This window comes from Viridibacillus sp. d25.2 (assembly GCF_055456015.2).
Genome location: NZ_CM196652.1, coordinates 3,402,202 through 3,517,544, shown reverse-complemented (window position 1 = coordinate 3,517,544; position 115,343 = coordinate 3,402,202). Strand labels below are relative to the sequence as shown.

Here is a 115,343-nt window from a genome sequence, read left to right as displayed (position 1 = left end):
AACGTTAAAAACAAGATTTAATGGACTGATGCAAGACGGTAAAGTACAAGAAGTTTATATTACTTCCTACATCATTCAGTAAAGTCAATTATTTTGAAAAGGAGGTGGGAAAATGGCAGGAGATGTGTTATCCCAGTCCGAGATTGATGCGCTTTTATCAGCGTTATCAACAGGTGAGATGACGGCTGATGATATTATGAAAGATGAAGAAACTAGAAAAGTTAAAGTTTATGACTTTAAACGCGCTCTTCGTTTTTCAAAAGATCAAATCCGAAGTTTGACCCGAATACATGAAAACTTTGCACGTCTTTTAACAACATTTTTCTCAGCTCAGCTTAGAACATATGTGCAAATAACTGTAGCATCTGTGGATCAGATTCCATTTGAAGAGTTCATTCGTTCAATTCCGAATATGACACTCATAAATGTATTTGAAGTACCACCTTTAGACGGTAATATCCTGATGGAGATTAACCCTAATATTGCGTATTCTATGTTAGATCGTTTAATGGGAGGTTCAGGTGCGAGTCATAGTAACGTCGATAATTTAACTGAAATCGAAACGAAAATTATGACAAATTTATTTGAACGCTCATTCGATAACTTACGTGAAGCATGGGCAAATATTGCTGATATTGATCCAGCGTTATCGGAGCTTGAAGTAAATCCGCAGTTCTTACAAATGATTTCACCAAATGAAACGGTTGTTGTTATTTCATTCAATTCAATCATTGGTGAAACAAGTGGCATGATTAATATTTGTATCCCTCATGTTGTATTAGAGCCAATCGTACCGAATCTATCTGTTCGTTACTGGATGCAATCTAATAAAAAAGAAGTTTCGCCAGAACAAACTGCGATTCTTGAAAATAGTGTAAAACAATCTAATTTACCAGTAATAACAGAGCTTGGTAATGCGGAAATAACAATTGAAGACTTCCTTCTATTGTTACAAGGTGATGTTATTCAACTTGATCAAAAAATTAGCCAACCACTTACACTAAAAGTTGGCGATGTACCTAAATTTACTGTCCAACCAGGGAAACTGAAGAAACGAATGGCTGTTCAAGTTATTGAGTCTTTGAAAGGAGGAGACGAAGTTGATGAGTGATGAAATGTTATCACAAGAAGAAATTGAAGCCCTATTAAGAGGCGAATCTCCCGAACTAGAAAACAAAAAGTCTTCTCAAATTGAATATAAAGTAGAAGATTATTTAGATGCATTATCTCAAGATGCTCTAGGAGAAATCGGTAATATTTCTTTTGGTAGTTCTGCAACGGCGTTATCATCGTTGCTAGGCCAAAAAGTTGATATTACAACACCGACAATCAGCATGATTAATCGTGATAATTTGGAGGAAGAGTTTCCTCACCCATATGTAGCGGTTCAAGTAGAATATACTACAGGCCTTGTGGGTATGAACTTATTAGTCATTAAACAATCTGATGCAGCAATTATTGCTGATTTAATGTTAGGTGGAGATGGTGTTAGCCCTGCAGATGAACTTGGTGAGATTCATTTAAGTGCTGTACAGGAAGCAATGAACCAAATGATGGGTTCTGCTGCAACGTCTATGTCTACGATCTTTAATAAAAAAGTTGACATTTCGCCGCCATCAATTGATTTGATGAATATTTCCAAAGATGAAGGTAGAGATAATATTCCTGAAGAAGATTTACTTGTTAAAGTTTCATTCCGTTTGAAAATTGGTACTTTAATAGATTCAGATATTATGCAATTACTACCACTAGGATTTAGTAAGAAATTAGTCAATCAATTAATGAATCAAGATACTGATGAAGTTGCTTCAACTATGGTAGCACCAGCACCTGTACAACAAGCAGCACCAGTTCAAGCACCACCAGTTCAAGCACAACCGATACAACAAGAACCAGTAGCGCAACCTGCTCAGGTTCAAGAACAAATGTATCAACAATCTTATGCAATGCCTGAAAGACCAATGTATACACAACAGCCAGCAAATGTACAACAAGCTCAATTTGCTAGCTTTGAAAATGCATCATTGAAACAAGCGGAAGCTAGAAATTTAAATATGCTACTTGACATACCACTGCAAGTTACTGTTGAATTAGGACGTACGAAGCGTTCCGTAAAAGAGATATTAGAACTAGCAAGTGGCTCTATTATTGAACTTGATAAACTTGCTGGTGAACCGGTTGATATACTAGTAAACAGCCGTCTCATTGCTAAAGGAGAAGTAGTTGTAATAGACGAAAACTTCGGTGTTCGTATTACAGATATTTTGAGTAAAGCGGATCGCTTAAACAATCTAAGATAGATAGTTATTGGAGGAGTTAAACATGTCTAAAAGGATTTTAATTGTGGATGACGCAGCTTTCATGCGCATGATGATCAAGGATATTTTGACAAAAAATGGTTTTGAAGTAGTGGGGGAAGCTGGAGATGGCGCTCAAGCTATTGAAAAGTTCAACGAATTAAAACCAGATTTAGTAACAATGGATATTACTATGCCTGAGATGGATGGAATTGCCGCATTAAAATCTATTAAAGAAAAAGATCCAAGTGCGATTGTTATTATGTGCTCAGCGATGGGACAACAAGCAATGGTAATCGATGCAATTCAAGCGGGTGCAAAAGACTTTATTGTTAAACCTTTCCAAGCTGATCGCGTTATCGAAGCAATCCAAAAAGCGTTAGGTTGATCAGAATGTTTTATAAAGCCTTATTGAAACTGATGTTGTGTGCATCACTAATTACCATTACATTTATCACCCCTATGCTAAACCCGACATCAGCTTTTGCTGATTCGGATGACAAGGTTGCTAAATGTTTAAAAGACCCAGATGCATGTAAAGAGGATTCAACTACAGCTGTCGATGAAAACACACAATCGACAGCTGTCGGCTTGTCTCCATGGGATTATATTAAAATGATCTTAGCTCTTATTTTTGTTGTTGTGCTGTTATACGGAATGTTAAAATTCGTCAATAGTCGCAATCAAAAATATCAACATAATCAATTGATGCAAAATTTAGGAGGACTATCTTTAGGCCAACAGAAATCGGTGCAGCTCTTAAAAGTAGGAGATTCGCTCTATTTGGTTGGTGTTGGTGAAGATGTACATATTCTTAAGGAAATCTCAAGTGATGACGAAAAAGAGCGTCTAATGGCCTTATACAACGATAAACAGGATCTAGCTAATCAAGTTCCATTTATCGCAGATCTTATTACTAGTTTAAAAGAAAAAGTACGACCTTCATCGAATGTTAATGCTAAGCCAAACGATGAATTCAAAGATATATTTCAACAAAAAATCTCAAAAATAAAATCTGAACGTAGTAAAGATTTGAATGAGTGGAAGCAAAAGGAGAGCGATAAAGAATGAGTGATTTAGTTAATTATTTCTCAGACAGTAATCCATCCAATGTTTCTACCTCTGTAAAACTGATGTTAATGCTAACAGTCCTATCATTAGCGCCAAGTATTCTAATACTAATGACATCTTTTACAAGAATTGTTATAGTCCTATCGTTCGTACGTACAGCTCTAGCTACACAACAAATGCCTCCAAACCAAGTAATCGTTGGATTGGCACTTTTTTTAACATTCTTTATTATGGCACCAACATTCCAAGAGGTGAATAAAGAAGCATTACAGCCTCTTTTTGATGAAAAAATCACTTTGGATGAAGCTTACGACAAAGCTAGTGGACCATTTAAAGATTTTATGAGTCAGCATACAAGACAGAAGGATTTAGATTTGTTTTTAAAATATTCTGGTGCAGAACGTCCTGAAACGATTCAGGATATTTCATTAACTACTTTAGTACCTGCCTTTGCGTTAAGTGAGATTAAAACTGCTTTTCAGATAGGTTTCATGATTTTCATACCATTCCTCGTAATAGATATGATTGTCGCAAGTGTATTAATGTCTATGGGAATGATGATGTTACCACCAGTAATGATTTCTCTTCCTTTTAAAATCCTATTATTTGTTCTTGTAGATGGCTGGTATCTTGTAATGAAATCATTGCTGCAAAGCTTTTAGGGGATGAATCAATATGACAGGTGAAATGGTCATTTCAGTTGCAGAACGTGCCATAAAAGTTGTCCTACTAACTTCAGGGCCTTTATTACTAATTGCTTTGATTACTGGTTTAGCAGTCAGTATTTTCCAAGCAACAACACAAATTCAAGAGCAAACGCTTGCTTTTGTGCCGAAAATCATCGCTGTCTTAGTCGGTATTGTGTTTTTTGGACCTTGGATGCTTACGCAAGTGACTTCGTATGCAACAGATATATTTGAAAATTTACTGCGATATGTAGGGTGAGCAAATGGAAGAACTAGTTCCTAAAGTAACGGTGTTCCTTCTCATTCTTGTGCGAATCTCAGCATTTTTTATAACGGTACCTTTGTTTTCTTATAAAACAATTCCTTCGAAAATGCGACTTACATTAGCGGCAGTACTAGCATGGATGATGTACTACACAATTGACGTTACTCCCTTGGAAGTTAACGGGGAATACATATTATTAGTTATGAAAGAAGCAATGGTTGGTTTAATAATCGGGTTAATCGCTTATATGATTATGTCAGCTATCCAAATAGCTGGAAGTTTTATAGACTTCCAGATGGGTTTTGCTATTGCGAATATAATAGATCCACAGACGGGGGCACAAAGTCCACTTTTAGGTCAATTCTTCAATACGCTAGCATTGCTTGTGTTACTTGGTATAAATGGGCATCATTTACTGTTGGATGGTATTTATTACAGCTATGAATATTTGCCGATTGGAGAAATGTGGCCATCCTTTGGCTCAGAAAACTCCACTGAATTCATCATTAAAATGTTTGCTACAGTATTTGGTATCGCTTTTCAAATGGCTATTCCAATTGTTGCAACTCTATTTTTAGTCGATATTGCGTTAGGGATAACAGCTAGAACAGTTCCTCAACTGAACATTTTTGTGGTTGGTTTCCCAATTAAAATCGGCGTTAGTTTTCTTGTACTTATAACAATGATGGGTGTAATGGTCTCAGTTATTCAAAAATTATTTAATATTATGATTGTTAGTATGCGTGACTTTATGGTTCTAATAGGTGGTGGATAAGATGCAATATATTCGTCTTGACTTACAATTTTTTGCGGGAGAAAAAACAGAAAAAGCAACACCGAAGAAAAGATTAGATGCCCGTAAAAAAGGTCAAGTTTTAAAAAGTCAGGATGTCACTAGTGCAATTGTCCTCCTATCGGTTTTTTTATTTTTATTATTCGGTGCCGGATCTATGCGAGATAGCGTTATGGCATTTTTTAAACAAACATTTAGTCGATACTTGTTAGTTGAATCCATTTCGATTAGCTCAGTAATGGAAGTTTATAAAGAAGTTATGATTGAGATGGCAATTGTTTTATTACCGATTATGGTAATTGCGGTAATCGCTAGTCTCGCAGGAAACTTCTTTCAATTTGGATTACTTTTTACAACGGAGTCATTAAAATTTGATTTAAAGAAACTTGATCCTATTAAAGGGTTAAAGCGGATGTTTTCATTAAAAGCTATTATTGAACTACTAAAATCGGTTTTAAAAATAACCTTTATCGGATCGGTTACAACAGTTATTCTTCTCATGAACATAGATGATGTACTAAGTTTGTCTTTTAAATCACCGTGGGTAACATTAATAACTGTTGGAAAATTAACAGTGATAATGGGGATTGCAGCTTCATTAACATTATTTTTTGTTGCAATCTTAGATTATTTCTATCAAAAGTTTGATTATGAAAAAAACTTAAAAATGTCCAAACAGGATATTAAAGATGAGTATAAAAATACAGAGGGTGACCCCCTTATAAAATCAAAAATTAAACAACGTCAACGTGAAATGGCAATGCGCCGTATGATGTCAGAAGTGCCGAAAGCGGACGTTGTGATTACAAATCCAACTCACTATGCAATCGCACTACAGTATGATGAGGATAGTATGGATGCACCAAAAGTTGTTGCTAAAGGTACCGATTTTATCGCACAAAAGATTAAATTAATTGCTAAAGAAAATGATGTTGTGATGGTAGAAAATCGGCCATTGGCTAGAGCAATGTATGATCAAGTGGAAGTTGGGGGTCGCATCCCAGATGAGTTTTTCAAAGCGGTTGCAGAAGTTTTAGCTTATGTATACCGTATAAAACGTAAAATTTAAAGTTTTAAGCAGGAGGGACAAACATGAAAATTCGCGACATAGGGGTATTATCGGCAGTTATTTTAATTGTAGCGATGCTCATTATCCCTCTACCTCCGTGGATGTTAAGCTTTCTCATTATTGTTAATATATCGCTAGCATTATTGGTTTTATTAACAGCTATGAACATGCAAGAGGCACTTCAATTTTCAATTTTCCCATCATTACTTTTATTACTTACACTGTTTCGCTTAGGATTAAACGTTTCGACTACGCGAGCAATTTTAAGTGGTGGTGAAGCTGGGAATGTAGTTGAAACATTTGGTACCTTCGTTGTAGGTGGCAATATTCTTGTCGGTTTAGTCGTATTCGTAATTTTGATTATTATTCAGTTTATTGTTATTACGAAAGGTTCTGAGCGTGTTTCTGAAGTTGCAGCTCGTTTTACATTAGATGCGATGCCTGGTAAGCAAATGGCGATTGATGCCGATTTAAATGCAGGTTTAATTTCTGAAACAGACGCTCGTCAAAGACGTGAAAAAGTAGGGAATGAAGCAGACTTCTACGGAGCTATGGACGGTGCCACAAAATTTGTGAAAGGGGACGCCATTGCAGGTATTATTATCGTCATCATTAACCTATTAGTAGGTATGATTATCGGTGTTGTGCAAATGGATTTAGAGTTCTCTGAAGCAATACATTTGTTCTCTACTTTAACAGTAGGTGACGGTTTAGTATCACAAATTCCAGCTCTATTAATTTCTACTGCAACAGGTATTGTAGTAACGCGTGCAGCTTCTGATGGTAATTTAAGTACAGATATTACTGGTCAATTGCTTGCTAATCCAAAGTTGCTGTATATAGCTTCAACTACAATTTTTCTGTTAGGAATTGTAACGCCGATTGAGTTAATCTTTACAGTTCCAGTGGCAGGGGTACTGGCATTCATTGCCTACCGTATTAGTCATCAAAAACAAGAAGAAATTGAAGAGTTACAAGAAATTGAAGAAGAAGTGGCTACTGATAATCTGAAAAGTCCAGAAAATGTCATTAATTTATTAAATGTTGATCCAATTGAATTTGAATTTGGATATGGCCTAATACCATTAGTCGATGCAGCACAAGGTGGGGACTTATTGGATCGGGTTGTAATGATTCGACGACAACTTGCTCTTGAGTTAGGGATTGTCATACCAGTTGTTCGTATTCGCGACAATATTCAATTACAACCGAATGAATATCGTATCAAAATAAAGGGAAATGAACTTGCAAATGGTGAACTGCTATTGGATCACTACTTGGCTATGAGTCCTGGAGATGATGATTCGATTGAAGGAATCGATACAGTAGAGCCATCATTTGGTTTACCTGCAAAATGGATTACGGAGCAAGTAAAAGAGGAAGCTGAAATGCTTGGTTATACAGTAGTGGATCCTCCGAGTGTCGTATCCACACATTTAACTGAAATTATTCGTGCAAATGCTTCTGACTTACTTGGTCGTCAAGAAACAAAACAATTAATTGATCATTTAAGAGAATCAGCACCAATTTTAGTAGAAGAGTTAACACCAACACCATTATCAATTGGTGAGATTCAGAAAGTATTGGCGAAATTATTGGAAGAAAATGTTTCGGTTCGTAATTTACCAATCATTTTCGAGACATTAGCAGATTATGCGAAGTTAACATCTGATGTGGATGTGCTGACTGAGTACGTTCGCCAAGCTCTTGCTCGTCAAATAACTACTCAGCATGCAGGCAATCAGCCGGAGTTAAAAGTATTAACTGTTGCTGCTAAAGTGGAAAAAATGATAGCAGACAGTATCCAACAAACGGATCACGGAAACTATTTAGCAATGGATCCACAAGATTCTCAAGCGATACTAGAATCAATTGCGAGAGAAATAGAACGTATTGCATTCTTTGAACAATCACCTGTGATCTTATGCTCACCTGCTGTTCGAATGTATCTACGACAATTGACAGAGAGATATTTCCCTCAAATTCCAATTCTTTCGTATAATGAACTGGAAGCATCAATTGAGATTCAAAGTGTTGGGGTGGTGAATGTTGAATGAAAATGAAAAAATATGTAGCACCGTCAATGCCAGCTGCAATGAAAAAAGTTCGTGCTGATTTTGGTGATGATGCAGTCATTGTCAATTCAAAAGTAGTGTATTCAAAAGGGTTTTTAGGGTTATTTAAAAAGAAAAGTATTGAAGTGGTAGCAGGGCTAGATCGCGCAGAAGTAAGAGAATCTGCGCCTTTTCTAGCTCCAGTTCAGCCTGTGATTGAAAATAGTATTCATTCAGAACAAAATTCTGAAGAAATCAAAAAAGAAATAGCTGATTTGAAATTACTTATGCAATCAATGCAAAGACACTCTGTAGGGGCCAAGTATCCAGATGAACTCTTACCTCTGATTGAACAACTAGAGAAACAGGAGCTAAATCAAGAGCTTGTCACATGTATTGGTGATGAGCTTTTTGCAATTATAAAAAACAGTAAAGGAGATTTATCGCAAGAGGAGCTTCTAAACCTTGCGAAAGAATCTTTAAAAGCTAGTATCGAGCAGCTTTCTTTCGGTGGTATTTCTTATGAAAAAAAATATATAAACGTTTTAGGTCCAACTGGAGTTGGTAAAACCACGACAATTGCCAAAATGGCAGCTAGAGCGGTGCTTGAAAAGAAACAAAAAATAGGTTTTATTACTACTGATACGTATAGAATTGCTGCGATTGAACAATTGAAAACGTATGCGAATTTACTACAAGCACCTGTAGAGATTGTGTACAACAAACAAGACTATGAGCATGCACTGGAAAAATTCGATCATCTAGATTTAATCTTTATCGATACAGCTGGGCGAAACTATAAAGAAGTGAAGTACGTTGAAGATTTACAGGAATTAATAGACTTTGAAAAGAGTATGGAAAGCTATTTAGTCCTATCAATGACATCAAAAGAACGTGATATGGAAACAATTATTCAACAATTTTTGGCATTTCCTATTACTAAATTAATATTTACAAAGCTTGATGAAACAAATTCTATTGGCTCAATGATTAATTTAATGGTTAAATATAATAAAGGACTTGCTTACTATACTACTGGTCAAGAAGTACCAGAAGATATCGAGGAGGCCTCTTTTGAAAGTGTAGTTGAATTGTTCTTTCAAGGGGATAGAAAATGAGAGATCAAGCAGAATCTTTAAGGATGTATATGTTGCGTAGTCAAGGATTAATAGGGAAATCTATTGCAGTTGTAAGTGGTAAAGGTGGCGTTGGGAAAAGTAATTTTACAACGAACTTTTCTAATACTTTAGCCTCCCATGGAAAAAAAGTTGTTATTGTTGATATGGATATCGGGATGGGGAATATTCATATTCTTTTAGGTGAAAGCGCTCGAAAAAGTTTAAAGGACTATCTACACGGAGATTGTTTATTACAAGAGGTCATTTTTGAGGGACCAAATGGTTTGCAGTATATTTCCGGTGGCACGGGGATGATTGGACTTATGGAATGGTCTGAAAAAATGTTTAATCGGTTGATTGAAGCATTTGAAATGTTGCAAAAGTCATTTGATTATATAGTATTCGATATGGGAGCAGGAGCAACTAATTGGTCTTTAGATTTGTTAGTGTCAGTTGAAGATATTATCGTTATTTCCACAACTGAGCCGACATCCATAACAGATGCATATTCCATGATGAAGTATATTCATTTTAAAGACCCGGAAAAAAAGTTCTACCTTCTTTGTAATCGTACTATGGATCAAGAAGAAGGTCCTGATGCCCTTAGACGTTTAAGCCATGCTATGTCAAGGTTTTTGTCAAAGGAAGTCACTATATTAGGGTCTTTACCTGAAGACCCACTTGTAAGGCAAGCTGTGCGCAAACAAGTTCCCTTTTCAATTTTATTTCCAAATGCTCCAATTACAAAAATGTTACGAGATATAACTTATCGTTATATGGAAGATTGCATTGAAGAAGTACATGTACCGCCTAGGACGAATAACTTTTTGTCTAAATTGAAAAGTATTTTTTCGAAAGGTCGTGATGATTAGTTGAACATTTCTCAAACAAAAAAGTTACTCATCGTTGATGACTCTGCTTTTATGAGGAAGCTTATTTCAGATTTTTTTACGGATAGTACTAAAGTACAAGTTATAGGCACTGCTCGTAACGGTAATGATGCATTACGCAAGATTAAAAACCTTAAGCCTGATGTTGTGACTTTGGATGTTGAAATGCCAGAAATGAATGGTTTAGAAGCTCTAAAAAAGATCATGGCAGAATCACCGGTACCAGTAGTTATGCTATCAAGTACGACAGAACGGGGTGCTGAATCGACGTTAGAAGCAATGGCGAACGGGGCGGTTGATTTTATTGCTAAACCAAGTGGTACAATTTCGCTAGATTTACATAAAATCAAGAAAGACCTTGTACATAAAGTTGAACATGCTGCTAATGTACAAGTTTCAAAACTTCGTCAAACAGTTGCCAAACCCAAAACTAAAGTAACTGGAGAAATGAGTAATTCTGGTCTTTTATCACGAAGGTCGCCGAGAGTGCAGCAACAGGAAAGAATTGCTGAAACAGCTGTAACTCAAGTCAAAAAAGAATGGTTATCTCATTCTAAGAAAATGGTACTTATCGGTACTTCAACTGGAGGACCAAGAGCTTTACAAGAAGTCATAACTAAAATACCAGTAACCATCAAAGCACCAATCCTAATTGTACAACATATGCCTGCAGGTTTTACAAAGTCACTATCAAATCGTTTAGATCAACTGTCTAGTATTTCTGTGAAAGAAGCTGAAAATGGTGATATTTTGCAAAATGGAGTTGCTTACATAGCTCCAGGTGGCTACCATATGAAACTTCGTAAAATAGGTATGTCTTATGGCATTGTATTAGATGATCAAGAGCCACCTCGTGGGGGGCATAGACCATCTGTCGACGTACTATTTGAAGATATATGCCAATTCAGTGAAGTGGATAAAGTGGCTGTTATTATGACGGGAATGGGTGCCGATGGAACAAAAGGTTTAATTCAATTAAAGAATACTGGAAAAGTAATTGCTATAACTGAATCTGCTAATACATGCATTGTTTATGGCATGCCTAAAGCAGCTTTTGAAACAGGCTTAGTTGATGAAGTAGCGGATGTAGATGATATTGCAGAAACAGTAATGAAATATTTGCCTTAAAGGGGGCCATTCTATGGATACAAATCAATATTTAGAAGTGTTTATTGACGAAAGTAAAGAGCATCTTCAGTCTTGTAGTGAAAGCCTACTAGAATTAGAGAAAAACCCAGAAGATTTAGCAATTGTGAATGATATTTTCCGTAATGCGCATACATTAAAAGGTATGTCAGCGACAATGGGCTTCGAAGATTTAGCTGATTTAACTCATAAAATGGAAAATGTTTTAGATGCAATTCGTAATGACAAGATTAAAGTAACTCCTGAAATTTTGGATGTTGTCTTTGAATCAGTAGACCATCTTGAAGAAATGGTCAACGATATTGCTAGCGGCGGAGATGGAAAAAAGGATGTAAGTGCAACTGTTGAATCTCTTAAGAAAATAGAATTGGGTGAATCACTTACTAGTGCTACGTCGAATAACGGAGTGGCAGCAACGACAATTGTTGAGTCCGCAGTATTACTTGAATACGATGATTTTGAATTAACAGTCATTCAACAATCGCAAGAACAAGGCTTTATCACATATGAAATTTCAGTTCATCTACGTGAAGATTGTTTATTAAAAGCAGCACGCGTATATATGGTGTTTGAATTACTTGAAAAAATGGGTGATGTTATCAAGTCTTCCCCTTCTGTTGAAAAGCTTGAAGAAGAGCAATTTGATAATGACTTCTATATAGCCATTATTTCAAAAGAGCCAGCTGAAGATATAGAGAAGAAGTTGTTGAAAGTATCTGAAGTCGATCGGGTTATTGTACACCCATTCGATTTCCAAGCCTTAAATCAAGCAATGCTTGGCGCAGTAGAAACCCCACAAGTTGAACAAGTCATTGTCGAACAACCACAGCAACAGGTAGTGAAGAAAGAGTCAGATAATGCTCCTGCTGCCAAGAAGACTCCAGCCAAAAATAGCGGTGGTCACGCAACTAGTAAAACAATTCGTGTAAATATTGAACGACTTGATATTTTAATGAATCTGTTTGAGGAGTTAGTCATTGATCGTGGGCGTTTACAATCAATCGCGTCAGAGTTAAATCATAGCGAATTAAACGAAACTGTTGAAAGAATGTCCCGTATTTCTGGAGATTTGCAAAATATTATTTTAACAATGCGTATGGTACCAGTGGAAACTGTATTTAATCGTTTCCCTAAAATGGTGCGCCAGTTAACGCGTGAATTAAACAAAAAAGTAAATCTAGAAATTGTCGGAGCTGAAACAGAATTAGATCGTACAGTTATTGATGAAATCGGTGATCCTCTTGTTCACTTAATTAGAAATGGTTTAGATCATGGTGTTGAAAGTCCTGAAGTACGTCGTGCAAAAGGTAAACCCGAAGAAGGTACAATAGTCCTTCGTGCGTATCATAGCGGCAATCATGTATTCATCGAATTAGAGGATGACGGTGCGGGTATTAATCGTGAAAAAGTATTGTCTAAAGCAATTTCTAAAGGTGTCGTAACGCCTGAAGTTGCAGCAGCAATGACAGACAATCAAGTTAATGAATTAATCTTATCATCTGGGTTCTCAACAGCAGACGTTATTTCAGACGTATCAGGTCGTGGTGTAGGTCTAGATGTTGTTAAATCAACAATTGAGTCTTTAGGTGGGAATATTACAATCGAATCGACTGAGGGTAAAGGTTCATTATTCTCGATTCAATTACCTTTAACGTTATCTATTATTTCTGTAATGCTTGTGGAAATTGAAAAAGAAATCTATGCAATTCCTTTATCATCAATTATCGAAACATCAATTATTCGCTCTTCGGATATTATGAATGCGCATAATCAAAAAGTAATTGATTTCCGCGGTAAAGTTGTACCTTTAGTATTTTTAGAGGAAATCTTTGAAGTACCACGTAATGAAGCAATGGATGAAGAATTCCATTCGGTGGTTATCGTCCGTAAAGGTGAGAAAATGGCTGGGTTAGTTGTTGATTCATTTATTGGTCAACAAGAAATTGTACTGAAAGCTCTAGGGAATTATTTAACAAATGTTTTTGCTATTTCTGGTGCAACAATTCTCGGTAACGGAAAAGTGGCTTTGATTGTAGATTGTAACGCGCTTATTAAATAATGAAATGATCGAAAGAGGTGTAAATGATGGTAAATACGCTCGATGTAGAAAGTTTGAAAGTAATTGTTTTTCAATTGGCAGATAAAGAGTACGCAATTCCTGTTAGTCAAGTTCAAGGAATTGAAAAAACAATGCATATTACACGTGTTCCAAAGACACCGAGATACGTGAAAGGTGTTATCAACTTACGAGGTGTTGTAACACCAATCATTGATTTACGCGAACGCTTTGACTTGAATACTTCTTTGGATAATGAAACTACTAGAATAATTATTATTTCACTAGATGAAATGGAAGTAGGATTTATCGTTGATGCAGCAAATGATGTAATGGATATTCCGAAAGAATCCATTGAGCCACAACCTGAAGTGGTAGGTTCTTTAGAGGAAGAATTCATTTCAGGTGTTGCGAAAGTCGATAAGCGCCTTCTTATTTTGCTTCATTTAGATAAAGTACTAAATACGTTAAAGTAAAGAAAGGTATGGACCTATGACATTTCATAATAAAATCACGTCATTACATTTAGATGTTTTGAAAGAGATTGGTAACATTGGAGCAGCGCATGCTGCTACCGCTCTTTCATCTTTATTAAATACAAAAATAGATATGCGTGTACCGAAAGTTGAAATGGTGTCATTTAATGAAATGATGGAAAGAGGTGGCGGTGCGGAACAAGTCGTCGCTGGTATCTATTTGAGAATTGAAGGAGATGCAAAAGGTGGGATGTTCTTTATTTTACCGATTGAACAAGCTAATCACTTCATTCAAAAATTAATTCGAGATGAAGGCTTTGATTTCCGCCAATCACCTATTCCAGAATTAGGTTTTTCCGCAATGCAAGAGCTTGGTAATATTTTATCAGGCTCGTATTTATCAGCACTCTCGGATTTCACTAGTTTAAAAATCTATCCAACCCCACCTGCGTTAAGTATAGATATGTTTGGTGCTATTATCAGTTTTGGATTAATCGAAGTATCTCAAGTGAGCGATCATGTTATCGTGATTGATACAACGATTTATGAAGAAAGTATGGGAGATACAGAGACGGTTAGAGGACATTTCTTCTTGTTACCTGATCCCGACTCCTTTGAATCTATTTTTAGAGCATTAGGAGTTTCGTAATATGATAGATAGCCCTAGTGTAGTCAAAGTAGGAATAGCTCAGATGGATGTGGCAACAGCACCTAATACCATCCGGACATCTGGATTAGGTTCGTGTGTAGGGGTAGTATTATATGATGAATCAAAAGGGGTAGCGGGGTTAATTCACGTGATGCTTCCAGATTCCCAACTTGGTAGAACCGACTCGATTAATGTAGCGAAATTTGCTGATACAGGTATTCCTGCCATGGTAAATCAACTGAAACAAGAAGGAATCCAACCTTTTAAGCTAAAAGCAAAAATAGCTGGAGGAGCGCAGATGTTCCAATTTACATCGAGTAGAGATTCTATGAGGATAGGACCTCGTAATGTAGAGGCAGTGAAGCAACAACTAAAAAAACTCTCGATACCTCTTATTGCGGAAGATACTGGTGGTAGTAGTGGTCGAACGATTGAGTTTGATTTACAAACGGCCAAATTAAATATTCGAACAGTAAATCAAGGAGTGAAAGATATATGATGGTTGGCTCAATTTTATGGAATTGTTGGGCTGCTCTGATTGGATTTTCAATTTATTTTTTCACGACATTCCAATCATTTAAGACGCCAACGACGATATTATTTAACTCATTTATTATTGCTTTTGTCGTATTTTTAATAGCGTTTTTAGTACGTTTTATCATTGGATTTGTCTTTTTTTTACCACAATCAGAAGAATCGAGCCTTTCTGAAGGTGAAATTATAGTGAACAATGAACAAACAAAAGAGCAGCAGGCAAGTCAAATGAATAATATTACTGAGGAAAATGCTGAAGAAGTAGCAAAAGTAGTTCAATCCATGATGTTAGAAGACATCAAATGATCATGAATTGCTTGGAAAAGCGGATTTTATACAGTAATGAATTTATATAATAGAGTTACAAATTGTACTTTACTAAATGGGAGGATTCGGCGATGCAACCAACTGTAAATGAAGAGCAGAAGCTTTGGAGTAGCTGGACTGCTGAACGAGATCCTCGTGCAGGAGACTTGCTAATACGAAAGTATATCCCATTAGTATCCTATCACGTACAGCGTATTAGTACCGGCTTACCTAAAAATGTTTCAAGGGATGAATTGACAAGCCTTGGAATGATGGGACTCTTCGATGCATTAAATAAATTTGATCCAACTCGAGATTTGAAATTTGATACATATGCATCATTCCGTGTTCGTGGTGCCATTATTGATGGTCTTAGAAAAGAAGATTGGCTTCCGCGTTCTGCCCGTGAAAAGGCGAAAAAATTAGATGCACAAATTGAATCGTTAGAGCAACGTTTAATGCGTCATGTAACACCAGAGGAACTTGCTGTTACTTTAGACGTAACTGTCGATGATATTTATCAAACAATGCAGGAACACTTTGTTTCAAATGTATTGTCAATGGACGAGCAATCTCAAGAACAGGATGAACATGAAGGGAAATCATTTGTTATTCGTGATGATTCTGTTAAAACACCTGAACAAGAAGTTGTGAAAATGGAATTGTTAGGGGATCTTGCGGACAATATATTAAAGTTAAATGAGAAAGAGCAACTTGTATTAAGTCTGTTTTATACAGAAGAAATGACACTCACAGAAATTGGAGAAATGCTAGAGCTTTCAACCTCGCGTATTTCACAAATCCATTCAAAAGCATTATTTAAACTGCGGAATCTATTATCATCTGAAATGCAAAATGCATAAATGGAGGCATGTTGTATGAGCTTAAAAGGTGTCGAGCTTCAAATAGCAATTCCAAAAACATTTGAAGCTGGTAAAATGGCTGACCAAGCACAACAACAAGTAAACACAAACCAAGACTTAGCTAATGCTGCATTGCAACGCCAAATTGAACGCAATCGTACTTCTGTATTGGAATCCGAGAGTACAGATGAGATTAAAGATGAAGATCCATCTACGAATAGTCAAAGTGGTAATGGCAAGAATGGTAAGAAGCATGAGTCAGAAGAAGAGAACGAAAAAGCTAAACATCCTTATAAAGGCCAATTTGTGGATTTTAGCGGTTAGGAGCAACAATGGTAGCTGCAATACTTGTCTTTTTATTTATTGCGCAAATCATCAGCTTCTTTTTAATTATCATGCTATATACTAAGCTTTCTCGTTTTAAAGATATCGAAATAAAACAAGAGCGCTTAAAAGATGATATGGATAACGCTGTTGGTGCCTATTTGGCTGAAATGCGTGATGAAAACAATCGATTAATCGAAGAACTTTCCAACATTAATATAATGGAAAAAGCAATCAATAGTGAACCAGTAGTACAGCTAATGGAAGTAAAAAAAGATTCAGCTGTACCTGAAAGTGGACAAGAGCAAAAAAGCGAAGAAGCTTTTTTGCTACCAACATTTAGTGCATCAAAAAACGTTGCAGCAAAAGCATACATGCAGAACCAAGCACAACCAACAAAAAAACAGCAACCTTTTGAAGAAGTTCATCGATCAGTAGAAGAGACTGCATCAAATACAGAAATCTCGGTAGAAGAACAAGTCCGAGAACTATATTCTCAAGGTCGATCGATTGAAGAAATTGCAAAATACTTGCAAAAAGGTAAAACAGAAATTGAACTGTTACTTAAGTTTAAACGCTAAATTTGTTGCAGTTAAAAATAATGTGTGATATAGTAGCAAGTGGTGTTACAATACACACGTATTCTGATGTATGGAGCAGGTGCTCTTTTAATAGAGTTACTCTTACAAATGACGAATACGGAGGACAAAAAAACCATTTTCAGGAGGAAACACACATGTCAGTAATTTCTATGAAACAATTACTTGAGGCTGGTGTACATTTCGGTCACCAAACTCGCCGTTGGAACCCAAAAATGAAAAAATTCATTTTTGTTGAACGTAACGGTATCTACATTATCGATTTACAAAAAACTGTTAAAAAATTAGAGGAAGCTTATGACTTCATGCGCCAAGTTGGTGCTGATGGCGGTAAAGTGCTTTTCGTTGGTACGAAAAAACAAGCACAAGAAGCTATCAAAGAAGAAGCAGAGCGTTCTGGTAACTACTATATTAACCAACGTTGGTTAGGTGGTACTTTAACTAACTTCGGTACAATTCAAAAACGTGTTGCGCGTATGAAACAAATCGAAAAAATGGAAGAAGACGGTACTTTCGAAGTTCTTCCTAAAAAAGAAGTTGTTCAACTTAAAAAACAACACGAACGTTTAGTTAAATTCTTAGGTGGTATCCGCGACATGCAAGGTATCCCTGATGTTATGTTCGTAGTAGATCCACGTAAAGAACGTATTGCTGTTGCTGAAGCACGCAAACTAAACATCCCTCTTGTAGGTATTGTTGATACTAACTGTGATCCAGATGAAATCGACTACGTTATTCCTGCAAATGACGATGCAATTCGCGCTGTTAAATTATTAACTGCAAAAATGGCAGACGCTTTGATTGAGTCTAAACAAGGTGAAGAGGAAGCTCCAGCTACTGAAGCTGCAGCAGAGTAATTCACGAGTAAGAAACAGGTGATAAGCGGCTAAACCCTCTTATCGCCTTTTTTTGAGAAAATAAAATTCATAACATGATTACACAAGGAGGAACTAACAATGGCAGTAACTGCACAAATGGTAAAAGAATTACGCGAAAAAACTGGTGCTGGTATGATGGATTGTAAAAAAGCATTAGTACAAGTAGACGGAGATATGGACGCAGCAATCGACTTCTTACGCGAAAAAGGTCTTTCTGCTGCAGCTAAAAAAACAGATCGTATTGCAGCTGAAGGTACAACTTTCATTTTAGAAGAAGGAAACGAAGCTGTACTAGTTGAAGTAAATGCTGAAACTGACTTCGTAGCTAAAAACGAAGGCTTCCAAGTTCTTGTAAAAGAATTAGCGGCGCATCTTCTTGCTACTAAACCTGCTTCAGTTGAAGTGGCTGTAGAATCTACTATGGAAAACGGTTTAAAAGTAGCTGATCACATTTCAAATGCGATTGCTAAAATTGGTGAAAAAATCACTCTTCGTCGTTTTGAAATTGCTACAAAAACTGACGCTGACTCATTCGGACCATACCTACACATGGGCGGTCGTATCGGCGTATTAACTGTAGTTGAAGGTACAACTGATTCTTCAATTGCTAAAGACGTAGCTATGCACGTTGCAGCTTTAAACCCTAAATACATTACTCATGACCAAATTTCTCAAGAAGAAATCGATCATGAGCGTAAAGTATTAACTGAACAAGCTCTTAACGAAGGTAAACCAGAAAACATCGTAGCTAAAATGGTTGAAGGTCGTATTCGTAAATACTTCGAAGAAATTTGTGTTCTTGACCAATCATTCGTTAAAAACCCAGACCAAAAAGTTGGCGATTTCGTTAAAGCTGCTGGCGGTACTTTAAAATCATTCGTACGCTATGAAGTGGGCGAAGGTATTGAAAAACGCGAAGACAACTTTGCTGAAGAAGTAATGAACCAAGTTAAAGGTAACTAATTAATATACATTTAATATATCAAACTAGGGAGCACAGCTTTTCGTGTTCCCTATTTTTCAAGAAAAAAAGTATGACGGAGGTTTCCAATGAGTGTGCCACAATACAAAAGAGTCGTCATCAAATTAAGCGGTGAGGCTTTAGCAGGGGATCAAGGCTTCGGACTTGTACCTAATATCGTAAAATCAGTAGCAGAACAAATTAAAGAAGTTGTGGACCTAGGTGTAGAAGTTGCCCTTGTTGTTGGCGGCGGTAATATTTGGAGAGGTAAAATCGGTAGCGAAATGGGTATGGAACGAGCAAATGCGGACTATATGGGTATGCTAGCTACAGTGATGAACGCTTTAGCATTACAAGATTCATTAGAAAATCTTGGTGTTGAAACACGTGTACAATCTTCAATAGTTATGACACAAGTAGCGGAACCTTATATTCGTCGTAAAGCAGTACGCCATTTAGAGAAAAAACGCGTAGTTATTTTTGCGGCGGGTACAGGTAACCCATACTTCTCGACAGATACAACAGCTGCATTACGTGCTGCTGAAATTAATGCAGATGTAATATTAATGGCGAAAAACAATGTAGATGGTGTATATTCAGCTGATCCAAAAACAAATGCAGATGCAGTAAAATATGATAATCTGACATACTTAGAAGTTATTCAACAAGGATTGCAGGTAATGGATTCTACTGCTTCAACACTTTGTATGGACAATGATATCCCACTCATAGTATTCTCTATAATGGAGAATGGAAATATTAAACGTGCCGTTCAAGGTGAAACTATTGGCACAGTTGTTAGGAGGAATTCGTAATGCCTAAAGAAGTGATGACTCAAGCTAATGAGAAAATGACAAAAACTATTAACGCGTATTCTCGCGAACTAGCTTCAATTCGTGCTGGACGTGCAAACGCTTCACTATTAGACCGAATTTCAGTTGAATATTATGGTGCACCAACACCAATTAATCAATTAGCAGGTGTATCTGTTCCTGAAGCTCGTCTTTTAGTCATTCAACCATATGACAAAACAGTTCTAGGTGACATCGAAAAAGCACTACTGAAATCAGATATTGGTATTACACCAACTAATGATGGGAATATTATTCGTTTAGCAATTCCGGCTTTAACAGAAGAGCGCCGAAAAGAGCTTGTAAAAGTCGTTAAAAAGGCTGCTGAAGATGCTAAAGTTGCAATCCGTAACGTGCGTCGTGATGCAAATGAGGATTTCAAAAAACTCGAAAAAAATGGCGATATTACAGAAGACGATTTACGAGGCTATGCTGATGATGTCCAAAAGGCAACAGACGAAAGCATTGTAAAAGTTGATGAACTTGCTAAAGAAAAAGAGAAAGAAATCATGGCAGTTTAATTTCAAGAACCTTGTTTTCTAAAAGACGTCCTAACTAAGGGGACGTCTTTTTTTTAAACAAGATTAAGGAAAAGAATTCTTATTTTTGATATGATAGATGAAGTATACGTTCCGATTTGTAAGCTAGTGGAGGATTCTAAATGTTGAATAAACTCGTATGGAGAAAATCAGATAAACAAAATCGAAATTTACAGGAACGAATTTCGGATATGGCAGGGGAAATTGTGCCCAAGCACATTGCTATTATTATGGATGGTAATGGTCGTTGGGCAAAAAAACGTGCAATGCCACGTGTAGCTGGTCACCATGAAGGTATGAAAAATGTTCGTAAAATTACAAGGGCTGCAAATACGATTGGCGTGAAGGCTCTTACTTTGTATGCATTCTCAACTGAAAATTGGAAGCGACCGAGATTGGAAGTGGAGTTTTTAATGCGCTTACCTGAGGAATTTTTAACTTCATTTTTACCCGAACTCATGGAACTGAATATTCGAATCGCGATGATTGGAGAAATGAACTCTCTTCCTGAACATACACAAAATGCTGTAAAAAAAGCGATGAAAGACACGGAAAAAAATACAGGTATGGTTTTAAATTTTGCACTTAATTATGGTAGTCGATCTGAGATTGTATCAGCGGTACAACAATTAGTTCAGAAAGCTCAAAATGGTGAAATTGCTGTGGAAGATATTACAGAAGAGAGTATTTCAACGCATTTAATGACTAGTGAGTTACCAGAACCTGATTTATTAATTCGTACAAGCGGAGAGATTCGTTTGAGTAATTTTATGCTTTGGCAGCTAGCATATACTGAATTTTGGTTTACTGACACGCTCTGGCCGGATTTTGACGAACATTCACTTATAGATGCGGTGAACGATTATCAAAAACGTAATCGTCGATACGGAGGACTGAAAGGGGAATAAAACGTGAAACAGCGTATTATCACAGGCGTTATTGCTGCTGCGCTATTTATACCATTTGTTGTTTTGGGAGGACTCCCATTTTCGTTATTAGTATATGTGATGGCAGCAGTTGGTCTGTATGAAATTTTACGAATGAAAGGCATTTCGCTGTTTTCAGTGCAAGGCATTTTATCATTATTAACAATGTTTATTTTGCTAATGCCAAATGATTGGGAAGCAAAAGTTCTAGAAGTAACATCTTATTCGAAAATGGAATTTCTATTTCTAGGTGCTATTCTATTGCTAATTTATACAGTGCTAATTAAAAACAAGTTCACTTTTGATGATGTAGGATTTGTTATTATAAGCGTGCTTTATGTAGGTTTGGGATTCCACTATTTGATTGAAACACGAATAGAAGGGTTAGAATATGTTATCTATGCCTTAGTTATCGTGTGGACAACTGACTCAGGAGCTTATTTTGTAGGGCGCAAGCTTGGAAAAAACAAATTATGGCCAGAAATTTCGCCGAATAAAACAATTGAAGGGTTTGTAGGTGGGATTGTTACAGCAATTGTCATTGCAATACTATTCCAGCTGATTGTTGGTATTGAAACAACGTATGTCACATTAATTATTGTAACGATTATTGCTTCTATTTTTGGTCAAATGGGTGACTTAGTAGAATCAGCTATTAAACGTCATTATGATGTAAAAGACTCAGGTAAAATATTACCTGGACATGGCGGTATTTTAGACCGTTTTGATAGCTTATTATTTGTATTACCATTGTTGCATTTCTTGCACTTTGTTGGATGAAGAAGGAGATTATTTTGATGAAATCAATTAGTTTACTAGGCGCAACAGGATCTATTGGTATTCAAACTTTGGATATTGTGAAGGACCATAAAGATTCGTTTCAACTTGTAGCCTTCTCAGCAGGAAAAAATATTGAAAAAACACGTGAAATTGTAAGGGAATTTAAACCCCTAATCGTTTCAGTACAGCTTGAGGAAGATGCAACAGCTTTGCAAAAAGAGTTTCCTAAAACTGATTTTGTATTTGGGACACAGGGCTTAATAGACGTAGCTACTTGCCCAGAAGCTGATGTGTTAGTCAATGCCGTATTAGGAAGCGTTGGCCTAGAGCCAACACTAGCAGCAATTAGAGCTAGAAAGAATATTGCTATTGCTAATAAGGAAACATTAGTAACTGCGGGTCATATAGTAATGTCGGAAGCCAAAAAATATGGCGTGGCAATTCTCCCAGTAGATAGTGAACATTCGGCTTTATGGCAATCGATGCACGGTGAAAATCGCAAAGATATTTCTCGTTTAATATTAACTGCTTCAGGTGGTAGTTTCCGGGATCAAACGCGTGAAGATTTGAAAAATGTTTCTTTAAAAGAAGCTTTAAATCATCCAAACTGGTCAATGGGAGCTAAAATTACAATTGATTCAGCAACATTGATGAATAAAGGGCTTGAAGTCATTGAAGCGGCAGTGTTATATGATGTGGATTATGATAATATTGACGTGTTAATACATAGAGAAAGTATTATTCACTCAATGGTTGAATATCATGATACTAGTATTATGGCTCAACTAGGGACACCTGATATGCGAACACCAATTCAATATGCACTTAGTTTTCCAGAGCGATTACCACGTTCAACCGCAGAACGTCTTGATTTGGCGAAGATATCTCAATTACATTTTGAAAATGTAGATTTAAAACGTTTCCGCTGCCTTGATTTCGCATATCAAGCAGGTCGAATGGGAGGGACAATTCTTACAGCCATGAATGCGGCAAACGAAGCAGCTGTTGGAGCATTTTTGCAAGAGAAGATTAGATTCTTGGAAATTGAAGATCTTATTGAACGAATTATGGACAAACACGTGAACATTTTACAACCTGATTTAGAAACTATTTTACACGTAGACAAAGAAACGAGAAAATCAGTTCAAAGCATGATAAAATAACTACAGAATTGAATGATATTTTTTCAAGCTGAAGAAGGTGGGATTCCATGCAATCAATTATTGCATTCATAGTAGTGTTCGGCTCAATTGTATTCTTTCATGAGTTAGGTCACTTTATTTTTGCCAAACGTACAGGGATTTTAGTTAGAGAATTTGCAATAGGCTTTGGTCCTAAAATTTTATTTATTACAAAAGGTGAAACACTGTATACAATTCGATTACTTCCACTTGGAGGTTATGTCCGCATGGCTGGCGACGATATGGATAATATCGAGCTACAACCTGGGTACAGAATCGGTATGCAATTGAATGACAAAGATGAAATTGAGAAAATCGTTTTAAATCAAAATAAGCAACTACCAGATATGCTGTTCTTGGAAGTTGAAAAAGCAGATTTACAAAAGGAATTGTGGATTGAAGGCTATGACGAAGACGAAAATCTTGTGCGTTATGAAGTAGCACGCGATGCAGTTATTAATGAAAACGGCACTGAAACAATTATTGCCCCTTATGATCGCCAGTTCAATTCGAAATCATTAGGTAAACGTGCAATCACGATTTTTGCAGGTCCATTATTTAACTTTATTCTTTCGTGTATAATCTTCATTGTTATTGGATTAGTTCAGGGTATTCCAACTAATGAGCCAATTATTGCTGATGTAGTAAAAGGTAGTCCAGCTCAAACCGCTGGTATAGCAAAAGGGGACGTCGTTACAGCTATAAATGGTAAAGCGATTGACACTTGGCAAGAACTATCTGAAGCTATTCAAAATAGCCCGAAAAAAGAAATGACTTTGGATGTACAACGCGGGGGAGAAAAAGCTCAAATTACATTAACTCCAAAAGAAGTTGTAGTAAATGAACAAAAAATGGGACAAATAGGTGTACAATATTCAAGTCCAATGGAAAAAAATCCACTTAAAGCATTCTCATACGGTGTGGAACAAACTTATACATGGACAATGAAAATCTTTGAATTATTAGGTATGCTCGTAACAGGTAAATTTACACTGGATGCATTATCTGGTCCTGTAGGTATATACAAAGCAACTGAAGAAGTAGCTAAATATGGTTGGACAAATGTCATGAACTGGGCAGCTATTTTAAGTATCAATCTAGGAATCATGAATTTACTACCATTACCAGCTTTAGATGGTGGACGACTATTATTCTTCGGTTTTGAAGCTATACGTGGTAAACCGGTTGATCGTCAAAAAGAAGGCATGGTTCACTTCGTTGGTATTATGTTGCTAATGATTTTAATGATTGTCGTTACTTGGAACGATATTCAAAGGTTCTTCTTTTAATAAGTAATTATAAATAACGCAAAAAGGTGTGGTTTTTATGAAACAAAGCAAAACATTTATCCCAACCTTACGTGAAATACCAGCTGATGCTGACGTTAAGTCTCACCAGCTATTATTACGTGCAGGTTTTATTCGTCAAAATACAAGTGGTGTCTATTCATATTTACCACTAGGTACAAAAGTACTTAAAAAAATAGAACAAATTGTTCGCGAAGAAATGGAAGCAATCGATGCTGTCGAACTGTTAATGCCTGCTTTGCAACAAGCTGAGCTATGGCAAGAAACTGGACGTTGGGAAGCATACGGCCCAGAGTTAATGCGTTTGAAAGACCGTCATAACCGTGATTTTGCATTGGGAGCTACACATGAAGAAGTTATTACTTCTTTAGTTCGTGATGAAGTAAAATCTTATAAAAAACTACCATTAACACTTTATCAAATTCAAAATAAATTCCGTGATGAAAAGCGCCCTCGTTTTGGATTATTACGTGGTCGTGAATTCGTTATGAAAGATGCATATTCATTCCATGCTACACGTGAAAGTTTAGATGAAACATATAATGATATGGTAAAAGCTTATACGAATATTTTCACTCGCCTTGGTTTGAACTTCCGCTCAGTTATCGCAGATTCTGGTTCAATAGGTGGTAAAGATACACATGAATTCATGGTGTTATCTGAAATTGGAGAAGATACAATTGCTTTCTCAGATGAATCAGGTTTTGCTGCGAATATTGAAATGGCTGAAGTAAACGTAGAGTATAGTCATTCAAATGAAGATATGAAGGAACTTGAAAAAGTTTCTACCCCTGACCAAAAATCAATCGACGAGATTGTTGAATTCTTAAAAGTATCACCTGAATCTTGTATTAAATCATTAGTGTTTAATGTAGATGACGAACTAGTTGTTGTATTAGCTCGTGGAGATCATGAAATTAACGATATTAAATTAAAAAACGCACTTGATGCACAATCTGTTGAATTGGCAGATGACAAAGTTATTTTCGATTTATTAGGTAGTCATGTTGGTTCTCTAGGACCTGTAAAACTACCGATTAATGTGAAAGTTATTGCGGATAATGCCATTAAATCTATTCGTAACGGGGTATGTGGTGCAAATGAAGATGGCTTCCACTATATCAATGTAAATCCAGGTCGTGACTTTGCAATTGATCGTTATGAAGATTTACGCTTTATCCAAGTTGGCGACCCATCTCCAGACGGTAAGGGGACAATTAAATTTGCTGAAGGTATTGAAGTTGGACATGTATTCAAACTAGGTACAACATATAGTGACTCAATGAAAGCAACTTTCTTGGATGAGAATGGACGAGCTCAATCATTTATCATGGGTTGTTATGGTATCGGTGTATCTCGTGCTCTAGCTGCAGTTGCAGAACAATTCCAGGATAGCTATGGTTTTGTTTGGCCAAAACAAATTGCGCCGTATGATATTCACTTAATTTCAGTGAATGAAAAAGATGAAGCACAAAAGAACTTAACTGAGGAAACGTACAAATTGCTACAATCATATCGTTATGATGTGCTATATGATGATCGTAAAGAGCGTGCGGGCGTTAAATTCGCAGACGCAGATTTAATTGGTTTACCAGTACGTGTTACAATTGGTAAAAAAGCTTCAGAAGGTATTTTAGAAGTGAAATTTAGACAATCGGGTGAAACATTCGAATGGGCTAAAGAAGAGTTAGTCGATCGCTTGAATAACTTTTTTCACGCTGAGTAATGTCGAATGAGTCAAGAGGGGAAGTACTTTAATGTACTTCTTTTCTTTTTTTACAGAAGGTAGGTGGGAATATGACGAATGAGCAAGACGCAAAGTTGAAATTTCAACTACTGCTCCAACAAATTGATTTAACTGAAGACGTGTATATGCCTTATTTTGAAGCTGCAGAATTAGCTAGAATGACCGTACACAAAAAAGAACGCGTTTGGCGATTTTCGCTCAAACTGGCTGCAATCTTACCATTTCGTGTATATCGCGAATTTGAAACACGCTTAACAAAAGCATTTTCGCAAATTGCACAAATTGAATTAGATTTTGAAGCTCCTCAACAAACAATTACAAAAGAATTAGTGACAGATTATTGGTTAAAAGTAATCGAAGACATTGATGAACTATCACCTCCATTAAGGGAAGGTTTAGTGAAACAGCTGCCGGAGTGGAATGGTCAGAAAATGATGATTACATGTCAGCAAGAACTAGAAATGATGACACTCAAGAAGAAGTATACAGATATTATTGCAAATGCTTATGAAATATACGGATTCCCGCATATGGCAATTGATTTTCAACTAAATGAATCAACTGAAGCTTTAGCGGAAGCCCAAATTGCCTTTTTAGAACAGCGCCGTCTAGAAGAAGAAGCTTTTGCCAAAAAAGCAGTTGAGGATATGCAAAAGCGTGAAAAAGAACGCAAGGATAATCCGAGTGGTGTAGACGTTTCAGACCGTCCATTCCAACTAGGAATTCCAATAAAGCCGGATGAAGCAATGATGGAGATTCAACAAATTCAAGATGAAGAACGTCGCATCACTATTGAGGGATTTGTTTTCGATGCAGAAGTGAAAGAGTTACGTAGTGGGCGATCTCTTTTGACATTGAAAATTACTGACTATACGGATTCTATTTTAGTGAAAATGTTCTCTAGAGATAAAGAGGACGCTGCACTTATGCAGCAGGCTAAAAAGGGAATGTGGGTAAAGGCACGTGGATCTGTTCAAAATGATACATTTGTTCGTGATTTAATAGTTATGGCACAAGATATTATGGAGATAAAACCTATCTTACGTAAAGATACTTCCCCAGAAGGTGAAAAGCGTGTCGAGCTACATCTTCATACGCCGATGAGTCAAATGGATGCTGTTACATCTGTTGAAGCGCTAGTCGCGCAAGCTGCAAAATGGGGACACCCTGCAATTGCAATCACAGATCATGCCGTTGCTCAATCTTTTCCAGATGCTTATAATGCGGGTAAGAAGCATGGAATTAAGATTCTATATGGTTTAGAAGCCAATTTAGTAGATGATGGTGTACCTATTGCATATGATGAACAGCACCGCTTACTTGAAACAGATACATTTGTTGTTTTTGACGTAGAAACAACTGGGTTATCTGCTGCATACGATACAATTATTGAACTTGCCGCTGTTAGAATCGTGAATGGTGAAGTTGTCGATACCTTTGAGAGTTTTGCTAACCCTCATCATCCCCTTTCTGCAACAACCATCGAACTAACAGGTATTACTGATGATATGGTCAGAAATGCACCAGAAGTTGTGGATATGATAAAGAAATTCCATGAATTTATTGGTGATGGAATTGTTGTTGCTCACAATGCATCATTCGATATAGGTTTCTTATATGAGGCCTATAGAAAAGCGGGTATTGATGAGATGCATCATCCTGTTATTGACACGCTGGAGTTAGCGCGTTTTTTACATCCTGAAATGAAGAACCACAGATTAAATTCTCTATGTAAAAAGTTCAATATAGAACTAACGCAACATCACCGTGCCATTTATGATACAGAAGCTACTGGATTCTTACTTTTACATCTCTTAAAAGAAGCAGATGAGAAAGGGATTAAGTATCACGATGATTTTAACAAAAACATCGGTGGAGGCGATTCATATAAACGAGCTCGTCCTACACACTGTACAATTTTAGCTACTGATAATATCGGTCTGAAGAATCTCTTTAAACTGATTAGCTTTTCACATACGCAAACTTTTTACCGTGTCCCTCGTCTTACACGATCAATGTTAACGAAGTACCGAGAAGGTTTAATTATTGGTTCTGCTTGCGATAAAGGGGAAGTTTTCACAACAGTTATGCAAAAATCAATGGAAGAAGCAGAACAAGTTGCAAAATTCTATGATTATTTAGAAGTGCATCCAAAAGCTGTGTATTCACATTTGATTGATAGTGAGCTTGTACGTGATGAATGGAACTTAGAAGATATCATCCGCAAAGTAGTCAAGTTAGGGAAAAAATTAGACAAGCCTGTTGTAGCAACAGGAAATGTACACTATTTAAATGAGAATGATGCTATATTCCGTCAAATATTAATACGTTCACAAGGTGGGGCAAACCCATTGAATCGTCATACGTTACCAAAAGTACATTTCCGTACGACTAACGAAATGCTAGATGCATTTGCTTTTTTAGGTGACGACATTGCAAAAGAGATTGTAGTAACAAACCCTCAGAAAATCGCAAACATGATTGGTGATGTGAAACCGGTAAAAGACGATCTTTATACACCTAAAATTGAAGGTGCTGATGAGGAAGTACGTAATATGAGTTATGATATGGCACATTCAATTTACGGACCTAACTTACCAGAGGTTGTTGAAGCTCGTCTTGAGAAAGAATTAAAATCGATTATTGGTCACGGATTCGCTGTTATTTATTTAATCTCACATAAGCTTGTAAAGAAATCATTAAATGATGGTTACCTGGTAGGTTCAAGGGGGTCGGTCGGTTCATCACTTGTTGCAACAATGATGGAAATTACTGAAGTAAACCCTTTACCACCACACTATGTATGTCCTAATTGTCAGCATGCAGAATTTTTTGATGACGGTTCGGTTGGTTCAGGTTTTGACTTACCAAATAAGGATTGTTCTGAATGTGGTAAACCTTATCAAAAAGACGGCCACGATATTCCTTTCGAAACCTTCCTTGGATTTAAAGGAGATAAAGTTCCCGATATCGACCTTAACTTTAGCGGTGAATATCAACCACAAGCCCACAACTATACGAAAGTATTATTTGGTGAAGAGTATGTGTATCGTGCAGGAACAATTGGTACTGTCGCAGAGAAAACTGCTTATGGCTATGTAAAAGGATATGCAAGTGACAATAACTTAAATTATCGTGGTGCAGAAGTTGATCGACTTGTACAAGGTTGTACGGGAGTTAAACGAACAACAGGGCAACACCCTGGAGGTATTATCGTAGTACCTGATTATATGGATATTTACGATTTCTCGCCTATTCAGTTCCCGGCAGATGCACAAGATTCTGAATGGAAAACAACTCATTTCGACTTCCACTCAATCCATGATAACGTCCTAAAACTAGATATACTTGGGCATGATGACCCGACAGTTATTCGTATGTTACAAGATTTATCAGGGATTGATCCTAAAACAATCCCCACTGATGATACAGAGGTTATGCAAATTTTTAATGGTCCAGAGTCACTAGGGGTAACAGCAGAGCAAATTAATTGTAAAACAGGTACTTTAGGTATTCCTGAGTTTGGTACACGATTTGTTCGTCAAATGTTAGAAGAAACGAAACCGTCTACATTCTCAGAACTTGTCCAAATTTCTGGATTGTCTCATGGTACTGATGTTTGGTTAGGGAATGCTAGTGAGTTAATCCAAAATGGTACTTGTGTGTTATCAGAAGTAATCGGTTGTCGTGATGATATTATGGTGTATTTAATCTATCAAGGATTAGAGCCGTCATTAGCCTTTAAAATTATGGAGTCAGTACGTAAAGGGAAAGGCTTATCAGAAGAATTTGAAGCAGAAATGAAAGCAAATAAAGTACCTGGGTGGTACATTGACTCATGTAAGAAAATCAAATACATGTTCCCAAAAGCTCATGCTGCTGCGTATGTATTAATGGCAGTGCGTATTGCATACTTTAAAGTACATTTACCAATTCTATATTATTGTGCATACTTTAGTGTTCGTGCTTCAGATTTCGATCTTATCGCTATGGTAAATGGTTCGCAGATGATTAAGTCAAAAATTGATGAAATCGATGCAAAAGGGTTAGAAGCTTCTACGAAAGAAAAGAGCTTGCTAACTGTCCTTGAACTTTCTTTAGAAATGTGCGAACGCGGTTATCATTTCCAAAAGGTTGATTTGTATCGTTCAAATGCGACGGAATTTGTTATCGATGGTGATAGTTTAATTCCTCCTTTTAATGCAATTCCAGGTCTTGGTAACAACGTTGCATTTGCCATTGTAAAAGCTCGGGAAGATGGCGAGTTCTTATCAAAAGAAGATTTACAATTACGAGGACGAGTATCGAAAACATTAATTGAATATATGGATAAACTAGGTTGTTTAGAAGGTATGCCAGATGCTAACCAACTCTCTCTGTTCTAGGGTTTATTTGCATTTCGGGCTATAATGTGCTATCATTTATTTAATTAATTTGTTGATAGAACGCTAGCAAAAGAGTGGGATTTCCCGCTCTTTTCTGTTGTTATGACAACATGAAGTGAGTCAGGAGGATTGTATGAGCAAAGTTATCTCAGCAGTGGAACAACTTGCAACGCCTATAGTAGAAGGGTTAAACCTTGAATTAGTCGAAGTTGAATTCGTTAAAGAGGGTCGCGATTGGTTTTTGCGCGTTTACATTGATACTCCTGAAGGAAGCATTGACATTGAACAATGTGCTCAAGTAAGTGAATTATTAAGTTTAAAGTTGGATGAATCTGATCCAATTGAACAAAATTATTTCCTTGAAGTGTCATCTCCAGGAGCAGAAAGACCGTTAAAAAAAGAAGCTGATTTTGAAAAAGCTATCGGTCAATTCGTGCATATTAGATCATATGAAGCCATTAACGGTATGAAAGTATTTGAAGGTTATTTAAGATCTTATACAGACGCAGGTGTAGAACTTGACGTTAAGATTAAAACAAGAAAAATTAAGGTCGTTATCGATAAAGATAAAATAGCATTAGCTCGTTTAGCAATCGATTTTTCCGCAGAAAGTTAATAGTAGGAGTGAAATAGACAATGAGTAAAGAATTGGTTGGTGCGTTAAATGCACTTGAAGCAAAAGGTATCTCTCGTGATATCATTATTGAAGCAATCGAGGCGGCACTTATTAATGCATATAAAAAGAATTACAACCAAGCGCAAAACGTGCGTGTTGATTTAAACCTTGACCGCGGTACAATGCACTTGTATTCAAGAAAAGATGTAGTAGAGATAGTAGAAGACGATCGCTTACAAATCTCTGTAGAAGATGCGCAAGTTATCAACCCTGCATATGAAATCGGTGATATCGTGGAACAGGAAGAAACACCACGTAATTTCGGACGTATCGCTGCAACTACAGCGAAGCAAATCGTTACTCAACGATTCCGTGAAGCAGAACGTGGCATTGTCTATGAAGAATATGTAGATCGTGAAGATGATATCGTAAATGGCATTGTAGAGCGTTTAGACCCTCGTAATATTTATGTAGGTTTAGGTAAAGTCGAAGCGGTATTACCTCAGAATGAACAGATTCAAGGTGAATCTTATGCACCGCATGATCGTATCAAAGTGTATATCACGAAAGTAGAACGTACTTCTCGTGGACCACAAGTATACGTATCACGTACTCACCCTGGTTTACTTCGTCGATTATTTGAATTAGAAGTTCCTGAAATTTTCCAAGGTACAGTAGAAATTAAATCAATAGCTCGTGAAGCTGGCGATCGCTCTAAAATCTCTGTCTTTGCACATAATGAAGAAGTGGATCCAGTAGGTTCATGTGTAGGTACAAAAGGTGCACGTGTACAAACAATTGTTAACGAATTAAACGGTGAGAAAATCGACATAGTTGAATGGTCAGAAGATCCTGTCGTATTCGTTGCAAATGCACTAAGTCCTTCAAAAGTTCTTGATGTGCAAGTTGACGAAGAAGAAAAGTCAACTACAGTAGTAGTTCCTGATTATCAATTATCTTTAGCTATTGGTAAACGTGGTCAAAATGCTCGACTTGCTGCGAAATTGACTGGCTGGAAGATTGATATTAAGAGTGAAACAGATGCTAGAGAGTTAGGGATCTACCCAAGTCAAACTTCGACTGTTGTCTATGAAGAAGCTCAAGACGATGAAGATGTAGATTTTGACGTTAAGGTTGATTTATATAAAGACGACGAAGAATAAGTAAAAGCAATTGGTCGTATGTAAAATTTTCTATTTAACAAATATGGCCAAAAGTTCTTACGCTATAGGGAAGGTGTGTTCTTATGTCGATAAACAGAAAAATTCCTTTAAGAAAATGTGTAGCAACGGGTGAAATGTTTCCTAAAAAAGAAATGATTCGGGTTGTTCGTTCTAAAGAAGGCGAAGTTTCCGTTGATGTTACTGGCAAGAAATCGGGTCGCGGTGCATATGTTTCAAAATCTGAAGCAGCCGTTGCGGAAGCGAAAAAGAAAAATGTCCTGAAACATCAGCTAGAAGTGGAAATTCCAGAACAAGTATATGAAGACCTTTTAAAAGTCATACGCAAGGAGACGTTAACATGACGCCTGAGCAATCTATTTTAAATTTACTTGGATTGGCTGCAAGAGCTCGTAAAATCGTTTCTGGCGAAGAACAAGTTATTAAGGAAGTGCGCAATAATGGTGCGAAGCTTGTTGTTTTAGCAACGGATGCTTCTGCCAATACGCGCAAAAAAATGCAAGATAAATGTCATTCTTTCAACGTTGAGTTGCAGGAGTTCGGGACTAGATATGATCTCGGACATGCCACGGGGAAAGACGCAAGGGTCTCATTAGCCATCGTGGATGACGGTTTTGCAAAAAAACTGTCCGAGCTTCTCAACGAAATCTAACCGGGGGTGAATACATGACAAAATTACGCGTCCATGAATATGCGAAACAAGTAAATAAGTCAAGTAAAGAAGTTATTGATCAGCTTTCAAAGCTACAAATAAACGTCACAAACCATATGTCTACGTTAGAAAAAGATGCAGTTAGCAAACTAGATGGTGTATTTAAAATGAAAATTAACGCACAATCATCACAAGGACCAAAAAAACCTGAGCACCAAAACAGAGGACAACAAGGGAATCGTCCGAACGCTAGAAAAGACGAAAAAGCACAACAAACTAGCGCTGCTCAACCAAAACAAAATACTAATCAAGGAAGTACTATGAATAATAATTCAACTTCAAAAAACAACTCAAACTCAAATTCAAACAATCGTTCTAACTCAAATGCAAGACCGAACACAAACACAAATTCAAGACCGAACACAAACACAAATTCAAGACCGAATTCAAATACGAACACAAACTCAAGACCAAATACAAGTTCAAACAATAAACCAAATACGAATTCGAACACTAGAACAGGCTCTAATGCAAATTCAAGCCAAAATCGTGGTGCAAACCGCGGCCCTGGTGGTCAATCCAACCAACAAGGTGGAAACCGTAACTTTAACCAAAGAAAAAAACCAGGTATTAACGGTGGTCAACGTCGTAAACACAGACCACAACCAGTTGTACCTGCAGTGAAAAAAGAATTACCAGAAAAAATCACTTTCTTTGAATCATTATCTGTAGGTGAATTAGCGAAAAAATTAGGTCGTGAACCATCTGAAATCATCAAAAAATTATTCATGCTTGGCGTTATGGCAACAATTAACCAAGAGCTTGAACAAGATGCTATCGAACTAATCTGTGCTGATTATGGTGTGGAAGTTGAAGAAGAAATTCGTATCGACGTAACAGACCTAGAAACTTATTTCGAGGGTGACCAAGAAGAAGTAAATACAGCTAATATTAAAGAACGTCCACCAGTTGTAACGATTATGGGTCACGTTGACCATGGTAAAACAACTTTACTAGATTCAATCCGTAATACAAAAGTAACTGCTGGAGAAGCTGGCGGTATTACACAACATATTGGTGCTTACCAAGTAGTCGTAAACGACAAAAAAATTACATTCCTTGATACACCTGGACACGCAGCGTTCACAACAATGCGTGCGCGTGGTGCTAGAATTACTGACTTAACAATTTTAGTAGTTGCTGCTGATGATGGTGTAATGCCTCAAACAGTTGAAGCAATCAACCATGCAAAAGCTGCAGAAGTTCCAATTATTGTTGCTGTAAACAAAATGGATAAACCAACTGCTAACCCTGATCGTGTAATGCAAGAGTTAACTGAGCATGGTCTAGTGCCAGAAGCTTGGGGCGGCGAAACAATTTTCGTACCAATTTCAGCATTAAAAGGTGATGGTATTGATTCATTACTTGAAATGGTATTGTTAGTTTCAGAAGTAGGCGAATTAACAGCGGATCCAAAACGTAAAGCAATCGGTACAGTAATCGAAGCTCAACTTGATAAAGGTCGCGGTTCTGTCGCTACCCTATTAGTACAAAATGGTACACTTAACATAGGTGATCCAATCGTAGTTGGTCACGCTTACGGTCGTGTCCGTGCAATGGTTAATGATATTGGCCGTCGCGTAAAAACTGCAGGCCCTTCTACACCAGTTGAAATTACTGGATTAAGTGAAGTTCCTCAAGCTGGAGATCGTTTTGTAGTATTCGAAGATGAAAAAACAGCTCGTCAAGTAGGGGAAGCGCGTGCAATGACTGCTATTCAAGCACAACGCTCTGAAAAACAACGAGTAACTCTTGATAATTTATTTGAACAAATGAGCCAAGGCGATATGAAAGAATTAAACTTAATCGTTAAAGCTGATGTTCAAGGTACAGTAGAAGCAATGGCAGCTTCGTTAATGAAAATCGATGTAGAAGGTGTAAACGTACGTATCATCCATACGGGTGCGGGTGCAATTACAGAATCTGATATTTCATTAGCAGCCGCATCAAATGCGATTGTCATCGGTTTCAACGTACGTCCAGATACTAATGCAAAACGTGCAGCAGAAGCTGAAGGCGTAGATATTCGTCTACACCGTGTTATTTATAAAGTAATTGAAGAAATCGAAGCTGCAATGAAAGGTTTACTAGATCCTGAATTCCGTGAAAAAGTAATCGGTTCAGCAGAAGTTCGTGAAACATTCAAAGTATCTAAAGTCGGCACAATTGCTGGTGGATATGTACTTGAAGGTAAAATTACTCGTGATAGTGGCGTACGTGTTATACGTGAAGGTATCGTTATTTTCGAAGGCGAATTAGATTCTTTAAAACGTTTCAAAGACGATGCAAAAGAAGTAGCTAAAGGTTATGAATGTGGCTTTACAGTGAAAAACTTCAATGACATTAAAACAGAAGATGTAATTGAAGCATTCATTATGGAAGAAATCATCCGTAAATGATTGTCTACGCAGAGTGTGAATTCTTCATCCCTGCGGCCCATTCATTAAAAGAAAAACGTGCTGTCTTGCAAAGTATGATTACGCGTACAAAACAACGCTACAATGTTTCCATTGCAGAAATCGACCATCAAGATGTTTGGCAAAGAGCATTGCTCGCGATTGTTACTGTAGCCTCTTCCAAGGATGCAGCAGATCGTGAGCTCACTCGTGCTCTTCAACTTCTGGAATCAAATCCTGAATGGGAACGTCTAAACATACAAAGAGAGTACTTATAAAAATTGAGGTGAAACGATTATGAGTATGCGCGCGAACCGTGTTGCAGAACAAATGAAAAAGGAACTCGGCGATATTATCGTTCGTAAACTAAAAGACCCTCGTGTTGGATTTGTTACTGTAACAGATGTGGAAGTAACAGGCGACTTACAGCAAGCAACAATTTATATTACTTGCTTAGGTACTGAGAGAGAGCGTCAAGCCACATTAAAAGGACTTGAAAAAGCAAAAGGCTTTATTCGTTCTGAAATTGGTCAACGTATTCGTTTAAGAATTACACCAGAATTATCCTTTGAGTTTGACTCATCGGCTGAATATGGTAATAAAATTGACACGCTTTTACGTCAACTACATGAATCAAAAGATCAATAATTGAAACAAGCCTGCAAACCTAATTATTTGCAGGCTTTTTCTGTCCTTAAAATAAAATAATTTATATTAAAAAGGAGTTGGCATGAATGCAACATGGCATTCTTCCTCTATGGAAAGAACGGGGAATGACTTCTCACGATTGCGTATTTAAATTACGTAAAATACTACAAACAAAAAAAGTAGGGCATACAGGAACACTAGACCCGGGTGTAGAAGGTGTTTTGCCTATTTGTATTGGTAATGCAACACGTCTAGCAGAATATTTGACTGACGCAGGTAAAACATATGAAGCTATTATTTCAATTGGTGCTTCTACAGCAACTGAAGATGCTGAAGGGGAAATAGTAGCAGAAGATAATAGTATCAAAACGATAACTCGCGAACAGTTGTTGCAGGTACTAGCTAACCTTACTGGGGAAATTTCTCAAACACCTCCAATGTATTCTGCTGTGAAAGTAAATGGTCGGAAATTATATGAGTATGCGCGTCAGGGACAGATTATAGAACGTCCATCTCGTAATGTAACAATCTATGCATTAGAGTTACTTGACGAGGAATTGGTTTACGAAGGTACTACAATCACTTTCCCAGTTCGCATCGCATGTAGTAAGGGGACATATATTCGTACTCTAGCTGTACAAATAGGTGAGGAGTTAGGATATCCTGCGCATATGGCTTCGCTAGTCCGCACATCTTCAGGCAATTTCAAGAAGGAAGATTGTGTTACAATTTCTCAATTACGTGAAATTGCTGAGGCAGGAGAATTAGATAAAGTAATAATGCCAATTGAGCAAGCATTAACAGAATATCCAACTTTTCAAATTACTGAAGATAACCATAAGCAAATTGCAAATGGACAAGTACTTCCTATGCACCCTTCACTTGAAGAACATGATAAAATAGTATTTGTAGAAAGTGGAAAAGCGGTTGCTATTTATATTAAGCATCCAACAAAAGATGGGCTTATGAAGCCAGAAAAAATGTTCCCAGCTGTGGATTAGGAGGCAGTCTTTATGATGAAAGTGATTCAATTAAAGTATCCCCACCAAATTAGTCATCCAGATATTGAAGGACCCTATTCTCTTGCAATTGGCTTTTTTGATGGAGTTCATCGAGGGCATCAAGCGGTGATTGAGCTTGCGAAAAAGCAAGCGCAGCAGAAAAATTTAAAAACAGCTGTGATGACGTTTGATCCACATCCTTCGATTGTATTAGGTCAAAGAAAAGAACAAGTATTTTATATTACACCTATAAAGCAAAAGTTAGATATCCTTGAAAGTATGGGGATTGATACGGTATTCGTTGTACGATTCACCTCGGATTTTGCTCAACTTAGCCCTAGTGAATTTGTAGATGTATTTATTCGTAATTTAAATGTAAAACATGTGACAGCCGGCTTTGACTTTACATTTGGTGCATTTGGTAAAGGTACGATGGAAGATATGAAGTTACTTAGCAACGGAGACTTCGATGTTACTGTAACTGACAAGCAAGTTCAAAAAAACGAAAAAATCAGCTCTACTCGAATTCGTAAGTTGTTACAAGCGGGTGACATGGAAGAGGTTCATAGTCTTCTAGGAAGACCATTCCAAATTCCAGGAATTGTAGTGCATGGGGATAAACGCGGACGTCAGATTGGTTTTCCAACTGCGAATATTCAAGCTCATGAAGGAACATTCATTCCGGCGAATGGTGTTTATGCTGTAAGAATGCAAGTTCAAAATGAATGGTTTGATGGTGTTTGTAATATCGGCTATAAACCAACATTCAAAAACCCGGAAGAAAAAAGCTTATCAATAGAAGTACATATTATGGACTTCAACAAAAATATTTATGCTGAAGAAGTGCAAATAGATTGGTATAAGCATTTAAGATCAGAACAAAAATTTGATGGTATCGATGCGTTGAAAGTACAAATCGAAATAGATAAGGCAAATGCAATGAAATATTTGCGTGAACGTTAGATAATAGTTGATTCTGTTAGGCGCTTATGTTACTATTTCATAAGTGAGTTGCTCTTTATGAATTACTTCATTTGCAACCACGGAACCATTGCTTGGCTTTCGAATCACCAACGTTTGCTCAGCATTTGGGGATATTTCAATTTAGGAGGTGAATAGGATGGCACTAACACAAGAACGCAAAAACGAAATCATTTCTGAATTCCGTGTACACGAAAGTGATACTGGTTCACCAGAAGTTCAAATCGCTATCCTTACGGAAGAGATTAACAACTTAAATGAGCACTTACGTACTCATAAAAAAGACCACCATTCTCGTCGCGGTTTATTCAAAATGGTTGGACGTCGTCGTAACTTATTAAAATATTTACGTGAAAATGACGTACCACGCTACCGTGAAATCATTACTAAACTCGGCTTACGTCGATAACATGCAATTTTGTGAAAGCGGGCTTGTCCCGCTTTTTCTTTATGCTTCAATAAACTAACCTCCTACAACAATTTGAATATAAAGAATTGAAATGTTTCGCATAAGCCTCCCTTTTTTGATAAACTAATAGTACTACATAAATACATGAATAGATGTTTTCTTTGAGAGAGGAGTTCAAATAAATGAACGAAAAAAAGGTTTATACCTATGAATGGGCCGGACGACCTTTACAAATCGAAGTAGGTCAGCTCGCAAAGCAAGCTAATGGATCGGTATTAGTACGTTATGGAGAAACAGTTGTACTATCAAATGCAACTGCTTCAAAACACCCAAAACCATTAGACTTCTTCCCATTAACAGTTAACTATGAAGAAAAATTATATGCAGTTGGTAAGATCCCTGGTGGGTTTATCAAACGTGAAGGACGTCCTTCAGAAAAAGCGGTATTAACATCTCGCTTAATCGACCGTCCAATCCGTCCATTATTCCCAGATGGCTTCCGTAATGAAGTACAAGTAATCTCTATGGTTATGTCTGCAGACCAAGATTGCCCTTCAGAAATGGCAGCTATGCTCGGATCATCACTTGCACTAATGGTTTCTGATATTCCATTTGACGGACCAATCGCAGGTGTCCAAGTTGGGCTTGTTGACGGCAAATTTATCGTAAATCCAACAGTAGCACAATGGGAAAAATCAACAATTGACTTAACAGTCGCTGGGACAAAAGATGCAATTAACATGGTTGAAGCAGGTGCTCTAGAAGTTCCTGAAGAAAAAATGTTAGAAGCTATTATGTTCGGTCACGAAGAAATCAAAAAAATAATTGCATTCCAAGAAACAATTGCTGCTGAAGTCGGCAAAGAAAAAATGGAAGTAATATTACACGGAATAAATGAAGAATTATACGCTGAAATCAATGCTGAATTCGGAACTAAGATGGTTGCTGCTATCCAGACTTATGAAAAGCATGCTCGTGAAGAAGCAATTAATGCTGTAAAAGCTGAAGTTGTTGCTAAATACGAAGAAGCTGAAGCAGAAGATACAACTCTAAAACAAGTTAGCGAAATTCTAGATAAAATGGTGAAAGAAGAAGTTCGCCGTTTAATCACAGAAGATAAAATTCGTCCTGATGGTCGTAAATTAGATGAAATACGTCCATTGTCTTCGGAAGTAAGTTTACTTCCAAGAGCACATGGATCTGGTTTGTTTACACGTGGACAAACTCAAGCACTTTCAGTTTGTACTCTAGGTGCACTAGGCGATGTTCAAATTATTGATGGATTAGGTGTTGAAGAGTCTAAGCGCTTCATGCATCATTATAACTTCCCACAATTCTCAGTTGGGGAAACTGGACCTATTCGTGGACCAGGTCGTCGTGAAATCGGGCATGGTGCATTAGGAGAACGTGCTTTAGAAGCAGTTATTCCAAATGAAAAAGACTTCCCATACACAATCCGTTGCGTATCAGAAGTATTAGAATCTAACGGTTCTACATCACAAGCAAGTATTTGTGCTTCAACTCTTGCAATGATGGATGCCGGTGTTCCTCTAAAAGCACCAGTTGCAGGTATTGCGATGGGTCTTATTAAAAAAGATGAGCATTATTCAATTCTAACTGATATCCAAGGAATGGAAGATCACCTTGGTGATATGGACTTCAAAGTAGCAGGTACTGCAAAAGGTGTTACTGCACTTCAAATGGATATTAAAATTGATGGTTTATCAAACCAGATTTTAGAAGAAGCATTAACTCAAGCTAAAATTGGTCGTATGCATATACTAGAGTCTATGCTTGCAACTATGCCAGAAAGACGTGGACACCTGTCTAAATATGCTCCGAAAATTATCATGGTTAAAATTAACCCAGATAAAATTCGTGACGTTATCGGACCTGGTGGTAAACAAATTAATAAAATCATCGAAGAAACTGGCGTGAAAATTGATACTGAGCAAGACGGTACAATTTACATCTCTTCAGTAGATGAAGCAATGAACGCACGTGCAAAAGAAATCATTGAAAATATTGTACGTGAAGCAGTTGTAGGTGAATATTACATGGGTAAAGTAAAACGTATCGAAAAATTCGGTGCATTTGTTCAAATTTTCCCAGGTAAAGACGGTTTACTACACATTTCTGAAATTCAAGAAGAGCGCACTAAAGCGGTAGAAGATGTTCTAAAATTAGAAGATGAGCTGCTTGTTAAAGTTATTGAAATCGACAATCAAGGTCGCGTAAACCTTTCTCGTAAAGTAGTATTAAAAGAGGAAAAAGAACGCGCTGAGCAAAAGTAATCTGAGAACGCCCGAAGCTGGGTATTCCAATTCAATACTCCACGCTCACAACCTGAGTGTCTAAACATCTTAAATGTTAAAGTTATTGAGGTCGTCCGTTTCCAACAAAACGGCGACCTCTTTTGTATGTATTTAAAGGAGGAAACTATTTGGTTACAAAACATATATGTGCTAATGGAGTACGTATCGTTGCAGAAGATATTCCGCATGTACGTTCAGTAGCAATGGGTATTTGGGTAAATGTCGGTTCTCGATACGAACAACCACATGAAAATGGAATGACACATTTCATAGAACATATGCTTTTTAAAGGGACTAATACACGATCTGCTAAGGATATAGCTGAGGCATTCGATCGTATAGGCGGGCAGCTTAATGCCTTCACATCAAAGGAAAATACATGCTATTATGCAGTAGTTCTTGATCATCATGCTGAAAAGGCAATTGAGATACTAGCAGATATGTTCTTTCATTCTAAATTCGCTCCTGAAGATATTGATAAGGAAAGACAAGTGATTTTAGAAGAAATTGCAATGACCGAAGATGCACCAGATGATGATGTAGATGAAAGACTATGGCAAGCAATGTTCCCTAATAATCCACTAGGTTCACCGATACTAGGGACGGCAGAAACACTTCAAACATTTAATCGTGAAAATATTCTATCATATATGCACAAGCACTATCGTCCTGAGCAAATAGTCGTTTCAATTGCAGGGCATTTATCACCAACGCTTATTCAAACGATTGAAAGATTATTTAATCAATTCCCAACAACGTTAACTCAAGAACCTACAATTTTCACTTTACCAACTTTTGTTCCAGCAAAAATAGAAAAACAGACTCATGTAGAACAGTCTCATCTCGCATTAGGTTTTCCAGGGTTAAGTATGCGATCTCCTAATCTATTAAGCTTAGTTGTATTGAATAGTATACTGGGAGATTCTATGTCTTCACGTTTATTCCAGGAAGTAAGAGAGGAAAAGGCGCTTGCTTATTCTGTATACTCCTATTATTCTGCTTATCAAGATGCCGGTGCATTTGTGATTTATGCAGGTACTTCGCCACATCAGCTACCTTTATTACAGCAAACAATTAATCATTCTGTCGATACGATTTGTAGAGAAGGTATAACTGAAAAAGAATTGCTATTTGCAAAAGAACAGCTTGAAAGTAATTTGCTTCTTGGGCTTGAAACAGCTTATGATTTTATGAGTAGAAATGCTAAAAACGAACTTGTTTTTGGTTATGATCGTACTATTAAAAAAGCGCTAGCAGAATTACAAGAGGTAACTGTGCAATCAGTAAATCAAATTATCAAAGACCATTTAAAACAACCATTTGCAAGATCCATCATTACACCAGCTAAGGGAAGCAACTAATGCCCTTAGCTTTTTCTTTTCTGTATAATTCTCTTGAAGCAAAAAAATCACTAAAAACAGGGCAAAAGCATATACATAATATACATGCGAAAAGGAGGGGAAGCATGCTCTTATCAGAGTTAGCTGAAAAAGAATTAATTCAAATGAATGATGGAATACGTTTCGGTATTTTAGCTGAGACCGAATGTTTACTTGACCCGAAAACAGGTCAAATTTATGGTTTTGAAATGATTCATAAAGGGCATCGAATTCCATTTAAAGCAAAATCGCCAAAAATGCAAGAATATATCCCGTGGGATGAAATTGTTCTCATTGGAGAAGATCGAATTCTTTTTAATAATGTAAAACCGATGAATTCGGGGTTAACAGAATGACAGAGGAAAGATGGTTACTCATAGGAACGGACGCACGTTTTAAAAAACTAGCGGTGCAGCTTTCAAAACCTCATCGAACTGTTTTATACAAATATACAGATGAATGGAATGAAGAGCTCTTAACATTGAGCAAAAAGTTTCAACCAAATCGCATTGTTTTACCTATTCATCCGCCAAAATGGACTGCGGATATGAATAGTTTTTTAAATACAGCAGAAAATGCAATGTTGTTTGTCGGAAGAACAACTCCAGACTTTAAACAACAGTTGTCTACTGAACAAACGGTTTACTACCTAGAGGATGAACAATTTATTTGGCAAAATGCAAAACTCACTGCTGAAGGGATGCTTAGATCATTTTACGATCATGAACAACGATCGATGTATGGGCGACATCTTGTCATTACAGGATTTGGAAGAGTTGCGAAGATGACGGCTGCATTATGTAGAGATCTAGGTGCTACAATCCATGTTATGGCACGTTCAGCAACTCAAATATATGAGGCAGAAGCTTTCGGCTATAAAGCTTCTGTTTTAGAGCCGGTCGCTTTTGAAGGTAAACTAGACTACATCATTAACACAATCCCTGTAAAATGGCTAACATCGGCCTTTAGTGAAATGTTACAATCGTCTACTACATTGTTTGACTTAGCATCTGCTCCAGGATGTCTTGCATTTGATGAACAACCTGATTTTGATTATATACAATTACCAGCATTACCCGGGAAATATTTCCCCCACGATGCAGCTGATTTATTAATTCAAACGATTGAACTGCATAATGAAAAATATAAGGAGGGACATCATGCTTGATGGCAAGCGCATTGGTTTTGGCATAACTGCATCTCATTGTACGTATGAAGAAGTTGTACCGAAAATTAAACTTCTTAGAGAAGAAGGCGCTATTGTAGTGCCAATTATTACGAATTCAGTATTACATGCGGCAACTAGATTCGGTACAGGGGAAGAATGGATTGCAAAAATCGAGGAAGAAGCAGGGCATGAAGTTATTAAGACAATCGCGGAGGCGGAGCCACTAGGTCCGAGAAATCCGGTAGATTGTATGGTGATTGCTCCAATGACGGGGAACTCACTCAGTAAATTTGCTAATGCCACTACAGAATCACCAGTTCTAATGGCAGCAAAGGCAACACTTCGTAACGGTAGCCCAGTAGTCATAGGTGTTTCTACGAATGATGCATTAGGGTTAAATGGTATAAATCTCATGAAACTTCTAAATACAAAGAACATCTTCTTTATCCCATTTGGTCAAGATGATCCGTATAAAAAGCCAAATTCACTAATTTCAGATTTCACTCAAATAAATCAAACAATTATAAGCGCATTAGAAAAGAAACAATTCCAACCATTATTAATTCAATATACTAAATAATTTAATTTTTATACACAATTATGAAAAATTATGATACAATAGCGCCAATATCAATGTTGAGTTGAGGAGAGATGTATGGTGACTAAGCAATATACAGTAGCTGTCGTAGGAGCTACAGGAGCAGTAGGAACGAAAATGATGGAGCAGCTTGCTAAGCGTAAGTTTCCCATTGGTAAGATTAAATTACTAGCTTCCAAAAAATCAGCTGGAAAAGATATTACATTTAACGGTCAGACATACACGATTGAGGAAGCAACGCCAGAAGCATTTGAAGGTGTCGATATTGCCCTATTCAGTGCTGGTGGTGCTGTATCAAAAGTGTTAGCACCAGAAGCTGCAAAACGTGGTGCTGTGGCAATTGATAACACAAGTGCTTTTCGAATGGATCCAGAAGTACCGCTTGTTGTACCTGAAGTAAATCCAGGCGATCTTGCAAAACACAAAGGAATCATTGCTAACCCTAACTGTTCAACAATTCAAATGGTCGCAGCATTAGAACCAATTAAAAAAGCATTTGGTTTATCCAATGTAATCGTATCTACATATCAAGCAGTGTCTGGTTCAGGTATAAATGCCATCGAGGAACTTAAAACACAAAGTGGTGAGTGGGAAAAAGGTAAGGAAGTAGAAGCGAATGTATTACCAGTAAAAGGTGATAAAAAGCATTACCCAATCGCTAGAAACGTTATTCCTCAAATCGACATCTTTACTGAAAATGGCTTCACATACGAAGAGATGAAAATGATTAATGAAACGAAGAAAATTATGCATATGCCAGAGCTTCCAGTGGCAGCAACTTGTGTACGTGTTCCAGTTGTATCTGGACACTCTGAATCTGTTTATATTGAAATAGAAAAAGAAAATGTATCAGTAGAAGATGTAAAAAAAGTGCTTGGAAATGCTTCTGGTATCGTGCTAATTGACGATATTACAACGCAAGGTTATCCAATGCCAATCTATGCAGAAGGTGAAGATGAAGTATTTGTAGGCCGTATTCGCAAAGATTTAGCGAAGGATAATGGCTTCCATTTATGGATTGTTGCTGACAACCTATTAAAAGGAGCAGCACTTAATTCTATCCAAATCGCAGAAGCTTTGATTGACGAAGGTATAATCTAAGGGGGCTTCACAGATGAATATAGGGAATGTAGCAACAGCGTTGATTACTCCATTTCACGAAGATGGCTCTATCCATTATGAAATGGTGGCTAAAGTAGTAGAACATTTAATTGCAACAGGGACTGATTCAATTGTTGTTTGTGGTACAACGGGGGAATCACCAACATTAACACATGAAGAGAAAATGCATCTTATCCAATTCGTTGTTGAAACTGTACGTAAACGTGTGCCAGTAATTGCTGGTACAGGAAGTAATAATACGGCAGAGTCGATTCAAGTCACGAAGGAAGCAGAGGCGGCAGGTGTTGATGGTATTATGCTTGTAACTCCATATTATAATAAGCCTAGTCAACGTGGAATGTATGCTCACTTTGCTGCGATTGCAAAGGAAACATCATTACCTGTTATGCTTTACAATATTCCAGGACGTTCAGTAGTAAATTTATTGCCTGAAACAATTCTAGAATTAAGTAAAATACCAAACATCCAAATTGTGAAAGAAGCAAGTGGTAGTCTTGATCAAATGGCTGATATTCTAGTGAGTGCACCTGAAGGGTTCAAAGTATACTCGGGTGACGATGGTTTAACATTACCTCTTTTAGCAGTTGGTGGATCAGGTATTATTTCTGTAGCAGCGCATGTTGTAGGTGAAGATATGCAAAAAATGATTCAAGCATTTAAAGAGGGGCGTCATGAGGATGCAGCGTTCATACACCAAGCATTACTACCTTTAATTCGTGCCTTGTTCGCAACTCCCAACCCTACGGCAGTTAAATATGCTCTAAGCAAATTAAATATTTCATCTGAAACAGTTAGACTGCCATTAGTGGAGATGACTGAACAAGAAAAAGCACATTTTGATATAGTTTGGGAACATTATCTAGCAAAACAAAAACAGTTCCAATAAAAAAATGGAATGGGTGATAAAACCCATTCTTTTTTTGTTTGTGAAAACGGTCTACTACCGATATAATAAAAACAAGTGGATGCTGTTCGGGATTATTTTTAGGAGGAAAACAAGTGGTTAAAACAAAAAATGAAGTAATACGAGTAATACCTCTAGGTGGGGTTAGTGAAATCGGCAAAGCAATGTATGTCGTTGAAATTGATGACGAGCTTTTTGTAGTCGATAGTGGACTAATGTTCCCAGAGGATGAAATGCTAGGAATCGATTTTGTTATTCCAGACATTTCATATTTAGAAGAAAACAAAACAAGAGTAAAAGGAATTTTCTTAACACATGGTCATGAAGATGCAATTGGTTCAATTGCATACTTATTACAAAAAGTTAGTGCACCAGTTTACGGTTCAAAACTAACAATTGCTTTAGCAAAAGAACATTTAAAAGAATTACCCGCTCCACAACAAGTGAAATTCTTTGAAGTAACAAGCAAAAGTCGTATGAATTTCCAAACGACGTATGTAACATTTTTCCACACAACACATAGCATTCCTGATTCACTTGGTGTTGCGTTCCATACATCTGAAGGTGCAATCGTACACACCGGCGAATTTAAATTTGACCAATCAGCACAAGGTAAATACAAGCCTGATATCGCTAAAATGGCTGGACTTGGTGAAGAGGGCGTCTTCATCTTAATGTCTGATTCAACTGAAGCAGAGCGCCCAGGATATACAATCTCAGAATCGATTATTCGCGAAAGATTATCAAAAACATTCCACCGTGCAGAAGGAAGAATCCTTGTAGCACTTTATGCATCAAACTTTATCCGTATTCAACAAGTATTTGACGAAGCGGCAGCATCAAATCGTAAAATAGCTGTTGTAGGACGCAGCCTAGAAAATGTGTTTGAAGTAGGTATGCGTTTAGGCTATCTTTCTGTTGATCCAGAAAGAATTATTCCAGTAAGTAAAATCAATGATTACCCTGAAAATGAAATTGTTGCAATTGTAACGGGTAATCAAGGTGAGCCTTTAGAAGGTCTTGAGAAAATCATCCGTAAGCACCATCGTGATATTCGCATTAAACCTAGTGATACTGTATTAATTACGTTTACACCTTCTCCAAGTATGGAAGTACAAATTGCTGAAACAATGAATAGCCTTGCCAAAGCAGGTGCAAAAGTAATGTCAGCAGATAAAAAGGTACATGTATCTGGTCATGGTTCGCAAGAAGATCTTAAATTAATGCTTAACCTTATGAAACCAAAGTACTTTATTCCTATACAAGGGGAATATCGTATGTTAATAGCCCACTCTAAACTTGCACAAGAAACAGGTTTATCGAAAGCGCAAATTTTCATCGCAGATAAAGGCGATATCGTAGAATACAAAAACGGTAAGATGCGTATGAGCGGTCGTGTGACAGCTGGTAATGTTTTAATAGATGGTATCGGTGTTGGTGATGTAGGTAACATCGTTTTACGCGATCGTAAATTATTAAGTCAAGATGGTATCTTTATCGTTGTTGTTACTATTGACCGTCAACACAAAAAAATTGCTTCAGGTCCGGAAATTTTATCAAGAGGATTCGTTTATGTTCGTGAATCAGAAGAACTAATGGAAGAGTCTGCAGCACTAGTGAAGAATGTTGTCGAAAAATATGTGAATAAAGGTACGTATGAATGGACAAACATTAAACAAGAAATCCGTGACACGCTCAATTCCTATTTATTCCAAAAAACGAAGCGCCGCCCAATGATCATCCCGATTATTATGGAATATTAATGCGTAGCGGATACAAAGGATTTCCTAGCCAGTTTGTGGTGGGAAATCCTTTTTTCCTTTAAAAGAGAAAGGAGGGTCAGGAAATTGGCTACAAAAAAGAAAAAAGAAACAAAACCTAAAAAACCAGAACAAAAGCTATCAATGCATCCCTTGATGTATGAAATTATTGGTCTCCTTTTAATCGGCATTGCCATCATGACATTTTTTGAATATGGATTAGTTGGACGATTCCTACAAACAGCTGCTTTGTTTTTATTTGGCAATTGGTCAATTGCTGTATCATTTATGCTTATTCTTAGTGCCCTTATTTTAATGGTTCGTAGAACAATTCCAAATATGAAGAATCGAACAATTCTTGGTTGTGCTTTTATACTAGGGAGTCTGACTTTGTTTAGTCATATTGCACTGTTCGAGCAATTACTGAATGGGAATGGAATTGGAAGTAATTCTGTTTTAAGAGAGACATGGCGTGTACTCATAACGAGCGGTGGTATTCAAGAACGTAGTCAGTCTCTTGGTGGTGGCATGATGGGCGCTATATTATTTGCATGCTTCTATATTTTATTTGACTCTGCAGGCGCATCTATTGCTAGCTGGTTACTGTTATTTATAGGGTTGATTTTATTGACTGGTAAGGCATTAGTTCCTTACTTACTGCAAAAGACGCCTGAATGGCAAACAAAATGGAAAGAACGTCGCTCACAAGCGAAAAGAGCTAAGCAAGCAAGTAAAGCTCCTCAAAGACAAGAAGAACCTAAAGCTTCATCACGTCGAGCTCGTAAATCTGCAAAAGCTGAGGCAACGCAACAAATTGAAGAAAATCTTGAAGCAGCCACAGATGTAGAGTTACCTGTCCATACGGAACCTATTATTTCAGCCTTTACACAACGGGTAGTAGAAAATGAAGAAACACCACAAGAACTAGAGCAAGAAGTAGAAATAGAGATGCAGCCAATGGCGGGGGATGAGGTTGTTGAGAATGTTAATTATCAATTACCAACAATGTCTCTATTGAAAGCACCACCACATGTTGATCAAAGTGGCGAAGTTACATTGATACAAGCGAATGCTCGAAAACTTGAACAAACTTTCCAATCGTTTGGTGTAAAAGCAACAGTTACACAAGTTCACTTAGGTCCTGCTGTTACTGAGTATGAAGTTCTACCAGATAAAGGGGTTAAAGTAAGTAAAATTGTTGGATTGCAAGATGATTTAGCATTAGCATTAGCAGCTGAAGATATTCGTATTGAAGCACCTATTCCAGGTAAATCTGCTGTCGGTATCGAAGTGCCAAACAAAGAGGTAGCGATTGTAAGCTTGCGTGAAGTGTTAGAAGCAAAAGAAAATAATCAACCAAATGCCAAGCTACTAATTGGTCTAGGTAGAGATGTTACGGGTGAAGCGAAGTTAGCCCAGTTAAATAAGATGCCACATTTATTGGTAGCTGGTTCAACAGGTAGCGGAAAAAGTGTATGTATTAATGGTATCATTGTAAGTATTTTAATGCGTGCAAAACCACATGAAGTGAAACTTATGATGATTGACCCAAAAATGGTGGAGCTAAATGTTTACAACGGTATTCCTCATCTTTTAGCACCAGTTGTTACAGATGCACGTAAAGCTTCGCAGGCTTTGAAAAAAGTTGTATCTGAGATGGAGCGTCGTTATGATCTGTTTTCGCATACAGGAACGCGTAATATTGAAGGCTACAATGGACATGTTGAAGCATTTAATGCTGAAAATGATGAAAAGCATCCAAAGTTACCATTTATCGTGGTTATTGTAGATGAGTTAGCTGACTTGATGATGGTCGCCTCGAGTGATGTTGAAGATTCTATTACAAGACTTGCACAAATGGCACGAGCAGCGGGTATTCACTTAATTATCGCCACACAAAGACCGAGTGTCGATGTCATTACGGGAGTTATTAAAGCGAATATTCCATCGCGGATTGCTTTTGCTGTATCCTCTTCAATCGATTCTCGTACCATTTTAGACATGGGAGGAGCAGAACGTCTTCTTGGAAGAGGAGATATGCTGTTTTTACCAGCTGGACAATCGAAACCTGTTCGAGTTCAAGGGGCATTTTTGTCAGATAATGAGGTACAGGATGTTGTTGATTTTGTTATTAGTCAACAAAAAGCACAGTATCAAGAAGAGATGATACCCACAGAAGAGGATGATTCAAGGAACTTAGATGATACAGATGACTTGTATGAAGAGGCAGTACAATTAGTAATTGATCAAGAAACAGCATCAGTATCATTTTTACAAAGAAAGTTAAAAGTGGGATATGCTAGAGCTGCTCGGATAATGGATCAGATGGAAGAAAGAGGGGTTGTCGGTCCTGCTGAAAAAAGCAAACCACGTCAAGTTCTTATCGGAAAATAATAATGGTAAAATTTCACTTATCAAAAAAATAACAAAACAACTACAGATATAAAAAAAAAAAACTGTTTTAGCACAGTTTTTAAAGAAACCTATTTATTTACCCAAATAATAATGGTATAGTAACGAATTAGTAGGAATGTTTTACGTCAGATGTCTGATCTCTCTAGGCGGTGGTATGTATGACGATTAAAACAGATAGTCGGCATTTGTATCTCCAAGTAATCGATCGTTTGAAAGAAGATATTGAAAAAGGTGTTTTTAAAGAAAAAGAAAAACTCCCATCTGAATTCGAATTATCAAAAAAACTTGGAGTCAGTCGTGCCACACTACGTGAGGCACTTAGACTGTTGGAAGAAGAAAACATCATTGTCCGTCGACATGGAGTGGGTACATTTGTGAATGCAAGACCTGTATTTACATCAGGAATTGAACATTTATCAAGTATTTCCTCTATGATCCAAAATGCTGGAATGGAACCCGGAACAAACTATATAAGTTCATTCGGGGTGCCAGCTTCTGAGGATGATGTAAAACGCTTTCATTGCAAAGAAGATGAAACTATCATAACAATTGAAAGAGTTCGTACTGCGAACGGAGAGCCTGTTGTCTATTGTGTGGACCAAGTACCGTCGAAGTATTTGCCTTCTGATTTTTCAAATAGAGAAGATTCTTCAATCTTCTCTGCGATAGAAGAATCAGGCGATATTCATGTCGCGTATGCAATCACATTTATCGACCCGGTTGGTTACCATAACCAAGCATCACCAATTCTAGAGTGTGAGCCTGAAACAGCTCTCCTAGTTCTAAAACAGCTCCACTATGATGATAACGATCAAGTGGTGTTATATTCTAAAAACTATTTTAGAGCTGATAAATTCAGCTTCCATGTAGTTCGAAAACGTGTTTAAAACTGTATGCATTCCTGCTAACATCAAACACTTTTGGGGGGACTCCAAATGAAAAAACGTAAATTTGGCTTAGCACTTTCAGTTGTATTAGCTGCTGGTACTTTATTAGGTGCATGTGGTTCTAAAGATGATACTTCTAAGGGTGACAAAGAAGAAAAAGACAACTTCTCACTTGCAATGGTAACTGACGTTGGTGGTGTGGATGACAAATCATTCAACCAATCAGCTTGGGAAGGTATCCAAAAATTTGGTAAAGACAATGGTTTAAAAAAAGGTGACGGTGGTTATGACTATAAACAATCTTCGTCGGATGCTGATTACAATCCAAACTTAACTAGTATGATTCGTCGTAACTTCGACATAATATTCGGTGTTGGTTTTATGATGGCTGATTCTGTAAAAGAAGTTGCTGAACAAAAACCAAATGCTAACTTCTCAATTATTGATGCTGAAGTTAAGGCTCCAAACGTAGCTTCTATCTTGTTCAAAGAGCAAGAAGGCGCTTTCCTTGCAGGTGTAGCTGCAGCTAACATTACAAAATCTAACAAAATCGGTTTTGTAGGTGGAATGGATATTCCAGTTATTAACCGCTTCCATGCTGGATTTGTTGAAGGTGTTAAAGCTGTAAATCCTGATATTGTTGTTGATGCTCAATATACAGGTGCTTTTGATAAAGCAGAACTAGGTAAAACTACTGCTAATCGTATGTATTCTACAGGCGTAGATGTAATTTTCCACGCTGCTGGTGCAACAGGTAATGGTGTATTCACTGAAGCAAAAGAACGTAAAGCTAAAGACGCTAATGCGAATGTATGGGTAATCGGCGTAGATGCTGACCAATACAAAGAAGGACAAGTTAACGATAAATCTAACGTTACTTTAACTTCTGTTCTTAAACGTGTTGATGTTGCAGTACAAGACATTGCAAAACAAGCAAAAGAAGGTAAATTCCCAGGTGGAAAAACTGTAGTATACGGTTTATCAGACAATGGTATGGCATTAGCAGATTCACATGGTGCTATTTCAGAGGATATTATGAAAAAAATCGATGATTATGCTAAACAAATTGCTGACGGTACAATTAAAGTTCCAGAAAAAGTAGAAAAGAAAAAGAAATAATTTAACTAAAGTCGTCATCATAAAGGCTAGTTAAGTACAAGTCTTTATGATGACTTTTATCTGAAAAAAATTAATAGATAAAAGTTTTCGACAATTTCAAAAACTTTCCTGTGTTAATTTTTTTAACCTATGTTAATTTATTAATAACAACAAATATAATTTACAGTGTCCAAGGGAGTGAACACATTGGAATATGTGATAGAAATGCTAGATATTCGAAAGCAATTCGGATCTTTTGTAGCAAATGATAATATCACCCTTCAGCTGAAAAAAGGCGAAATTCATGCATTGCTTGGAGAAAATGGTGCAGGGAAATCGACTTTAATGAACGTGCTTTTCGGACTATATCAACCTGAAGCTGGCGAAATTCGTGTGAATGGAAAGAAAGTTAAAATTTCTAATCCTAACATAGCGAATGACCTAGGTATTGGAATGGTTCATCAACACTTCATGTTAGTTGAAAATTTTACAGTAACAGAAAATATTATTTTAGGTAGTGAGCCTACTAAAAATGGCATCGTTAATATCAAAGATGCTGCGAAAAAAGTACAAGCTCTATCTGAAAAGTATGGATTGAATGTAGATCCATATGCGAAAATAGAGGACATTTCTGTCGGTATGCAACAACGTGTAGAAATTATTAAAACATTGTATCGTGGGGCAGAAAATATTATTTTCGATGAACCTACAGCATCATTGACACCACAAGAAATTTCAGAATTGATTCAAATTATGAAACGATTGATTGCAGAAGGTAAATCTATTATCTTAATAACTCATAAATTGCAAGAAATTATGGAAGTTTCAGATAGAGTGACTATTATCCGTAAAGGACAAGGCATTGGAACGGTAACAACTTCTGAAACAACGCCAGATCAATTAGCAGAGTTAATGGTTGGACGTCAAGTTGAATTTAAAACTAAAAAAATAGAAGCCAATCCTAAAGAAGAAATTTTGAAAATTGAAAACTTAGTCGTAACTGACTACCGAAATATTGAAAAGGTGAAAGGTTTGAATCTTTCGATACGCAGCGGTGAAATTGTCGGTATTGCCGGTATTGATGGTAACGGACAGTCCGAATTAATCGAAGCGATAACAGGACTTCGTAAAGTGAAGTCAGGTACAGTTTCATTAAATAATCAAAATATCACTAATTTAAAACCACGTGATATTACGGAATCCGGTGTTGGGCATATCCCACAAGATCGTCATAAACACGGTTTAGTATTAGATTTTCCAATCGGTCACAACATCGCACTTCAAACTTATTACAAGTCTCCAATCGCAAAAGCTGGAATAATAGATTATAGCAAAATCTCTGAACTTGCGCAAAAGATAATTAAAGAATACGATGTTCGCTCAGGTCATGGTGAAGTTACACCAGCTCGTGCATTGTCAGGTGGTAATCAACAAAAAGCAATTATCGGTCGTGAAGTAGATAGAAATCCAGATTTACTAATTGCTGCATTGCCAACGCGTGGCTTGGATGTTGGAGCCATTGAGTTTATTCACCAACGCCTAATTGAACAACGTGATAAAGGAAAGGCAGTATTATTAATTTCGTTCGAATTGGATGAAGTTATGAATGTCTCTGATAAAATTGCAGTTATATATGATGGTCAAATTATCGATACTGTGAAGCCAAATGAAACGACTGAACAAGAGTTAGGTCTACTAATGGCAGGACAAGGTCGACAATCTAATAATGGACAAGTAAAGGAAGGTGACGAATAACATGTCGAAGAAATTGACTAATATCCTCGTCCCTGTGATTTCAGTAATTCTAGGCTTAATTGTCGGTGCAATTGTTATGCTTGTAAGTGGTTATGACCCTGTAGAAGGTTATATTGCTCTTTGGGAAGGTATCTTTGGAGATATGTTTACTATTGGTGGTACTATCCGCCAAATTACACCATATATATTGGCAGGTTTAGCGGTAGCATTTGCGTTCCGCACAGGTTTATTTAATATTGGTGTTGAAGGTCAATTAATTATGGGATGGTTAGCAGCTGCATATGTAGGATACGCTTTCGAACTACCAGCTATTATTCACCTTCCGTTAGCTATACTAGCTGCTGCAGTAGCAGGAGCACTTTGGGCGTTTATCCCAGGTTTATTAAAGGCGAAATTACAAGTGCATGAAGTTATCGTCACAATTATGATGAACTATATTGCTCTACATGTAGCAAATGCAGTGATTAAATCACTTTCTGATAATGGAGAAAAAACACCGATGATTCATGAATCGGCATCATTACGATCGACTTTTTTAGATACGTTAACTGATTATTCACGTATGCACTACGGTTTTGTAATCGCTTTAATAATGGTTGTCATTATGTGGTTCATTTTAGAGAAAACAAAGCGTGGTTTCGAGCTTAAAGCAGTTGGTTTCAATCAAAATGCTTCTGAGTATGCTGGCATGAATGTTAAAAATAATATTATTCTTGCTATGGTTATTTCGGGTGCGTTTGCAGGTCTTGCAGGTGCAATGGAAGCTCTTGGAACATTCGGTAACATTTCAGTTAAAGGTGGCTTTACTGGTATCGGATTTGATGGTATTGCGGTAGCTTTACTCGGTGCCAATACACCATTTGGAGTATTATTAGGTGCAATATTATTCGGTGCATTGAAATTTGGTTCATTAAATATGCCAAACGTCGGCATACCTTTAGAAATAGTTTCGATTGTAATAGCATTAGTTATTTTCTTTGTAGCTTCAGGTTATATCATTAGATTATTCCTTGAACGATTGAGCAAGAAAAAGGAGGCGAAATAACATGAGCTTTTTGGAAGTGTTATATTTCCTTGTTCCTACTGCGATTTTCTATGCAGCGCCTCTTATTTTAACGGCTATCGGTGGTGTATTCTCTGAACGTTCCGGCGTAGTTAATATAGGACTTGAAGGTTTAATGGTTATAGGTGCTTTTGCTGGGATTGTATTTAACTTAACGTATGTTGATACATTTGGAGCTTGGACACCTTGGATTGCATTATTAGTAGCAGGACTTGCTGCTGGTATTTTCTCAATGTTACATGCAGTAGCAGCTATATCATTCCGTGCAGATCAAACGATTTCAGGGGTAGCGATCAATTTGCTTGGTCTTGCAATAGCATTATTCTCTGTGAAAATGCTTTACGATAAAGGGCAAACTGATATGATTAAAGTTCGTTTCCCGCGCTTTAATATTCCTTATCTAGAGGATATTCCGTTAATCGGTCCTATGTTCTTTAAGGATGTTTATGGTACTTCAATTCTAGCAATTGCAGTAGCAATTCTTGCTTGGGTGATTATTTATAAGACGCCATTTGGTTTACGTTTACGTGCAGTTGGGGAACATCCAACTGCGGCAGATACGATGGGTATTAATGTAACGAAAATGCGTTACATCGCCGTTATCATTTCAGGTATTTTAGGTGGTATTGGTGGTGCGATCTATTCGCAAACAATTTCAGGTGACTTTGGTCACGGAACAATTAATGGGCAAGGGTTCATGGCTCTTGCGGCGATGATTTTCGGTAAATGGCATCCACTAGGTGCCTTAGGAGCTGCAATTTTCTTCGGATTTGCGCAATCTTTAAGTATAGCAGGGAACTCAATTCCATATATTAAAGAAATTCCATCTGTATACTTACACATTTTACCTTATGTGTTAACAATCTTCGCTGTAGCTGGCTTTATTGGTAAAGCACGTGCACCAAAAGCAGTTGGTCAACCATATATTAAAGGTAAGCGTTAATTTTCCATTTAAAAGAAAGGACTGGGCATTAGCCTAGTCTTTTTCTTTGTGAATAAAGACTCTTTAATAGTAAGACTTAATACTCACTTTGCCTGAAGTTGCTTTTTTATTTAAAAGGCATGTATAGTGAGTGTAATGGTTTGTTATATTAAAGAGATAGGAGGGGTCTACATGTTTCAAACAATTCAAGTGGCAAAAGGTGTCAATATTCATACAAGAACGACGGATCAATTCAAAACTGTAAATTTTTCAGTGAAATTTAAAAGACCTTTAACTGTCGAGGATGCATCTGAAAGAACGGTGTTAACAAATGTACTGCAACATAGCAGTGCGCGATATCCATCTACTGCCGCTATGCGTATGTATTTAGATGATTTATATGGAACAGTATTGTATTTTGATACTACAAAACGTGGTGATGAACATTCTGTTTTATTAAATGTTGAAACAGTCAATGATCAATATTTAAAAAATGGGGAAGTTTTAGACAAAGTGCTAGAGCTAATGCAATCAGTTCTATTTGAGCCGAACTTCGATAACGGTGTATTCCGTGAGAGTATTGTTGGGCGTGAAAAAGAAATGGTGATTGAGCGAATTCAATCAGTTTTTGATGATAAATCACGCTATGCTCAACAGCAATTGTTGAATATTATGCGTCCAAATCATCCAGCATCTATCTCTGCTAACGGTACGATTGAAAATGTTAAAAAAGTTACACCAGCTTCATTAGTCAAAACATACGAAGCTATGTTAGCTGATGATTTAATCGATATCTACGTAGTAGGTGATATTGATGAGAAAACAATTGTGGAAAGCTTGAAAAAGGCATTACCATTTGCTGATCGTGCAGTTGACCATGCTACGCATCCAACTAAAGAGAGTAAACCTACTGAAACGTTTGTCAGTGAACAGCAAGATATGAAGCAAGGTAAATTACATATCGGCTATCATACACCTGTCACTTTCACGCACCCTGATTTTCCTAAAATGCAAATTTTTAATGGTGTTTTTGGAGGATATCCACATGCAAAATTATTCATGAATGTACGTGAAAAAGAAAGTATGGCTTATTACTGCTCGAGCTCATATTCTTCCCAATATGGGTTAGTATTCGTCATATCAGGAATTGATGCCAACAAAGAGAAAAAGGCAATTTCATTAATCGATGAACAATTAGTTGCAGTTCAAAAAGGCGACATTACAGATTTAGAATTAGCGCAAACAAAAGCTATGTTAACAAACCAATTAAAAGAAGCACTTGATTCATCTAGAGGACAAATTGAAATATATGATCAATATAAAGAATTATCAACAGAGTTCTCGGTAGAAAATATGGCCGCGAAATGGCAAGCTGTAACGAAAGAAGATGTAGTTGATATGGCAAAGCTCGTAGAAAAAGAAACAGTATATTTCTTAAGGGGTAAGGAGGATGCTGCAAAATGAAAACAATCCAATTCGATCAATTAGATGAAACACTTTATTATGAGAAGTTAGATAACGGATTAGACGTTTATATTTTGCCTAAAAAAGGCTTCTCTAAAACGTTTGTCACTTTTACTACAAAATACGGTTCCATCGATCGTTCATTCATACCGATTGGTGAAACTGAAGCAATTACAGTGCCAGATGGAATTGCGCATTTTCTAGAACATAAAATGTTTGAAAAAGAAGATGGTGATATATTCCAAAAGTTCGGTGAAAAAGGTGCTTCAGCTAATGCTTTCACATCTTTCACAAGGACAGCGTATTTATTTTCAGCGACAGATCATTTATATGAGAGTACTAAAACTTTGCTCGATTTCGTACAACAACCTTATTTCACAGAGCAAACTGTGGAGAAAGAAAAGGGAATTATCGGTCAGGAAATTACGATGTATGATGACCAACCTGATTGGCGTCTATACTTTGGAACGATTGAAAATATGTTCCATGAGCATCCTGTAAAAATTGATATAGCAGGAACTATTGAATCAATCGATGATATTACTGCCGAACATTTATACACTTGCTATAATACGTTTTATCATCCATCTAATATGCTGCTATTTGTCATCGGTGCTGTTGAGCCAGAGAAAATGATGGATTTTATTCGTGGTGATCAAGCTGACAAAACCTTTGAAGAACCAACCCCGATTCAGCGTATTGAAGTGACTGAACCTACGGATGTAGCAGTAAAAAGTAGCACATTAGAAATGGATGTATTAAAACCAAAAGTAATTGTTGGTATAAAAGCGAAAGAAACAAGCCTATCTGGTAGAGACATGTTAAAGCATGAGCTGTCTATACAGTTAGCTCTGGATGTTTTATTTGGTAGATCTTCAGATTTCTATACGGATGTATATGAAAAGGGCATGATTGATGAATCGTATTCATATGACTTTTCATTAGAAAAAGGTTTTGGCTTTGCCTTAGTTGGTTCAGATACAAACCAAGCAGATGAATTAGTTGAAGCTATTCAAAATGTATTACAAAAAACACAAGAAAAATGGCCATTTGGTGCTGATGAGTTAGAACGGGTAAAACGTCGTAAAATTGGCTTTTATTTAAGAGCGTTAAATTCAATTGAATTTATCGCAAATCAATTCACGAGATATGCCTTTAATGATATGAATTTATTTGATGCAGTTCCTGTCATTGAAGAATTGACAGTAGCAGATGTGCAACAAGCTTTCGCTTCATTACAAGGAGAATCACAGCAAACAGTATTTAAAATTTTACCAGTAGGAAACAAAGCAAAAACAAGTAATGTTAAAGAAGGTCAAGAGCAATAATGAAAAAGTTTTGCTTAGTGCTGGGTGCGTCCGGTGCAATTGGGCGCGCCATTAGTGCGCAGCTTGCCGAAGATGGCTGGTCTTTATATATGCAATACAATCAAGGTGAAGAGGTAGCTGTCGAGCTTGTAAATGATCTTTCAATTACCTATCCAGAACAGGAATTTATGATGATTCAAGCTGATTTAACAGATCCTCTTGCAGCAGAACGTATTACCCATTCTGTATTTACACTACAGGCGATTGTGGTAGCTAGCGGTCAAGCTCTATATAAGCTAGTGGAGGATACCACTGCTGATGAAATGGATGCACTTTGGAAAGTCCATGTACAAACGCCAATTAGGCTGATTAGCCTCCTAGCTTCAAAATTACGCCATAACGAAATAAGTCATATTACTATGATTGGTTCTGTTTGGGGCGAAGCAGGGGCATCAGGAGAGGCTTTGTATGCTACTGTGAAAGGTGCACTGCATGCTTTTGTGAAATCGTATGCACAAGAAGCCGCAGGAAATGGTATTCTTGTTAATGCGGTAGCACCAGGATTAATTAATACTAAAATGAACGGGCATTTAACGGATGTTGAAGAGCAGAATCTAATTGATGAAATTCCATTAGCAAGAGCTGGAGAGCCCGCTGAAGTTGGTCATCTAGTAGCATTTCTGTTATCAGGACGTGCTAATTATATTACAGGCCAAATTCTTCGCATAAATGGTGGATGGTACATATAAATTTCTTTTTTACACATACTAAATGTGAAAAGGAGGAGTTTTATGGATATCATTGAAAACTGGCAAAAGTGGACAAGCTTTTTGGGACAAAATGTTGCAAAAGCTGAATCCGCTGGAATGTCACAAAAAGTAATACAAGAAGCCGCTGTGCAAATTGGTGAGTATTTGGCTAACAACGTTGATCCGAAAAATGAACAAGAGAGAGTGCTTTCGGAGTTATGGTCGGTAGCAACCGATGATGAAAAGCAATCACTAGCTAATTGTGTTGTTAAATTAGTGCAGAATAGGAAGGTCCAATAGGAAAAATGGGGTATTAGCCCCTCTTTTCCTTTTTTTCTTTCCATATGTACAAAAATCAGCTATTATGGAACTTAGAAATGTTTTAAGCGTCGTATAATAGAAGGGATCGTTGTATGTGAGAGAATGGTATTTTGAATATGAAATACAAATCAATCGCCCCGGCTTATTAGGAGATATTGCTTCCTTATTAGGTATGCTTCGTGTGAATATTGTGACGATTAATGGTGTCGATCAAGTTCGAAGAGGAATGCTTTTACGAGCTGAAAAGGACGAACAGATTGAACGATTTGAGAATATCGTTTCTACTATGGAAATGATACGTGTAACAAAATTTCGCGAGCCCACAACACGTGATCGCCTAGCGATTCGACATGGACGTTATATACAAAGAGAAGCTGATGAGAAAAAGACGTTTCGCTTTGTACGTGATGAACTAGGTATTTTAGTAGACTTTATGGCGGAACTTTTCAAAAAGGACGGTCATAAACTTATTGGAATTCGAGGAATGCCTCGTGTCGGTAAGACGGAGTCAGTTGTAGCAGCTAGTGTTTGTGCAAATAAGAGGTGGTTATTTTTATCATCGACTATGATTAAACAGACTGCACGCAACAAGTTGATTGGAGACGAATTTAATAGCAATAATATATTCATTTTGGATGGGATTGTCACAAGACTATCTTCTGACGAAAGACATCAACAACTCGTACGTGAAATGATGTGTATGCCATCTATTAAGGTAGTAGAGCATCCTGATATGTTCGTGCAACATTCTGAATATACAATTGAAGACTTTGATTATATTATCGAATTAAGACATCATCCAGATGAAGAAATTACATACGAAATCATGGAGAAACATAATAGTATACTTCAAGATTCGAGTGGTTTCGGTGGCTTTGGAGGATTTAATTTTTAACAGGTAGGTGTTACAATTGACAGAATTAGGAGCTCGTTTAAAAGAAGCGAGATTGTCAAAAGGGTATAGTCTGGATGACTTACAAGAAATTACGAAAATTCAAAAACGCTATCTTTCTGCTATTGAAGAGGGAAATTATAGCATAATGCCTGGAACGTTTTATGTTCGTGCATTTATTAAACAATATGCAGAAGCGGTTGATTTAAGTGCCGATGAATTACTTGAGACGTATAAATCTGAAGTGCCTGCAAACAAAACAGTTGAAAGTACAACGACAGCAACAATTCAACAACCTCAATCACGTAGAAGTTTGTCTAAAATGCCATCAAGAGGTTTTATGGACTTAATGCCGAAACTTGTTGTTGCTTTATTTATCATAATTGCAATCGTAGTAATCTGGATATTGTTCCAAAAGAAAGCTGATAACTCAACACCAGATGTTAATAAAGAAACCCCAATAACTGTGGATACAAAAACTCCAGTTACAAAAAACGATAATAAAGACAAAGAAGTAGCAGGAAAAGATCAAGATAAGAACGATAAAGAAGCAACTAAAAAAGATGAAAAGCAACAAAAACTTTCTAAAGGTACACTAGTGAACGATAATGCGACCACTAATTATACTTTAACAGGTACAGCGGAGTTTAAAATCCGTGTAGAAGTTACCGGCGATACATGGGTTGGTGTACAAGATGAAAATCGTACAGAAATCTCTGACAAAGCAGATGTTTATCATGCTGAAGATGTAGTTGAAGTTGATGCGAAGGGTAAGCAAAGCGTTCGTATTCGACTAGGTGCAGCAGCAAATGCAAAAGTTTTTGTCAATGACGAGAAAGTGAAACTTGCAGCTTCACCGAGTGAGCGCATTACTCAAAATATCGTCATTAATTTTTCAGAGAAAGAATAGTCATCTAGAGAAAGATGGCTATTTTCTTTGAAAGAAGGGTGAGGAAATCGTGAATATACCAAATAGAATTACAGTTTCAAGAGTTTTGCTAATTCCAGTTTTCGTACTTTTGATGTTAGTGGACTTTGGATGGGGAAGAATGACTGTGCTTGGCGCGGAGATGCCGATTGAGCAATTTGTTGGTGCAGTGATTTTCATCGTAGCTTCTATCACTGATTGGGTAGATGGCTACTACGCACGTAAATATAATTTAGTAACGAATATGGGGAAATTTTTGGACCCATTAGCGGATAAATTGTTAGTTTCTGCTGCATTTATTTTGCTTGTTGAATTAGGAACTGCACCTGCATGGGTTGTCATTATTATTATTAGCCGTGAATTTGCAGTAACTGGCTTACGACTAATTCTAGCAGGTGGTGGTGAGGTAGTCGCTGCAAACCAACTTGGTAAAATCAAGACATGGGCACAAATTGTTGCAATTGCTGCGCTATTGCTAAATAATATTTTCTTTACTATGTTCGGTATTCCTTTTGATGATATTGCATTATATGTAGCTCTATTCTTTACAGTTTGGTCTGGAGCAGATTATTTCTACTTGAATCGTCGTGTATTATTAGATTCAAAATAAAGATAAAATGAATTAGTTGGCGAGGATGTAAGTATGGAGGAATTTCTCCTACATTATATGCCTCGCCTTTTGCAACTTTTTGCTTTTTGAGAACCATACATAATACGAGATAAAGGAAGGGACCGTTAGAGATGAATGCTGAAATTATTGCAGTAGGATCAGAGCTTTTACTTGGCCAAATTACGAATACAAATGCACGTTTTATTTCAGGTCAATTATCGGAGTTAGGTATTAATGTGTATTATCACACTGTTGTTGGGGATAATGTTGATCGTTTAGTAAAAGCGATTGAAATAGCTGAGTCACGTGCAGATATCATTATTTTCTCAGGTGGTTTAGGTCCAACAAAAGACGATTTAACGAAGGAAACTATCGCAAGACATTTAGGAACTGTACTGGAAATAGATGATTTTGCAATGCAATCGATTGAAGAATTTTTTACTCTTCAAAATCGTACTATGACCGAAAATAATCGTAAACAAGCACTTGTATTAAAAGATTGTGAAGTACTTATAAATCGCCATGGTATGGCACCTGGCATGCTGTTAGGAAAAAATAACCGTATGTATATGTTGTTACCAGGACCACCGAAAGAATTGGAGCCTATGTTCCAATATGAAGCAAAGCCGAAGTTAGCAGCAAGAGTAAATGAGGGAGCCCAGATTATGTCTCACGTTTTACGCTTCTATGGCATCGGAGAGGCGGAGTTAGAAGTAAAGATACAAGATCTATTAGACAACCAGACAAACCCGACTATCGCACCCCTAGCGGCAGATGGAGAAGTAACTCTACGTATTACAGCAAAAGCATATAGTCTAGAACAGGGTGAACAATTAATAGCTGGAGCAAAGGATGAAATATTACGTCGAGTTGGCCAATTTATGTACGGTGTTAATGATGATTCGCTTTCTTCTAAAACAGCTGAAATTCTTATCGAAAATAATTTAACTATCGCGGCAGCTGAAAGTCTAACTGCAGGGCTCTTTCAATCTGAATTAGCTGAAAATCCTGGAATTAGTCAATCGCTAATTGGGGGAGTTGTTACATATACGGAACAGGCTAAACGTGATCATCTAGGGATTTCAGCTGACTTATTAGAAAAGTATGGTGTTGTAAGTTCCCAATGCGCAGCAGCAATGGCCAGTAAAGTAAAGGAAAAGTTCGGTACAGATATAGGTGTCGGTTTAACAGGGGTAGCAGGACCTGAAGGGCATGATAATCAACCTGCGGGAACTGTATGGATAGCTGTATGTATTGGTGATAATGAACCTCAAACCTATCAATTACATTTAACAGGGCAACGCAATACAAATCGTTTACGTGCAGTGAAACGTACTTTTGCTTTTGTTATTCAATTATTAACGGAACAAGGTTATCGTAAAATATAAAATTGTCCATTCAAAGTGGGTTAAATTCAGCTTTTGAGCGATAGATTGGGTATGATTTTCGATTTTGCTTAAAATTTTCCGAATAAATGTTCGCTTTTTTCTTGTGTATTTCTCAAAAAAGAAGTATAGTAGATACAGATATAAAAGAGACAATGTTTTCGAAGGAGGAACAAGATTGAGCGATCGTAAAGCAGCATTAGATATGGCCCTTAAACAAATTGAAAAGCAATTTGGTAAAGGTTCAGTTATGAAATTAGGCGAAAAAACAGATATCGAAATTTTGACTTCTTCAAGTGGTTCTTTAGCACTTGATACAGTACTTGGAGTAGGTGGTTATCCACGTGGTCGAGTTATTGAAATATATGGACCAGAGAGTTCTGGTAAAACAACTGTAGCACTTCATGCGATTGCAGAAGTACAAGCTAATGGTGGCACAGCAGCGTTTATTGATGCAGAACATGCACTTGACCCTGTCTATGCACAAAAACTAGGCGTTAATATTGATGAATTATTACTATCGCAACCAGATACAGGGGAGCAAGCTCTAGAAATCGCTGAAGCTCTTGTACGTAGTGGCGCAATCGATATCATTATTATCGATTCTGTAGCAGCCCTTGTACCAAAAGCCGAAATTGAAGGTGACATGGGTGATTCACATGTTGGTCTACAAGCACGTTTAATGTCCCAAGCATTGCGTAAATTATCAGGGATTATTAACAAGTCTAATACAATTGCTATTTTCATTAACCAAATTCGTGAAAAGATTGGTGTTATGTTCGGTAACCCGGAAACAACACCAGGTGGACGTGCGCTGAAATTCTATAGTTCTGTACGTTTAGAAGTACGTCGCGCAGAAACAATCAAACAAGGTAATGATATGGTAGGTAACAGAACTAAAATTAAAGTCGTTAAAAACAAAGTGGCACCACCATTCAAAACAGCTGAAGTTGATATTATGTATGGCGAAGGGATTTCTAAAGAAGGCGAAATCATCGATATCGGTGTAGAAAAAGAAATCGTGCAAAAGAGCGGTTCTTGGTATGCTTATGAAGAAGAACGTTTAGGCCAAGGACGCGAAAATGCAAAACAATTCTTAAAAGAAAACCCTGAAATTAGCAATGAAATTGCACATAAAATCCGCGTAGCTTCTGGGATTGCAACTGATTCTTATACAGTTGAATCTGAAGAGGATGAAGCAATGGATGCAGAATTATCATCATTATTAAATGAAGAGTAAGATTTTCTGAGGGTCTTTCAATGTCAATTGAAGGGCCCTTTTGACTATAACTATAACTGTGAATCCTTGACATTGTTTTTTTTCAACTATACAATTAAACTTGTATAATTTCTTAAATTGAAATGAAATAGGCAGTATATTGAGAGCTCCTAGAAATACTTAATGTATAGCCGACTAAAAATGAAAACAATACAGCAAGAGGAGGTGTTCGAATGACTGGAAACATCATCTCCGCTTTGCTTGGACTCATCGTCGGTGCCGCTGTTATCTATTACGTCAATAAAAGAGTGAATGATTCAAAAGTGACAGGTGCAAAGAGTTCCGCAGAGCTCATCATAGATGAAGGTAAAAGAGAAGCGGAAGCTCTAAAGAAAGAAGCACTTCTTGAAGCAAAAGATGAAACTCACACACTTCGAACTGAAGCAGAAAACGACATCCGTGAACGCCGGTCTGAGCTTCAGAAACAGGAAAACCGGTTATTGCAAAGAGAAGAAAATCTTGATCGCAAGGATGAAGCTCTGAACAAGAGGGAAGCAGGTTTAGAGCGTAAAGACGATGCTCTAAACGATAGACAACAGCATATTGAACAGATGGAAAGCAAAGTGGAAGAACTCGTAGCTAAACAGCAATCTGAAATCGAACGTATCTCAGCATTAACTCGTGAAGAAGCAAAAGTCATTATTCTAAAACAAGTAGAAAACGAGTTATCAACTGATATAGCAGTTATGACGAAAGAATCTGAAATGCGAGCAAAAGAAGAATCAGACAAAAAAGCACGAGAAATTTTATCACTAGCCCTTCAGCGCTTTGCAGCTGATCACGTTGCAGAAACGACAGTTTCAGTCGTCAATTTACCAAATGACGAGATGAAAGGTCGTATTATTGGACGTGAAGGCCGTAACATTCGAACACTTGAAACGCTTACAGGTATTGATTTAATTATTGATGATACACCTGAAGCAGTTATTCTATCAGGATTTGATCCAATTCGCAGAGAAACAGCACGTCTAGCACTTGAAAAGTTAGTTCAAGACGGCCGTATCCATCCAGCTCGCATCGAAGAGATGGTTGAGAAATCTCGCCGTGAAGTGGACGAGCAAATTCGTGAAACAGGTGAACAAACAACATTCGAAGTGGGTATCCACAATTTACATCCGGATTTAATGAAAATTTTAGGTCGTATGAAATATCGTACAAGTTATGGTCAAAATGTACTTAAACACTCTGTAGAGGTTGCTCACTTAGCGGGCTTACTAGCAGCAGAGCTAGGTGAAGATGTACTTTTAGCAAAACGAGCAGGATTACTGCATGATATTGGTAAAGCAATTGACCATGAAGTAGAAGGAAGTCACGTAGAAATTGGTGTGGAATTGGCTACAAAATACAAAGAACATCCTGTTGTTATTAACAGTATTGCTTCTCACCATGGTGATACTGAACCAACTTCAGTTATTGCGGTATTAGTAGCTGCTGCTGATGCTTTATCTGCAGCCCGCCCAGGTGCACGTAGTGAAACACTTGAAAACTATATTCGTCGACTAGAAAAACTAGAAGAAATCTCTGAATCATATGAAGGCGTTGAGAAATCATTCGCTATTCAAGCTGGTCGTGAAATACGTATAATTGTACGTCCTGATCAAATCGATGATTTAGCTTCACATCGTCTAGCACGTGATATTCGCAAACGTATTGAGGATGAACTGGATTATCCAGGGCATATTAAAGTGACGGTTATTCGTGAAACACGCGCAGTCGAATATGCGAAATAATTAACTCCTTAGAATAAGAAGTAAGTATACGCCAAATGTAAAGTAAGAAAACTGAATTGAAAAATTCAAATATTTTATAAAGAAGGCTTCTTAGAACCTCGGTCGAGAAGCCTTTTTTGTTGGAAAAGAGTGAATCAATAATGAAAGTACTATTTATCGGAGACATTGTCGGCTCAATTGGCCGTACAGCTGTTGAAACATATTTACCAAGATTAAAGAGAAAATATGCACCAGATGTTGTCATTGCAAACGGAGAGAACGCCGCTGCTGGACGTGGGATTACAAGAGCTATTTATCAAGAGTTATTAATGACGGGCGTAGATGTCATTACAATGGGTAACCACACATGGGATCAAAAAGAAATTTTCGATTTCATCGACGATGCTGAATTCTTAATTAGACCCGCAAACTTCTCGGACGAAGCACCCGGCAAAGGGATGACGACTATTTCAAAAAATGGTCATACTTTATCGGTAATCAATTTACATGGACGTACTTTCTTACCACCACATGGCGATCCATTTGCTAAAGCAGACGAATTAATTGAAGAAGCAAAAAAAGTTTCTCCACTTATTTTCGTAGATTTCCATGCCGAAACAACGAGTGAAAAAATTGCAATGGGCTGGTATCTAGATGGCCGAGTATCAACTCTTGTAGGTACACATACACATGTTCAAACAGCGGATGCTCGAATTTATCCTGGAGGAACAGCATATATTACCGATGTTGGAATGACTGGACCTTATGATGAAGTACTTGGAATGAATAAGGAAAGTGTAATCTATAGATTTAAAACAAATATGCCAACACGTTTTGAAGTACCAAAGCAAGGTCGAGAAGTGTTAAGTGGCTTCTTTGTTGATCTTGATGATAAAACGGGCTTAGCAAAATCATTTGAACGCATATATATTAATGCAGATTATCCATTTAAAGCCTAATTTCAAGTCTATATCCAAAACCTACTGCATACAATAATTCATGGACAATAGAGATGTCCCACATTTTTTCAAATTAAGGGAGGAATTGTTGTGGATTCATTGAAAGTATCTTCTCGCTCAAACCCAAACTCAGTCGCTGGCGCATTAGTAGCAGTCATCAGAGAGCAAGGCTTTGCAGAGATGCAAGCAGTTGGAGCAGGCGCACTAAATCAAGCTGTTAAAGCAGTTGCAATTGCAAGAGGATTTGTTGCACCAAGTGGAACGGACTTGACTTGTTCGCCTGCATTTACGGATATTTTAATTGCAGGTGAAGACCGAACGGCTATGAAGCTTTTAGTTGAAAAGCGTACTAGATAAATAGAAAAACCAAAATACCGGGAAACCGGTATTTTTTTATGGGGAAAATAATGGGAATGGGGTTTTGTATTTTTGCTTATTAAAAAATGCAGCTTTAGGTTGCCCTTTGTACGATGAAGTGAGCAAACTAAGCTTTTTACTATACATAGAAAAGTATGTTAACATAGTGAGTATTGTCAGTGATTATTTTTACAACTTATTGAACGAGCTTTTCCGTCAAAGGTCTGAATTTCAAAGAAATCGCTTATAAACAATAGTTTACATCGGGTCTTCGTGATAAACTGATGAAGGATAAAAAAAGCTTAAAACCTGTAATTAAGGAGATGTTATACATGTTACATCAGCTTTCATGGAAAGTCGGTGGGCAACAAGGGGAAGGTATTGAGAGTACGGGAGAAATTTTCTCTACGGCTATGAACCGTCTTGGATACCATTTATATGGATACCGTCACTTCTCTTCCCGCATTAAAGGTGGCCATACGAACAATAAAATTAACGTACGCACATCTGTCGTACACACGATTCCAGATGATTTAGATATATTGGTTGCATTTGACCAAGAAACAATTGATGTCAATTATAAAGAGTTAACAACAGAAGGCGTTATTTTAGCAGATGCTAAATTTAAGCCTGTAAAACCAGAAGATTGCCCTGCAACACTTTACGTTGTACCATTCACAGAAGTAGCTGCTGAATTAGGAACTACTTTAATGAAAAACATGGTGGCAATCGGTGCAACCGCTGCATTATTAAATCTTGAAGATGAAGTTTTCCAGAGCGTCGTTGATGAAATCTTCGGACGTAAAGGTGAAACAGTTGTCCAAAAAAATATGACTGCCATTGCACAAGGACATGAACTAATGAATGGCATGCTTGGTGATAATATCGGAAAATTCGAATTAGAACCAGCTGACGGAAAACACCGCTTGTTTATGATCGGTAATGAAGCTATCGCACTAGGTGCATTAGCTGCAGGCTCCCGCATCATGGCAGCATACCCAATCACTCCAGCGTCAGAAATAATGGAATACTTAATCAAAAAATTGCCGGAATTCGGTGGTACTGTTATCCAAACAGAAGATGAAATCGCTGCTGCAACAATGGCAATCGGCGCAAACTATGGTGGCGTACGTTCATTTACAGCGTCTGCTGGTCCTGGTTTATCATTAATGATGGAAGCAATCGGGCTTTCAGGAATGACAGAACAACCACTTGTTATTGTTGATACACAACGAGGTGGTCCATCAACAGGTCTACCAACAAAACAAGAACAATCTGATTTAATGGCAATGCTATATGGAACACATGGTGAAATTCCTAAAGTTGTTATCGCACCAAGTACTGGTGAAGAAGCGTTCTACGATACAATTCAAGCGTTCAACATTGCAGAAGAACTACAATTGCCAGTTATCTTATTATCGGATCTTCAATTATCACTTGGTAAACAAACTGTTGAACCATTTGATTACTCAAAAATCGAAATTCGTCGTGGCAAATTAGAACTTGGCGAATTACCTGAATCAGAAGATAAAGCATACTTCAAACGCTATGAAGTAACAGAAGATGGCGTGTCAACTCGTGTCGTACCAGGTCAAAAAAATGGTATTCATCACGTTACAGGTGTCGAACATGATGAAACAGGTAAACCATCTGAAGCAGCGGGCAACCGTAAAGCGCAAATGGACAAACGATTCCGTAAATTAGATTATGTAAACTTTAATATGCCTATATTTAAAAATACACCTCATGAAGAAGCAGATGTTTTATTAGTTGGCTTTAACTCGACTAAAGGTGCGTTGGAAGAAATTCAACCAATGTTAAATAAAGAAGGCATCAAAACAAATCATGCACATATTCGTTTAATTCACCCATTCCCAACAGAGGAAATGAGAGAATTGATCGACAATGCAAAAAAAGTAATTGTCGTTGAGAATAATGCTACTGGTCAATTAGCTAATGTAATGAAAATGAATATTGGCGCACACGATAAAATTATTAGCTTAGTGAAATATGACGGCACACCATTCTTGCCAAAAGAATTGTTAGGCCGCGTGAAGGAGTTGCTAACAGATGGTAACATTTAAGGATTTCCGAAATAATGTTAAACCTAACTGGTGTCCTGGATGTGGTGACTTTTCAGTGCAAGCTGCGATTCAACGTGCTGCAGCAAATCTAGAAATCCAACCACATGAACTAGCAGTTGTTTCAGGAATCGGCTGTTCAGGTCGTATCTCGGGATACATCAATTCATATGGATTACATGGTATTCACGGACGTGCATTACCAATTGCACAAGGATTGAAAATGGCAAACCGCAATTTAAAAGTAATCGCTTCAGGCGGTGACGGTGACGGTTTCGCAATCGGTATGGGTCATACAATTCATTCAATCCGTCGTAACATTGATATTACGTACATCGTCATGGATAACCAAATCTATGGTTTAACTAAAGGGCAAACATCACCACGCTCAGCTGCTGGTTTTGTCACAAAATCAACACCAGGTGGCGCAATCGAACCATCATTAAAACCATTGGAAGTAGCATTATCTGCTGGTGCAACATTCGTAGCACAAAGCTTCTCTACAGATTTAAAAGAGCTAACTGCGATTATTGAAGCAGGTATGAATCACAATGGTTTCTCATTTATTAATGTGTTCAGCCCTTGTGTAACTTACAACAAAATCAATACTTATGACTGGTTCAAAGAAAACATTACAAAATTATCAAGCATTGAAGGCTACGATTCTACAAACCGTGCACAAGCAATGGCAACTGTAATGGAGCATGAAGGTCTAGTAACAGGTATCATTTATCAAGACGAAGAAACGCCTTCGTACCAAAACTTAGTAAATGGATATAGTGAAGAACCACTTAATCAGCAAGAAATGATGATTGAAGAAAAAGATCTTCAAGATCTAATGAAAGAATTTATGTAATAAATAATTTAGTAACTAATCCTCAAGTCTTTTTTCTGGCTAGAGGATTAGTTTTTTTATTGTTAATGAGGCATTGATAAGAATAAAAGTGGCTTACCTTATTATTGGAATGGGGTTACAAAGTCTGAGTAGCGCCAAAGAAAGCCTGAGTAGCGCTAAAGAAAGCTTGAGTAGGGCCAAAGAGTCTGAGTAGGGCTAAAGAAAGCTCGAGTAGCGCCAAAGAAAGCCTGAGTAGCGCCAAAGAAAGCCTGAGTAGCGCCAAAGAAAGCCTGAGTAGGGCTAAAGAAAGCCTGAGTAGGGCTAAAGAAAGCCTGAGTAGGGCTAAAGAAAGCCTGAGTAGGGCTAAAGAAAGCCCGAGTAGCGCTAAAGAAAGTCTGAGTAGCGCCAAAGAGCCTGAGTAGGGCAAAAAAAAGCCTGAGTAGCGCCAAAGAGAGCTCGAGCAGCGCTAAAGAAAGCCTGAGTAGCGCCAAAGAGTCTGAGTAGAGCTAAATAAAGCCTGAGTAGCGCCAAAGAGCCAGTGAGTAGAGCTAAAGAAAGCCCGAGTAGCGCCAAAGAAAGCTCGAGCAGCGCTAAATAAAGCCTGAGTAGGGCCAAAGAAAGTTCGAGTAGCGCCAAAGAAAGTCTGAGCAGCGCTAAAGAAAGCTTGAGTAGCGCCAAAGAGTTCGAGTAGCGCGAAATAACCCCCGAGCATGGCCACAGAGCCATGAGTAGCACCAAAACCCCATGAGTAGCGAAAATCCCCCAAATAACACAAAGGAACCAATATCCTCCTCCTTATAAACAAGCTATATGTCGAAACACCGACAATTAACGTTCTTTTCTTGTAGGAACCACACTCCATTCAGTATAATAAGAAAATGGGTATTCGAGTGTGCGAATACGAGCGGAAGGAGTTTACTGATGAACGAAGAACAGCGACTTGCTAGTCAACAAGTGAAACAACCAGATCCATCGGACAAAAAATCCGAGAAGGACTATAGTAAATATTTTCAATCTGTATATACAGCGCCATCTTTAAAAGATGCAAAGAAACGTGGTAAAGAAGAAGTTCAATACCATAAAGACTTCGCGATTGATGAGAAATACATGGGTATGGGACATGGTCGTAAATTCTACATTCGTACGTACGGTTGCCAAATGAATGAGCATGATACAGAAGTAATGGCGGGGATTTTCCTACAACTTGGTTACGAAGCAACAAATAACGTCGAAGATGCGAATGTCATCTTAATGAATACTTGTGCTATCCGAGAAAATGCGGAGAACAAAGTATTTGGTGAACTTGGCCATTTTAAACCGTTAAAGCAAAAAAATCCTGATTTATTAATTGGTGTATGTGGATGTATGTCGCAAGAAGAAGCTGTAGTTAAGAAAATCTTGAAAACATATGACCAAGTTGATATGATTTTCGGGACGCATAATATTCATCGTTTACCTGATATTTTAAACGAAGCATATATGTCGAAAGAAATGGTTATTGAAGTGTGGTCTAAAGAAGGAGACGTCATCGAAAACCTTCCGAAAGTACGAAAAGGGAATACAAAGGCTTGGGTTAATATCATGTACGGCTGTGATAAATTCTGTACATACTGTATCGTACCTTATACACGTGGAAAAGAGCGTAGTCGACGCCCAGATGATATTATTCAAGAAGTGCGCCAATTAGCTGCGCAAGGCTATAAAGAAGTGACATTACTTGGTCAAAACGTAAACGCTTACGGAAAAGACTTTGAAGACCTAAAATATGGCCTTGGCGATTTAATGAATGAATTGCGTACAATTGATATTCCTCGCATTCGTTTTACGACAAGTCACCCTCGTGATTTTGATGATTATTTAATTGAAGTATTAGCGACAAAAGGGAATTTAGTTGAACACATTCATTTACCAGTGCAATCAGGTTCAAGTGATATGCTGAAGATCATGGCTCGTAAATATACGCGTGAAAGCTATTTAGAACTTGTACGCAAAATTAGAAAAGCGATTCCAGATGTAGCGTTAACAACTGATATTATCGTCGGTTTCCCAAATGAAACTGATGAGCAATTTGAAGAAACGTTATCTTTATATAAAGAAGTTGGCTTTGAAATGGCGTTCACGTACATTTATTCACCACGTGAAGGTACTCCTGCAGCGAAAATGCAAGATAATGTACCAATGGATGTGAAAAAAGAGCGTCTACAACGATTAAATGATGTAGTGAACCAACTTTGTGGAGAAGCAATTAAACAATATGATGGTCAAATTGTCGAAGTGTTAGTAGAAGGGGAAAGTAAACGAAACCCGAATGTACTAGCAGGTTATACAAGAAAAAATAAACTCGTTAACTTTGTCGCTCCTAAAGAAGTAATCGGTCAAATTGTAAAAGTACAAGTTACTGAAGCGAAAACTTGGTCATTACAAGGAGATTTTATCGAAGTCGTGACGAACCAAAAGGTGGAATTATAATGGCAGAAATGTATACTAAAGATCAAATTATCGCAAAAGCAATGGAAATTGCCCATATGGTAGCGAACACAGAAGAAGTGGAATTCTTCAAACGTGCAGAAGCACAAATTAACGAAAATCAAATGGTACGTGAAAAAATTGCTAGTCTAAAAAGTTTACAAAAACAAGCAGTAAACTTCCAACATTACGGAAAAGAAAAAGCACTTCGATTAATTGAAGATAAAATTGCTAAAATCGAAGAAGAAATTGATTCTTTACCAATCGTTGAAGAATTTAAACAATCTCAAAGCGATGTAAATGATTTATTACAATTAGTATCAAATGCAATTGCGAACACTGTGACAGATGAAATCGTTGAATCAACTGGTGGCGATTTGTTACGTGGTGAAACAGGTTCAAAAGTACAAAACTCAAAACCTGGAAGCTGTTCATAATAGGAATTCTCCCCCTTTAAAGAATTAACATCTTTAAAGGGTTTTTTGTGAAAAAGATACCGAAGTTTCCTTTTGAAGTAGCATTACCTTAGTCAGGTCATGTAGGTACGAAGAGTAATATGACGATTAACAGAGGTGGCTGGACTGCGTTAGATTATGAAACTTATGACAATGCCTATAAAGGTTACTAATACGCCAATAAAAACAAGGGGATAAAACCTTTATGAAGTCGCTAATGGATCCGTGTTCAGCAAATCCTGCTATTCGTCTAGCATTCAAAGTAATAGAATAATTGAAGACTACTGAGTAGCTAAAGAAAGAACGGCTATTCAGTAGTTTTTTTATTTTTAAAAGTTAATCTAATCACCCAATGGGCACATGCAGCATAAGATGAAATGAAGAGAAGCAAAGGAGGAATCGCACTGAAACAGTTGCGTCAAATTGTCACAAAGGCGGTCGTCGCGAAGGGGAAAAAAAGAACAGAAGTATGTGAAAATTTAAGACCACCTAATAAACCATCAAGTATTTTAGGGTGCTGGGTGATCAATCATACGCATTCAGCCAAAAAACATGGGAATTTTGTTGAGGTATCAGGCAAATTTGATGTCAATGTTTGGTACGCTTATCATAATCATTCAAAAACAGCAGTATTCTCTGAGACGGTACTGTATAGAGACCGTATCAAACTTCATTATAGAGATAATGATACGACAGGAAAAGAAGATATTCATGTGAAGGTGATCCAACATCCAAACTGTACAGAAGCTATTATCACACCTTGCGGAGAGCAATTCCAAGTCACGATCGAACGAGAATTGCTTGCAGAAGTTGTAGGTGAGACAACAATTTGTATCTCTGTACATCCATTAGATTTTGAAGAAGAGTGGGATTTCGAAGATGAAAGCTCATCATCTAGTTCATCATCAAGCTCATCGTCGAGCTCGTCATCATCGTCATCATCATCATCGTCAGGTCCATCATTTGAATCTTCATCGTTTCATTAAGCACTTTTAAAGCCGGAGGCGACGCCGGCTTATTTTTTTTGAGTAAACCGACTAAAAAGTATGAAACGCATTTCAATACTTATTTTGTTATAATAGAAATAAGATTTAGCTACACAGGAGAGGTTTTAAAATGACAACATATACACCAATGATTCAACAATATTTACAAGTAAAAGCCGATTATAAAGATGCTTTTTTATTTTTCCGTTTAGGCGATTTTTATGAAATGTTTTTTGATGATGCTGTAAAAGCATCACAAATTTTAGAAATTACACTAACAAGCCGGGATGCAGGGATGAAAGAACGAATTCCTATGTGTGGAGTGCCACATCATTCCGCTAAAAACTATATAGAGACACTTGTTCAAAAAGGTTATAAAGTAGCCGTATGTGAACAAACAGAAGATGTTAAACAAGCAAAAGGTGTCGTAAAACGTGAAGTTGTTCAATTGATTACGCCTGGGACAATCATGGAGGGCAAAGCGTTAGATGGAAAAACAAATCACTTTATCGCAGCTACTGAGCAAATACACGCTTCAGAATATGCTTTTTGTTATTTAGATTTATCGACGGGTGAGGCAAATGTTACTTATATTGAAGGCGATGGTTTAGTTTTGTTACAGCAACTTCAATCATTCGGTATTCGAGAAATGGTTGTATCAGAGCAATTATTTGCAGAATTGACTGAACAGGCAGAAGCACTATCAATTGTCTTATCAATTGAAGAAGAGTATATGGATGAAGCGAAAAGTATACAGTATTTAGATGAAGCACCTGATAATTTACACGATGCAGGTCGAAAGCTTCTTCACTATATCGAACGTACACAAATGCGCTCACTCTCTCATATTCAACCATTTCAATACAATGAAAATAAAAATTATCTAAATATCGATACAAACTCAAAGCGTAATTTAGAGTTAATTCAATCGCTCCGTGGTGGTGATCAAAAGGGAACGCTATTATGGTTACTAGACGAGACTGTTACAGCAATGGGTGGTCGAAAATTAAAACAGTGGTTACATCAACCATTAGCAAACCTTCAACATATTGAAAAGCGCTTGAGTATCGTTACAGATTTGTTAGAAGAATATTTTGTTCGAGCAGAATTACAGGAGTTATTTAAACAAGTTTATGACTTAGAACGCTTGGCAGGACGTGTTGCGTTTGGAAATGTTGGAGGACGCGATTTAGCGCAATTACGAGAATCCCTACGTCAAGTGCCTGTTATTCAAGAGCAATTGCAAAACTCTGCTAAAGAAAATTTACAAAGCTTAGGCAAAGCACTTGATTTATGTAGTGATATAGAGAGTTATTTAAGTCATGCGATTACAGATCACCCACCAATCTCGATTAAAGAGGGCGATGTTATTCGCGGTGGATACGACGAAAAATTGGACGAGCTTCGATATGCCTCTCGCAACGGAAAAGATTGGATTGCGGCGCTTGAACAACAAGAGCGTGAGAAAACAGGAATCAAGAATTTGAAAATTGGTTATAACCGAGTATTTGGTTATTACATCGAAATTACGAAATCATATATTCATTTAGCGGATCTAGAAAGATATGAACGTAAGCAAACGCTTGCCAATGCAGAGCGTTACATTACTGATGAACTGAAGGAAAAAGAAGCTATTATTTTAAATGCTGAGGAAGAAAGTTTGGCGCTTGAATATACATTATTTACAAAAATCCGTGAAGAATTAAAACAATATATCCCGAGATTACAAGCACTTGCTTCTGCAATCAGTGGATTAGATGTTTACGTAAGTTTCGCAACGGTAACAGAAAAGTATCAATTCACAAAACCTGTATTCCACGAAGGACGTTCGCTTAAAATTGTTAATGGACGTCATCCAGTCGTTGAGAAAATGATGAATCAGCAATTATACGTACCAAATGACTGTATATTAACTGATGATCGCAATATGATGCTAATTACTGGGCCCAACATGTCTGGTAAAAGTACTTACATGAGACAAGTGGCACTTATTACAATTCTTGCGCAAATGGGCTGTTATGTACCAGCAGAAGAAGCAGAATTACCAATAACTGACCAAATTTTTACACGTATTGGAGCAGCGGATGATTTAGCTGCGGGACAAAGTACATTTATGGTAGAAATGTTGGAATCACAACATGCTATTACAAATGCTACTGCGAAAAGTTTATTACTTTTTGATGAAATTGGACGTGGTACTTCAACTTATGATGGGATGGCTTTAGCGCAGTCTATGATGGAGTATATTCATAATAAAATAGGTGCAAATACATTATTTTCTACTCATTATCACGAATTAACAGATTTAGAAAACGACTTAAATCGCTTGCAAAATGTCCATGTATCAGCAATGGAACAAGATGGTAAGGTAGTCTTTTTACACAAAGTGAAAAAAGGACCTGCGGATAAAAGTTATGGTATTCATGTAGCCGAGCTAGCAGAATTACCAGCTGACATCATTTCTAGAGCGCGTACTTTACTAGAAGAATTTGAAGCAACAAATGTTGCATCAGCGGCAAACGTGATAAAAGTAAACTCAAAACCAGAACCAGAGAAAACTGTGAAGGACGAACCATCTCAACTTTCTCTATTTGCAGAAGAAGAGCCAAAAAAAGTCACTCAAGTAGCCGTTTCAAAATCAGAACAAGAGGCGCTAGAGCAACTCCGATCACTAAATGTGTCCGGCACAACGCCGATGGATGCATTGCAACTTGTTTATTCATTGCAACAATCGTTATTAAAAAAATAGGAGGTGCAACAGATGGGCCATATTCATATTATGGATGAATTCCTGTCCAATAAAATCGCAGCAGGTGAAGTAGTTGAGCGCCCTTCATCTGTTGTAAAAGAACTAGTTGAAAATGCCATTGATGCAGGAAGCACCTCAATTGAAGTGATTTTAGAAGAAGCTGGTTTAACCTCCATTCAAGTAATCGATAATGGAAGTGGAATGGATGAAGCTGATGCGCTGAAATCATTTCAACGCCATGCTACGAGTAAAATTGAAAATGAACGTGATTTATTCCGTATCCGTACACTAGGTTTCCGAGGGGAAGCATTAGCGAGTATTGCTTCAGTTTCAAAAATTACTCTTGTAACATCAAACGGTGAAGTGGGTATTGAAGTACAATTAGAGGGCGGTTATGTTATTGACAAAAAACCAGCTCCTTTACGTAAAGGAACGGATATGAAAGTATCCCAACTTTTTTATAATACGCCCGCACGATTAAAATATATGAAAACGATTCAAACTGAATTAGGCCACACAATTGATTTAATGAATCGCTTGGCACTATGTTATCCAAATACAGCTTTCAAATTACGTCACCATGACCATATTTTATTGCAAACAAATGGACGTGGTGACTTGCTCCAAGTGTTAGCAGCAATTTATGGTATTGCTAACGCGAAAAAGATGGTGACATTTGAAGGGGAATCATCAGATTATAAAGTTTCGGGTTTTGCGACAATACCTGAAATCACTAGAGCATCTAAGAACTATATGTCTATTTTCGTCAATGGTCGATGGGTTCGTCATTTTACGGTACAAAAAGCAATCATTGATGCATATCATACCTTCTTGCCGATAGGAAGATTTCCGATTTCTGTTATTAATATTGAGGGCGATCCATTTTTAACAGACGTAAATGTTCATCCATCGAAGCAACAAATTCGTTTAAGCAAAGAAGCGGAGTTAATGGACTTAATTGAAAAGACATTGCATAAAGTAATTCGTCAATCGATGCAGGCACCTGAAATTGCAGAGAAGAAGAAAAAAGTACCGCAAACTGGTGAGCAAATCAACTTCTGGAAATCGATGAACCATCAAAACACAAGCATGCCCCAGTTCAATGAAAAACCTAAGCAGGAAGATGAGCCTGATCCTTTTACGAGACCATTTCCACAAGATGTTTTTAATTCGTCAGCTAATTCAGGTTTTATAAAGGAAGAAACTTGGGAACAAGTAAATAGTACGGACAATTTAGCAGAATCAAAATTACATGTAGAGCAAGATATGAAAGATGAAGAGTACTTAATCTCAAGTGAAGAATCTGAAAAGCACGAAACAAAAGAACCATTCCCGGAACTTGAAGTGGTTGGTCAAATACATGGGACGTATATTGTGGCGCAAAGTGAGGATGGGTTTTATTTAATTGACCAGCATGCTGCGCAAGAGCGAATTAAATATGAGTTTTTCAAAGACAAAGTAGGACAGGTCGATCCGAATGAACGTCAAGCACTACTATTTCCGTTAACATTCCACTATTCAGCTGATGAAGCACTAGTGTTAAGAGAGAATATGGATTATTTAATCGATGTAGGAGTTATTCTTGAGGAATTTGGCACAAACTCATTTGTAGTAAGAGAACATCCTGCCTGGTTCCCAAAAGATTTTGAAGAGGAAATAATTGAAGAATTAATTGAACAAATTCTACGTGAACGTAAAACGGATATACGAAAATTACGTGAAGCTGCGGCTATTATGATGAGTTGTAAACGTTCCATAAAAGCAAATCACTACTTAGACACACAACAAATGGAAGTGTTAATACGTGATTTAAAACGAATGATTAATCCGTTCACATGCCCACACGGTAGACCTGTTATCGTCCATTTTAAAACGTATGAAATTGAGAAAATGTTTAAAAGAGTTATGTGATTTTTATAAAATAAAGGAGGAAGATAGTATGTTTTCATCTGCACAACGTGAAGGTTTTATTGAAACACTTGATGCTTATTCTTTTGATGTCGTAGTAATTGGTGGAGGAATTACTGGAGCAGGTATTGCGTTAGATGCTGTATCTAGAGGATTATCTGTAGCGCTTATTGATATGCAAGATTTCGCTTCTGGTACTTCTAGTCGCTCAACTAAGCTAGTTCATGGAGGTTTGCGTTATTTAAAACAACTACAAATAGGTGTTGTAGCTGAAGTTGGTAAAGAACGTGCCATCGTATATGAAAATGGGGTACATATTACAACCCCACAATGGATGTTACTTCCTTTCTACAAGGGGGGGACGTTTGGACCTTATTCAACTTCACTCGGTTTAAAAGTGTATGATAATTTGGCTAGAGTTAACAAATCTGAGCGTCGTAAAATGCTGAGTGCCAAGGAAACTTTACAAAAAGAACCACTTCTCAAAAAAGATGGCTTATTGGGGGGAGGCTACTATGTAGAATACCGTACTGATGATGCACGTCTTACTATTGAGGTTATTAAGAAAGCTGTTGAACTAGGTGCTGTTTGCTTAAACTATGTAAAAGCAGAAGAATTTAAGTATGAAAAAGAGAAAATTACAGGAGTAGTTGTTCGCGATCAAATTACATCTCGTACTTGGACAATTCAATCGAATACAATAGTAAATGCTACAGGACCATGGGTAGACGAAGTGAGAAAAAAAGACCAGATTAGTAACAATAAACAGCTACGTCTCACAAAGGGCGTACATATTGTGATTGACCAATCCCGTTTCCCACTTCAACAATCTGTATACTTTGATACACCAGATGGCCGGATGGTTTTCGCTATACCTCGTGATGGAAAAACGTATGTCGGCACAACGGATACATTTTACGCAGAAAACCCAGTAAATCCAGTTGCAACGGATGAAGATGTTGCTTATTTGATGGACACGATTCACTATATTTTCCCGGATGTACAAGTCACACAAACAGACGTAGAATCAAGCTGGGCAGGAGTCCGACCGCTCATTTTCAAAGAGGGGAAAGATCCTTCAGAAATCTCTCGTAAAGATGAGATCTGGGAATCCCCAAGTGGTTTATTGACAATTGCTGGTGGGAAATTAACAGGTTATCGTAAAATGGCTGAAAATATCGTCGACAAAATCGTAGAAAAGAAACCGTTTAGAAAGTCAGGCCCATGTGTGACAGAGCATATGTCCCTTTCAGGTGCTAAAGGTATAAATTCAATTAATTTTGGCCCTTATGTAAAAAATAAAACATATGAAGGAACAAAATTAGGATTAACTAAAGAAGAGGCTCATATGCTCGTCTCAAAATACGGTACGAACATTCAAGAAATCTTCAATAGTATTCATACTTTGAAAGTGAATAATTCAGTCGTTGATTTACCAATCGCAATACATGCGCAGCTACTTTATGCAATTCAAAATGAAATGACACAAACGCCAGCAGATTTCTTTGTTCGTCGCTCAAGTCGATTATTATTTGATATCGATAGTGTTTATGAACATAAAGAAGCAGTCATAAAATTAATGAAAAAATACTTGTCCTACTCGGCAGCGCAGGAAGAGCAATATCGCATAGAATTAGATCAATTATTATTCGAAGCGTCGCATTTTGCTAAAGAGGACATTTATGAATAAAAATACACATACAGTTAAAACTTTAGACGGTCACCTCATTTCGGTGACTGTCTATTTCCCTAGTGAAGATCCGATGGGACATATTCACATTCTTCATGGAATGGCAGAACATAGTAATAGATACGAACGTTTCGCAAAATTTTTATTAGAACGTGGTTATGTTGTCTCCATGCACGATCATCGTGGTCATGGACAGACAGCCTTTTTAAATGATTCACCAAGGGGCTTTTTTGCTAATCAGCAAGGTTTTGATAGAGTGGTGTCAGACGTACATGAAGTACTAAACTTTGTTCGAGCAGATCATCACTTACCGCCTGTTATTTTATTTGGCCATAGCATGGGTTCATTTATCGCACGTCGTTATACAGAGCTTTACAGTGAAACGCTATCCAAAGCTATTTTCTGCGGAACAGGTGCAGCAAGTCCGACACATCAAGCTGGGCATATACTTGCAAAATGTCTCGCGAGTTTACAAGGAAAAGCAAAGGAAAGCCCATTATTAGATAAATTGTCTTTCGGTAATTTCAATCGTGCATTTTCAAATACCCAGACTGATTTTGATTGGCTATCATCAGATTCAGAGGAAGTGGCTAAATATCTTGAAGATGAAGATTGCGGGTTTTTGGCAACTAATCAGTTTTATGCTGATTTAACTGGGGGTATTATAACTTTATCGAAGGAAGAAGAGATAAATAGAATTCGAAAGGATTTACCTATTCTTTTAATAAGTGGTGCAGATGATCCTGTTGGTGGCTTTAGTAAGGGTATTTGGAAAGTGGCTAAGAGCTATCAAGGTTGTGGATTAACGAATGTTACCGTACAGTTATTTGAAGGAAAACGACATGAAATATTAAATGAAGTAAACCGAGAAGAAGTTTATAACAAAATCATATGGTGGTTAGAAAAAGAATGAGAGAACATGATTTAGAGGTAATTGCCATTGTGGGTCCCACAGCTTCTGGAAAAACAGCCTTGAGTATAGAGCTAGCTAAAAAGTTAAATGGAGAAATTATTAATGGTGACTCCATGCAGATTTATAAAGAACTGAATATAGGGACAGCTAAGATTACAGAAACCGAAATGGAAGGAGTACCACATCATCTGCTGAGTATTAAAGAACCTACTGAATCCTTTTCGGTCGCTGAATATCAGCAACTCGTGCGTGAACGTATAGACTTTATTCGTGCGAAAGGAAAGTTTCCAATTATTGTTGGAGGAACTGGTCTTTATATTCAAGCTGTACTATTTGATTATCGCTTCACGGAAGAAAAGGTTGATGAAGCAGCACGGGAAGCCTATTATAAAGAATTGATTGAAATAGGACCTGAGGCAATGCATGCAAAATTAGTAGAGCTTGATCCTAAAACGGCTGAAGCAATTCATCCTAACAATACGCGGCGAGTAATCAGGGCACTTGAGATGATTCAGCATGGTGGTGTAGCCAAATCTTCGGTTGAGCAAAACCTTGGTGAGAAGCCACTTTATAAACATCTAATCATTGGTTTAAATATGGATCGTGAGCTTTTATATGAACGTATAAATAAACGTGTAGATATAATGATGGAACAAGGGCTACTTGCTGAAGTAGAAGCACTATGGCAAAAGGATATCCGAGACGTGCAATCTGTACAAGCTATTGGATATAAGGAGCTTTATGCATATTTTGATGGCAAACAATCATTAGAGGATTCAATAGAGCAGCTAAAGCAAAATTCAAGACGCTATGCAAAACGTCAATTAACTTATTTCCGTAATAAAATGGACGTTAGATGGTTTAATAGTTTAGATGGTACAGAAAAAATAATTAGAGAAATATTGGAATAATAAAGGGTTTTTCATAAATGAGATCGAATACATGGTATTGAGGAGATTTATTTAAAATAGAAGAGGGAGTGGCTTTGCATGAAATCTATTAACTTACAAGATGCGTTTCTAAATCAAATGCGTAAAAACGGGGTTTTTGTTACCGTTTTCTTGCTGAATGGTTTTCAATTAAAAGGTCTTATTAAATCTTATGATAATTTCACAGTACTATTGGAATCTGATGGGAAGCAGCATTTGATTTATAAACATGCCATTTCTACATTCGCCCCTTCAAAATCCATTAATATTTCTCAAGATAACGAAGAGTAAAATGATTTCGGCTAGTATAAAGACTAGCCGAATTTTTTATTTCTAGCTATACTAAAAGAGATATTTGATAAGTTTTATAGATGATGGAGGATTATAATAATGAAAACTATTACAACAACTGAACTTTTAGAAAAAGTTGATGCAAATGAAGATCTATTTTTAGTAGATGTACGTGAAGATGAAGAAGTGGCAAACGGTATAATCCCAGGTGCTATCCATATTCCACTTGGATCAATTCCTGAGAGAATCGATGAATTAGATAAAACAAAACCATATATCTTCATCTGCCATGCAGGTGGACGTAGCGGTAGCGCGTGTTCTTATCTTTCGGGTTTAGGTTACGACGTAACGAATATGGAAGGCGGCATGCTAGCTTGGGAAGGCGAGCTAGAATTTTAAGATAAATATAAAAGCGAATCGTAAATCGATTCGCTTCAGACTGTAGACAAACTCGAAAAAAACGAGTTTTCTACAGCTTTTTATTCAAAATATGTATAAATAGATGAGATCGTTGATTTTCGCTACGGTGGACGCTTTCCGCGGGCGGGCGCCAAGCCGCTTGGTGAAGAGGTTTGGACTGTCCCTTTTCCCGCAGGAGTCGCCACCTTCGCTCCAATCAACTACAAATGTAGTAAAAACAGACTGTAGAAAAACTCGCAAAAACGAGTTTTCACAGTCTTTTTATTTGTATACAGGATAGATCAGGTTTTCCGGAGCTTACCGCTCGCTTCGTTGCTAGGCTCCTGCTGTGTCTCGACTGTCTCACTTTTCCTGCAGGAGTCGAGCGGACGCTTCTCCAAATCAATAAAATGCTACCTTCTACTTTACTATTTGTCTGAATTTTGCCCTCGTAATGATTTGAAGGGGAGTCGCCAATGTTTCATGTATGATAATACACGTAGTGCGGTCATACTAACGAATAATAGGTACAACCATATGTCTTGTTTGAAGATATCTAAACCAATAATTCCGCCTGCAAGTGCGGCCCATACGGCATACACTTCCTCACGTAATACAAGAGGTTTACGACCAGCAAGTACATCTCGGATAATTCCACCGCCAGAACCAGTTAAAACAGCAGCAACAATGGCCGCGCTAACAGGTAAATCTAATTTGACTGCAAAAAGCGCTCCCTGAATAGCGAATGCTGATAACCCGATAGCATCAAAGAAATTACCCCATTTATGCCAATGTTTCAGTAATTTTTGTGGGAAAATAAAAACAATAGTAATAGATATAAGAGCGATTTGAAACATTGTCTCTTGTTCCCAAAGAGCAGAGACAGGTACACCTATGAGCATGTTACGTATGGCTCCGCCACCAAATGCAGTCACAATACCAAGTAAATAAACTCCGAATAGATCATATTCTTCTTCCATTGCAACAATTGCTCCTGAAATAGCAAAGGCAATTGTGCCGAAAATACTAAATACATCCCACGACATGGACAAACCCTCAACTTTCTAAGAACGTTCTTGAATTGTACCAAAAATAGTGATTATTACAAGTTTTATTGAGCGAATGATTGACTCTTTGGTTGTTATTGTTAAGATAGTAATGGAAAAATAAAAAGGGAGCCGAAAAAATGACGTATTCTACAACTTTCAGCAAAGAATTATTAATGCAAGCAAAAGAAATTGAAGTACAAGTTAAACCTTACCATGATCACGTCGATGAAGTGGCTTTCTTCAATCAACAAAAAGTATTAGCGGCTTTTCGTAATCAGCAAGTTAGTGATTTTCATCTGCATCCTTCAAATGGTTATGGCTATGATGATGAAGGACGCGACAATTTAGAACGAGTGTATGCAGAAGTGTTCGGTGCAGAGGCTTGTATCGTTCGTCCACAAATTATATCTGGCACACATGCCATTACTTTAAGCCTCTTCGGTGTATTACGTCCGGGAGACGAACTTATGTATATTACTGGGCAACCTTATGATACTTTACAATCTATTGTTGATGGTGGTGACAAAGATACAGGTTCATTAAAAGACTTCAACATTGGCTATCAACATATTGACTTAGTGAATGATAAAGACGTTGACTGGGATAAGGTAACAAAAGCTGTATCTGAAAAAACAAAAGTAATTGCAATCCAACGCTCTAAAGGATACGCATCCCGTCCTTCTTTCACTGTGGAACAAATCGCTGGTATGATTAAAAGGGTTCGTGAAATCCAACCATCAGCTATTATATTTGTAGATAACTGCTACGGTGAATTTGTTGAAGAAATGGAACCAACAGATGTTGGGGCGGATTTAATGGCAGGCTCATTAATTAAAAACCCAGGTGGTGGATTAGCTAAAATTGGAGGTTATATTGCTGGACGTGCAGATTTAGTTGAACAATGTGCATTCCGTATGACTTCACCAGGAATTGGTGCTGAAGCTGGCCCAACTTTAAATGCCCTAGCAGACTTTTATCAAGGATTCTTCTTAGCGCCCCATGTTGTTGCGCAAGCTTTAAAAGGTGCGATATTCACATCTGCAATACTTGAAGCTATCGGTATGAAGACTTCGCCACATTATGCAGCACCAAGAACTGATTTAATCCAGTCTGTTTCATTTAAGACTGCAGATCAAATGATTGCTTTTTGCCAAGCTATTCAAGCAAGTTCGCCAATTAATGCACATTTTGCACCAGAACCAGCCTATATGCCTGGTTATGAGGATGATGTCATCATGGCTGCGGGAACATTTATACAAGGTGCCAGCATTGAACTTTCAGCTGACGGTCCAATTCGTCCCCCTTATACTGCGTATGTTCAGGGTGGTTTAACATACGAGCACGTGAAATACGCAGCTTTAAGTGCCGTACAAAAATTACAAAAATAATTAATTTTCCGAAAATAACTCGAAAATGTTTAATTAGTAATAAGAAAAAGCTTGGAAAACCAGATGGCTCTAAGCTTTTTTCATTATCTAAAAGTCATGTTAAGTTATATGACATCAATTTGACAGGAAAACTAACATGGTGTATTATTTGAATTATAAAGGGGAAGGTGAATGTTATGAGTCGTGAAATACGAAGATCAATGCCATTACTTCCAATTAGTATAGTCATGCAATTGACAGACTTAACGGCTCGTCAGATTCGATATTATGAAGAACATAATTTAATCGAACCAGCTAGAACAGAAGGCAATCGTCGAATGTTCTCCTTAAATGATGTCGATTCATTGCTTGAAATTAAAGACTTGTTGGAGCAAGGTATTAATATGGCAGGTATCAAAAAAGTATTTGCTTTAAAAAATGAACCAGCAATCGCGAATTTAGGTAAAAAAGACATTACGGATGCGGATTTACGTCGCATTCTAAGAGAAGAGATGCAACAAGCTCAACGCCTTCAAAAAACATCTATTCGTCAAGGGGATCTATCACGTTTCTTTCAATGAGAAACTGAGTAAAATATAAAATTTTTTACATGGAGAGTGAATCGAGTGGGAAAATTTACAAAAGAAGATATTAAGAGATTAGTAGCTGAAAAAGAAGTTAAGTTTATCCGTTTACAATTTACTGACATCTTAGGCACGATAAAAAATGTTGAAATTCCTGTAAGTCAATTAGATAAAGCATTAGATAATAAAATGATGTTTGACGGTTCTTCAATCGAAGGATTCGTACGTATCGAGGAATCAGATATGTATCTTTATCCTGATTTAGATACTTTCATCGTATTCCCATGGACTACTGGTAAAGGGACAGTTTGCCGATTCATCTGTGATGTATACAAAGCAGACGGTACTCCATTTGCAGGAGATCCACGTAACAACTTAAAACGTGTTCTTAATCACATGAAAGAACTTGGCTTCACAGATTTCAACTTAGGGCCAGAACCAGAATTCTTCTTGTTCAAACTAGATGATCGTGGTGAACCAACTCTTGAGTTAAATGACCATGGTGGTTACTTTGACTTAGCACCAACTGACTTAGGTGAAAACTGCCGTCGAGATATCGTTCTTGAATTAGAAGAAATGGGCTTTGAAATCGAAGCATCTCACCATGAAGTAGCACCAGGTCAACATGAAATTGACTTCAAATATGCTGATGCTATTACTGCGTGTGATAATATTCAAACATTCAAATTGGTTGTTAAAACAATCGCTCGTAAACACGGTCTGCACGCAACATTCATGCCAAAACCACTTTACGGTGTAAACGGTTCAGGTATGCACTGTAACGTTTCACTATTCAACGGTAAAGAAAATGTATTCTACGATGAATCAGCTGAAATTGGTTTAAGTGAAACAGCTATGCAATTTATGGCTGGTGTACTGAAACATGTAGAAGGATTTACAGCAATTACAAACCCGACTGTAAACTCATACAAACGATTAGTACCAGGTTATGAAGCACCTTGTTACGTAGCATGGTCAGGGCAAAACCGTAGTCCTTTAATCCGTATCCCAGCTTCACGTGGTCTTTCAACTCGTGTAGAAGTACGCTCGGTTGACCCGGCTGCAAACCCGTACTTAGCAATGGCTGTAATTTTAGAATCAGGCCTTGCTGGTATTGAACAAAAATTAACACCACCAGCAGCAGTTGACCGCAACATCTACGTGATGGATGCAAAAGAACGCGCTGAACACGGTATTACTAACCTACCAGCTAACTTAGATGCTGCTCTAATTGCACTAGCAAAAGACGAAGTGGCTAAAGCAGCCCTAGGTGAACATATCTACGCTAACTTTATGGAAGCAAAAGAAATTGAGTTCGATATGTTCCGCACACAAGTTCACCAATGGGAACGTGACCAATACTTGAAAATGTATTAATAGTTAAACCCGTTGAGGCTCTAAGCTTCAACGGATTTTTTATTTACCACGATTCACACTCTCGTGGTAACACATTTAAAAAGTTACCACATTTTTACCACGGATTTTTTACGATTTTTATTTTGCTGATTTTCTTTGCATGTATTCATCAAATTTCTCAATCGATTTATTTTCCATTTTTCTGGTAACGTGAGAATAAATATCTGATGTAATTTGAATTGATCCATGGCCTAACCGTTCCTGAACTTCCTTCATTGGAACCTCAGCTTCAAGCAACATAACTGCATGGGTATGTCTAGTCGAATGGATTGGCAGTAGTTCATGCTCAAGATGTTCCATTGCAGACTTGTATGCATTATACAGCGTGGATTTAGGAAAGGGTGTTCCATCATCACGTCCAAATACAAAGTTGTTATCCTTATTATACAAAGTTCCGATTAGCTGTCGTTTCTCCATGCGATACTTTACATACGTTTTTAGTTTCTTCATATATTCCTCACGCATTACAATCGTTCTCTCAGATGCTGAAGTTTTAACTCCATCCATCTTCTTTTCAGCTCTTGTAGCATTGTAGTTATATGAATCATCAATGCGGATGGTATTTTCAGCCCAATTAATATCATCTAGCTCAATTCCTGAACATTCGCCTTTACGCATGCCACTTTCAAATAATGCTTCAAAGTAAATACCAAGCCCGAAGCTACGCTCATAAAGAAATTCTAAAACATCTGGTATAAGTTCTGGTTGAAGAAATTTTAATCTCTTTACAGTTTTCTTAGTGATTTTTGCATGAGATGCAGGATTTTTAGAAATATAACCATTGACCACAGCACGTTCCATAGCCATACGGAAAGGGGTATGAACTCTTCTAGCAGTTTCAGGAGAAAAACCCTTTTCAAGAATTGGATCTAAAAAATTTTGGTAACGCATTGGTTTGATTTCTCCAAGTTGCATCATCCCTAATTCTGGGATGATATGTTTTTCCAATGCATGACGATAGGTTTTGACAGTGTTTAACTTCTTTTTATCAACAATATACATTTCTAGCCACTCTTTCAGATAAGTGCCTAAATTCATGCGAGAACCATCAATTTCTGTGGTATCTAACATTTCGCGTTGACGAGCATGCTCTTGGGCTGCCTTTTTAGTTTTGAAACCACTTTTCGATATTATATGTAGAAAAAGTATAGACCTTGTGTGTAATCGAAAAGATGATTGTACGTAAGCGTATTTCTAGAATCGTCTCGAAAATCAAGTAAGAAGTATTTTTGCCCTGTCTTCTTGTGACTGGTCATTTTTACTTGCTAAAGCAAAGAAAAAAGACATAAGAGAGTTTCAAAAATAGCTCTCCTTATGTCTTTAAAATATTTTTTATTTGAAGCTATTTTTTGACAGCGCCGCCAAATATACTTCCATCTACATTTGATCCTGTGTACGTTTCAAATGTTCCAGATTTTATCAATAGGTTACCATATTTAAACGCAATAGTACTTTCTATATAGGCTCTAGTGTAAACTTCACAATATTTATATGTTTTACCACCAGAATCTAATGAATAGTTTCTTACTAAACCTTCGGCCTTGTTAGTTATTGTTGTTGTAGAACCGGCAGTCTGTTTTTCGATACCGCCATCAGGAACAGATGCAGAAACTGTTTTACCATTATAATCAAATATTGCTGATGACCATAAACGAACCATTTTTTTCCCTACAGCATTATAAATAAACATTTCATTACTACCAGACTTATGTTTAGTTGCAGCTCTAACCAATGGGGATGAATTGTATACTTGCGAAATATTGAAAGATGAGATGGTAGTTTGTCCCATTTCATTTATGTAAACTAATGTCCTAGAATCGTCTTTATTAAATTCAAAAGTATTTTGTGGTTCAGATACTAATTTTTCTTCAATAAATTTATTAATATCAATTGTTACATTATTATCAATTTCATTGAAATTAATTTCAGGAAATAATTCTTGTTCTGTAAAATTCTCGGCCCCTTGTGGAAGTGGGTGATTGTCTGAGTAATCTTCTAGTAATTGATCAATTTCTTTTGAATCAGTATTAGGGTTTAAGTTTTGTAGAATTTGCAATTTATCTTCTCTACTATGATAAATAAAAGCTCTTACACTTTCTAAATCAGATGTTTGTGAAACACACTCTCCAGATACCTCTTGCTTAGGCAATAATTCTGCAAAACCTAGAGAGGGAAGTGAAGAAAAAGCAATTCCTGTCGCTAAAATAGTTAAACCGATTTTTTCATATATGATTCCTCCTGTTGTAAAATTATGATATATATTAATGATAAATTACATCAATGACAAAATTATACCATTAATATAAACATTTACAATAGGGTTAATCAATTTCCTTTAATAAATTGTCTATTTTATCAATTTTACTCTTTAATTCAGAAATCTCATTTAGTTGTTTTTGTTGCATTTCTATTTGTTGCATTTCTATTTCTACACGTTCATCTGCACGCCTTTCTATACGAGATATTAAGCGGAATATAATTAAAAAACCAATTACGATTAATATAATTGGAATTAAATAAGAAGCTAATGATAATAATATTGTTATCATTGCAGCATTTCCATCATCAAAAACCATATTCATTTTCATTCTTCCTTTCTTTTTTTCAAAGTAATACTAGGAGCAAAATTTTGAATTATTTCATTGTTTATTTCAATTTGAAATAAATTAGCTTCGTAGTACCTCATGGCTTTACCAGTTTCTGATATCTCCATATGACTTTTAACTAAATTCACCTCCTCAAGTTTCTGTAAGTGCAGGTAAAGCAATGGTCTACTAATTCCTAATCTTCTTGCTAATTGGCTTACATACTGACTTTCTTCAAAAAGAATCGCCAATATTATTAATCTGTAAGGATTTGATAATGCTTCTAAAACTCGGAGAAATTCATTGCCGGAATTTAAATTTATCATATGTAATAATTTTATTACACATGATAGGAAATAGCAAACAAATATTGAATATCTTAAGGATTGTGGATAGAACATTTTGGTTTTTGGTTATTTCAAATGCTTCTTTATTAACTGAAGTTTTTAAGTGTTATAACACAGTAGAAAGTACCAAACTTATTAAATTTAGATAAATCAAATAATTTACTTTTTTATTTGCGAAGAAAAATAAAAAATCTAAGCGGATTACCCAGGTCTTAATTTGTGCTTGGATAATTAAAACTCCCCTTAAACCTTAACCTTGATGTATGATTTGATTACATTACATTAAAATTTTGTAAGGTTTGGTATCAATAAATTTGAATGCTGAACGTATGAATGACGACGGTGAAATGTATAACGGCCTTTTGACCAGCTTACTGTAGACGTGTTGGTTTGGGAGGACATCGGCAAAGTAAAGTGGACTGAAGCGAGAGAAGGTCTTTATTACAACATTCTAAATGAACGTTATAAACGCCGATTATCGAATGTCTAATAGCAGTGAGGATAAAGCCATTATAGGTAATTGTGTAGGTTAGGTTATGTAGCTAAGTCGATTGCTAGATAAGTCAGACGATAACAACGTTTAGGAGACTGAAAGAAGTGTTGACTGGAGGTTGAAATAAATGCTTGAACAACTAAAGCAAACTACACATAGTTGACGGTGGAGTTGCAGCAATTGTAATCAGAAGTATTGTTCACATTGGATGGGTTGGAGTATGAGGGAGAAAGTGAAGTCTAGCAAAGAGGTCGCGGACGAATGGTGGTAAAATGCAAATAAATCTTAGTGTTAATACTTATCACTACAAAAGGGATTACTAACCGTCGAATTGGCGAAAATAGATATGAATTAGCTAAACGGTTCAATCTATCAGGAGGGTAACGTATGACACATGAGGAGCGCGAATTTATTGTGGCCCAGCAAGACGAATATTTCATAAGTATGGAACGCAAGCATGAAAATGGACAGCTAACGTATGAACAATTTGCAAAATTATCGTTGAAAATAGCTGAATGGACACAGCTGCTAATTGGATTGGAGGTATTAGAAGATGAGCGAGATTGAAAAAGCAGTAAATCATATAGCTCTAGTCATTTGAAGCATTAAATAACCGCATTATCCCGACAATTCCCACGGTGCGTTAATCCAAGAAGGATTACGCTCTTTTTTGTTGAACTTATTGTACTAACAGGTATTTAGTTAAACAAGAAAACCATATATTAATTGATATTTAAGTAAAGGGTGAGTAAAATTAGTCAATTTTTAATGATAAATCAAAACAAGGTTGAGATACTTCAAAAAGGGGAAAATGGGACACCAATAATTATTTTTACAGGAATGGGTTGTTCATTCGAAGAATGGTACGAAGTAACAGAGTCATTAAGTAAATCAAATCGAGTTATAATGTTCCATAGACCAGGCCTAGGCGCAAGTGAAATTCGTGATGAAGTCCGTAACACACAGACAGTCGTAAACGAAGTAAGTGAGATGATACATTTACTTAAATTATCTGAACCCGTTGTATTAGTTGGTCATTCCTATGGTGGGTTATGTGTACAACATTTTGTGAAAGAACATCCTAAAAAGGTTGCTGGAATAGTATTAGTAGATTCAACTTCTGTTGATTTAAAGGAATTAGATGATTTGGATTTACCTGTTTTAAATGAAGGGTCAACCGATGAATTTTGGATGGAAAAATGTCATTCTTATTCTCAAATGAAAAGTGAAGAATTAGGTGAAGTTATTAAGCCTACTCTAACAAAAAAACAGAAGCTACTCCCGGGTGATATTCAACAGCGCTTAATAAATTTCCAGATAAATCCTTCTTTATACAAGGCAATGCATTCTGAAATTAGTAATTGGAAGGTGGATGGAGATATTATAAAGAATTTGGTAGTATGCCTTGATATACCATTAATTGTTATTGGTCGAGATAAAGAGCACAACATTAAGTTAGGCACTATGGAGGGATTGCCAGAGTGGGAGTTAAGGTTATTTGAAGAAAAGTGGCAAGAACTTATTATGAACCAAGTTAATCTTACTTCAAATAGTAAATTTATAATTGCACAAGAAGCAAGTCATTCAATACATATTGATAGGCCCGATATTATAGTTCAATCAATTGATAAAATCAATGCCTTATTAAACTAACGAGGAGATTAATTTAAGATAAGTAATAAGTGTTAAGACTGATTTTATTTCAGACTCTAGGCGTATAGAAAGAATAATTAAAAAATGTTAAAATTTACTTATCCTAGTAAGTTAGTATATGGTTTTTATTTTTCTTTACTTATAAGGGTTATTTTTATTGTATTACATTTATTGTTACTGTTTAATTTAAAGAAAGCGGGAAATAAGATGAAATTATGGTGGTTTGCAAATATTTTTTGGTTGGTTATTTTTGCATTAGGTGCAGTAATTATTGGTTTAAGGGAAGTTGATGGAGCTGGAATAGTTCAAACTCCTGAAATAAAAGCTATAACTTTCATAATAGTAGGTATTTTATTCGTAATTATTATGTTTATCCAATTAGTATGGTTATTTTTTGTCAAAAAACTAAAATATTGAATGTAGAATTATTATCGCTCGTATTTAGTTAACTTGAAAATCTGTACATACGTCAAGATTTTAGCCAATCATAGAAGTCTTCACAAAAGAGACTCTAAAAGAAGAAAAAAAATTACAAGAGCACGGCTAAAAAGACTTGTTGTCCTTGTGTAGCCGTGCTCAATGCTATCTACCAATAACCAAGTAGCTTCCACCAAAAGCCACCTATAATAATAAAAATGAGAATCGTAACGATTGAGACAATAAAGCCTACCGTCCACCATTTTTTCTGTTCAATATAACCTGCACCAAAGAATACAGGAGCAGGACCAGAACCGTAATGAGTTGTGGCACCAAATAAATTACTGAATGCTGCTAATAGGACCACAGCAAGCATAGCTGGTGCTCCCGCTTGAAGCATAACAGATAGAAACGCGGCATACATGGCACTAATATGTGCTGTAGAACTTGCAAAGAAATAGTGTGAATAGAAATAGACAAGTACTAATATCAATACCGCAAACATCCAGTTATAGCCAGACACAAACGAACTGACCTCTTTACTAAACCACGGAATCAGTCCAAGCTTGTTCATGTAAGAGGCCATCATAAAGAGCGTCGCAAACCAAACAAGCGTATCCCAGGCTCCTTGTTCATTTTTAATATCTGACCATGTTAGTACTTCTAATAATAAAAGTAAAGAAAGCCCTATTAAAGCAGCTGTTGTGGCACCAATGCCTAAAGAATCCCCACCAATCCAAAGTCCTAAAACAACAATAAACACTGCAATCATGCGTTTCTCAGAGCTTTTTAATGGCCCAAACTCATCTAATTTCTCTTTCGCAATTCGACTTGCTTCCGGAGTTTGTTTAATCTCTGGAGGGAAAATCTTATAGATAATAAATGGAACAACAATCAACGCTACTAAACCTGGAACAATCATAGCAGCTGCCCACCCAAACCACGTTATTGTCACACCAGCCGTATCACTCGCTAGCTTAACAATTAAAGGATTGGCTGCCATAGCTGTCATAAACATAGCAGATGTAATCAAGTTCCCTTGAAATCCTACCGTCAAAAGAAAGGCTCCCATTTTACGTTCTGTACCATCTTCTGGTTTAGAACCAAATGTACGTGATAAAGATTGGATAATAGGAAAAATCACACCACCTGCACGTGCCGTATTACTCGGAATAGCAGGCGCCAAAATTAAATCACTTATCAATAAAGAATACGACAAGCTTAACGTTTTCTTTCCAAATAACCGAACAAATACATAAGCTATACGCTCGCCTAACCCCGTCTTAATAAATCCACGAGAAATAAAGAACGCAATAACGATAAGCCAAATCGTCGAATTACCAAATCCACTAAGCGTTTCTTCAATTGTTAGCGTATTAGTTACCGCGATCACTGCCATAGCAATAATTGAAATGGCTCCCATAGGTAATGGTTTTGAAATAAAACCGACAATTGTTGCAACAAAAACAGCAAACAAATGCCATGCACTTTCTTCTACTCCAGCAGGTGCCGGTATAAACCAAATAATAGTACCAATTGCAATGGTAATGAAGAAAGGAATCCACTTTATCGTACTTCCTGATGTTTCTTTCATGCCAACAAACTCCTTTCAGTCTATGTTCTATAACAATAACGCCCTTCGTCTAACATTTTCCCCATCATTGGTTACTCACATTGAGTTTAACCAATCTAAATTATTAACTATGCACCCTTGAAAACTTAAATATTATAACTAATTCGTGTCCTAATGAAAAGAATTTTTCATATTCTATGTGTTTTTTTTTAAACTCACCAGAACTCGAAGGTAGAAAGATCACAATAGATTTACTCATTCATTAATACAAACGTCTCGTGAACTGTAGCTTTGTTAAAAAGATTATCATTTATAACAAAGTTCGATAATTATTAATAAAGATTGATGAAATTTTCAATTCAAATAAGACTGGTGTTTGAATAAAGGGAGATTGGGGTGAGCAATAGTCGAAAGTAAGAATTTTGAAGTAGGGGGAGTAGGGAAGAATCCGTACTTGTTATTGGAATATGAAAAAACTTGAACTTATGAATGAAGGGAAAAAGATTGGCTGTAGGCGAGGGAACCCCCTCGATCTTGAAAGAAAAAGAGTCCTCTAGTATGATGCCAGTGTCAACGACCATTGAATCAACACCTACAAGGAGGACTCCTAAATGCATTTTAAAGTGAATTACAATTAGCCGAAATGGCTAAAACAGCGATTTTTCTTATTCAACTAAAGGAGCAGGTTTGTTCAATAAGAACCTGCTTAGGTAGTAATCCCATATCGTATTTCTTAAAAAACATATTATATAAGAAATGTGGAGGTGGAATTATGTCCGAAAAAAGGAAGATTACTAGAATAAAACCTAACGAATGTTGTCCACCGGTTAAGTACACGGCAATTAATAGTTGTTGTTGCTCTCCTAACGCCCCACCTTGTTTGAGTCTTTGTGACTGTTGTGTCTCTCCACTTCAGTACGTCTTACAGCAACTTGTTGGGGAAACTGTAATTCTTGCAACTATTGCAGACGAACCAAATCAACAACCTCTCTTTTTTTTATACACTATTGATGGAGTAAATGATTTTCTAGTTACTGTTACAGGTGTAGAGGGTACCTTTGTGGTAAATATTTCTGATGTATTAGGGGTAGGATTTTTACCACCAGGTCCTATTATTAATTTGTTGCCACCTGCTAGTTCTGGATGCGAATGTGATTGTCGTGAACGACCAATTAGACAATTGCTGAATGCACTTATCGGTTCTACAGTGAATCTCTTAGCAAGTAATGGTGCTATTGCAGTAGGTTTTAACGTGGAACAAACAGGTCTTGGCATAGTGTTAGGTACTTTACCAATAAATTCTGATTTAGTTAGATTTGCAATTTCAACTTGCAAAATTACGGCTGTCAAGACTAATTGAACAAGGGATAAACGAGTGCTTTACTTCAAGAAGGAGTAAAGCCTTTTTCTTATTGAACTACCGGGGTACTTAAGTAGGGAATCTTTGGGCTGTTCAGACAGTGTGTTGAAGTGAATATTAAAAAATATATTAGATAATTAAGAGATGGTATGGTGTGAGCATGAACAAACTGTTCATGGAAACCAGTCCAATGAGCTTCACACGTGGAAGTAAGTCATAAAGAGATGAGTTAAAATTTTTTGCTTCTTGTGGTACCCCCATTTAATTTGCCTATACGACTTGATATCCATTTTGAAGCTGTTCGTTCTTCTAAATATTCATGAGCAGATAGACTAACCGCTAACTCGGGTGTTTCAGGTTGAATCTCGTTCCACTCTTCTTTTGAAATAAGGTACTCATCAAAATCCTTATGTTGTCCACTACCACTAAAAGATTTATACCTGACCGAATAGAATTTCTTAGTTCAGTTAAAACAGCCATTTCATAATAATGCCTGCTAATAGTTCCATCTCCATCTCTAGCTTTAATAAGCGATTCGCCAAGATTAGCGTTTGGTTTTATGTACCTCCATCAACTATAACTACAAATTTACAATAGATTTTAAGTTTATCTCTGCATTTTATCTTTATACCAGCATGTTATTATCTCCATATTATTATGTTACATTTATTACTGATGAGAATAGTGAAAGACTTTAAATGGCTAAACTATAAAAGGAATTATTTTTCGGTAAAAATAAAATAAATCGTAGGGAAGATAGAATATGCAAAAAACAGTCTTAATTGTGGAAGATGAAGATATTTTACGTGAAATTATGAAGGATTATCTATTAAACGACGGGTATAAGGTGCTAGAGGCGACTGATGGGAAAGAAGCACTAACTTTATTTGAAGAACATGAGGTACATTTAATTATTCTGGACATTATGTTACCGGAATTAGATGGTTGGACGGTATGTCGACGAATTCGTAAGATATCTAATGTACCTATTATTATGCTAACAGCACGGGTAGATGAGGATGATACCTTACTTGGATTTGAACTAGGAGCAGATGATTATGTTACCAAACCATATAGTCCCCCTATTCTATTAGCGAGAGCCAAACGACTAATTGAAAGTCGATATTCTTCGACAGTTAATACAACAAATGAGGACACCTTAACTAGTGGTGGCATCCATGTGCATATTCCCTCCCGTCAAGTAACTGTAGGTGGAGAAGCTGTAAGTTTGACACATACAGAATTTGAAATATTAACATATTTAATGCGAAATCAAGGGATTATTATTACAAGAGAACAACTAATCACTAAAATTTGGGGATATGAATTCGCTGGTGATGATCGTACAGTTAATAGTCATATCCGTAATTTACGTCATAAATTAGGAAATAGTGCAACTTGTATTGTAACTGTTGTGCGAGCTGGTTATAAATTTGAGGGACAGCTATGAAAAAAGGAATTGTCTTAAAATTATTTATACTAACAACAGCATTATGCACACTTATTTTAGCAACCATTTTTATTGGACAAACCATATTTTTTAAGCAATACTACGCGAATCGAAAAGTTAATGATATTAAAACGAATATTCAATCCTTTGAAAAAGTATATGTTAAAGCTGGTGATGACGCGGGGAAAATCCAAAAATTAGAACAAAATTTTTATCAGGAGAATGCGACATGGATTACAACGCTAGACAGTATAGGGAATATAAAATATGCAAATGATTTTTCTTTAGAAATTCAATTAGATCCTTCTAGAAACAAGCTTTTTTCTTATCGTGTAATCAGTATTCCGTTGTATAGTTTAGTCAATATAGAAGATATGCAAATGATAAAGTATAGATTAAAACAAGGAAATCATATTATTATTGATGGCGTACAAAAAGAAGATCAAGTAGTTCCTGCAATTTTAACATTTAAAGAGGGGAATTCTGCACTAGAAAACATACAACTGTCTAGAAAGTTATATGGAAAAATAGATGAAACGGAACCTTCATCTGAAAAAAGTTCGTCATTATATTTAACAGGAAGCATTAAGAGCGTACATTTATTGGAGAATACGGTTGGAACCAATTCTATTTATGGAAACCGTGTGTTCATAGACAGGATAAAACAATTTCAAGTAAATTTAATATTAAATGAAGAACACAATAATTTTACTTCTACAGATATAATGGATTATGAAGAAAATGGTATTAAATATAAAATATTAATCAAACCAACAAAAGATACAAATGGTAAGACAAATTATATTTTTGCTATGACGTCATTACAACCCGTTGATGAGGCTGCACAAATGATAAAAGATTATTATGTATACTTAATTATACTTGTTCTGTTTCTTATTGTTTTGGCATCATTTTACTACTCAAAAAAAATCGCTGAACCATTGTTACAAATAAATGATACTACAAAAAAAATTGCAGATTTGGATTTTTCAGAGACGATACCTATTACTACAAAAGATGAAATAGGTGATTTATCACACAATATTAATATACTTTCTAAAACTTTGCATTCGTATATAAATCAACTGCAACAAGATATAGAGAAAGAAAAACAATTAGAAAATACACGTAAAGAATTTATCGCAGGTGTTTCACATGAGTTAAAGACACCTTTAAGTATTATGAAGAGCTGTATTTCCATATTGGAAGACGGTGTTGCTAGTAATAAAAAGGATTATTACTTTAATGCAATGTCAAAAGAAGTAGATAAAATGGATATGCTCATAATTGATATGCTGGAGTTAGCAAAATTCGAGTCTGGTACGTATAAAATGGAAATGGATGTTTTCTATATTGATGAGATTGTTGAGTATATATGCGAGCAATTAACTTCAGATATAGCAAAGAAACAACTATATGTATATAAACAACTTTCTAAAATTAAGGTAGTTGCTAATCAACATCGAATCGAACAAGTTATTACTAACTTTATTACTAATGCAATTCGTTACACGCCTGAAAATGAGAGTATTATTGTTTCGACTACAGAAGAAAATGAACGCGTGAAAGTATGTGTAGAAAATAAAGGAGCGCATATTGCGCCAGAACATTTAGAGAAAATATGGGATCGTTTTTATCGAGGAGATACGCCTCGTCAACGCTCTAAAGGTGGAACTGGGTTAGGCCTTGCTATTTCAAAGAATATTTTAGAACTGCATGGTGTAGAGTTTGGTGTATCAAATACTACAGACGGAGTAATATTTTTCTTCTATTTAACTAAGCGTGTAGAATTTTAATTCTACACGCTTTTTTTATTTTTAAACAAAATTGACCTTATCTGCACTTTATCTTTATCAGCATTCATTAATATCTTCATTAGAAACTGAATTAAAAGCTGATAAGGAGATTGGTAAAATGAAAAAAAGAGCGATTTTGCTTTTATTAATTATATTAGTAATAGGTACAGGTTTTAGCTTGATAAATGACAAAGGAAAGAACAATGCATCCAAGGGAGATTTGCGCTTGAATGGAAAAACAATTGTAATTGATCCAGGACATGGTGGAGGAGATAGAGGGACAAAAGGAAATAAGCTTGGAACAATTGAAAAAGACCTTAATCTAAAAGTAGCTCAAAATATAAAAAAAGAGCTAGAAGAAAGAACTAATGCAAAAGTAATATTGACACGTGAAAATGATTTTAGCTTATTGGCAGAGACGAAGCAAAAAGAGGAATTACAAGCACGTGTCAAAATAGCTAAAGACTATGTGGCGGATCTTTATATCAGCATTCACCACGATGCTTTCGAGGATACAAATGTAAAAGGAATAACAACGCATTATGGAGCTAATAAAAGAAAAGATAAACAGTTAGCTAAGGTAGTTCAAAAAGCTATTTTCAATCAAAATATAGATACTCGAGATAGAGGTATTCAAGCGAGTGATTTCCTTGTTTTAAGGGAAAATCCTTCACCGGCTATCTTAATTGAGTTAGGGTTTACTTCTAATGAGAGTGATGAAAAAAGAATGAATTCAGAAGAATTCCAAGTGAAATCGAAAAAAGGTATTGTTGATGGCATTATTAAATATTTTACTATGTAACAAAATAGATAGATAAAAAAATACTATTCTTTCTTCCTTAATCAGGAAGGATAGTATTTTTTTATTTTGGTTGCATAGTTTTCATACACGTTTATTTATCGACAATTGAATAGTTTGTTCACTATTTTTATGGTGAAACACAAATTTTCGAATTTGGGAAATAACTCAACTTTATTAGAACGAGAATGTTTGTTTTTAAGTAAATACAATTAATTATTCTTTAACTGGTTTCGACCTTATCTGCATTTTATCTTTATCTTTCTTTATTAAGCTATTTATTGTAATAACCGGCTGAAAATAAATTCAAGTGCGCAAAGGTTCAGCATTATAAACAATTAATATAAATGTCAATAGTGAGAGGATAAACAAATAATGAAAGAATCACAAAGAAAAATTAGTGTAATAGCTAAGGTAGTAATATCGCTAGGAGTTGTTCTAGCAACAGCTTTTTTCATGTTCGATTTAATTGGAAAATTCAACCCAACTCCAGCGAAAGTAATAGTACATAAAATAGCTAAAGAAAGTAGTAAAACAGTTACCACACAGCAAAATGAAACATCACCGATAAAGAAAAGAAGACCGGATGGAAAACCAGTTGGGAAAGTTGTTTATTTAACATTTGATGATGGTCCTAGCAAATTAACAGGGCAATTTTTAGAAGTACTAAAAAAACAAAATATTAAAGCAACATTTTTTATGCAGGGAAGTAATTTGCAAAATACAAGTTTTGAGGAAAATGTAAAGCAAGCGGTAAAAGAAGGGCATTATATTGGTGCACATAGTATGACACACAATAGTAATAAGCTATATAACAACGGGCAATTTGTGCCAGAGATGAAAGAGACGTTAGCTCTTATACATGATATTACAGGTACAAACCCTAAATTAGTTCGTCCACCGTATGGTTCTGCACCAGGATTAAAGAATGAGGAAATTCGTAATCAAATAGTAGAGTCTGGAATAAAAGTCTGGGATTGGACTATCGATTCATATGATTGGGACCTAGCTGGAAATCCAAACCAAATCCTAGCAAATATTAAAGAGCAAACGACCGAAGAAGTAGAAGTTGTTTTAATGCATGAGAAAACTCAAACACTACAAGCACTTCCTAAAATTATTAAATTTTATAGAGAACAAGGATATGAATTTGGAGTTTACAATGACGCGGATCATTTCCGTGTGAATTTCCAGAAAGATCAACGTCTATAGCATATAAATGGTTATCTTTAGATAGTAGTTTTTACTAGCGAATGATTAGAGGCATTTATACACGATGTGTAGGGCTGACTATATTATTCGTTTGAATGAGTGCGATTATTTTAAAAAATAATAAAAATAAAAAAGGATTTAAACGAAAATGCAGGATATAACAAATCTAGGAATGTATTAATGGAGGGGTTGGTATTGATGAAAAAGAAAAAGTCGATGTTGTCTATTGCTGGAGCTTTATTAGTCTTGAGTTTATCGTTCGCTACAAGCACAAATGCATTTTCTGCTACACCACCTAGTAAAGGAAACGATGGTGGGGGTAGTAGTATTAAGCCACCGAAGTGCAATAATCAACTCTATTAATGTCTTAGTAATTTCATGTCCATGCCGTACCGACCCAGTAACACGGTGCTTCAAAGATAGAGGAAGCAGATTCTGATGCAGATGTAGCACCAAAAGTAGAATTCCTAAATGTTCACAGACAGAGATATACGTGGTCAATGGGTATCTGCTTGATTGAGATCATGGATAATACAGGTGGACATCTGAAATTTTTACTAGCTTAAATCAAATAGGTATCAAAAATAACCCCATCTGTTTGGATGGGTTTTTTATTTGTATAAAAACGAATTCTCTAATTTTACTATTTTTATAAACTTTTAGAAAAACTGTCCGATATATAATGGTGTAAGTATATTGGCTCTTAAAAACGAAAATAAAAAACAGGGCATAAATAGCTAGTCTTTAGATTTTATAGTGCGAAAATTGACATTTAATACAATGGGGAAATTTAAAGAAAATTTATTTAGTGAACGATATAATTATTGGTGTAAGTATATTGACCCTGAATACGGAGGTGAGTAATAGTGTAAAAATGCTTAGTGTTTAGATTTTATAGCATTAATATTGATCAATATAGTTTTTATCTTTTTGCATCAAAATCCTCGAATATAGATATTTATTTGTCATGTAATAAGTAGAAAAGTAAAGGGGACTAATACAATGAATAATAAACTTTCATTTGGTTTAACGAAAATAAGTAAAAGAAAAACGGGAGTAAGTGCTTTTATATTAGCAACAGGTATCTTGGGAATTACTTTAATACCTGAGAACGCAAACGCTCATGGATTTGTAGAAAAACCTAGTAGTCGTGCTGCGTTATGTAGTTCAAATTATGGAGCGCTTAACTTGAGTTGTGGAAATGTAATGTATGAACCGCAGAGTTTAGAAGCACCAAAAGGGTTCCCACAAGATGGGCCGGCAGACGGAAAAATTGCTTCAGCTGGTGGTATGTTTGGTGGAATTCTTGACCAACAATCTACAGATCGTTGGTTTAAGAATACAATCACTGGTGGTGAAAATACTTTCACATGGAAATATACTGCACTGCATGCAACGAGCAAATGGCACTATTATATTACAAAAAAAGGATGGAATCCTAATAAACCTTTAACCCGTGCTGTTCTTGATCCGATTGGAGTTATACAACATAACGGTTCTACAGCATCTAATAATCCATCGCATAAAATTAACGTACCAACAGATCGAAGCGGATACCATGTGATTTTGGCTGTTTGGGATATAGCTGATACTGCAAACGCTTTCTATAGTGTAATCGATGTTAATTTAATTAATAATGAAAACTCGGATACAAAAGCTCCAACACAACCACAAAAATTATATGTAGCGAAAGTTACAGAAAACAGTGTGAAATTAAACTGGGAGCCCTCTACAGATAACGTAGGGGTAAAAGAATATCAAGTATTACGTGATGGAAAAGTAATTGGAACGGTACCAGGAACTACATTTACAGATGGAAAATTAACGGCTAATACAAAATATAAGTATACAGTGAAGGCCATAGATGCAGCAGGAAATGTTTCACAAGAAAGTGAAGCTGTTGTTGCAAAGACAGGAAATAAAGTTCCAGATAATGAAGCACCAACCCAACCAAAAGGACTACATAGTATGGGGCAAACATCATCTAGTGTAGACTTAATGTGGAGTCCATCAGAAGACAATATAGCAGTTGACCATTATGTTGTATACAGAGAAACATCAAGTGGACAACTGATAGCAGCTGGAACATCCAACACTACATCATTTATGGACAAGAACTTACAGTCAAATACAACATATAAGTATACAGTTACGGCAGTTGATGCATCTGGAAATGAATCAATTAAAAGTAATATTCTTACTGTTAAGACAAAAGAGCAGAGTTCCTCTTATGAACAATGGAATCCGTATAAAGCATATACAAAGGGTAATAGAGTAGAACATCAGGGAAAAAAATATGAAGCGGTTCAAAGTTATCAAGGAAACGGCGATCCAAACTGGATATTTTCCTTATCGTTATGGAAAGCGATTTAATTTAAGTACAACTTAAATAGAAATAGATAGGTTAGAGGGTTTTGATGTGAAAAGATGAAAATAAACATGACATTGGCTTGTAATTAGATTAGTGTATTAAAAGAGCCAAAGCTGAATATAGCGATGGCTCTTTTTTATCTAATTATGGATAAAAAAACAAAGACCTGAGCAACTAGCCCAGGTCTTTATCACGTATTATTATTCATCAATTTCGTAATGACACTTACGATTAGGATTAATACGATTGCACCTATTAAAGTCGGGATAATATAAAAATCACTTAATGTTGAACCCCATTTGCCTAATAATTTTCCGCCAAAAACAAGCCCCAATAATACCTGCGATAATATTACCTTTAATTCCTCCTGCTAACCACGCTAAAATCCCACTGTAGCTTTGAAATAAAGTTTGATTAAAAGTATGCTGCAAACGCTTAGTTTATAATTGAGAAACCCACATATTTTGAATAAAGATTGAACAAAATACATGGGTTTGGTTTTGATGTGGAGTGAGTTTTTGTAAAAGAGATTGATTAAACTGCAACTCTTCAAAAAAGAGGATTGATACATCAATCCTCTTTTAAACTGTTTTTTTCACTTTAACAGATTGGATATAGCTTTTTCTGATATCGGCTTATCGAGTGAATAATAAGTTTTATCAATACTTATTTCACCGTCTTGAAATGTTATTTTAACATCTTTGTTGTCGCTATAAAGAGTAGCACTATAGATATATCCCTTTATTACTTCATGCTCTTCAAATTCACTATACGCCCGTGCATTTAAAAGCTGATTAAATTGTTTTATTTTTTCTTTTTCAGTAATACTATGTCTTTTCCTGTTTCTCCCATCAACAACTTCAATTTTAGATACCGATATATCACCAATGATCTCTGTAAAATCTTTATTTTCTTTTAGATTTGTTTGAGAACATCCACTAATTAATAATAAAACTATAGATATCGATAGCATAATAAAGTTTTTCATTTAGATTCTCCTTGATTTATGATAAAAGGAAAATTCCAAGTAACTGTCTAAGTAATCGGCATAGTTATTATTTTTTAATGTTAAAACGTCATCTTCATTTTTGAAATTAATTTGCATTATTATTCGCGCCCTTATATTACCTATTGCTGATTTTACATGTGTTCTTGAAGAAACAGTAGCGTACTAAATTCAAATAAAATGGGGACTAGGTCCGAATACTAATACAATAGGAGTTACGTGAGAAGGAACGATCGATTATATTAAATATATCTTCGTTATGTATATAAAAAGATTGTAAGAATCAAATAAATTAACAATGATTCTTACAATCCTGTATGGTTGACTTTTATAAAACGTTACGATATAAACCGACTACTTTACCTAAAATGGAAACTTGATCTACAATAATTGGCTCCATAGAAGAGTTCTCAGGCTGTAAGCGGAAATAAGATTCCTCTTTAAAGAATCGCTTAACAGTTGCCTCATTGTCCTCTGTCATCGCTACAACAATTTCACCGTTATTTGCAGTGGCTTGTTGTTTCACGATTACATAGTCTCCATCTAATATACCAGCATCTATCATAGATTCACCCATGATTTCAAGCATGAAAATTTGGTCTTCAGTTGTCCCATAAGAATCTGGGATTGGGAAGTATTCTTCAATATTTTCAATTGCTGTAATAGGAAGGCCTGCAGTAACTTTACCAACTAGTGGTACATGTACAACACCTTGTTTTGCAATTGTAGAATCTTGCTGATCTAATATTTCGATTGCACGAGGTTTCGTTGGATCTCGTCGAATTAGTCCTTTGCTCTCAAGTCTAGCAAGATGTCCGTGGACTGTAGAACTTGATGCAAGACCAACTGCTTCACCAATTTCACGGACGGAAGGCGGGTATCCTTTAGTGCGAACTTCCTCTTTGATGAAACCCAATATGTCTTCTTGTCTTTTCGATACTTTTTTCAATCCAATCACCTCTTTATCTCATACTATGTAAAAGTTATTAATAGTATAGCATTAGCGAACAAACAATGCAAACATAAGTTCGAAAAAGTCGTTGACAAAAACAAGTGTTCTGTTTATATTTAGAACATACATTCCGAACAGGTATTCGAATAAAGGGGAGAATCAGTATGAGTTGGTTAAAAAAATATCAATATATTACATTGCTTTTTGGGTTTTGCGTAATCTTCACATTGATTTTAGTGTTTGCAAATAGTGGGAATACTTCATATAAAGAGATTAAAGTTCACGACGGGGATACTCTAATTTCTCTGGCGAATAGATATAAAGGTAAAATGGCTGACCATGAATGGATATCAAAGGTTAAGAATGAAAACAATTTAATTGACGATACGATATATGCGGGGCATACTCTAATAGTTCCAGAACATGATAATATTAAAGTTCAAAATATAGGGGTAGAAGTGGCGAGTGATAAAAAATGAAACAGAAAATAGCAATACTCTATTGTCGTGTTAGTACAGAAAAAGATACACAAGATACTTCGCTTGAAAGGCAAGAGATTGAGTTAAGAGAATTTGCAGCGAGTAAAGGCTATGAAGTTGCTCAAGTCTTTTCAGATCGACATAGTGGATATGATATTGATCGTGAAGGATTACTTGATTTACTCGAATGTGTAAAGGACTATGATCAACCAACACTGTTTGTACAAGATGAAACACGTTTAGGACGTGGGAATGGTCGAATGGCGGTACTTCATTTATTGCAAAAAACGAATACAGACATTTTTACTTTAAGTGATGCAGGTCATGTTCGATTAAATGAAATGGATGCTATGTTGTTAGAAATATTAGCAATTGTTGAAGAGTATCAACGTAAATTACATAATGCTAAAATCCGCAGAGGGATGCGGAGAGCTGTTCAGAACGGGTACAGACCAGAGAAAAATTTAAAAGATCGAGGGAATCCTGAAGGACGAGATCGGATAGATGTTCCAATTGAACAAATAATCCAACTTAGACAAAAGGGTATGACGTTTGAAGAAATTACAGATACTTTAAGAGGATTAGGTTTCCAAGTTAGTAAAGCGACGATTCATCGTAGATTTATGGAGTTAAAAGAGCAAAAAAAAGACTAAAAGCTTGCGCTTGCGGTCTTTTTTGCATACCTTTGTATTAATGTCTGTATGAAAGGTGAGAAAATAATGTTATCAAAAGAAAAATTACAACGTATAAGTGTACTTTCAAAAAAATCAAAAGCACAAGGCTTGACTGTAGAGGAAGCAAAGGAGCAAACAGCACTTCGAAAAGAGTATTTAGACACATTCCGATCTTCAATGCGTGAGACAATTGAAAATGTCCGCGTTTTCGATCCAGAGGGAAATGAAGTGACTCCTGAGAAATTACGTCAAAAACAAAATAAGAATAATCTTTTAAATTAAGCACAATTTATAGAAAGCATTGTTTTATATAAGAATGTTGACTACACTGTAATAGTACAATATTTAGCTTAAGAAAGGATGTCTATTAAAAATGACTCAACAAGCAGATCAGCTTGCTATTAACACAATTCGAACTTTGTCTATTGATGCTATTGAAAAAGCTAATTCAGGTCACCCAGGATTACCAATGGGGGCTGCGCCAATGGCTTATACTCTTTGGACAAAACAACTTCGTCACAATCCTTCAAACCCTAATTGGTTTAACCGCGATCGTTTTATTTTATCAGCAGGTCATGGCTCAATGCTATTATATAGCTTATTACACTTAGGTGGATATGGTTTACCAATGGAGGAAATCAAAAATTTCCGTCAATGGGATTCCAAAACACCAGGTCACCCAGAATACGGTCATACAGCTGGAGTTGAAGCAACAACAGGCCCATTAGGTCAAGGTATTGCGATGGCTGTCGGTATGGCAATGGCGGAAAGCCACTTAGCGGGTGTTTATAATAAACCAGAACATGAAGTAGTGGATCATTATACGTTTGCACTTTGTGGCGATGGTGATTTGATGGAAGGCGTCGCTGCTGAGGCAATTTCTCTAGCAGGTCACTTACAACTTGAAAAACTGATCGTGCTTTATGATAGCAATGACATCTCTTTAGATGGCGATTTGAATAAATCATTCTCAGAAAATGTTCAAAAGCGTTTTGGATCATATAACTGGAACTACATTCATGTAGCTGATGGTAATGATATTGAAGCAATAAATGCAGCCATTGAACAAGCAAAAGAACATAAAGGCCAACCTACTATTATTGAAGTGAAAACAGTTATTGGATACGGATCACCAAATAAATCAGGTAAAGCTGACTCTCACGGTGCTCCATTAGGTACTGATGAAGTGAAACTTACTAAAGAACACTATTCATGGCCACACGAACCATTCCATGTACCTGAAGATGTGTATTCAACATTTAAAAAAGCATCAGAAGTTCAAGGTACTCTTGCTGAAGCTACTTGGAATGAACAATTTGAAGCTTATAAAAAAGCATATCCTGCACTTGCAGAAGAGTTTGTAAATGCGATGAATGGGGAGCTTCCAGAAGATTTCGCATCAGAAGTACCTGTTTATGAAGCAGGTAAATCTATTGCTACACGTTCATCTTCTGGTGAAGTGATAAACGCACTTTCAAAAAATACACCTTCATTCTTTGGAGGAAGTGCAGACTTAGCAGGTTCAAATAAAACAACTATTAAAAATGCAGGCGATTTCTCAGCAGAAACTCCAGAAGGCCGTAACATTTGGTTCGGTGTTCGTGAATTTGCAATGGGTGCGGCTCTAAACGGTATGGCTCTTCATGGTGGAGTTAACGTCTTTGGTGGTACATTCTTCGTCTTCAGTGACTATGTACGTCCAGCAATTCGTCTATCTGCATTAATGGGACTACCTGTAACATATGTATTTACACATGACAGTATCGCTGTTGGTGAAGATGGTCCAACACATGAACCAGTTGAACATCTAGCTGCATTACGTGCTATGCCAAATCTTACTGTTATTCGTCCTGCAGATGCAAACGAATCTGCTGAAGCTTGGAAATTAGCAGTATCATCTAAGAATCAACCAACAGTTTTAGTTCTTTCACGTCAAAACTTACCAGTGTTAGATCACTCAGCTTCACTAGCAGCTGATGGTGTTTCTAAAGGCGCTTATGTTGTTTCAAAAGCTAATAAAGAGGTAGCTGATGCACTAGTTTTAGCGACTGGTTCAGAAGTAAGTCTTGCTATAGAAGCTCAAAAACAATTAGCTACTGAAGGTATCGAAGTATCAGTTGTTTCTATGCCATCATTTGATCGTTTTGAAGCTCAAGATGCAGCATATAAAGAGGCAGTATTACCAAGAACAATCACAAAACGTTTAGCAATTGAAATGGGTTCATCATTTGGCTGGCATAAATATACTGGCTTCGAAGGTGATGTTCTAGCAATTGATAAATTTGGTGCGAGTGCACCAGGCGAAATTGTTATGAAAGAATATGGCTTCACTGTAGAAAATGTAGTTGCAAAAGTAAAAGCGTTATTCGCTTAAGGAAATAGCGTTAATATTGAAAAGTAGAGGATTTTTTCCTCTACTTTTTCTTTTTTGACAAATAAAGTGCTTTAAATCGGACGTCAATTGACAAAATGTTCTTGCGATGTTTGCTATACTGTTTACAAGAGAGGAGTGGTAATCTTGCGAGTATACTCAATCTTTCATGTGAAAAAGAAACATCAGGCTTTTGTTTATGGTAGAGAACGTTTACTATTCGATTTCATTCAATCCTCAAATACGTATGAGCATGCAATACATCCGACGCAAGAAATCTCCTACTTATGTGAGCCTTTGGATATGGTGCAAATTGAACAAATTATCCAACAACAACTAGGTAATAGCTTTTCTGGCATTCAAACAAAGGATCACCAAATCTTTTTGATGAATGAATTTAAAGGGGAAATCCAAATTGATATTTTTCCTTACTACATAGCTGTTGTCTGTGTTGGGTCACGCATGCTCGAGTTAGATTTATTTGCAACATTATCAAAATTAAGTGATTGTTTTATCGGATTTAATAAAGATGAAATGGAATGTGGTTGGTTAAAACCGCTTAAATTCCATTTGCACGAAAGACGATAAATCTTGTCAAACAGTAGTATGTAGTGGTTTTTTATTGTATAATCCTTGTTGGAGATAGTTTTCTCGCATAAGAAACTTGGAGGAGGAAAACCAGTGAATACTACGTTATGGATTATACTTGTTATCGTGGCATTAATAGCAGGAATAGCTATCGGTTTCTTTGTTGCCCGTCAATATATGATGAAGTACTTAAAAGACAACCCACCGATTAACGAACAAATGCTACGAGTAATGATGTCTCAAATGGGACGTAAACCGTCTGAAAAACAAATCAAACAAATGATGAACTCAATGAATAAATTAAGCAGTAAATAAAAAATAGCACTCAATTGAGTGCTATTTTTTTGTCTGTATCTTTAAAGACAAATTCTTTTAAGAAATCAGCTACTAACAGTTCATAGGCTTCTTGGTTCATATTAAAGGATTGTGCATGAGGACCTACATCAAAAAGTTTTAACTTTTTAGGGCCAGGTTTTAAGCTATACATTTCAATTGTCATTTCAGGTAAGATGAAGTCATCTGGGAGACTATGAATAAATAAGATAGGCTTTTCAATTCTAGTTACAGCCTCTTTAGGTGAGATACTCTTCAATGAGTATCCATCACGCATTCTTAAGAAAACACCTGCGAGTTTAATGGCTATACTATTACGTAGTGGTGTTTGTTTCATCATTAAGTAGTATAATTGCTCTGAAAAATCAGAGAAGGCGCAATCAGAAATGTAGAAGTCGGCTTCATCCTCCAATGTGCCAGCGTATAATAATGTAGTAGCAGCACCCATAGATTCTCCTTGTACACCAATTATGCCTTCACCACCTAACTTTTGCTTCAAAGTTTTCATGACCGCTTGTAAATCATATTTTTCATAATGACCGTAGCTTGTTGTTTTACCCCCAGAGTCACCATGTCTGCGATGATCATAAACGACTGAGTTAAAGCCTAAGCGCTCGAAAAGACGAGCATATTTTACGGAATTAATCTTATTTTCCGTAACACCATGGCAAATAATTATAGTGTTTTTAGTTTGTAAAGGTTGGAAGTGAATGGCTTTAATTGAATAGCCATTTGGGGAATCGACCCACATCTCTTCCTTATTTACATGCTCAAACCAAACTTCGTCAAAACGCTTTGCTTCCTTTTCTCTTTGTAATATGAAGGCTGCATCTTTGTTTTTCATATACATAATACGACTTGAAAATAAGTAGCCGAGAATCGCCGTAATGGCACCAAGAGTACCCGAAATAAGCGCTAAGATCCAAAGCAATCGTTTTTTCATGATCATCACTCCTCTACTTTTGCTTAAAGAGCCGGAACTGACCACTGTCGATTGTTCCGGAAATCAATGGTTCGACAATTCTTGCCGCTTCGCAAACTTTTTCGACGTTAATCCCTGTGTGAACTCCTATACTTTCTAGCATATGTACAACATCCTCTGTTGCAACATTTCCTGTAGCACCTTTCGCAAAAGGACAACCGCCAAGACCACCTGCTGATGTATCAAATCTGTCTACACCAGCTTGTAGTGCAGCAAATATATTTGCTAACGCCATTTTCCGTGTGTCGTGAAAATGGGCAGTCAAGAGTAACTCAGGTAACTCTTCTTTCAAACGCTTAAATAGTGTGTAACTTTCTACAGGATTGGCCATGCCAATTGTATCTGCAACACTTAACTCATTTACACCCCAACTCGCAAATACTTTACATAAAGCAATTGTATCTTCAACTTCAATCTTTCCCTCATATGGACAATAAAACGCTGTTGATATACAAGCGCGTACAAATTTCCCTTGCTCTTTCAGTTTTGCCACGACAGGAGCTAAACTATCCATGGCTTCTTCAGTATTTTTATTAATATTTTTTTTATTAAATGAATGACTAACCCCAACGAAAACGGCAATTGCCCCTGCACCAGTTTCCACCGCACGCTCCACCCCTGTAGCATTCGGTGCTAATACAAATTGTCTGCCAACTTTAGCAGTATTCTTAACTATTTTTTCTGCATCTGCCATTTGCGGCACCCATTTTGGTGAAACAAAAGAAGTTAACTCCATTTCTTTAATGCCTGCATCCTGCAAGCATTTAATGAAATCAAGCTTCACATTAGTCTCAATTGAGTTTTTTTCATTCTGTAAGCCATCTCTTGGACCTACCTCGATAATTGTCGCATTATTTGGTAAACTGAACATAACATCCCCTCCTATACTCTATTGTAAGGAAGGGATGTACATATTAGCAAATATTTTCATACTTAAACAAGGGGGAATAATTATGACAACTGAAGTTGTAATTGTGAGCGCTGTACGTACAGCGATTGGGAGTTTTCAAGGAACGTTAAAGGATGTGCCAGCAACAAAACTGGGTGCAATTGTTATTAAAGAAGCATTGTCAAAGGTAGGGGTGCCTGTTGAACAAGTTGATGAAGTGATTATGGGTAATGTATTACAAGCTGGTCTAGGGCAAAATCCAGCTCGGCAAGCAGCTATTTTCGCAGGCCTTCCACAAGAAGTTTCTGCCTTAACGATAAATAAAGTTTGTGGGTCAGGTCTTAAAGCTGTCCATTTAGCAACCCAAGCAATAATCTCAGGAGACTCAGATATTATCGTTGCAGGTGGAATGGAAAATATGAGTCAAGCACCATATTTGTTGAAAAATGCACGTGAAGGCTTCCGTATGGGCGATCAAAAGGTAGTTGATAGTATGATTGCAGATGGTCTATGGTGTGCATTTAACGATTATCATATGGGGATTACAGCTGAAAATTTGTGTGACCAATATTCAATTTCCCGTGAGGAACAAGATGGCTTCTCAGCACGTTCTCAAGAGAGGGCTGTAGTTGCGATAGAAGAGGGTAAATTTAAAAAAGAAATTGTTCCAGTAGAAATTCCTCAGCGGAAGGGCGAGCCAATCATATTCGATACAGATGAATATGTAAAACCAGGAACTTCAGCTGAAAATTTAGGCAAGTTACGACCAGCGTTTAAGAAAGAAGGATCTGTAACAGCGGGTAATGCTTCTGGTATTAATGATGGTGCAGCCGCACTTGTTGTAATGTCCAAAGCAAAAGCTGACGAGTTGGGCATTAAACCACTCGTAACAGTTGTTTCAAACGCCAGTGTAGGTGTTGATCCAGCTGTAATGGGGAGTGGACCGGTGAAAGCAGTACAAAAGGCCTTAACGAGAGGGCAGCTAGAGTTAGGGCAGATTGACTTAATTGAAGCGAATGAAGCATTTGCTGCACAATCGATTGCAGTTGACCGAGAATTGCAATTTGACCATGAGAAATTAAATGTTAATGGAGGTGCAATTGCTTTAGGTCACCCAATTGGAGCAAGTGGTGCTAGAATATTAGTAACGCTACTCCATGAAATGGAGAATCGAGATGCTAAAACAGGTCTTGCTACACTCTGTATCGGTGGAGGTCAAGGTGTTGCAACAATCGTAAAAAGAGCGTAAGAAGGAGTTTGGAAATGGCTAAAAAGAAAAAACAACAACAAAGACAACAACCAGTACGACAACAATCTTTAAAAGACGAGGGATTAACATTAAAAGACCAACTTAATGGTGATGTGTTAGAGAAATTAAAACTTGCTAAAAAAGACCTTGTCGCAAAAGAGCAAGTTGCTCAGGAAGAACGAGATGCTAAATTAGCGTTTGAACGTAAGCAACGTGAAAAGAATAAATCGTTTGAAGAATTACTCAATGAGTATGGCGATAAAGGCTCAAAATTTAATAGTTAATAGACGATATGTATGTAGATTATTTAAAATAGCTTAGCAAGTTAATTTGTTTAGTATAAAAAGTAGTTTTGAAAGTTTTTTCAGGGCTGCTTTTTATTTTGTATTAAACCGTAGTGAAATTTTGTGTAATGATTACTATACGAATTCTGAATTCATTTTTTATATAGGGACTTATGAATGACTTATAAATAACAGGGGTGAAATATGGAAGTTTCGAAAATTAGGAAGCTCATATGGATTTTTCCTATTGTTTTTTTAACTTCTTTCAGCAGAAGTCTCCCACCTCTATAGGTGGTGAGATGAATGCGGATTTAAGCTACTTTTCAGCGGGTGTCCAAACACCCGCCGAAAGAAGTTAAAGCCTCCGGCGGATGTCACGGAATCGGAAAGGAGTTCTTTGTACAAGCACAAAGCCGATTCTGGACGCAATTATGCCGAGGCATAATTGATTTCATGATTTTGAGGAAATATTAACGGTTGCAGATTTTACTGCGAAATTACCATTTTCGGTTTCTACTGAAGAGTTCGTGATCGCATTTATTTTATTATGGGTTATTATATTGATTGGCTGTGTGATGGCGGCTACCAATAAGCGATTTGTAGGAATACAACCGATAAAGTTCTTTACATTGTTAGTCGCTGGCGTGTTTCTTGCAAACGGAATAGGGCATGTAGTGCAAAGTATAATCTTTCAAAGATATGTACCTGGTGTCATTACGGCTATGGTTATCTTAATACCATTTTGTCTGTTTAGTATTAGAAGATTAAGGCTAGAAAATTTAATCACTCCCAAGCAAATAGGGGGCTACTTAGTATTGGGTTTTATATTACAGACGCCTTTTGCTTTGACGGCTCTATTAATTGCAAAATTCATTGGATGAGGTTTTAAGGGGATGGTTAAAAGCTATTTTATAAAAGACAAATAAAAAATTTAAGATGCAATTTAATTGCTTGGATTTATTTAGAAGAAGGATCTGCAATGTGAGATCCTTCTTTCAAATTTAACGATGTGCACTATACGTATCTACTTTTGTTAGTTTACCTAGCTCTTTACCATCAATAGATTGCGCCTTATTATAAGCTTTAATTGTATCTTCTAATTGTTCTTTTGAACTTGCGCCAATTACTGCAGAGGCTACGATAGGTGACTGTAATACATAAGCAAGTGCTGCTGCATGTACATCTGTTGTATTGTTTGCCAATTCTTCAAGAGTAGCTTGAAGATCGTCTTGGCTATAAGTTTGGTAGCCATCCGTTTTTGCTAAACGTTTTAACCAATCATTTGTCAATAACCCTTTTGCTAAAGAACCTCGGGTTACAA

The 115,343-nt window shown here is 36.7% G+C and carries 110 protein-coding genes and 4 pseudogenes (2 of these 114 only partly in view); 101 read left to right on the top strand and 13 right to left on the bottom strand.

What is annotated here, in order from left to right; all coding sequences use genetic code 11:
• From fliL to ACZLO7_RS16975, 79 genes are all read left to right on the top strand, one after another.
• Positions 1 to 82, top strand: the final stretch of a protein-coding gene (gene fliL, locus ACZLO7_RS17365) for a flagellar basal body-associated protein FliL (protein WP_464937372.1). The gene continues 344 nt to the left of window position 1, outside the view; 82 of the gene's 426 nt are visible here — the last part of the coding sequence; its start codon lies beyond the left edge, outside the window; it ends in the stop codon at positions 80 to 82.
• A 30-nt stretch (positions 83 to 112) separates the two neighbouring features.
• Positions 113 to 1,111, top strand: a complete 999-nt coding sequence (gene fliM / locus ACZLO7_RS17360) for a flagellar motor switch protein FliM (RefSeq protein ID WP_464937373.1) — start codon at positions 113 to 115, stop codon at positions 1,109 to 1,111.
• Entirely contained in the window at positions 1,104 to 2,300 is a 1,197-nt protein-coding gene (gene fliY / locus ACZLO7_RS17355) for a flagellar motor switch phosphatase FliY (RefSeq protein WP_464937521.1), read from the top strand. Before fliM ends, fliY begins: the two co-directional genes overlap by 8 nt.
• Before the next feature lie 22 nt (positions 2,301 to 2,322).
• A complete protein-coding gene (locus ACZLO7_RS17350; RefSeq protein ID WP_427748941.1) occupies positions 2,323 to 2,685 on the top strand; it encodes a response regulator in 363 nt (120 codons plus the stop codon).
• 5 nt (positions 2,686 to 2,690) lie between these two features.
• Positions 2,691 to 3,368, top strand: a complete 678-nt coding sequence (locus ACZLO7_RS17345) for a flagellar biosynthetic protein FliO (RefSeq protein WP_464937374.1) — start codon at positions 2,691 to 2,693, stop codon at positions 3,366 to 3,368.
• Positions 3,365 to 4,030: a flagellar type III secretion system pore protein FliP gene (fliP, locus tag ACZLO7_RS17340; protein WP_038184132.1), complete on the top strand. Its 666-nt coding sequence runs from the start codon at positions 3,365 to 3,367 to the stop codon at positions 4,028 to 4,030. The genes ACZLO7_RS17345 and fliP overlap by 4 nt, the downstream gene beginning before the upstream one ends.
• Before the next feature lie 13 nt (positions 4,031 to 4,043).
• Positions 4,044 to 4,313 (top strand): flagellar biosynthesis protein FliQ, encoded by a 270-nt coding sequence (gene fliQ, locus ACZLO7_RS17335; RefSeq protein WP_427748938.1) that lies wholly within the window; start codon positions 4,044 to 4,046, stop codon positions 4,311 to 4,313.
• A gap of 4 nt (positions 4,314 to 4,317) precedes the next feature.
• Positions 4,318 to 5,094, top strand: a complete 777-nt coding sequence (fliR, locus tag ACZLO7_RS17330) for a flagellar biosynthetic protein FliR (protein ID WP_464937375.1) — start codon at positions 4,318 to 4,320, stop codon at positions 5,092 to 5,094.
• Between the two features lies 1 nt (position 5,095).
• Entirely contained in the window at positions 5,096 to 6,181 is a 1,086-nt protein-coding gene (gene flhB, locus ACZLO7_RS17325; RefSeq protein WP_464937376.1) for a flagellar biosynthesis protein FlhB, read from the top strand.
• A 23-nt stretch (positions 6,182 to 6,204) separates the two neighbouring features.
• A complete protein-coding gene (gene flhA / locus ACZLO7_RS17320) occupies positions 6,205 to 8,238 on the top strand; it encodes a flagellar biosynthesis protein FlhA (RefSeq protein WP_464937377.1) in 2,034 nt (677 codons plus the stop codon).
• The gene (gene flhF / locus ACZLO7_RS17315) at positions 8,235 to 9,353 is read left to right on the top strand and encodes a flagellar biosynthesis GTPase FlhF (protein WP_464937378.1); all 1,119 of its coding nucleotides are present in this window, start codon (positions 8,235 to 8,237) and stop codon (positions 9,351 to 9,353) included. The genes flhA and flhF overlap by 4 nt, the downstream gene beginning before the upstream one ends.
• The gene (locus ACZLO7_RS17310) at positions 9,350 to 10,225 is read left to right on the top strand and encodes a MinD/ParA family protein (protein ID WP_464937379.1); all 876 of its coding nucleotides are present in this window, start codon (positions 9,350 to 9,352) and stop codon (positions 10,223 to 10,225) included. Before flhF ends, ACZLO7_RS17310 begins: the two co-directional genes overlap by 4 nt.
• Before the next feature lie 51 nt (positions 10,226 to 10,276).
• Positions 10,277 to 11,371: a protein-glutamate methylesterase/protein-glutamine glutaminase gene (locus tag ACZLO7_RS17305; RefSeq protein WP_464937522.1), complete on the top strand. Its 1,095-nt coding sequence runs from the start codon at positions 10,277 to 10,279 to the stop codon at positions 11,369 to 11,371.
• A gap of 13 nt (positions 11,372 to 11,384) precedes the next feature.
• Positions 11,385 to 13,448, top strand: a complete 2,064-nt coding sequence (locus ACZLO7_RS17300; RefSeq protein WP_464937380.1) for a chemotaxis protein CheA — start codon at positions 11,385 to 11,387, stop codon at positions 13,446 to 13,448.
• 26 nt (positions 13,449 to 13,474) lie between these two features.
• A complete protein-coding gene (locus tag ACZLO7_RS17295; RefSeq protein ID WP_464937523.1) occupies positions 13,475 to 13,921 on the top strand; it encodes a chemotaxis protein CheW in 447 nt (148 codons plus the stop codon).
• Positions 13,922 to 13,937: 16 nt separating this feature from the next.
• The gene (locus ACZLO7_RS17290; RefSeq protein ID WP_464937381.1) at positions 13,938 to 14,570 is read left to right on the top strand and encodes a chemotaxis protein CheC; all 633 of its coding nucleotides are present in this window, start codon (positions 13,938 to 13,940) and stop codon (positions 14,568 to 14,570) included.
• Position 14,571: 1 nt separating this feature from the next.
• A complete protein-coding gene (locus ACZLO7_RS17285) occupies positions 14,572 to 15,069 on the top strand; it encodes a chemotaxis protein CheD (protein WP_464937382.1) in 498 nt (165 codons plus the stop codon).
• Complete coding sequence (locus ACZLO7_RS17280; protein ID WP_464937383.1) at positions 15,066 to 15,410, top strand: hypothetical protein; 345 nt, start codon at positions 15,066 to 15,068, stop codon at positions 15,408 to 15,410. Before ACZLO7_RS17285 ends, ACZLO7_RS17280 begins: the two co-directional genes overlap by 4 nt.
• Before the next feature lie 92 nt (positions 15,411 to 15,502).
• The gene (locus ACZLO7_RS17275; RefSeq protein ID WP_464937384.1) at positions 15,503 to 16,273 is read left to right on the top strand and encodes a FliA/WhiG family RNA polymerase sigma factor; all 771 of its coding nucleotides are present in this window, start codon (positions 15,503 to 15,505) and stop codon (positions 16,271 to 16,273) included.
• Positions 16,274 to 16,288: 15 nt separating this feature from the next.
• A complete protein-coding gene (locus ACZLO7_RS17270; RefSeq protein ID WP_464937385.1) occupies positions 16,289 to 16,597 on the top strand; it encodes an RNA polymerase subunit sigma in 309 nt (102 codons plus the stop codon).
• Positions 16,598 to 16,605: 8 nt separating this feature from the next.
• Positions 16,606 to 17,178 (top strand): hypothetical protein, encoded by a 573-nt coding sequence (locus tag ACZLO7_RS17265; protein WP_464937386.1) that lies wholly within the window; start codon positions 16,606 to 16,608, stop codon positions 17,176 to 17,178.
• Between the two features lie 155 nt (positions 17,179 to 17,333).
• Positions 17,334 to 18,053 carry a 30S ribosomal protein S2 gene (gene rpsB / locus ACZLO7_RS17260; RefSeq protein ID WP_427748919.1) on the top strand — a complete coding sequence of 240 codons (720 nt, stop codon included), beginning with the start codon at positions 17,334 to 17,336 and terminating at the stop codon, positions 18,051 to 18,053.
• Positions 18,054 to 18,152: 99 nt separating this feature from the next.
• Positions 18,153 to 19,037 (top strand): translation elongation factor Ts, encoded by an 885-nt coding sequence (gene tsf / locus ACZLO7_RS17255; RefSeq protein WP_427732482.1) that lies wholly within the window; start codon positions 18,153 to 18,155, stop codon positions 19,035 to 19,037.
• An 87-nt stretch (positions 19,038 to 19,124) separates the two neighbouring features.
• On the top strand, positions 19,125 to 19,850 hold the full coding sequence (gene pyrH / locus ACZLO7_RS17250) for a UMP kinase (RefSeq protein ID WP_038184190.1): 726 nt from the start codon (positions 19,125 to 19,127) through the stop codon (positions 19,848 to 19,850).
• Positions 19,850 to 20,407 (top strand): ribosome recycling factor, encoded by a 558-nt coding sequence (frr, locus tag ACZLO7_RS17245; RefSeq protein ID WP_464937387.1) that lies wholly within the window; start codon positions 19,850 to 19,852, stop codon positions 20,405 to 20,407. Before pyrH ends, frr begins: the two co-directional genes overlap by 1 nt.
• A 140-nt stretch (positions 20,408 to 20,547) precedes the next feature.
• A complete protein-coding gene (uppS, locus tag ACZLO7_RS17240; protein ID WP_464937388.1) occupies positions 20,548 to 21,333 on the top strand; it encodes an undecaprenyl pyrophosphate synthase in 786 nt (261 codons plus the stop codon).
• 3 nt (positions 21,334 to 21,336) lie between these two features.
• Complete coding sequence (locus tag ACZLO7_RS17235) at positions 21,337 to 22,131, top strand: phosphatidate cytidylyltransferase (RefSeq protein ID WP_464937389.1); 795 nt, start codon at positions 21,337 to 21,339, stop codon at positions 22,129 to 22,131.
• Positions 22,132 to 22,148: 17 nt separating this feature from the next.
• Complete coding sequence (locus tag ACZLO7_RS17230) at positions 22,149 to 23,294, top strand: 1-deoxy-D-xylulose-5-phosphate reductoisomerase (protein WP_464937390.1); 1,146 nt, start codon at positions 22,149 to 22,151, stop codon at positions 23,292 to 23,294.
• 47 nt (positions 23,295 to 23,341) lie between these two features.
• A complete protein-coding gene (gene rseP / locus ACZLO7_RS17225; RefSeq protein WP_464937391.1) occupies positions 23,342 to 24,601 on the top strand; it encodes an RIP metalloprotease RseP in 1,260 nt (419 codons plus the stop codon).
• Positions 24,602 to 24,638: 37 nt separating this feature from the next.
• Positions 24,639 to 26,345: a proline--tRNA ligase gene (locus ACZLO7_RS17220; RefSeq protein WP_464937392.1), complete on the top strand. Its 1,707-nt coding sequence runs from the start codon at positions 24,639 to 24,641 to the stop codon at positions 26,343 to 26,345.
• 71 nt (positions 26,346 to 26,416) lie between these two features.
• A complete protein-coding gene (locus ACZLO7_RS17215) occupies positions 26,417 to 30,751 on the top strand; it encodes a PolC-type DNA polymerase III (protein ID WP_464937393.1) in 4,335 nt (1,444 codons plus the stop codon).
• A gap of 133 nt (positions 30,752 to 30,884) precedes the next feature.
• Positions 30,885 to 31,367, top strand: coding sequence for a ribosome maturation factor RimP (gene rimP / locus ACZLO7_RS17210; RefSeq protein ID WP_427748901.1), 483 nt, complete (start codon positions 30,885 to 30,887; stop codon positions 31,365 to 31,367).
• Between the two features lie 20 nt (positions 31,368 to 31,387).
• The gene (nusA, locus tag ACZLO7_RS17205; protein WP_464937394.1) at positions 31,388 to 32,530 is read left to right on the top strand and encodes a transcription termination factor NusA; all 1,143 of its coding nucleotides are present in this window, start codon (positions 31,388 to 31,390) and stop codon (positions 32,528 to 32,530) included.
• Positions 32,531 to 32,613: 83 nt separating this feature from the next.
• Complete coding sequence (rnpM, locus tag ACZLO7_RS17200; protein ID WP_464937395.1) at positions 32,614 to 32,892, top strand: RNase P modulator RnpM; 279 nt, start codon at positions 32,614 to 32,616, stop codon at positions 32,890 to 32,892.
• A complete protein-coding gene (locus ACZLO7_RS17195) occupies positions 32,889 to 33,200 on the top strand; it encodes a YlxQ family RNA-binding protein (protein ID WP_464937396.1) in 312 nt (103 codons plus the stop codon). Before rnpM ends, ACZLO7_RS17195 begins: the two co-directional genes overlap by 4 nt.
• Positions 33,201 to 33,214: 14 nt before the next feature.
• Complete coding sequence (gene infB / locus ACZLO7_RS17190) at positions 33,215 to 35,659, top strand: translation initiation factor IF-2 (protein ID WP_464937397.1); 2,445 nt, start codon at positions 33,215 to 33,217, stop codon at positions 35,657 to 35,659.
• Entirely contained in the window at positions 35,656 to 35,934 is a 279-nt protein-coding gene (locus ACZLO7_RS17185) for a DUF503 domain-containing protein (protein ID WP_038184231.1), read from the top strand. Before infB ends, ACZLO7_RS17185 begins: the two co-directional genes overlap by 4 nt.
• 19 nt (positions 35,935 to 35,953) lie before the next feature.
• Positions 35,954 to 36,304: a 30S ribosome-binding factor RbfA gene (rbfA, locus tag ACZLO7_RS17180; protein WP_427748893.1), complete on the top strand. Its 351-nt coding sequence runs from the start codon at positions 35,954 to 35,956 to the stop codon at positions 36,302 to 36,304.
• A gap of 86 nt (positions 36,305 to 36,390) precedes the next feature.
• Positions 36,391 to 37,305 (top strand): tRNA pseudouridine(55) synthase TruB, encoded by a 915-nt coding sequence (truB, locus tag ACZLO7_RS17175; RefSeq protein ID WP_464937398.1) that lies wholly within the window; start codon positions 36,391 to 36,393, stop codon positions 37,303 to 37,305.
• A 15-nt stretch (positions 37,306 to 37,320) separates the two neighbouring features.
• Positions 37,321 to 38,268 (top strand): riboflavin biosynthesis protein RibF, encoded by a 948-nt coding sequence (ribF, locus tag ACZLO7_RS17170; RefSeq protein ID WP_464937524.1) that lies wholly within the window; start codon positions 37,321 to 37,323, stop codon positions 38,266 to 38,268.
• Between the two features lie 157 nt (positions 38,269 to 38,425).
• On the top strand, positions 38,426 to 38,695 hold the full coding sequence (rpsO, locus tag ACZLO7_RS17165; RefSeq protein WP_038184240.1) for a 30S ribosomal protein S15: 270 nt from the start codon (positions 38,426 to 38,428) through the stop codon (positions 38,693 to 38,695).
• A gap of 182 nt (positions 38,696 to 38,877) precedes the next feature.
• Complete coding sequence (gene pnp, locus ACZLO7_RS17160; protein WP_464937399.1) at positions 38,878 to 40,989, top strand: polyribonucleotide nucleotidyltransferase; 2,112 nt, start codon at positions 38,878 to 38,880, stop codon at positions 40,987 to 40,989.
• A 149-nt stretch (positions 40,990 to 41,138) separates the two neighbouring features.
• Positions 41,139 to 42,371: a M16 family metallopeptidase gene (locus ACZLO7_RS17155; RefSeq protein WP_464937400.1), complete on the top strand. Its 1,233-nt coding sequence runs from the start codon at positions 41,139 to 41,141 to the stop codon at positions 42,369 to 42,371.
• Between the two features lie 104 nt (positions 42,372 to 42,475).
• Complete coding sequence (locus tag ACZLO7_RS17150; RefSeq protein ID WP_464937401.1) at positions 42,476 to 42,745, top strand: YlmC/YmxH family sporulation protein; 270 nt, start codon at positions 42,476 to 42,478, stop codon at positions 42,743 to 42,745.
• Positions 42,742 to 43,557 (top strand): NAD(P)-dependent oxidoreductase, encoded by an 816-nt coding sequence (locus ACZLO7_RS17145; RefSeq protein WP_464937402.1) that lies wholly within the window; start codon positions 42,742 to 42,744, stop codon positions 43,555 to 43,557. The genes ACZLO7_RS17150 and ACZLO7_RS17145 overlap by 4 nt, the downstream gene beginning before the upstream one ends.
• Positions 43,550 to 44,137, top strand: coding sequence for a dipicolinate synthase subunit B (locus tag ACZLO7_RS17140; RefSeq protein ID WP_464937403.1), 588 nt, complete (start codon positions 43,550 to 43,552; stop codon positions 44,135 to 44,137). The genes ACZLO7_RS17145 and ACZLO7_RS17140 overlap by 8 nt, the downstream gene beginning before the upstream one ends.
• 75 nt (positions 44,138 to 44,212) lie before the next feature.
• Positions 44,213 to 45,256 carry an aspartate-semialdehyde dehydrogenase gene (locus ACZLO7_RS17135; RefSeq protein ID WP_464937404.1) on the top strand — a complete coding sequence of 348 codons (1,044 nt, stop codon included), beginning with the start codon at positions 44,213 to 44,215 and terminating at the stop codon, positions 45,254 to 45,256.
• A 13-nt stretch (positions 45,257 to 45,269) separates the two neighbouring features.
• Complete coding sequence (dapA, locus tag ACZLO7_RS17130; protein WP_464937405.1) at positions 45,270 to 46,163, top strand: 4-hydroxy-tetrahydrodipicolinate synthase; 894 nt, start codon at positions 45,270 to 45,272, stop codon at positions 46,161 to 46,163.
• A 113-nt stretch (positions 46,164 to 46,276) separates the two neighbouring features.
• Positions 46,277 to 47,944 (top strand): ribonuclease J, encoded by a 1,668-nt coding sequence (locus tag ACZLO7_RS17125; RefSeq protein WP_464937406.1) that lies wholly within the window; start codon positions 46,277 to 46,279, stop codon positions 47,942 to 47,944.
• 84 nt (positions 47,945 to 48,028) lie between these two features.
• Positions 48,029 to 50,335, top strand: a complete 2,307-nt coding sequence (locus tag ACZLO7_RS17120) for a DNA translocase FtsK (protein ID WP_464937407.1) — start codon at positions 48,029 to 48,031, stop codon at positions 50,333 to 50,335.
• Between the two features lie 179 nt (positions 50,336 to 50,514).
• Positions 50,515 to 51,243, top strand: a complete 729-nt coding sequence (locus ACZLO7_RS17115) for a GntR family transcriptional regulator (RefSeq protein WP_464937408.1) — start codon at positions 50,515 to 50,517, stop codon at positions 51,241 to 51,243.
• Between the two features lie 48 nt (positions 51,244 to 51,291).
• Positions 51,292 to 52,362 carry a BMP family lipoprotein gene (locus ACZLO7_RS17110; RefSeq protein WP_464937409.1) on the top strand — a complete coding sequence of 357 codons (1,071 nt, stop codon included), beginning with the start codon at positions 51,292 to 51,294 and terminating at the stop codon, positions 52,360 to 52,362.
• 186 nt (positions 52,363 to 52,548) lie between these two features.
• A complete protein-coding gene (locus tag ACZLO7_RS17105) occupies positions 52,549 to 54,096 on the top strand; it encodes an ABC transporter ATP-binding protein (RefSeq protein WP_464937410.1) in 1,548 nt (515 codons plus the stop codon).
• A 1-nt stretch (position 54,097) separates the two neighbouring features.
• Entirely contained in the window at positions 54,098 to 55,141 is a 1,044-nt protein-coding gene (locus ACZLO7_RS17100; RefSeq protein ID WP_464937411.1) for an ABC transporter permease, read from the top strand.
• 1 nt (position 55,142) lies between these two features.
• A complete protein-coding gene (locus tag ACZLO7_RS17095) occupies positions 55,143 to 56,102 on the top strand; it encodes an ABC transporter permease (RefSeq protein WP_464937412.1) in 960 nt (319 codons plus the stop codon).
• A 171-nt stretch (positions 56,103 to 56,273) separates the two neighbouring features.
• A complete protein-coding gene (gene yfmF / locus ACZLO7_RS17090; RefSeq protein WP_464937413.1) occupies positions 56,274 to 57,545 on the top strand; it encodes an EF-P 5-aminopentanol modification-associated protein YfmF in 1,272 nt (423 codons plus the stop codon).
• Positions 57,542 to 58,873 carry an EF-P 5-aminopentanol modification-associated protein YfmH gene (yfmH, locus tag ACZLO7_RS17085; protein WP_464937414.1) on the top strand — a complete coding sequence of 444 codons (1,332 nt, stop codon included), beginning with the start codon at positions 57,542 to 57,544 and terminating at the stop codon, positions 58,871 to 58,873. The genes yfmF and yfmH overlap by 4 nt, the downstream gene beginning before the upstream one ends.
• Positions 58,873 to 59,601, top strand: a complete 729-nt coding sequence (gene ymfI, locus ACZLO7_RS17080; RefSeq protein ID WP_464937415.1) for an elongation factor P 5-aminopentanone reductase — start codon at positions 58,873 to 58,875, stop codon at positions 59,599 to 59,601. The genes yfmH and ymfI overlap by 1 nt, the downstream gene beginning before the upstream one ends.
• 42 nt (positions 59,602 to 59,643) lie before the next feature.
• A complete protein-coding gene (locus ACZLO7_RS17075; RefSeq protein ID WP_038184292.1) occupies positions 59,644 to 59,901 on the top strand; it encodes a DUF3243 domain-containing protein in 258 nt (85 codons plus the stop codon).
• 115 nt (positions 59,902 to 60,016) lie between these two features.
• On the top strand, positions 60,017 to 60,817 hold the full coding sequence (locus tag ACZLO7_RS17070) for a DUF3388 domain-containing protein (protein WP_464937416.1): 801 nt from the start codon (positions 60,017 to 60,019) through the stop codon (positions 60,815 to 60,817).
• A gap of 7 nt (positions 60,818 to 60,824) precedes the next feature.
• On the top strand, positions 60,825 to 61,724 hold the full coding sequence (locus ACZLO7_RS17065; protein WP_464937417.1) for a helix-turn-helix domain-containing protein: 900 nt from the start codon (positions 60,825 to 60,827) through the stop codon (positions 61,722 to 61,724).
• A gap of 49 nt (positions 61,725 to 61,773) precedes the next feature.
• Positions 61,774 to 62,352 carry a CDP-diacylglycerol--glycerol-3-phosphate 3-phosphatidyltransferase gene (gene pgsA / locus ACZLO7_RS17060; protein ID WP_464937418.1) on the top strand — a complete coding sequence of 193 codons (579 nt, stop codon included), beginning with the start codon at positions 61,774 to 61,776 and terminating at the stop codon, positions 62,350 to 62,352.
• 131 nt (positions 62,353 to 62,483) lie between these two features.
• Positions 62,484 to 63,740, top strand: coding sequence for a competence/damage-inducible protein A (locus tag ACZLO7_RS17055; RefSeq protein ID WP_464937419.1), 1,257 nt, complete (start codon positions 62,484 to 62,486; stop codon positions 63,738 to 63,740).
• Between the two features lie 175 nt (positions 63,741 to 63,915).
• Positions 63,916 to 64,977 (top strand): recombinase RecA, encoded by a 1,062-nt coding sequence (recA, locus tag ACZLO7_RS17050; RefSeq protein WP_427748854.1) that lies wholly within the window; start codon positions 63,916 to 63,918, stop codon positions 64,975 to 64,977.
• Positions 64,978 to 65,189: 212 nt separating this feature from the next.
• Entirely contained in the window at positions 65,190 to 66,746 is a 1,557-nt protein-coding gene (gene rny / locus ACZLO7_RS17045; protein ID WP_427748852.1) for a ribonuclease Y, read from the top strand.
• A 140-nt stretch (positions 66,747 to 66,886) separates the two neighbouring features.
• Positions 66,887 to 67,684 carry a TIGR00282 family metallophosphoesterase gene (locus ACZLO7_RS17040; protein WP_038184310.1) on the top strand — a complete coding sequence of 266 codons (798 nt, stop codon included), beginning with the start codon at positions 66,887 to 66,889 and terminating at the stop codon, positions 67,682 to 67,684.
• A gap of 90 nt (positions 67,685 to 67,774) precedes the next feature.
• Complete coding sequence (locus tag ACZLO7_RS17035; RefSeq protein ID WP_427748850.1) at positions 67,775 to 68,041, top strand: stage V sporulation protein S; 267 nt, start codon at positions 67,775 to 67,777, stop codon at positions 68,039 to 68,041.
• Between the two features lie 332 nt (positions 68,042 to 68,373).
• Positions 68,374 to 70,125 carry a 2-oxoacid:acceptor oxidoreductase subunit alpha gene (locus ACZLO7_RS17030; protein ID WP_464937420.1) on the top strand — a complete coding sequence of 584 codons (1,752 nt, stop codon included), beginning with the start codon at positions 68,374 to 68,376 and terminating at the stop codon, positions 70,123 to 70,125.
• Positions 70,112 to 70,978, top strand: a complete 867-nt coding sequence (locus ACZLO7_RS17025) for a 2-oxoacid:ferredoxin oxidoreductase subunit beta (protein ID WP_464937421.1) — start codon at positions 70,112 to 70,114, stop codon at positions 70,976 to 70,978. Before ACZLO7_RS17030 ends, ACZLO7_RS17025 begins: the two co-directional genes overlap by 14 nt.
• Positions 70,979 to 71,878: 900 nt before the next feature.
• Positions 71,879 to 73,426 carry a tRNA (N6-isopentenyl adenosine(37)-C2)-methylthiotransferase MiaB gene (miaB, locus tag ACZLO7_RS17020; protein WP_464937422.1) on the top strand — a complete coding sequence of 516 codons (1,548 nt, stop codon included), beginning with the start codon at positions 71,879 to 71,881 and terminating at the stop codon, positions 73,424 to 73,426.
• Positions 73,426 to 73,860, top strand: coding sequence for a YlbF/YmcA family competence regulator (locus ACZLO7_RS17015; RefSeq protein ID WP_464937423.1), 435 nt, complete (start codon positions 73,426 to 73,428; stop codon positions 73,858 to 73,860). The genes miaB and ACZLO7_RS17015 overlap by 1 nt, the downstream gene beginning before the upstream one ends.
• 395 nt (positions 73,861 to 74,255) lie before the next feature.
• Positions 74,256 to 74,864: an outer spore coat protein CotE gene (gene cotE / locus ACZLO7_RS17010; protein ID WP_464937424.1), complete on the top strand. Its 609-nt coding sequence runs from the start codon at positions 74,256 to 74,258 to the stop codon at positions 74,862 to 74,864.
• Between the two features lie 130 nt (positions 74,865 to 74,994).
• Entirely contained in the window at positions 74,995 to 77,613 is a 2,619-nt protein-coding gene (gene mutS, locus ACZLO7_RS17005; RefSeq protein WP_464937425.1) for a DNA mismatch repair protein MutS, read from the top strand.
• 12 nt (positions 77,614 to 77,625) lie between these two features.
• On the top strand, positions 77,626 to 79,524 hold the full coding sequence (mutL, locus tag ACZLO7_RS17000; protein WP_464937426.1) for a DNA mismatch repair endonuclease MutL: 1,899 nt from the start codon (positions 77,626 to 77,628) through the stop codon (positions 79,522 to 79,524).
• A 28-nt stretch (positions 79,525 to 79,552) separates the two neighbouring features.
• Complete coding sequence (locus tag ACZLO7_RS16995) at positions 79,553 to 81,211, top strand: glycerol-3-phosphate dehydrogenase/oxidase (protein WP_464937427.1); 1,659 nt, start codon at positions 79,553 to 79,555, stop codon at positions 81,209 to 81,211.
• Positions 81,204 to 82,124, top strand: coding sequence for an alpha/beta hydrolase (locus tag ACZLO7_RS16990; RefSeq protein ID WP_464937428.1), 921 nt, complete (start codon positions 81,204 to 81,206; stop codon positions 82,122 to 82,124). Before ACZLO7_RS16995 ends, ACZLO7_RS16990 begins: the two co-directional genes overlap by 8 nt.
• Entirely contained in the window at positions 82,121 to 83,035 is a 915-nt protein-coding gene (miaA, locus tag ACZLO7_RS16985) for a tRNA (adenosine(37)-N6)-dimethylallyltransferase MiaA (protein ID WP_464937429.1), read from the top strand. Before ACZLO7_RS16990 ends, miaA begins: the two co-directional genes overlap by 4 nt.
• Positions 83,036 to 83,113: 78 nt before the next feature.
• Positions 83,114 to 83,344 (top strand): RNA chaperone Hfq, encoded by a 231-nt coding sequence (hfq, locus tag ACZLO7_RS16980; protein WP_038184348.1) that lies wholly within the window; start codon positions 83,114 to 83,116, stop codon positions 83,342 to 83,344.
• A 99-nt stretch (positions 83,345 to 83,443) separates the two neighbouring features.
• Complete coding sequence (locus ACZLO7_RS16975) at positions 83,444 to 83,743, top strand: rhodanese-like domain-containing protein (RefSeq protein WP_427748833.1); 300 nt, start codon at positions 83,444 to 83,446, stop codon at positions 83,741 to 83,743.
• A 428-nt stretch (positions 83,744 to 84,171) separates the two neighbouring features.
• Here ACZLO7_RS16975 and ACZLO7_RS16970 read toward each other — a convergent pair whose 3' ends face one another.
• Positions 84,172 to 84,789: a trimeric intracellular cation channel family protein gene (locus ACZLO7_RS16970; RefSeq protein ID WP_427748831.1), complete on the bottom strand. Its 618-nt coding sequence runs from the start codon at positions 84,787 to 84,789 to the stop codon at positions 84,172 to 84,174.
• Between the two features lie 140 nt (positions 84,790 to 84,929).
• On the opposite strand from ACZLO7_RS16970, the gene ACZLO7_RS16965 reads away from it, so the two are divergent.
• The 3 genes from ACZLO7_RS16965 (at position 84,930) to glnA (ending at position 88,120) form a co-directional block, all read left to right on the top strand.
• A complete protein-coding gene (locus ACZLO7_RS16965) occupies positions 84,930 to 86,180 on the top strand; it encodes a methionine gamma-lyase family protein (RefSeq protein WP_464937430.1) in 1,251 nt (416 codons plus the stop codon).
• 176 nt (positions 86,181 to 86,356) lie between these two features.
• Positions 86,357 to 86,740, top strand: a complete 384-nt coding sequence (locus tag ACZLO7_RS16960; RefSeq protein WP_038184365.1) for a MerR family transcriptional regulator — start codon at positions 86,357 to 86,359, stop codon at positions 86,738 to 86,740.
• Between the two features lie 45 nt (positions 86,741 to 86,785).
• Positions 86,786 to 88,120, top strand: a complete 1,335-nt coding sequence (gene glnA, locus ACZLO7_RS16955; RefSeq protein ID WP_464937431.1) for a type I glutamate--ammonia ligase — start codon at positions 86,786 to 86,788, stop codon at positions 88,118 to 88,120.
• 117 nt (positions 88,121 to 88,237) lie between these two features.
• Here glnA and ACZLO7_RS16950 read toward each other — a convergent pair whose 3' ends face one another.
• From ACZLO7_RS16950 to ACZLO7_RS16935, 4 genes are all read right to left on the bottom strand, one after another.
• Entirely contained in the window at positions 88,238 to 89,197 is a 960-nt protein-coding gene (locus ACZLO7_RS16950) for a tyrosine-type recombinase/integrase (protein WP_464937432.1), read from the bottom strand.
• Between the two features lie 304 nt (positions 89,198 to 89,501).
• Positions 89,502 to 90,308, bottom strand: a complete 807-nt coding sequence (locus ACZLO7_RS16945) for a hypothetical protein (RefSeq protein ID WP_464937433.1) — start codon at positions 90,306 to 90,308, stop codon at positions 89,502 to 89,504.
• A 172-nt stretch (positions 90,309 to 90,480) separates the two neighbouring features.
• On the bottom strand, positions 90,481 to 90,741 hold the full coding sequence (locus tag ACZLO7_RS16940; RefSeq protein ID WP_464937434.1) for a hypothetical protein: 261 nt from the start codon (positions 90,739 to 90,741) through the stop codon (positions 90,481 to 90,483).
• 2 nt (positions 90,742 to 90,743) lie between these two features.
• The gene (locus ACZLO7_RS16935) at positions 90,744 to 91,070 is read right to left on the bottom strand and encodes an ArsR/SmtB family transcription factor (RefSeq protein ID WP_464937435.1); all 327 of its coding nucleotides are present in this window, start codon (positions 91,068 to 91,070) and stop codon (positions 90,744 to 90,746) included.
• A 901-nt stretch (positions 91,071 to 91,971) separates the two neighbouring features.
• Between ACZLO7_RS16935 and ACZLO7_RS16930 the strand changes: the two genes are divergently transcribed.
• The 3 genes from ACZLO7_RS16930 to ACZLO7_RS16920 all read left to right on the top strand — a co-directional run bounded on the left by ACZLO7_RS16930 (position 91,972) and on the right by ACZLO7_RS16920 (position 93,654).
• Positions 91,972 to 92,151 carry a hypothetical protein gene (locus ACZLO7_RS16930; protein WP_464937436.1) on the top strand — a complete coding sequence of 60 codons (180 nt, stop codon included), beginning with the start codon at positions 91,972 to 91,974 and terminating at the stop codon, positions 92,149 to 92,151.
• A 201-nt stretch (positions 92,152 to 92,352) separates the two neighbouring features.
• The gene (locus tag ACZLO7_RS16925) at positions 92,353 to 93,237 is read left to right on the top strand and encodes an alpha/beta fold hydrolase (protein WP_464937437.1); all 885 of its coding nucleotides are present in this window, start codon (positions 92,353 to 92,355) and stop codon (positions 93,235 to 93,237) included.
• 207 nt (positions 93,238 to 93,444) lie between these two features.
• Complete coding sequence (locus ACZLO7_RS16920) at positions 93,445 to 93,654, top strand: DUF3923 family protein (protein ID WP_464937438.1); 210 nt, start codon at positions 93,445 to 93,447, stop codon at positions 93,652 to 93,654.
• Between the two features lie 169 nt (positions 93,655 to 93,823).
• Here ACZLO7_RS16920 and ACZLO7_RS16915 read toward each other — a convergent pair whose 3' ends face one another.
• Positions 93,824 to 95,248, bottom strand: a complete 1,425-nt coding sequence (locus ACZLO7_RS16915; RefSeq protein WP_464937439.1) for an anion permease — start codon at positions 95,246 to 95,248, stop codon at positions 93,824 to 93,826.
• Positions 95,249 to 96,113: 865 nt separating this feature from the next.
• Here ACZLO7_RS16915 and ACZLO7_RS16910 point away from each other — a divergent pair.
• Positions 96,114 to 96,587, top strand: a pseudogene (locus ACZLO7_RS16910) (hypothetical protein); the annotation flags it as partial.
• Positions 96,588 to 96,744: 157 nt separating this feature from the next.
• Here the strand turns inward: ACZLO7_RS16910 and ACZLO7_RS16905 are convergent.
• Positions 96,745 to 97,103 (bottom strand): annotated as a pseudogene (locus ACZLO7_RS16905) (Tn3 family transposase); the annotation flags it as partial.
• A gap of 247 nt (positions 97,104 to 97,350) precedes the next feature.
• Between ACZLO7_RS16905 and ACZLO7_RS16900 the strand changes: the two are divergent.
• The 6 genes from ACZLO7_RS16900 (at position 97,351) to ACZLO7_RS16875 (ending at position 104,217) form a co-directional block, all read left to right on the top strand.
• Positions 97,351 to 98,037 carry a response regulator transcription factor gene (locus tag ACZLO7_RS16900; RefSeq protein ID WP_464937440.1) on the top strand — a complete coding sequence of 229 codons (687 nt, stop codon included), beginning with the start codon at positions 97,351 to 97,353 and terminating at the stop codon, positions 98,035 to 98,037.
• Positions 98,034 to 99,833 (top strand): sensor histidine kinase, encoded by a 1,800-nt coding sequence (locus ACZLO7_RS16895; RefSeq protein WP_464937441.1) that lies wholly within the window; start codon positions 98,034 to 98,036, stop codon positions 99,831 to 99,833. The genes ACZLO7_RS16900 and ACZLO7_RS16895 overlap by 4 nt, the downstream gene beginning before the upstream one ends.
• 118 nt (positions 99,834 to 99,951) lie before the next feature.
• A complete protein-coding gene (locus tag ACZLO7_RS16890) occupies positions 99,952 to 100,635 on the top strand; it encodes an N-acetylmuramoyl-L-alanine amidase family protein (RefSeq protein WP_464937442.1) in 684 nt (227 codons plus the stop codon).
• A gap of 372 nt (positions 100,636 to 101,007) precedes the next feature.
• A complete protein-coding gene (locus ACZLO7_RS16885) occupies positions 101,008 to 101,844 on the top strand; it encodes a polysaccharide deacetylase family protein (protein ID WP_464937443.1) in 837 nt (278 codons plus the stop codon).
• Between the two features lie 198 nt (positions 101,845 to 102,042).
• Positions 102,043 to 102,207 (top strand): hypothetical protein, encoded by a 165-nt coding sequence (locus ACZLO7_RS16880; RefSeq protein ID WP_464937444.1) that lies wholly within the window; start codon positions 102,043 to 102,045, stop codon positions 102,205 to 102,207.
• A 639-nt stretch (positions 102,208 to 102,846) separates the two neighbouring features.
• Positions 102,847 to 104,217: a lytic polysaccharide monooxygenase gene (locus ACZLO7_RS16875; protein ID WP_464937445.1), complete on the top strand. Its 1,371-nt coding sequence runs from the start codon at positions 102,847 to 102,849 to the stop codon at positions 104,215 to 104,217.
• A 188-nt stretch (positions 104,218 to 104,405) separates the two neighbouring features.
• Here ACZLO7_RS16875 and ACZLO7_RS16870 read toward each other — a convergent pair.
• The 3 genes and pseudogenes from ACZLO7_RS16870 to lexA all read right to left on the bottom strand — a co-directional run bounded on the left by ACZLO7_RS16870 (position 104,406) and on the right by lexA (position 106,170).
• Positions 104,406 to 104,646: pseudogene (locus ACZLO7_RS16870) on the bottom strand (GlsB/YeaQ/YmgE family stress response membrane protein).
• A 164-nt stretch (positions 104,647 to 104,810) separates the two neighbouring features.
• Positions 104,811 to 105,203: a hypothetical protein gene (locus tag ACZLO7_RS16865; protein ID WP_464937446.1), complete on the bottom strand. Its 393-nt coding sequence runs from the start codon at positions 105,201 to 105,203 to the stop codon at positions 104,811 to 104,813.
• 346 nt (positions 105,204 to 105,549) lie between these two features.
• Entirely contained in the window at positions 105,550 to 106,170 is a 621-nt protein-coding gene (gene lexA / locus ACZLO7_RS16860; RefSeq protein WP_464937447.1) for a transcriptional repressor LexA, read from the bottom strand.
• 167 nt (positions 106,171 to 106,337) lie between these two features.
• Here lexA and yneA point away from each other — a divergent pair, with 167 nt between their 5' ends.
• The 6 genes from yneA (at position 106,338) to ACZLO7_RS16830 (ending at position 110,600) form a co-directional block, all read left to right on the top strand.
• Positions 106,338 to 106,652: a cell division suppressor protein YneA gene (gene yneA, locus ACZLO7_RS16855; protein WP_464937448.1), complete on the top strand. Its 315-nt coding sequence runs from the start codon at positions 106,338 to 106,340 to the stop codon at positions 106,650 to 106,652.
• Positions 106,649 to 107,305: a YneB family resolvase-like protein gene (locus ACZLO7_RS16850; protein ID WP_464937449.1), complete on the top strand. Its 657-nt coding sequence runs from the start codon at positions 106,649 to 106,651 to the stop codon at positions 107,303 to 107,305. The genes yneA and ACZLO7_RS16850 overlap by 4 nt, the downstream gene beginning before the upstream one ends.
• 66 nt (positions 107,306 to 107,371) lie before the next feature.
• On the top strand, positions 107,372 to 107,608 hold the full coding sequence (locus ACZLO7_RS16845; protein WP_464937450.1) for a DUF896 domain-containing protein: 237 nt from the start codon (positions 107,372 to 107,374) through the stop codon (positions 107,606 to 107,608).
• 91 nt (positions 107,609 to 107,699) lie between these two features.
• Complete coding sequence (gene tkt / locus ACZLO7_RS16840) at positions 107,700 to 109,700, top strand: transketolase (RefSeq protein ID WP_464937451.1); 2,001 nt, start codon at positions 107,700 to 107,702, stop codon at positions 109,698 to 109,700.
• Between the two features lie 144 nt (positions 109,701 to 109,844).
• The gene (sirA, locus tag ACZLO7_RS16835; RefSeq protein ID WP_464937452.1) at positions 109,845 to 110,285 is read left to right on the top strand and encodes a sporulation inhibitor of replication protein SirA; all 441 of its coding nucleotides are present in this window, start codon (positions 109,845 to 109,847) and stop codon (positions 110,283 to 110,285) included.
• Positions 110,286 to 110,378: 93 nt separating this feature from the next.
• Positions 110,379 to 110,600: a YneF family protein gene (locus ACZLO7_RS16830; protein ID WP_427748672.1), complete on the top strand. Its 222-nt coding sequence runs from the start codon at positions 110,379 to 110,381 to the stop codon at positions 110,598 to 110,600.
• 10 nt (positions 110,601 to 110,610) lie between these two features.
• Here ACZLO7_RS16830 and ACZLO7_RS16825 read toward each other — a convergent pair whose 3' ends face one another.
• Together ACZLO7_RS16825 and ACZLO7_RS16820 are read right to left on the bottom strand one after the other, a co-directional pair.
• Positions 110,611 to 111,561: an alpha/beta hydrolase gene (locus ACZLO7_RS16825; protein ID WP_464937453.1), complete on the bottom strand. Its 951-nt coding sequence runs from the start codon at positions 111,559 to 111,561 to the stop codon at positions 110,611 to 110,613.
• Positions 111,562 to 111,574: 13 nt separating this feature from the next.
• Positions 111,575 to 112,471 (bottom strand): hydroxymethylglutaryl-CoA lyase, encoded by an 897-nt coding sequence (locus ACZLO7_RS16820; RefSeq protein ID WP_464937454.1) that lies wholly within the window; start codon positions 112,469 to 112,471, stop codon positions 111,575 to 111,577.
• Between the two features lie 82 nt (positions 112,472 to 112,553).
• Between ACZLO7_RS16820 and ACZLO7_RS16815 the strand changes: the two genes are divergently transcribed.
• The 3 genes and pseudogenes from ACZLO7_RS16815 to ACZLO7_RS16805 all read left to right on the top strand — a co-directional run.
• On the top strand, positions 112,554 to 113,738 hold the full coding sequence (locus tag ACZLO7_RS16815; RefSeq protein ID WP_464937455.1) for an acetyl-CoA C-acetyltransferase: 1,185 nt from the start codon (positions 112,554 to 112,556) through the stop codon (positions 113,736 to 113,738).
• A gap of 14 nt (positions 113,739 to 113,752) precedes the next feature.
• Positions 113,753 to 114,022, top strand: a complete 270-nt coding sequence (locus ACZLO7_RS16810) for a YqkE family protein (protein WP_464937456.1) — start codon at positions 113,753 to 113,755, stop codon at positions 114,020 to 114,022.
• Between the two features lie 461 nt (positions 114,023 to 114,483).
• Positions 114,484 to 114,903, top strand: a pseudogene (locus ACZLO7_RS16805) (HXXEE domain-containing protein); the annotation flags it as partial.
• A gap of 120 nt (positions 114,904 to 115,023) precedes the next feature.
• Here the strand turns inward: ACZLO7_RS16805 and ACZLO7_RS16800 are convergent.
• On the bottom strand, positions 115,024 to 115,343 hold the final stretch of the coding sequence (locus ACZLO7_RS16800; RefSeq protein WP_464937457.1) for an aldo/keto reductase. Its footprint extends 577 nt past the window's final position; the window shows 320 of its 897 coding nt (coding positions 578–897); its start codon lies beyond the right edge, outside the window; its stop codon occupies positions 115,024 to 115,026.

Coding starts and splice junctions, on each gene's coding strand:
- fliM (WP_464937373.1), top strand. CDS start 113: ATGGCAGGAGATGTGTTATCCCAGTCCGAGATTGATGCGCTTTTATCA.
- fliY (WP_464937521.1), top strand. CDS start 1,104: ATGAGTGATGAAATGTTATCACAAGAAGAAATTGAAGCCCTATTAAGA.
- ACZLO7_RS17350 (WP_427748941.1), top strand. CDS start 2,323: ATGTCTAAAAGGATTTTAATTGTGGATGACGCAGCTTTCATGCGCATG.
- ACZLO7_RS17345 (WP_464937374.1), top strand. CDS start 2,691: ATGTTTTATAAAGCCTTATTGAAACTGATGTTGTGTGCATCACTAATT.
- fliP (WP_038184132.1), top strand. CDS start 3,365: ATGAGTGATTTAGTTAATTATTTCTCAGACAGTAATCCATCCAATGTT.
- fliQ (WP_427748938.1), top strand. CDS start 4,044: ATGACAGGTGAAATGGTCATTTCAGTTGCAGAACGTGCCATAAAAGTT.
- fliR (WP_464937375.1), top strand. CDS start 4,318: ATGGAAGAACTAGTTCCTAAAGTAACGGTGTTCCTTCTCATTCTTGTG.
- flhB (WP_464937376.1), top strand. CDS start 5,096: ATGCAATATATTCGTCTTGACTTACAATTTTTTGCGGGAGAAAAAACA.
- flhA (WP_464937377.1), top strand. CDS start 6,205: ATGAAAATTCGCGACATAGGGGTATTATCGGCAGTTATTTTAATTGTA.
- flhF (WP_464937378.1), top strand. CDS start 8,235: ATGAAAATGAAAAAATATGTAGCACCGTCAATGCCAGCTGCAATGAAA.
- ACZLO7_RS17310 (WP_464937379.1), top strand. CDS start 9,350: ATGAGAGATCAAGCAGAATCTTTAAGGATGTATATGTTGCGTAGTCAA.
- ACZLO7_RS17305 (WP_464937522.1), top strand. CDS start 10,277: ATGAGGAAGCTTATTTCAGATTTTTTTACGGATAGTACTAAAGTACAA.
- ACZLO7_RS17300 (WP_464937380.1), top strand. CDS start 11,385: ATGGATACAAATCAATATTTAGAAGTGTTTATTGACGAAAGTAAAGAG.
- ACZLO7_RS17295 (WP_464937523.1), top strand. CDS start 13,475: ATGGTAAATACGCTCGATGTAGAAAGTTTGAAAGTAATTGTTTTTCAA.
- ACZLO7_RS17290 (WP_464937381.1), top strand. CDS start 13,938: ATGACATTTCATAATAAAATCACGTCATTACATTTAGATGTTTTGAAA.
- ACZLO7_RS17285 (WP_464937382.1), top strand. CDS start 14,572: ATGATAGATAGCCCTAGTGTAGTCAAAGTAGGAATAGCTCAGATGGAT.
- ACZLO7_RS17280 (WP_464937383.1), top strand. CDS start 15,066: ATGATGGTTGGCTCAATTTTATGGAATTGTTGGGCTGCTCTGATTGGA.
- ACZLO7_RS17275 (WP_464937384.1), top strand. CDS start 15,503: ATGCAACCAACTGTAAATGAAGAGCAGAAGCTTTGGAGTAGCTGGACT.
- ACZLO7_RS17270 (WP_464937385.1), top strand. CDS start 16,289: ATGAGCTTAAAAGGTGTCGAGCTTCAAATAGCAATTCCAAAAACATTT.
- ACZLO7_RS17265 (WP_464937386.1), top strand. CDS start 16,606: ATGGTAGCTGCAATACTTGTCTTTTTATTTATTGCGCAAATCATCAGC.
- rpsB (WP_427748919.1), top strand. CDS start 17,334: ATGTCAGTAATTTCTATGAAACAATTACTTGAGGCTGGTGTACATTTC.
- tsf (WP_427732482.1), top strand. CDS start 18,153: ATGGCAGTAACTGCACAAATGGTAAAAGAATTACGCGAAAAAACTGGT.
- pyrH (WP_038184190.1), top strand. CDS start 19,125: ATGAGTGTGCCACAATACAAAAGAGTCGTCATCAAATTAAGCGGTGAG.
- frr (WP_464937387.1), top strand. CDS start 19,850: ATGCCTAAAGAAGTGATGACTCAAGCTAATGAGAAAATGACAAAAACT.
- uppS (WP_464937388.1), top strand. CDS start 20,548: ATGTTGAATAAACTCGTATGGAGAAAATCAGATAAACAAAATCGAAAT.
- ACZLO7_RS17230 (WP_464937390.1), top strand. CDS start 22,149: ATGAAATCAATTAGTTTACTAGGCGCAACAGGATCTATTGGTATTCAA.
- rseP (WP_464937391.1), top strand. CDS start 23,342: ATGCAATCAATTATTGCATTCATAGTAGTGTTCGGCTCAATTGTATTC.
- ACZLO7_RS17220 (WP_464937392.1), top strand. CDS start 24,639: ATGAAACAAAGCAAAACATTTATCCCAACCTTACGTGAAATACCAGCT.
- ACZLO7_RS17215 (WP_464937393.1), top strand. CDS start 26,417: ATGACGAATGAGCAAGACGCAAAGTTGAAATTTCAACTACTGCTCCAA.
- rimP (WP_427748901.1), top strand. CDS start 30,885: ATGAGCAAAGTTATCTCAGCAGTGGAACAACTTGCAACGCCTATAGTA.
- nusA (WP_464937394.1), top strand. CDS start 31,388: ATGAGTAAAGAATTGGTTGGTGCGTTAAATGCACTTGAAGCAAAAGGT.
- rnpM (WP_464937395.1), top strand. CDS start 32,614: ATGTCGATAAACAGAAAAATTCCTTTAAGAAAATGTGTAGCAACGGGT.
- ACZLO7_RS17195 (WP_464937396.1), top strand. CDS start 32,889: ATGACGCCTGAGCAATCTATTTTAAATTTACTTGGATTGGCTGCAAGA.
- infB (WP_464937397.1), top strand. CDS start 33,215: ATGACAAAATTACGCGTCCATGAATATGCGAAACAAGTAAATAAGTCA.
- ACZLO7_RS17185 (WP_038184231.1), top strand. CDS start 35,656: ATGATTGTCTACGCAGAGTGTGAATTCTTCATCCCTGCGGCCCATTCA.
- rbfA (WP_427748893.1), top strand. CDS start 35,954: ATGAGTATGCGCGCGAACCGTGTTGCAGAACAAATGAAAAAGGAACTC.
- truB (WP_464937398.1), top strand. CDS start 36,391: ATGCAACATGGCATTCTTCCTCTATGGAAAGAACGGGGAATGACTTCT.
- ribF (WP_464937524.1), top strand. CDS start 37,321: ATGAAAGTGATTCAATTAAAGTATCCCCACCAAATTAGTCATCCAGAT.
- rpsO (WP_038184240.1), top strand. CDS start 38,426: ATGGCACTAACACAAGAACGCAAAAACGAAATCATTTCTGAATTCCGT.
- pnp (WP_464937399.1), top strand. CDS start 38,878: ATGAACGAAAAAAAGGTTTATACCTATGAATGGGCCGGACGACCTTTA.
- ACZLO7_RS17150 (WP_464937401.1), top strand. CDS start 42,476: ATGCTCTTATCAGAGTTAGCTGAAAAAGAATTAATTCAAATGAATGAT.
- ACZLO7_RS17145 (WP_464937402.1), top strand. CDS start 42,742: ATGACAGAGGAAAGATGGTTACTCATAGGAACGGACGCACGTTTTAAA.
- ACZLO7_RS17140 (WP_464937403.1), top strand. CDS start 43,550: ATGCTTGATGGCAAGCGCATTGGTTTTGGCATAACTGCATCTCATTGT.
- ACZLO7_RS17135 (WP_464937404.1), top strand. CDS start 44,213: ATGGTGACTAAGCAATATACAGTAGCTGTCGTAGGAGCTACAGGAGCA.
- dapA (WP_464937405.1), top strand. CDS start 45,270: ATGAATATAGGGAATGTAGCAACAGCGTTGATTACTCCATTTCACGAA.
- ACZLO7_RS17115 (WP_464937408.1), top strand. CDS start 50,515: ATGACGATTAAAACAGATAGTCGGCATTTGTATCTCCAAGTAATCGAT.
- ACZLO7_RS17110 (WP_464937409.1), top strand. CDS start 51,292: ATGAAAAAACGTAAATTTGGCTTAGCACTTTCAGTTGTATTAGCTGCT.
- ACZLO7_RS17100 (WP_464937411.1), top strand. CDS start 54,098: ATGTCGAAGAAATTGACTAATATCCTCGTCCCTGTGATTTCAGTAATT.
- ACZLO7_RS17095 (WP_464937412.1), top strand. CDS start 55,143: ATGAGCTTTTTGGAAGTGTTATATTTCCTTGTTCCTACTGCGATTTTC.
- yfmF (WP_464937413.1), top strand. CDS start 56,274: ATGTTTCAAACAATTCAAGTGGCAAAAGGTGTCAATATTCATACAAGA.
- yfmH (WP_464937414.1), top strand. CDS start 57,542: ATGAAAACAATCCAATTCGATCAATTAGATGAAACACTTTATTATGAG.
- ymfI (WP_464937415.1), top strand. CDS start 58,873: ATGAAAAAGTTTTGCTTAGTGCTGGGTGCGTCCGGTGCAATTGGGCGC.
- ACZLO7_RS17075 (WP_038184292.1), top strand. CDS start 59,644: ATGGATATCATTGAAAACTGGCAAAAGTGGACAAGCTTTTTGGGACAA.
- ACZLO7_RS17055 (WP_464937419.1), top strand. CDS start 62,484: ATGAATGCTGAAATTATTGCAGTAGGATCAGAGCTTTTACTTGGCCAA.
- rny (WP_427748852.1), top strand. CDS start 65,190: ATGACTGGAAACATCATCTCCGCTTTGCTTGGACTCATCGTCGGTGCC.
- ACZLO7_RS17040 (WP_038184310.1), top strand. CDS start 66,887: ATGAAAGTACTATTTATCGGAGACATTGTCGGCTCAATTGGCCGTACA.
- ACZLO7_RS17030 (WP_464937420.1), top strand. CDS start 68,374: ATGTTACATCAGCTTTCATGGAAAGTCGGTGGGCAACAAGGGGAAGGT.
- ACZLO7_RS17025 (WP_464937421.1), top strand. CDS start 70,112: ATGGTAACATTTAAGGATTTCCGAAATAATGTTAAACCTAACTGGTGT.
- miaB (WP_464937422.1), top strand. CDS start 71,879: ATGAACGAAGAACAGCGACTTGCTAGTCAACAAGTGAAACAACCAGAT.
- ACZLO7_RS17015 (WP_464937423.1), top strand. CDS start 73,426: ATGGCAGAAATGTATACTAAAGATCAAATTATCGCAAAAGCAATGGAA.
- cotE (WP_464937424.1), top strand. CDS start 74,256: ATGAAGAGAAGCAAAGGAGGAATCGCACTGAAACAGTTGCGTCAAATT.
- mutS (WP_464937425.1), top strand. CDS start 74,995: ATGACAACATATACACCAATGATTCAACAATATTTACAAGTAAAAGCC.
- mutL (WP_464937426.1), top strand. CDS start 77,626: ATGGGCCATATTCATATTATGGATGAATTCCTGTCCAATAAAATCGCA.
- ACZLO7_RS16995 (WP_464937427.1), top strand. CDS start 79,553: ATGTTTTCATCTGCACAACGTGAAGGTTTTATTGAAACACTTGATGCT.
- ACZLO7_RS16990 (WP_464937428.1), top strand. CDS start 81,204: ATGAATAAAAATACACATACAGTTAAAACTTTAGACGGTCACCTCATT.
- miaA (WP_464937429.1), top strand. CDS start 82,121: ATGAGAGAACATGATTTAGAGGTAATTGCCATTGTGGGTCCCACAGCT.
- hfq (WP_038184348.1), top strand. CDS start 83,114: ATGAAATCTATTAACTTACAAGATGCGTTTCTAAATCAAATGCGTAAA.
- ACZLO7_RS16975 (WP_427748833.1), top strand. CDS start 83,444: ATGAAAACTATTACAACAACTGAACTTTTAGAAAAAGTTGATGCAAAT.
- ACZLO7_RS16970 (WP_427748831.1), bottom strand. CDS start 84,789: ATGTCGTGGGATGTATTTAGTATTTTCGGCACAATTGCCTTTGCTATT.
- ACZLO7_RS16965 (WP_464937430.1), top strand. CDS start 84,930: ATGACGTATTCTACAACTTTCAGCAAAGAATTATTAATGCAAGCAAAA.
- ACZLO7_RS16960 (WP_038184365.1), top strand. CDS start 86,357: ATGAGTCGTGAAATACGAAGATCAATGCCATTACTTCCAATTAGTATA.
- ACZLO7_RS16950 (WP_464937432.1), bottom strand. CDS start 89,197: ATGAATTTAGGCACTTATCTGAAAGAGTGGCTAGAAATGTATATTGTT.
- ACZLO7_RS16940 (WP_464937434.1), bottom strand. CDS start 90,741: ATGAATATGGTTTTTGATGATGGAAATGCTGCAATGATAACAATATTA.
- ACZLO7_RS16935 (WP_464937435.1), bottom strand. CDS start 91,070: ATGATAAATTTAAATTCCGGCAATGAATTTCTCCGAGTTTTAGAAGCA.
- ACZLO7_RS16930 (WP_464937436.1), top strand. CDS start 91,972: ATGACACATGAGGAGCGCGAATTTATTGTGGCCCAGCAAGACGAATAT.
- ACZLO7_RS16925 (WP_464937437.1), top strand. CDS start 92,353: ATGATAAATCAAAACAAGGTTGAGATACTTCAAAAAGGGGAAAATGGG.
- ACZLO7_RS16920 (WP_464937438.1), top strand. CDS start 93,445: ATGAAATTATGGTGGTTTGCAAATATTTTTTGGTTGGTTATTTTTGCA.
- ACZLO7_RS16915 (WP_464937439.1), bottom strand. CDS start 95,248: ATGAAAGAAACATCAGGAAGTACGATAAAGTGGATTCCTTTCTTCATT.
- ACZLO7_RS16900 (WP_464937440.1), top strand. CDS start 97,351: ATGCAAAAAACAGTCTTAATTGTGGAAGATGAAGATATTTTACGTGAA.
- ACZLO7_RS16895 (WP_464937441.1), top strand. CDS start 98,034: ATGAAAAAAGGAATTGTCTTAAAATTATTTATACTAACAACAGCATTA.
- ACZLO7_RS16890 (WP_464937442.1), top strand. CDS start 99,952: ATGAAAAAAAGAGCGATTTTGCTTTTATTAATTATATTAGTAATAGGT.
- ACZLO7_RS16885 (WP_464937443.1), top strand. CDS start 101,008: ATGAAAGAATCACAAAGAAAAATTAGTGTAATAGCTAAGGTAGTAATA.
- ACZLO7_RS16880 (WP_464937444.1), top strand. CDS start 102,043: ATGAAAAAGAAAAAGTCGATGTTGTCTATTGCTGGAGCTTTATTAGTC.
- ACZLO7_RS16875 (WP_464937445.1), top strand. CDS start 102,847: ATGAATAATAAACTTTCATTTGGTTTAACGAAAATAAGTAAAAGAAAA.
- ACZLO7_RS16865 (WP_464937446.1), bottom strand. CDS start 105,203: ATGAAAAACTTTATTATGCTATCGATATCTATAGTTTTATTATTAATT.
- yneA (WP_464937448.1), top strand. CDS start 106,338: ATGAGTTGGTTAAAAAAATATCAATATATTACATTGCTTTTTGGGTTT.
- ACZLO7_RS16850 (WP_464937449.1), top strand. CDS start 106,649: ATGAAACAGAAAATAGCAATACTCTATTGTCGTGTTAGTACAGAAAAA.
- ACZLO7_RS16845 (WP_464937450.1), top strand. CDS start 107,372: ATGTTATCAAAAGAAAAATTACAACGTATAAGTGTACTTTCAAAAAAA.
- tkt (WP_464937451.1), top strand. CDS start 107,700: ATGACTCAACAAGCAGATCAGCTTGCTATTAACACAATTCGAACTTTG.
- ACZLO7_RS16825 (WP_464937453.1), bottom strand. CDS start 111,561: ATGAAAAAACGATTGCTTTGGATCTTAGCGCTTATTTCGGGTACTCTT.
- ACZLO7_RS16820 (WP_464937454.1), bottom strand. CDS start 112,471: ATGTTCAGTTTACCAAATAATGCGACAATTATCGAGGTAGGTCCAAGA.
- ACZLO7_RS16815 (WP_464937455.1), top strand. CDS start 112,554: ATGACAACTGAAGTTGTAATTGTGAGCGCTGTACGTACAGCGATTGGG.
- ACZLO7_RS16810 (WP_464937456.1), top strand. CDS start 113,753: ATGGCTAAAAAGAAAAAACAACAACAAAGACAACAACCAGTACGACAA.